At 71.8% G+C, this 112488-nt stretch carries 99 protein-coding genes, 4 tRNA genes and 3 pseudogenes (2 of these 106 only partly in view); 54 read left to right on the top strand and 52 right to left on the bottom strand.

What is annotated here, in order from left to right; genetic code table 11:
- A protein-coding gene (locus ACFY8W_RS13800) for a DUF4231 domain-containing protein (RefSeq protein ID WP_391104292.1) crosses the window boundary here: on the bottom strand, window positions 1–32 show its beginning. The gene continues 511 nt to the left of window position 1, outside the view; the window shows 32 of its 543 coding nt (coding positions 1–32); the start codon lies at window positions 30–32; its stop codon lies beyond the left edge, outside the window.
- A 122-nt stretch (window positions 33–154) separates the two neighbouring features.
- On the opposite strand from ACFY8W_RS13800, the gene ACFY8W_RS13795 reads away from it, so the two are divergent.
- Together ACFY8W_RS13795 and ACFY8W_RS13790 are read left to right on the top strand one after the other, a co-directional pair.
- On the top strand, window positions 155–1081 hold the full coding sequence (locus ACFY8W_RS13795) for a DUF4365 domain-containing protein (protein ID WP_391104289.1): 927 nt from the start codon (window positions 155–157) through the stop codon (window positions 1079–1081).
- A gap of 301 nt (window positions 1082–1382) precedes the next feature.
- Entirely contained in the window at window positions 1383–2315 is a 933-nt protein-coding gene (locus ACFY8W_RS13790; protein ID WP_391105518.1) for a hypothetical protein, read from the top strand.
- Between the two features lie 478 nt (window positions 2316–2793).
- Here ACFY8W_RS13790 and ACFY8W_RS13785 read toward each other — a convergent pair whose 3' ends face one another.
- The gene (locus ACFY8W_RS13785; RefSeq protein ID WP_391104287.1) at window positions 2794–3855 is read right to left on the bottom strand and encodes an HNH endonuclease; all 1062 of its coding nucleotides are present in this window, start codon (window positions 3853–3855) and stop codon (window positions 2794–2796) included.
- 19 nt (window positions 3856–3874) lie between these two features.
- A pseudogene (locus ACFY8W_RS13780) lies at window positions 3875–4348 on the bottom strand (YdcF family protein); the annotation flags it as partial.
- Here ACFY8W_RS13780 and xerC point away from each other — a divergent pair.
- A pseudogene (gene xerC / locus ACFY8W_RS13775) lies at window positions 4339–5430 on the top strand (tyrosine recombinase XerC); the annotation flags it as partial. The pseudogenes ACFY8W_RS13780 and xerC sit on opposite strands and share 10 nt — an antisense overlap.
- A gap of 456 nt (window positions 5431–5886) precedes the next feature.
- On the opposite strand, the gene ACFY8W_RS13770 reads toward xerC, so the two are convergent.
- The gene (locus ACFY8W_RS13770) at window positions 5887–6531 is read right to left on the bottom strand and encodes a hypothetical protein (protein ID WP_391104284.1); all 645 of its coding nucleotides are present in this window, start codon (window positions 6529–6531) and stop codon (window positions 5887–5889) included.
- Between the two features lie 218 nt (window positions 6532–6749).
- On the opposite strand from ACFY8W_RS13770, the gene ACFY8W_RS13765 reads away from it, so the two are divergent.
- A complete protein-coding gene (locus tag ACFY8W_RS13765) occupies window positions 6750–8006 on the top strand; it encodes a hypothetical protein (protein ID WP_391104281.1) in 1257 nt (418 codons plus the stop codon).
- A 1288-nt stretch (window positions 8007–9294) separates the two neighbouring features.
- Window positions 9295–10074 carry a hypothetical protein gene (locus tag ACFY8W_RS13760; protein WP_391104278.1) on the top strand — a complete coding sequence of 260 codons (780 nt, stop codon included), beginning with the start codon at window positions 9295–9297 and terminating at the stop codon, window positions 10072–10074.
- Here the strand turns inward: ACFY8W_RS13760 and ACFY8W_RS13755 are convergent.
- Window positions 10071–10496 (bottom strand): annotated as a pseudogene (locus ACFY8W_RS13755) (UTRA domain-containing protein); the annotation flags it as partial. The gene ACFY8W_RS13760 and the pseudogene ACFY8W_RS13755 sit on opposite strands and share 4 nt — an antisense overlap.
- Between ACFY8W_RS13755 and ACFY8W_RS13750 the strand changes: the two are divergent.
- A complete protein-coding gene (locus tag ACFY8W_RS13750; RefSeq protein WP_391104275.1) occupies window positions 10463–10870 on the top strand; it encodes a tyrosine-type recombinase/integrase in 408 nt (135 codons plus the stop codon). The pseudogene ACFY8W_RS13755 and the gene ACFY8W_RS13750 sit on opposite strands and share 34 nt — an antisense overlap.
- 100 nt (window positions 10871–10970) lie before the next feature.
- Here the strand turns inward: ACFY8W_RS13750 and ACFY8W_RS13745 are convergent.
- Window positions 10971–11045: transfer RNA gene (locus tag ACFY8W_RS13745), tRNA-Val, on the bottom strand.
- A 197-nt stretch (window positions 11046–11242) separates the two neighbouring features.
- Here ACFY8W_RS13745 and ACFY8W_RS13740 point away from each other — a divergent pair.
- Both ACFY8W_RS13740 and ACFY8W_RS13735 read left to right on the top strand, forming a co-directional pair.
- Window positions 11243–12565, top strand: a complete 1323-nt coding sequence (locus ACFY8W_RS13740) for a hypothetical protein (protein ID WP_391105516.1) — start codon at window positions 11243–11245, stop codon at window positions 12563–12565.
- Window positions 12566–12588: 23 nt separating this feature from the next.
- Window positions 12589–12801, top strand: a complete 213-nt coding sequence (locus ACFY8W_RS13735) for an FmdB family zinc ribbon protein (protein WP_391104273.1) — start codon at window positions 12589–12591, stop codon at window positions 12799–12801.
- A 72-nt stretch (window positions 12802–12873) separates the two neighbouring features.
- Here the strand turns inward: ACFY8W_RS13735 and ACFY8W_RS13730 are convergent, their stop codons facing one another.
- Both ACFY8W_RS13730 and ACFY8W_RS13725 read right to left on the bottom strand, forming a co-directional pair.
- Window positions 12874–13530, bottom strand: coding sequence for a response regulator (locus ACFY8W_RS13730; RefSeq protein ID WP_391104270.1), 657 nt, complete (start codon window positions 13528–13530; stop codon window positions 12874–12876).
- A complete protein-coding gene (locus ACFY8W_RS13725) occupies window positions 13521–14639 on the bottom strand; it encodes a histidine kinase (RefSeq protein ID WP_391104267.1) in 1119 nt (372 codons plus the stop codon). Before ACFY8W_RS13725 ends, ACFY8W_RS13730 begins: the two co-directional genes overlap by 10 nt.
- A 337-nt stretch (window positions 14640–14976) precedes the next feature.
- On the opposite strand from ACFY8W_RS13725, the gene ACFY8W_RS13720 reads away from it, so the two are divergent.
- Complete coding sequence (locus ACFY8W_RS13720; RefSeq protein ID WP_391104264.1) at window positions 14977–15204, top strand: hypothetical protein; 228 nt, start codon at window positions 14977–14979, stop codon at window positions 15202–15204.
- Here ACFY8W_RS13720 and ACFY8W_RS13715 read toward each other — a convergent pair.
- The 3 genes from ACFY8W_RS13715 to ACFY8W_RS13705 form a co-directional block, all read right to left on the bottom strand.
- Window positions 15161–16102, bottom strand: coding sequence for an HAD family hydrolase (locus tag ACFY8W_RS13715; RefSeq protein WP_391105514.1), 942 nt, complete (start codon window positions 16100–16102; stop codon window positions 15161–15163). The two genes, ACFY8W_RS13720 and ACFY8W_RS13715, sit on opposite strands and share 44 nt — an antisense overlap.
- 68 nt (window positions 16103–16170) lie before the next feature.
- Window positions 16171–18915 (bottom strand): phosphoribosyltransferase domain-containing protein, encoded by a 2745-nt coding sequence (locus ACFY8W_RS13710; protein WP_391104261.1) that lies wholly within the window; start codon window positions 18913–18915, stop codon window positions 16171–16173.
- A 28-nt stretch (window positions 18916–18943) separates the two neighbouring features.
- Window positions 18944–20185, bottom strand: a complete 1242-nt coding sequence (locus ACFY8W_RS13705) for an HpcH/HpaI aldolase/citrate lyase family protein (RefSeq protein WP_391104259.1) — start codon at window positions 20183–20185, stop codon at window positions 18944–18946.
- 153 nt (window positions 20186–20338) lie between these two features.
- Between ACFY8W_RS13705 and ACFY8W_RS13700 the strand changes: the two genes are divergently transcribed.
- Complete coding sequence (locus ACFY8W_RS13700; RefSeq protein WP_391104256.1) at window positions 20339–21232, top strand: TerD family protein; 894 nt, start codon at window positions 20339–20341, stop codon at window positions 21230–21232.
- 47 nt (window positions 21233–21279) lie between these two features.
- Here ACFY8W_RS13700 and ACFY8W_RS13695 read toward each other — a convergent pair whose 3' ends face one another.
- From ACFY8W_RS13695 to ACFY8W_RS13670, 6 genes are all read right to left on the bottom strand, one after another.
- Window positions 21280–22014, bottom strand: a complete 735-nt coding sequence (locus ACFY8W_RS13695; RefSeq protein WP_391104253.1) for a Tellurium resistance — start codon at window positions 22012–22014, stop codon at window positions 21280–21282.
- Between the two features lie 161 nt (window positions 22015–22175).
- Window positions 22176–23324, bottom strand: a complete 1149-nt coding sequence (locus ACFY8W_RS13690) for a DUF475 domain-containing protein (protein WP_391104250.1) — start codon at window positions 23322–23324, stop codon at window positions 22176–22178.
- 30 nt (window positions 23325–23354) lie between these two features.
- Window positions 23355–23930 carry a TerD family protein gene (locus tag ACFY8W_RS13685; protein WP_309549364.1) on the bottom strand — a complete coding sequence of 192 codons (576 nt, stop codon included), beginning with the start codon at window positions 23928–23930 and terminating at the stop codon, window positions 23355–23357.
- Window positions 23931–24025: 95 nt separating this feature from the next.
- Complete coding sequence (locus ACFY8W_RS13680) at window positions 24026–24601, bottom strand: TerD family protein (RefSeq protein ID WP_265862087.1); 576 nt, start codon at window positions 24599–24601, stop codon at window positions 24026–24028.
- A 140-nt stretch (window positions 24602–24741) separates the two neighbouring features.
- Window positions 24742–25200 carry a redoxin domain-containing protein gene (locus ACFY8W_RS13675; RefSeq protein ID WP_391104245.1) on the bottom strand — a complete coding sequence of 153 codons (459 nt, stop codon included), beginning with the start codon at window positions 25198–25200 and terminating at the stop codon, window positions 24742–24744.
- A gap of 133 nt (window positions 25201–25333) precedes the next feature.
- Window positions 25334–25756 (bottom strand): DUF3052 domain-containing protein, encoded by a 423-nt coding sequence (locus tag ACFY8W_RS13670; RefSeq protein WP_384417316.1) that lies wholly within the window; start codon window positions 25754–25756, stop codon window positions 25334–25336.
- A gap of 414 nt (window positions 25757–26170) precedes the next feature.
- Here ACFY8W_RS13670 and aceE point away from each other — a divergent pair, with 414 nt between their 5' ends.
- On the top strand, window positions 26171–28903 hold the full coding sequence (gene aceE, locus ACFY8W_RS13665) for a pyruvate dehydrogenase (acetyl-transferring), homodimeric type (RefSeq protein ID WP_391104241.1): 2733 nt from the start codon (window positions 26171–26173) through the stop codon (window positions 28901–28903).
- A gap of 139 nt (window positions 28904–29042) precedes the next feature.
- On the top strand, window positions 29043–29990 hold the full coding sequence (locus ACFY8W_RS13660) for an ion channel (RefSeq protein ID WP_391104238.1): 948 nt from the start codon (window positions 29043–29045) through the stop codon (window positions 29988–29990).
- Here the strand turns inward: ACFY8W_RS13660 and ACFY8W_RS13655 are convergent.
- Together ACFY8W_RS13655 and ACFY8W_RS13650 are read right to left on the bottom strand one after the other, a co-directional pair.
- Window positions 29971–30387: a peptidase inhibitor family I36 protein gene (locus ACFY8W_RS13655; protein ID WP_391104235.1), complete on the bottom strand. Its 417-nt coding sequence runs from the start codon at window positions 30385–30387 to the stop codon at window positions 29971–29973. The genes ACFY8W_RS13660 and ACFY8W_RS13655 overlap by 20 nt on opposite strands.
- Window positions 30388–30534: 147 nt before the next feature.
- A complete protein-coding gene (locus ACFY8W_RS13650) occupies window positions 30535–32157 on the bottom strand; it encodes a DHA2 family efflux MFS transporter permease subunit (protein WP_391104232.1) in 1623 nt (540 codons plus the stop codon).
- A gap of 126 nt (window positions 32158–32283) precedes the next feature.
- Between ACFY8W_RS13650 and ACFY8W_RS13645 the strand changes: the two genes are divergently transcribed.
- The 7 genes from ACFY8W_RS13645 (at window position 32284) to ACFY8W_RS13615 (ending at window position 40021) form a co-directional block, all read left to right on the top strand.
- Window positions 32284–32913: a TetR family transcriptional regulator gene (locus ACFY8W_RS13645; protein ID WP_391104229.1), complete on the top strand. Its 630-nt coding sequence runs from the start codon at window positions 32284–32286 to the stop codon at window positions 32911–32913.
- Window positions 32914–33144: 231 nt separating this feature from the next.
- On the top strand, window positions 33145–34356 hold the full coding sequence (locus ACFY8W_RS13640) for an alpha/beta hydrolase (RefSeq protein WP_391104226.1): 1212 nt from the start codon (window positions 33145–33147) through the stop codon (window positions 34354–34356).
- 76 nt (window positions 34357–34432) lie between these two features.
- Window positions 34433–35302: a DUF4429 domain-containing protein gene (locus ACFY8W_RS13635; protein WP_391104223.1), complete on the top strand. Its 870-nt coding sequence runs from the start codon at window positions 34433–34435 to the stop codon at window positions 35300–35302.
- A gap of 136 nt (window positions 35303–35438) precedes the next feature.
- The gene (locus ACFY8W_RS13630; protein ID WP_391104220.1) at window positions 35439–36761 is read left to right on the top strand and encodes a histidine kinase; all 1323 of its coding nucleotides are present in this window, start codon (window positions 35439–35441) and stop codon (window positions 36759–36761) included.
- 20 nt (window positions 36762–36781) lie between these two features.
- Window positions 36782–37462, top strand: coding sequence for a response regulator (locus ACFY8W_RS13625; RefSeq protein ID WP_391104218.1), 681 nt, complete (start codon window positions 36782–36784; stop codon window positions 37460–37462).
- A 382-nt stretch (window positions 37463–37844) separates the two neighbouring features.
- Entirely contained in the window at window positions 37845–38825 is a 981-nt protein-coding gene (locus ACFY8W_RS13620) for an alpha/beta hydrolase (protein WP_391104215.1), read from the top strand.
- Window positions 38822–40021 carry an acyltransferase family protein gene (locus ACFY8W_RS13615; protein ID WP_391104212.1) on the top strand — a complete coding sequence of 400 codons (1200 nt, stop codon included), beginning with the start codon at window positions 38822–38824 and terminating at the stop codon, window positions 40019–40021. The genes ACFY8W_RS13620 and ACFY8W_RS13615 overlap by 4 nt, the downstream gene beginning before the upstream one ends.
- A gap of 59 nt (window positions 40022–40080) precedes the next feature.
- On the opposite strand, the gene ACFY8W_RS13610 is transcribed toward ACFY8W_RS13615, so the two are convergent.
- Both ACFY8W_RS13610 and ACFY8W_RS13605 read right to left on the bottom strand, forming a co-directional pair.
- Window positions 40081–41121: an aldo/keto reductase gene (locus ACFY8W_RS13610; protein WP_391104209.1), complete on the bottom strand. Its 1041-nt coding sequence runs from the start codon at window positions 41119–41121 to the stop codon at window positions 40081–40083.
- Complete coding sequence (locus tag ACFY8W_RS13605) at window positions 41118–41546, bottom strand: MerR family transcriptional regulator (RefSeq protein WP_391104206.1); 429 nt, start codon at window positions 41544–41546, stop codon at window positions 41118–41120. The genes ACFY8W_RS13610 and ACFY8W_RS13605 overlap by 4 nt, the downstream gene beginning before the upstream one ends.
- 52 nt (window positions 41547–41598) lie before the next feature.
- Between ACFY8W_RS13605 and ACFY8W_RS13600 the strand changes: the two genes are divergently transcribed.
- A complete protein-coding gene (locus ACFY8W_RS13600) occupies window positions 41599–42441 on the top strand; it encodes a serine hydrolase (RefSeq protein ID WP_391104203.1) in 843 nt (280 codons plus the stop codon).
- Window positions 42442–42588: 147 nt separating this feature from the next.
- On the opposite strand, the gene ACFY8W_RS13595 is transcribed toward ACFY8W_RS13600, so the two are convergent.
- The 5 genes from ACFY8W_RS13595 to ACFY8W_RS13575 all read right to left on the bottom strand — a co-directional run bounded on the left by ACFY8W_RS13595 (window position 42589) and on the right by ACFY8W_RS13575 (window position 48393).
- Window positions 42589–43182 carry a hypothetical protein gene (locus ACFY8W_RS13595; RefSeq protein ID WP_391104200.1) on the bottom strand — a complete coding sequence of 198 codons (594 nt, stop codon included), beginning with the start codon at window positions 43180–43182 and terminating at the stop codon, window positions 42589–42591.
- Window positions 43179–44654, bottom strand: a complete 1476-nt coding sequence (locus tag ACFY8W_RS13590) for an ATP-binding protein (RefSeq protein ID WP_391104197.1) — start codon at window positions 44652–44654, stop codon at window positions 43179–43181. Before ACFY8W_RS13590 ends, ACFY8W_RS13595 begins: the two co-directional genes overlap by 4 nt.
- Window positions 44655–44699: 45 nt before the next feature.
- On the bottom strand, window positions 44700–45386 hold the full coding sequence (locus ACFY8W_RS13585; RefSeq protein WP_391104194.1) for a response regulator: 687 nt from the start codon (window positions 45384–45386) through the stop codon (window positions 44700–44702).
- Between the two features lie 107 nt (window positions 45387–45493).
- A complete protein-coding gene (murJ, locus tag ACFY8W_RS13580; protein WP_391105512.1) occupies window positions 45494–47053 on the bottom strand; it encodes a murein biosynthesis integral membrane protein MurJ in 1560 nt (519 codons plus the stop codon).
- Window positions 47054–47208: 155 nt separating this feature from the next.
- Entirely contained in the window at window positions 47209–48393 is a 1185-nt protein-coding gene (locus ACFY8W_RS13575) for a peptidoglycan bridge formation glycyltransferase FemA/FemB family protein (protein ID WP_391104191.1), read from the bottom strand.
- Window positions 48394–48518: 125 nt separating this feature from the next.
- On the opposite strand from ACFY8W_RS13575, the gene ACFY8W_RS13570 reads away from it, so the two are divergent.
- Window positions 48519–49778: an Ig-like domain-containing protein gene (locus ACFY8W_RS13570; RefSeq protein ID WP_391104188.1), complete on the top strand. Its 1260-nt coding sequence runs from the start codon at window positions 48519–48521 to the stop codon at window positions 49776–49778.
- Between the two features lie 148 nt (window positions 49779–49926).
- On the opposite strand, the gene ACFY8W_RS13565 is transcribed toward ACFY8W_RS13570, so the two are convergent.
- Window positions 49927–50925, bottom strand: coding sequence for a DUF5937 family protein (locus ACFY8W_RS13565; protein ID WP_391104185.1), 999 nt, complete (start codon window positions 50923–50925; stop codon window positions 49927–49929).
- Window positions 50926–50992: 67 nt separating this feature from the next.
- On the opposite strand from ACFY8W_RS13565, the gene ACFY8W_RS13560 reads away from it, so the two are divergent.
- From ACFY8W_RS13560 to ACFY8W_RS13535, 6 genes are all read left to right on the top strand, one after another.
- Complete coding sequence (locus tag ACFY8W_RS13560; RefSeq protein WP_391104182.1) at window positions 50993–51886, top strand: oxidoreductase; 894 nt, start codon at window positions 50993–50995, stop codon at window positions 51884–51886.
- Between the two features lie 41 nt (window positions 51887–51927).
- Window positions 51928–52449 carry a DUF664 domain-containing protein gene (locus ACFY8W_RS13555; protein WP_391104179.1) on the top strand — a complete coding sequence of 174 codons (522 nt, stop codon included), beginning with the start codon at window positions 51928–51930 and terminating at the stop codon, window positions 52447–52449.
- 115 nt (window positions 52450–52564) lie between these two features.
- Window positions 52565–53389, top strand: coding sequence for a Scr1 family TA system antitoxin-like transcriptional regulator (locus tag ACFY8W_RS13550; RefSeq protein ID WP_391104176.1), 825 nt, complete (start codon window positions 52565–52567; stop codon window positions 53387–53389).
- A complete protein-coding gene (locus ACFY8W_RS13545) occupies window positions 53373–53567 on the top strand; it encodes a DUF397 domain-containing protein (RefSeq protein WP_391104173.1) in 195 nt (64 codons plus the stop codon). Before ACFY8W_RS13550 ends, ACFY8W_RS13545 begins: the two co-directional genes overlap by 17 nt.
- Window positions 53568–53625: 58 nt before the next feature.
- Window positions 53626–54096 (top strand): SMI1/KNR4 family protein, encoded by a 471-nt coding sequence (locus tag ACFY8W_RS13540; RefSeq protein WP_391104170.1) that lies wholly within the window; start codon window positions 53626–53628, stop codon window positions 54094–54096.
- A complete protein-coding gene (locus ACFY8W_RS13535) occupies window positions 54089–54610 on the top strand; it encodes a hypothetical protein (RefSeq protein WP_391104167.1) in 522 nt (173 codons plus the stop codon). The genes ACFY8W_RS13540 and ACFY8W_RS13535 overlap by 8 nt, the downstream gene beginning before the upstream one ends.
- Before the next feature lie 11 nt (window positions 54611–54621).
- Here ACFY8W_RS13535 and ACFY8W_RS13530 read toward each other — a convergent pair whose 3' ends face one another.
- Window positions 54622–55230, bottom strand: coding sequence for an SMI1/KNR4 family protein (locus ACFY8W_RS13530; protein WP_391104164.1), 609 nt, complete (start codon window positions 55228–55230; stop codon window positions 54622–54624).
- A complete protein-coding gene (locus ACFY8W_RS13525; protein ID WP_391104161.1) occupies window positions 55227–55886 on the bottom strand; it encodes a pirin family protein in 660 nt (219 codons plus the stop codon). The genes ACFY8W_RS13530 and ACFY8W_RS13525 overlap by 4 nt, the downstream gene beginning before the upstream one ends.
- A 90-nt stretch (window positions 55887–55976) precedes the next feature.
- On the opposite strand from ACFY8W_RS13525, the gene fasR reads away from it, so the two are divergent.
- From fasR to fabF, 5 genes are all read left to right on the top strand, one after another.
- Window positions 55977–57158, top strand: coding sequence for a fatty acid biosynthesis transcriptional regulator FasR (gene fasR / locus ACFY8W_RS13520; RefSeq protein WP_391104158.1), 1182 nt, complete (start codon window positions 55977–55979; stop codon window positions 57156–57158).
- 89 nt (window positions 57159–57247) lie between these two features.
- Window positions 57248–58174 (top strand): acyltransferase domain-containing protein, encoded by a 927-nt coding sequence (locus tag ACFY8W_RS13515; RefSeq protein WP_391104155.1) that lies wholly within the window; start codon window positions 57248–57250, stop codon window positions 58172–58174.
- Window positions 58175–58192: 18 nt separating this feature from the next.
- A complete protein-coding gene (locus ACFY8W_RS13510; RefSeq protein WP_384417393.1) occupies window positions 58193–59224 on the top strand; it encodes a ketoacyl-ACP synthase III in 1032 nt (343 codons plus the stop codon).
- Between the two features lie 61 nt (window positions 59225–59285).
- Entirely contained in the window at window positions 59286–59534 is a 249-nt protein-coding gene (locus tag ACFY8W_RS13505; RefSeq protein ID WP_384417396.1) for an acyl carrier protein, read from the top strand.
- Window positions 59535–59628: 94 nt separating this feature from the next.
- The gene (fabF, locus tag ACFY8W_RS13500; RefSeq protein ID WP_391104152.1) at window positions 59629–60891 is read left to right on the top strand and encodes a beta-ketoacyl-ACP synthase II; all 1263 of its coding nucleotides are present in this window, start codon (window positions 59629–59631) and stop codon (window positions 60889–60891) included.
- Window positions 60892–61071: 180 nt separating this feature from the next.
- Here fabF and ACFY8W_RS13495 read toward each other — a convergent pair whose 3' ends face one another.
- The gene (locus ACFY8W_RS13495; protein ID WP_391104149.1) at window positions 61072–61566 is read right to left on the bottom strand and encodes a DUF3145 family protein; all 495 of its coding nucleotides are present in this window, start codon (window positions 61564–61566) and stop codon (window positions 61072–61074) included.
- A gap of 262 nt (window positions 61567–61828) precedes the next feature.
- On the opposite strand from ACFY8W_RS13495, the gene ACFY8W_RS13490 reads away from it, so the two are divergent.
- A complete protein-coding gene (locus tag ACFY8W_RS13490; protein WP_391104146.1) occupies window positions 61829–62704 on the top strand; it encodes an SGNH/GDSL hydrolase family protein in 876 nt (291 codons plus the stop codon).
- A gap of 115 nt (window positions 62705–62819) precedes the next feature.
- Here the strand turns inward: ACFY8W_RS13490 and ACFY8W_RS13485 are convergent, their stop codons facing one another.
- A complete protein-coding gene (locus ACFY8W_RS13485; RefSeq protein ID WP_391104143.1) occupies window positions 62820–65267 on the bottom strand; it encodes a glycoside hydrolase family 3 C-terminal domain-containing protein in 2448 nt (815 codons plus the stop codon).
- Window positions 65268–65408: 141 nt separating this feature from the next.
- On the opposite strand from ACFY8W_RS13485, the gene ACFY8W_RS13480 reads away from it, so the two are divergent.
- Together ACFY8W_RS13480 and ACFY8W_RS13475 are read left to right on the top strand one after the other, a co-directional pair.
- Complete coding sequence (locus ACFY8W_RS13480; RefSeq protein WP_391104141.1) at window positions 65409–65987, top strand: TetR family transcriptional regulator; 579 nt, start codon at window positions 65409–65411, stop codon at window positions 65985–65987.
- A gap of 87 nt (window positions 65988–66074) precedes the next feature.
- Window positions 66075–67334: a pyroglutamyl peptidase gene (locus ACFY8W_RS13475; RefSeq protein WP_391104138.1), complete on the top strand. Its 1260-nt coding sequence runs from the start codon at window positions 66075–66077 to the stop codon at window positions 67332–67334.
- Here ACFY8W_RS13475 and ACFY8W_RS13470 read toward each other — a convergent pair.
- Together ACFY8W_RS13470 and ACFY8W_RS13465 are read right to left on the bottom strand one after the other, a co-directional pair.
- Entirely contained in the window at window positions 67321–68535 is a 1215-nt protein-coding gene (locus ACFY8W_RS13470) for a serine hydrolase (RefSeq protein ID WP_391104135.1), read from the bottom strand. The genes ACFY8W_RS13475 and ACFY8W_RS13470 overlap by 14 nt on opposite strands.
- Before the next feature lie 234 nt (window positions 68536–68769).
- Window positions 68770–69639 (bottom strand): NAD(P)-binding domain-containing protein, encoded by an 870-nt coding sequence (locus ACFY8W_RS13465; protein WP_391104132.1) that lies wholly within the window; start codon window positions 69637–69639, stop codon window positions 68770–68772.
- 58 nt (window positions 69640–69697) lie between these two features.
- On the opposite strand from ACFY8W_RS13465, the gene ACFY8W_RS13460 reads away from it, so the two are divergent.
- Together ACFY8W_RS13460 and ACFY8W_RS13455 are read left to right on the top strand one after the other, a co-directional pair.
- A complete protein-coding gene (locus ACFY8W_RS13460; protein ID WP_391104129.1) occupies window positions 69698–70615 on the top strand; it encodes a LysR substrate-binding domain-containing protein in 918 nt (305 codons plus the stop codon).
- 20 nt (window positions 70616–70635) lie between these two features.
- Window positions 70636–71361, top strand: coding sequence for a nitrilase-related carbon-nitrogen hydrolase (locus ACFY8W_RS13455; RefSeq protein WP_391104126.1), 726 nt, complete (start codon window positions 70636–70638; stop codon window positions 71359–71361).
- Window positions 71362–71554: 193 nt separating this feature from the next.
- Here ACFY8W_RS13455 and ACFY8W_RS13450 read toward each other — a convergent pair whose 3' ends face one another.
- Entirely contained in the window at window positions 71555–73747 is a 2193-nt protein-coding gene (locus ACFY8W_RS13450) for a M4 family metallopeptidase (protein WP_391104123.1), read from the bottom strand.
- 145 nt (window positions 73748–73892) lie between these two features.
- On the opposite strand from ACFY8W_RS13450, the gene ACFY8W_RS13445 reads away from it, so the two are divergent.
- A complete protein-coding gene (locus ACFY8W_RS13445; RefSeq protein ID WP_391104120.1) occupies window positions 73893–74867 on the top strand; it encodes a LysR substrate-binding domain-containing protein in 975 nt (324 codons plus the stop codon).
- 164 nt (window positions 74868–75031) lie between these two features.
- The gene (locus ACFY8W_RS13440; protein ID WP_391104117.1) at window positions 75032–76255 is read left to right on the top strand and encodes a serine hydrolase; all 1224 of its coding nucleotides are present in this window, start codon (window positions 75032–75034) and stop codon (window positions 76253–76255) included.
- A gap of 145 nt (window positions 76256–76400) precedes the next feature.
- Here the strand turns inward: ACFY8W_RS13440 and ACFY8W_RS13435 are convergent, their stop codons facing one another.
- From ACFY8W_RS13435 to ACFY8W_RS13425, 3 genes are all read right to left on the bottom strand, one after another.
- A complete protein-coding gene (locus tag ACFY8W_RS13435) occupies window positions 76401–77225 on the bottom strand; it encodes an EI24 domain-containing protein (protein WP_391104114.1) in 825 nt (274 codons plus the stop codon).
- An 87-nt stretch (window positions 77226–77312) separates the two neighbouring features.
- Window positions 77313–77735: an Ohr family peroxiredoxin gene (locus ACFY8W_RS13430; RefSeq protein WP_391104111.1), complete on the bottom strand. Its 423-nt coding sequence runs from the start codon at window positions 77733–77735 to the stop codon at window positions 77313–77315.
- 64 nt (window positions 77736–77799) lie between these two features.
- Window positions 77800–78819 (bottom strand): zinc-binding dehydrogenase, encoded by a 1020-nt coding sequence (locus tag ACFY8W_RS13425; protein ID WP_391104108.1) that lies wholly within the window; start codon window positions 78817–78819, stop codon window positions 77800–77802.
- Window positions 78820–78909: 90 nt separating this feature from the next.
- Here ACFY8W_RS13425 and ACFY8W_RS13420 point away from each other — a divergent pair, with 90 nt between their 5' ends.
- Both ACFY8W_RS13420 and ACFY8W_RS13415 read left to right on the top strand, forming a co-directional pair.
- The gene (locus ACFY8W_RS13420; RefSeq protein WP_391104105.1) at window positions 78910–79356 is read left to right on the top strand and encodes a MarR family transcriptional regulator; all 447 of its coding nucleotides are present in this window, start codon (window positions 78910–78912) and stop codon (window positions 79354–79356) included.
- A 374-nt stretch (window positions 79357–79730) separates the two neighbouring features.
- A complete protein-coding gene (locus ACFY8W_RS13415; RefSeq protein ID WP_391104102.1) occupies window positions 79731–80873 on the top strand; it encodes a calcium-binding protein in 1143 nt (380 codons plus the stop codon).
- Window positions 80874–80946: 73 nt separating this feature from the next.
- On the opposite strand, the gene ACFY8W_RS13410 is transcribed toward ACFY8W_RS13415, so the two are convergent.
- The 3 genes from ACFY8W_RS13410 to ACFY8W_RS13400 all read right to left on the bottom strand — a co-directional run bounded on the left by ACFY8W_RS13410 (window position 80947) and on the right by ACFY8W_RS13400 (window position 83334).
- Window positions 80947–81690 carry a transposase gene (locus ACFY8W_RS13410; RefSeq protein ID WP_391104099.1) on the bottom strand — a complete coding sequence of 248 codons (744 nt, stop codon included), beginning with the start codon at window positions 81688–81690 and terminating at the stop codon, window positions 80947–80949.
- Window positions 81687–82337 (bottom strand): transposase domain-containing protein, encoded by a 651-nt coding sequence (locus ACFY8W_RS13405; RefSeq protein ID WP_391104096.1) that lies wholly within the window; start codon window positions 82335–82337, stop codon window positions 81687–81689. Before ACFY8W_RS13405 ends, ACFY8W_RS13410 begins: the two co-directional genes overlap by 4 nt.
- Before the next feature lie 124 nt (window positions 82338–82461).
- A complete protein-coding gene (locus ACFY8W_RS13400; protein ID WP_391104093.1) occupies window positions 82462–83334 on the bottom strand; it encodes a hypothetical protein in 873 nt (290 codons plus the stop codon).
- A gap of 122 nt (window positions 83335–83456) precedes the next feature.
- Between ACFY8W_RS13400 and ACFY8W_RS13395 the strand changes: the two genes are divergently transcribed.
- The 6 genes from ACFY8W_RS13395 (at window position 83457) to ACFY8W_RS13370 (ending at window position 91344) form a co-directional block, all read left to right on the top strand.
- The gene (locus ACFY8W_RS13395; protein WP_391104090.1) at window positions 83457–84062 is read left to right on the top strand and encodes a hypothetical protein; all 606 of its coding nucleotides are present in this window, start codon (window positions 83457–83459) and stop codon (window positions 84060–84062) included.
- Window positions 84063–84298: 236 nt separating this feature from the next.
- A complete protein-coding gene (locus ACFY8W_RS13390) occupies window positions 84299–85357 on the top strand; it encodes a rod shape-determining protein MreB (protein ID WP_391104087.1) in 1059 nt (352 codons plus the stop codon).
- Between the two features lie 44 nt (window positions 85358–85401).
- Window positions 85402–86931 carry a GAF domain-containing protein gene (locus tag ACFY8W_RS13385; protein WP_391105510.1) on the top strand — a complete coding sequence of 510 codons (1530 nt, stop codon included), beginning with the start codon at window positions 85402–85404 and terminating at the stop codon, window positions 86929–86931.
- Window positions 86932–87342: 411 nt separating this feature from the next.
- Window positions 87343–88527: an MFS transporter gene (locus ACFY8W_RS13380; RefSeq protein ID WP_391105508.1), complete on the top strand. Its 1185-nt coding sequence runs from the start codon at window positions 87343–87345 to the stop codon at window positions 88525–88527.
- Between the two features lie 20 nt (window positions 88528–88547).
- Window positions 88548–90008, top strand: coding sequence for an AMP-binding protein (locus ACFY8W_RS13375; protein ID WP_391104084.1), 1461 nt, complete (start codon window positions 88548–88550; stop codon window positions 90006–90008).
- Window positions 90001–91344 carry a carboxyl transferase domain-containing protein gene (locus ACFY8W_RS13370; protein ID WP_391104081.1) on the top strand — a complete coding sequence of 448 codons (1344 nt, stop codon included), beginning with the start codon at window positions 90001–90003 and terminating at the stop codon, window positions 91342–91344. The genes ACFY8W_RS13375 and ACFY8W_RS13370 overlap by 8 nt, the downstream gene beginning before the upstream one ends.
- Before the next feature lie 38 nt (window positions 91345–91382).
- On the opposite strand, the gene ACFY8W_RS13365 is transcribed toward ACFY8W_RS13370, so the two are convergent.
- From ACFY8W_RS13365 to ACFY8W_RS13345, 5 genes are all read right to left on the bottom strand, one after another.
- Entirely contained in the window at window positions 91383–91559 is a 177-nt protein-coding gene (locus ACFY8W_RS13365) for a hypothetical protein (RefSeq protein ID WP_391104078.1), read from the bottom strand.
- Window positions 91560–91674: 115 nt separating this feature from the next.
- A complete protein-coding gene (locus ACFY8W_RS13360) occupies window positions 91675–95328 on the bottom strand; it encodes a S8 family serine peptidase (protein WP_391104075.1) in 3654 nt (1217 codons plus the stop codon).
- A gap of 124 nt (window positions 95329–95452) precedes the next feature.
- Window positions 95453–96715: an MFS transporter gene (locus ACFY8W_RS13355; RefSeq protein ID WP_391104072.1), complete on the bottom strand. Its 1263-nt coding sequence runs from the start codon at window positions 96713–96715 to the stop codon at window positions 95453–95455.
- Entirely contained in the window at window positions 96712–97170 is a 459-nt protein-coding gene (locus tag ACFY8W_RS13350; RefSeq protein WP_391104069.1) for a GNAT family N-acetyltransferase, read from the bottom strand. The genes ACFY8W_RS13355 and ACFY8W_RS13350 overlap by 4 nt, the downstream gene beginning before the upstream one ends.
- A gap of 41 nt (window positions 97171–97211) precedes the next feature.
- Complete coding sequence (locus ACFY8W_RS13345) at window positions 97212–97727, bottom strand: MarR family transcriptional regulator (protein WP_391104066.1); 516 nt, start codon at window positions 97725–97727, stop codon at window positions 97212–97214.
- A gap of 124 nt (window positions 97728–97851) precedes the next feature.
- Between ACFY8W_RS13345 and ACFY8W_RS13340 the strand changes: the two genes are divergently transcribed.
- From ACFY8W_RS13340 to ACFY8W_RS13330, 3 genes are all read left to right on the top strand, one after another.
- Window positions 97852–98268: an Ohr family peroxiredoxin gene (locus ACFY8W_RS13340; RefSeq protein ID WP_391104064.1), complete on the top strand. Its 417-nt coding sequence runs from the start codon at window positions 97852–97854 to the stop codon at window positions 98266–98268.
- Between the two features lie 294 nt (window positions 98269–98562).
- Window positions 98563–100617, top strand: a complete 2055-nt coding sequence (locus ACFY8W_RS13335; RefSeq protein WP_391104061.1) for a phosphocholine-specific phospholipase C — start codon at window positions 98563–98565, stop codon at window positions 100615–100617.
- Window positions 100618–100988: 371 nt separating this feature from the next.
- Entirely contained in the window at window positions 100989–101594 is a 606-nt protein-coding gene (locus ACFY8W_RS13330; RefSeq protein WP_391104058.1) for an HAD-IA family hydrolase, read from the top strand.
- A gap of 90 nt (window positions 101595–101684) precedes the next feature.
- Here the strand turns inward: ACFY8W_RS13330 and ACFY8W_RS13325 are convergent, their stop codons facing one another.
- The 4 genes from ACFY8W_RS13325 to ACFY8W_RS13310 form a co-directional block, all read right to left on the bottom strand.
- Window positions 101685–102158, bottom strand: coding sequence for a hypothetical protein (locus tag ACFY8W_RS13325; protein WP_391104055.1), 474 nt, complete (start codon window positions 102156–102158; stop codon window positions 101685–101687).
- A 129-nt stretch (window positions 102159–102287) separates the two neighbouring features.
- Window positions 102288–102364 (bottom strand) — tRNA-Ile (locus ACFY8W_RS13320).
- Between the two features lie 163 nt (window positions 102365–102527).
- Window positions 102528–102603: transfer RNA gene (locus tag ACFY8W_RS13315), tRNA-Asn, on the bottom strand.
- A 5-nt stretch (window positions 102604–102608) separates the two neighbouring features.
- Window positions 102609–102681: transfer RNA gene (locus tag ACFY8W_RS13310), tRNA-Asn, on the bottom strand.
- A gap of 135 nt (window positions 102682–102816) precedes the next feature.
- Between ACFY8W_RS13310 and ACFY8W_RS13305 the strand changes: the two genes are divergently transcribed.
- The 4 genes from ACFY8W_RS13305 (at window position 102817) to ACFY8W_RS13290 (ending at window position 108323) form a co-directional block, all read left to right on the top strand.
- On the top strand, window positions 102817–103101 hold the full coding sequence (locus ACFY8W_RS13305; protein WP_391104052.1) for a YtxH domain-containing protein: 285 nt from the start codon (window positions 102817–102819) through the stop codon (window positions 103099–103101).
- Between the two features lie 21 nt (window positions 103102–103122).
- On the top strand, window positions 103123–104562 hold the full coding sequence (locus ACFY8W_RS13300) for an FGGY family carbohydrate kinase (RefSeq protein ID WP_391104049.1): 1440 nt from the start codon (window positions 103123–103125) through the stop codon (window positions 104560–104562).
- A gap of 99 nt (window positions 104563–104661) precedes the next feature.
- Window positions 104662–106395 carry an ABC transporter transmembrane domain-containing protein gene (locus ACFY8W_RS13295; RefSeq protein ID WP_391104046.1) on the top strand — a complete coding sequence of 578 codons (1734 nt, stop codon included), beginning with the start codon at window positions 104662–104664 and terminating at the stop codon, window positions 106393–106395.
- Window positions 106395–108323: an ABC transporter transmembrane domain-containing protein gene (locus ACFY8W_RS13290; protein WP_391104043.1), complete on the top strand. Its 1929-nt coding sequence runs from the start codon at window positions 106395–106397 to the stop codon at window positions 108321–108323. The genes ACFY8W_RS13295 and ACFY8W_RS13290 overlap by 1 nt, the downstream gene beginning before the upstream one ends.
- Before the next feature lie 4 nt (window positions 108324–108327).
- Here ACFY8W_RS13290 and ACFY8W_RS13285 read toward each other — a convergent pair whose 3' ends face one another.
- The 3 genes from ACFY8W_RS13285 to ACFY8W_RS13275 form a co-directional block, all read right to left on the bottom strand.
- On the bottom strand, window positions 108328–109353 hold the full coding sequence (locus ACFY8W_RS13285) for a sigma-70 family RNA polymerase sigma factor (protein WP_391105506.1): 1026 nt from the start codon (window positions 109351–109353) through the stop codon (window positions 108328–108330).
- 171 nt (window positions 109354–109524) lie between these two features.
- Window positions 109525–111444: a DNA primase gene (dnaG, locus tag ACFY8W_RS13280; protein WP_391104040.1), complete on the bottom strand. Its 1920-nt coding sequence runs from the start codon at window positions 111442–111444 to the stop codon at window positions 109525–109527.
- Window positions 111445–111530: 86 nt separating this feature from the next.
- Window positions 111531–112488, bottom strand: partial view of an FAD-dependent oxidoreductase gene (locus tag ACFY8W_RS13275; RefSeq protein WP_391104037.1) — the 3' portion only. It continues 305 nt past the right edge of the window; the window shows 958 of its 1263 coding nt (coding positions 306–1263); its start codon lies off the right edge, out of view — the gene reads right to left on this strand; its stop codon occupies window positions 111531–111533.

Genomic DNA, 112488 nt, shown 5'->3' with positions numbered 1-112488 from the left:
TGCAGTTCGGGCGCGTCCCCCACGTCTTCCATGCGCGGAGTACACCGCCCGGCTCGCGAACACGTCAAGCCGTCAAGACCGCCCCGGAGTACCGAGTGCCTCGACAGGACGACTACCCCAAGGTGTCGACCAACACCTTCACGGAGCGAAGGGGGTGCGGAAGGTGGACGAGGTCGTCAACGACGCCGGATGCCTGTGGCGGGAGACCCTGACCCACGACGTGGGCATCGACGGCCAGATCGAATACGTGGACCCCGAGGGCCGGGCCACCGGGCGGCTCGTGGCCGTGCAGATCAAGTCCGGCGCTTCGTACTTCTCCTCGCGGTCCGACGGATACGTGCACTTCCGCCCCGAGCCCAAGCACCGGAACTACTGGGCCTCGTTCCCGCTCCCCGTGATCGTCGTCCTGCACCACCCGGAGGAGGACCTGACCATCTGGGCGGACGCCCGGCACCACCTCAGGTACGAAGAGACCTCCGGGATCGCGGTCCCGGAGAACCGGCGTCTCACCCCGGCCGCCGTGCTCGACGTCCTCCGCCTGGACGGCGAGCTCCCCGCCCTGGGCTTCGACCCGGTCGACCTGATGCACCGGATGGCAGCGCAGAGCAACGGGACGAAGGTGACGAGCCAGTCCTTCTTCGACCTCTTCTTCCACGGCCTGACCGACCTGGCCCACTGCCTGTACTTCGCCATGGACCTCGCCCTCGAGATCAGGAGCGCCAAGGACCTGCTCCTGGATCACGAGGACCGCTTCCTGTCCTGGGGCCCGGACGACTACGCCTTCCTCGACCGCTACATCGCCTTCCTCGTGGCGCACGATCTGGTCCGGCTGGACTTCGACAACTGGCGCCGGAGCACGGAGGACGGGCTGGTCGGTGTCTTCCTCGCGCCCCTGACCCGCAAGGGCCGCGACCTGGTCAGAACGGCCGCCGAACTCGACAAGGCGTTCTTCCCGCCCGAGCAGGGCCCACGGCGCAGTCTCGTCGAGGAACGACCGGTTCACATGCCCTTCACGGACGCGGGCGAGCGCCTCCTCCACATCGAACGCTTCAAGGAGACCCTCCGCCACCAGCCCCGCTGACCAGGCCCACTGACCAGGCCGTGGAACCCGCCGCAGAACACACGAAAGCCCCCGGCGATCGGCGCCGTCCGCGTCGTCTACGTGCCCGTGCGCGCCGACGGTGATCGGAGTGGCCGCTCATCCGCCAAACGTGAGACGCGTGAGCTTCATGAGGTGTCAGTGGCGCTTGGTACGTTCTGAACGCCCTACTCGGAGGTCCCCCAGCCTCCTGGAAGTCTGATTTTTCGTGCGCACTTGACCCGTAGCGGCCTATGTCGTCGGAGTCATTTCGCGTGCCGGGAACCACACTTGGAGGAACTTGATGAGCAGCGGCATACGGAGACGCCTCCTGGCACGATCCGCAGGCATCATCGCGGCAGTCGCCTTGGCGATCACAGCTACACCGCTGGCGGGCACCGCACAGGCTGACAGCGCGGTGTCAGGCTCGTTCAGCTTCAGCGGCGAGCCGGGCGAGCCCATATCGGGTGGCCAGTCATACGCGTACACGGCCGGCGCGGTCCAGCTGTTCGACGTCGAGGCCGGCAGCAACGAGCAAGGCCTGACCGTCGCGGTGGACGCGGCCGAGGGGACGCTCTGGCGTCTCCTGATCTCGGCCCCGGAAGGTCAGAAGCTGACCGCGGGAACCACCTACACCGGGGCCAAGAAGTGGCCCTACATCCAGCCGGGCGACCCGGGGCTGGAGTTCTCGGGGATCGACAACGGGACGGAGAAGTGGTGCAGCACGCCCACTTCCGGCTCCTTCACCATCGAGAACATCGCGTTCGGGCCGTACGGCTACGTGAGCGAACTCGACGCCACCTTCGAGCAGTACTGCAACGGAACCGCACTGCGCGGTGAGGTGCACGCGGTCATGCCCGAGGCGCCGGAAGAGCTCGCCATCGGCGTGAACCTCGCCGCGACGGGGACGGTCGACACCCAGACCGGCGTTATCACTGTGGGTGGCGACGTGACGTGCAACAAGCCCGCCCGGTTCACCTTCAGAGCCAGCGCCTATCAGATCCAGAAGCACGCCACGGCGTCCGGGGTGAACGGCGAGGACGCCTTCTTCGTCGACTGCACACCGGGAGCCCCGGTGCCGTGGACGGTCTCCTTCCCGAGCAACCTCGAACCCGATGCCGCGTTCAAGCCTGGTGCTGCGGTACTCCGAGCTCGGGGGGAAGCGCCTGACAGGGACTACCCGGTGACCCAGTACACCGGGGACCTGAGCAGGGACATCACGCTCGTGAAGTCCTGATCCACCGCGGGCCCGGCGTAGCAGCCGGGCCCGCATCATGAGCAGCGTCCAGAAGGGGGGGGTTCGGTGCCGTCGCCACTCTGCGTCTCGGCAGCCCATGGCCGGGGCTGGTGCTCGACGTCGTCGGCGACACCGGTGTCCCGGGTTGCACCGAACAACGCCTTATCGCCGCTCGCATCGACGCCCAGATCGGGAAGGTCCGGCCTGCCGAACCCGGCGAGGCATCCGACACGGCGCCTCTCCCCCACCCCGCGGCCGAGGAAAGAACAAGGCCCAGGCTCCCGGTTCAGTACCGGTGACCTGGGCCTTTGTCTATCTACCTGCTGGTGGGCGCGGACGGTTTCGAACCGCCGACATCTGCTTTGTAAGTTCGCCCGATGACGGTTGGGCACCGTGGCGACCCTGGCGATGGCTGCCGCCCGCGGTCCTGCGGGACTGCCTCCGTACACCGACGTTGATGTCAGCAGTGGATGTCAGATCACGGATTCAGCATCTGCTCGTCAGCCGCCCTACGCGGTCGGGCGATGCCTTCCGCGGCACGCCTGTCAGCTGCATGCTTCCGCTCGATGGAGGCCCTCAGCTCCGCAGGGGTCGGCCATGGCGCACGCCGGTGGATCATACGGTGACAGTTGGCACATATGAGGGCTAGATCGCTGAGCTTGGTCCGCCCCTCGCCTGCTTCGTGCAACGGCACGACGTGATGGCACTCGATGTACCCAGCACCGCGGTCGCCGTAGACCTCCTCGAAGTCGAACCCACACGCCTCACACGCCAGCCGCCCACCGCGCTGAATCACAGAAGCGATCTTCTTCTTCCGCAGGCTCTTGTTCCGCTCGCGGGCCTGGTGCCGGCGCATGAGGAGCCGTCCCTCAGGAGCGCTGTAGTCGTCAAACTCCTCGTCCTCGGTCGGCGCAAGGCTCTGCAGCTCGCCGGCCGCAATGCCCTGCCGAATGAGCCGAGCAACTTCGGTCATCTCGTCGGGCCGGGCAAGGAACTCCACCAGCACCGCCACGTCGAGGGACCCGCCGTTGGTGGGCTTGCCCTGGTACTCGGGATGTCGCGTGGCGATGTCGAAGGTCTTGCGCGCCACTCCGTTGGGGTTACGGAACTTCTCGTTGCGCTCCGCCTCGGCGTGGATGGGAAGCAGCTGGAGCAGGCCGGACAGCTCGACCACCCTGGCGTCCTGAGCGTCCAGCCCCTTCCAGCCGTTCTCCATCACGAGCTGACAGGCAAGGATGATCTCGTCCCGGGCCCAGTCAGGATTCTTGACGGCCTTGACCTGAAAGCCCGCCCGCTTCAGCCACGCCGCGGCGTGCTCCTTGCCTCCGCTGAACTCATCAGGTCTGAGGGCTCGCCCCTGCTCCCACTGATGCGCCACGCCCGCTATGGCCTTGGAGTCGTACTCCCGCCCGTCGTGCACCACAACGTACGAGCGAGCCTCGCCAAAGCCGTACTTCGCCAGGAACGCAGCCTGTCCCAACTCGTCGTACTCCGCGATGGCCTTGAGCACGGCTGCTTGTGTGATCGCTCCTCTGCGCATGGCGGCAGCGTACGGCCCATCACTGATGGTTATCTGCCTCCCGACGCAACAATGCGGGGCACCGCGCGCCCGGGCACGCGCCGGATGCCCTCCGGCACAGGCGTTCGTACGCGCCGAGCACATCCTCTGGTACCTGCTGGCTAATTATGAAGCCCTGTTCCGGGTAGATCAGCAGCCGCTGCAAGGCGCCGACAAGCATGTCGATCACCAGGCGAGCGTCACCGATGGCGTCGACGTAGTCCTGAAGCGTCATCGGGCTTGAAGCGCTGACGATCTCGACCTCGGGCCACAGCTTCCGAGCCGTGGCGTACGCCCGCCGTTCCTCGTAAGGCTTGCTGATCAGCAGAACGGAGGTCACATCGATGCCGGCTTCTGCCAGCAGGTCCCGAGAGAAGCGAATGTTCTCACCCGTGTTTCGGGCGCGTGGCTCCACCAGTACGGCCGAGCTAGGGACACCGAGCTCGAGCGCCCTCTCCTGGTAGTGGACCGCCTCAGGCTGCCGTCTATGTCCTTCAGCCCGACGGCACGCGGGCCCGGAAGTTCGCCTACGGCAAGACCTGGGCTGAGTGCGACGCCAAGCGCCGCGCGCTCCTCGACAAGGTCGACAACGGCGTTCCCGTCCCGACCCGTTCGATGAAGCTGTCCGAGTGGCTGCCGTACTGGCCCGACAACATCGTCAAGCCTCGCCGCAAGAAGACCACTGCGGCCAAGTACGAGGGGCACGTCCGGCTTCACCTCGTCCCGATGGTCGTTCCAAGCGGCTGGAATCCCTCAGCGTCGCCGACGTCCGACGCTTCCTTGTCCAGCTGGAGAAGCAGACCAGCGCCGCCACGGCCAAGGAATTCGCACCGAGTTCTGCGCACGGCCCTCACTTCGGCTTGTCGGGAGGAGCTCGTGAGCCGGAACGTCGCGACGCTCGTCGAGACGCCGACCGTCGCCGCGCGGGAGCTCTCCCCATGGTCGCTGGACGAGACCGTCGACTTCCTCGCCGCCGCCCGGAAGGACCCGCTGTACGCAGCCTTCCTCCTCGCCATCGCCCTCAACTTCCGCCGCGGAGAGGTCGTCGGTCTCTGTTGGGAGAACGTCGACCTCGACAAGCGAGAGATCCGGGTCAGGACGCAGCGTCAGCGGGTCGCCGGGGAGGTATACGAAGACGACCCCAAGGGACGCCGACGCAAGCAGACGCTCCCGCTTCCCGCGATCTGCGTCGCGCCTCTTCGGTGGCAGCGTCTCAAGCAGGCCGCCGCCCGCGAGCGTGCGGGGGCGAAGTGGACCGACACCGGGTACGTCTTCACGACACGCACCGGGCAGCCCATCGAGCCGCGCAACCTCTACCGCTCGTTCACCCGCGTCGCGAAGAACGCCGATCTCCGGGTGATCCGGCTGCACGATGCGCGGCACGGTACGGCGACGCTCCTCACCGCCGCCGGCGTCCCGCCCCGGGTCGTGATGGAGATCCTGGGGCACAGCCAGATCGCCGTGCCGATGAACGTCTACACCCACGTCGTCCAGGACACGCAGCGCGAGGCCGTGAGTCACATGGATCGGCTGCTCAGGAGCCGTCCCCAGTCGTGATCGATCGTCCCCGTTGATGTCAAAAGTGGATGTCACAGGCCCCTCGCCATGATCGGCGAGGGGCCTTTTCCCTGGTGGGCGCGGACGGTTTCGAACCGCCGACATCTGCTTTGTAAGCCTGGCGCCGATCACACAGCGGTCTTGGCTGGTCAACGAGCTTATTGCGGCCCTGCGCGCCCCACGCTTGTCTGCACCGCCGCGGACCCCAATTAACCGTGGCTGTCTGCTCGATCTGGCACGGATGGCACGGGCCCTGGTACCGGCACCTGCCTTGTAACTTCGCCCAATAGCCCTCGTACCTGGAACCCGCCACCCAACCATGTCTGGCCAAGCCGCCTCCGACCGCCCCCATCCCCCGCTGTTGATGTCAGCTGTGAATGTCAGGCGCCGGGGTCCCGCCGGAGCCTCAGGATCTCTCCTGCGACCGCTCTAGACGCCCCTTGCCCGTCCCGACTGCTACGAACGGGCATGAAGCTCGTGGAGAGAGGTGACCTGCCCGATCCAGAACTCCAGTTTCGCCATCGTGGAGGAGCCCTTAGGAAGAAGGTTGAGCTGCTGAGCAAGTGCATAGAAACCGGGTCCGGCATCGTTCGCACCGAGGTAGTGCACCAGGGCAGAGATCATGAGCCTGCTGCCTGGGTAGTCACGCGCGACGATCAGTCCGAGCAGGTGGCCCATAGCAGCGCGCTCGTCCACCCGATCGAAAGCGAAACCAGGCAGTCCAGTCCGCCGAACCAGTACAGAGTTCAGCTCCGTGTAGGTCGTGACCTTGCGGAGCTGCGCCCGCTCAACGAGGAACTTCAAGCCGGCATCGGTCAACTGGTCCCATGCCTCATCGCTCCGGCCGTACATCACCCACCCCCTGCGCTCGCGGTCCAGGTGCCTGAGTATGCCGAACAGAGCAACCTGGCGGAGCAGCTTGGAGCCCACATGGCTCCGGAGGGCGTGCACACAGTGCACATTGCAGCAGGCCAGAGGGGAAGTGTTCGCCTTGCGGCCGCCAATTATCCATGGATAGGCCACGAGAGGCGTCTCGCCAACCAAGCCTTCCCGCCTGACCTTGTGAGAAAAGCAGTAGGCGACCTGCGCGAGCGCTGACATGATTGTCTGTTCGCCTCATGGCGTCCCCTGGTGACCCAGGCCCGTTCACTGTCCCGAGAGGCTCTCTGATGCCCCCCGCTTACACCCCTCTGTACAGGGCTGCCCATGACTTGGTCTCAACGGTGCTTGGTGAGCTCGCTGCCATGGGAGATGAGCCACGCTTCGTCGCGCACCGGGACCACCGTAGATGGAAGCGATGCCAGCAGGAGGTGTTCCTGGTGGATGAGCAGGAGCTGTGGTCTCAGCCGGCTCTACTCTCATCCCGGGACTGGTGGTACCGCCTTCCTGAGTACGAGGCACTTCATAGGGTGATTCAGGATCACGAGCTGCTGCGTACACGTGTGGACACCATGGTGGGCTCTCCCTCCAGCCTTGTTGCCCGCAGACTCGACATAGTTGTGGTCCAGTACTTGCTGACTCCCGTGATCGAGGCGGTGCGCGCCTACCGCCTCGACGATGACGCCTTCGAGAGCGCATACGCTGCAATGGAAGCAGGACTGTTCGCCGAGAACGTGCGGCTGGTCGAGTACGTACCTCTCCTCGGGTTTGATATGTCCCATTCTCTGGCCGGTGTTGGGCTGCCGGACGGCCTAGCCGTGAGGCCGATGAGTGATGTGGAGCTGTCAGAGGCCGTGAGAGTGATGGGCATCCCTATCGGCCAGTTCACGAGTACCAACTCCCTGATGCTCTCGCGACTCCATCAGAACGCTCTCGTGCTCGAACGAGACCTCCCTGTGCACAGTGGATACGGACAGCACCCGGATGCTGGGGCGCCGTCTCCATTCGATGCAGCATCTAGCCGGATGCTTCTTGCGCTGCGCATCGTGTGTGGTGGATCTGTTACGTACGGCCGCCCAATGGCGATGCAGAGCCAGGATGACTTCGACCCTCAGAGGTATGCATCATCGATGCTTACTGAGGTTCAGCATCCGGCTGACGGGCGCCCCACTCTCCTTGTGGAAGCGACCCAGGTGCAAGAATTGCATGAGGTTTATGAACTGCTCGGCGAGCCGCGGATTCAAAACCAGCGATTCTTGCGCAATGCCCTACACCGTTTGGTAATGGCTGGAGCGCGCGCCCACGCTGAGGATCGACTCATCGATTTGTGCATTACCGCCGAGTCGCTTTTCATTCATCACTCCGGGCTGCCACTGGAATACGGCAAGCAGAAGCACCTGATTGATGGAGCGAAATCTCTGCTCGCCGGCGACTCGGTATTGTCGGCCGAGGGAGAGTACATTGAGGAACTAATTCGCTGTGCCTACCGGCGCCGCAATACTGAAGTACATGGGGACGTGGCAGGGCCAGACGCCTTCCGCCGGCTTGATGGCACTACGACCAGTGATCTTCACGCACTAGTTGACGACCTCGAACGAATCCTGCGCCGCGCGGCTCACCTCTTCCTTGTCCGGGCTGCGGCGCCTGAGGACAGCCTCCTGGATTTCAGTGCTGAACCTCTTGCGGATCCCTGCTGAGGGGCGTCTCGTCGACGTTCCGTCGGGTTGCAGGCGATCTGCGGCCTTACCGCGAGTCCACCGTCGACACCTTCTTCGTAAGGGCTAGCCCCGCTCGGGATAGCCCGGGGCGTTGCCGGTCATGCTGACCGAATCGTTAGAGGGGTGGGCCGGGCACGATTTGAGCGTCCCGGCCGTCGTGGTAGTCAGACTGCAATGAACAGCTGCGGGAGCTCGGCCAGCTGGTCGACGGTGTCCTCGTACTGACGAGCGGCGAGCAGATCTAGAAGGTGTGGAGCGATCTCGTCGCTCGCCCCCCTGAGGCATAAGACCTATGTGCGCCAGGGCGCTGCGAAAGGCCTCGGCATGCGCCGCGTCGACTGGGCGGCCTCGCCTCCAGTTCTCTAGCATCCCAGCGGAAACCTCACCGCGATAGAGCATGCTCCCGACGACGAATCGTCCGGCTGTGAAGAATCTCCAACCTCCAGCGTTCTTTCCTCCGAGACGGAGGGTGTCCCCGGCCTCCGGATCCGACCACGGGGTGTGAGCCGTTCCGTCGATGATCCTGGCTGTGACGTACAAATCTGCCAGGGGATGTGAGTGGTAGCCAGCGCCGGGCAGCTGCACTGCGGAACGGCGGAGTTGATCCCCGTTCTGCCAAACGACGTGTAGGTGCTCAGGGTCACCGCCGCATTTGTCCGGGTGATAGTTGACGATGCCCCAGGGGGCGCCCTTGAGGGTGCCCTCATCAGTTATGAGGGCTTCCTCCTTCAGCTGCCGGAAGACGGCAAGGGTGACTTGCTTCTTGCCAATGGTCAGGGCCTGGACCTGGATGGTGGCAGTGGTGACCGTGGCGTTCTGCGGCGTCAGGTGGTTGGTCACCTGGGCTCCTTCGTGGGTCTGGGCAGGGTGAGCTGCTGGGAGCGATGACGGATGACGTCCGTGGTGCGCTGCTGAAACGCCAGGGCGACCCCCGATCCACGCAGGGTTCCAAGGGCGGCTATGGCGCTGGCGATGATGCACTCCCACACCTCAAGCTGATCACGCTTCGCCGCCATCGGTGGGCAGCTTGCTTAACTTCGCTGTCAACTTGGCGATGTCCGCCGGTGTATCGCTGGATGCCGGGGACGTGACCTCCTGATCCGTAGCTCTAGCGGGACGATCAACGGGGGCCACACCGGCCGCTCTGGGGCCCCGGAGGGACGCTGCCGGACGGGGATGGATGCTGAGGTTGCGGCACCTGTGCTGTATCCCAACCGATGCTCCTGAACTGCCGACGTAGAAGCTGCTACTCACTAGCATTGCCCGCATGGGCCACGAAGCACATGAGGTGAAGGCAGGATCATCGGCTGAGGCTGGCGTCAAAGCGACCACCGGTGTGATCGTCGCGGCAGTTGGGGCGTTCAATCCGGTAGCCGGCATGGCCCTTGGAGCCCTGAAGGAATTCGCCGACACCCCGATCCTGCAACTCATTGAGCGAGAGCGTGCGCGTCGCGAGGAGCGAGCGGCACGAGCGCTCCAAGCAGGCTCGGAGGAGTCCCAGCGGTCTCTAGATCGCCTTGTTCAAACTATCGAGACCAGCCCGGAACTGCTGGCCTTGATGTCGGAAACCGTACAGGCAGCTATGGAGACACCCCTCACAGAGAAGATCGTTGCCCTCGGCAGATGTCTGGGACGTGGGGTGCGCGATGAAGCCTCGGTCGACGCAGAGCGACTCCGTGTGCGTGGCCTCGCAGGAATCGAGTCCCCTGAGGTCAAACTCCTCGAAGTCCTCGCCAAGGAGACACATCCGACCCCGGAAGGCTGGTACCAGGAGCGCTTTCCAGGGTGGAGGCGTCCAGAGATCCTCACCGAACTCCCCGGGTTCACCAACGTACTGGATGCATCGATCGCTCGTCTCGCCGCAGAAGGGATCATTACCGACGACGGTGTGGGCAGATTGCCTATGAGTGATGACGATCCACGCGAGATGTGGATCCTTACGAACTTCGGAAGGGATTGCCTCTCCCTGCTCCGAGCGGTCTCCCCGGGAACCTCGTTGCCGAGCTCTTCCCCCAATGAGTCGCCGCGAGGCCGTGACACCCACTAACGACTGACAGGAACTTCGTAGACGATCTCGCACAGCGCTGCGGGCACGATGATGTCTGCCGTCTCCACGGGTCGCCCTTCGTCGCTGTAGTACGTCCGTCGAATGTGCGTGACGAGAGCGGCCTTCTGGGCACCCAGGAGCGATGCCTCCTCGACTGTCGCCTGGCGCGGTTCTGGCTGCTCGACGGCGTGACTGACCGTGACCCCGATCTCCGCCATCCGGTTCACGACACCCGCCCCGGCGTGCGGCCCGCCCTCGGGAAGGAGGACCAGAGTCCTGCCGGTGAGGTCGTAAGGCTCCCAGCTCGTCGACAACTGCACGGGCCGACCGTCGGCAAGGAACTCGTACACCGTGCGGACGCACAGGTCGCCCTCGGCGATGCCGAGCCGTGCGGCGATCTCCGCCGGCGCCGGAACCCTGGCCCTCGCTGGCGGAAGTCCTGGCCACTCATCTCGATGTCTACGCCGAGCCGGGTCGGACCGGGCTGGTCTTCACCGGAGCCCGCGGTGGGCAGCTACGCCGGAACAACTTCCGCCGGCTGTGGTTGAGGGCGCTGAAGACCGCCGGCCTCCGAGACGTCCACTTCCACGATCTGCGCCACACCGGGAACACCCTCGCCGCGACCGGCGGCGCCACGACGCGGGAGCTGATGCAGCGGATGGGGCACTCGTCAGTGCGGGCCGCGTTGATCTATCAGCACCTGGTGAACGGTCGTGACCAGGCCATCGCCGCCCACGTCGACGAGCAGATCAGGAAGGTCCGGCCGAGAGAGCCCGGCGAGGCATCTGGCACGTAACTGGCACGACGCCCCTCCCTCGCCTCCCCGGCCAGGTAACGAACAAGGCCCAGGCTCCCGGTTCGGTACCGGTGACCTGGGCCTTTGTCTATCTACCTGCTGGTGGGCGCGGACGGTTTCGAACCGCCGACATCTGCTTTGTAAGAGCAGCGCTCTACCCCTGAGCTACGCACCCGTGGAAGGAAGCAACAGCGTACATGGCCGACCGGTGGGGACCGCAAACCGATCGGGCGGGGGCGGGGCGGTGAACCGGTGGAGGCGTGTCTTCGTCTGTAGCGGGTGGGAGAATGGACCGACCGGGCAGGCGGCGGAGACAGCACGGGGAGAGGGATCGTGGCGGCGAGCGACGGCAGGGGCAGGGCGACGTCCGGGATCACCAGCACGCTCCGGGTTTCCCTCGCGCTCCCGCTGCTGGTCGCCGCGCTGCTGCCGCACGCGTTCGCCGGCGGCGGGGGCGGCGGGCGGCGGTGGTTCGGGGGGCGCGACGAGAGCCGGCGGGCGGAGGCGCAGGCGGCCAAGGACGCCGCCGCGGCCGCGTTCTACGAGCTGGACACCGCCCAGCGCGGGCTGAGGATCTCCATCGAGACGATCTCCGCCGTGGACGACTCCGCTGACGCCCGCCGCGCCGTCGAGGGCTTCGCGGCGCTCGGGCGGCGGATCGACGAGGTCAGTCATACGTACATCACCGCTGTCGACGCGCACGATCTCGATCGCGTCGAACTGGACGCCGCCACCGCCGGGCGGGCGCGGACGGAGCTGGAGCGGGCCAAGGCCGAGCTCGTACGGGTCAAGGAGGAGCTGGACCGGTTCGAGCAGGGGTTGGCGCCGCTGCTCGGCCGGGCCGAGACCCAGCTCGCCCGGCTCGCGCCCGCCGTCGAGCGGGCCCGGCAGGCGCTCCGCGGCGCGAGCACCGCTCTCGACGCCACCCGCGACGCCGGGCTCCGGGCCGACGACCTCGCGAGCCGGCTCGCCGCCCTCGGGCCCGAGCTGACCAGGCTCAACGAAGGGGCCGGGCGGCACGGGGTGAGCGAGACGCTGCAGCGCGCCGACACGGTGCTCCGGGAGGCCGAGGCCGTGCGGGCCGAGGCCGAGCGGCTGCCGGAGCGGGCCGCCGAGATCGACAAGCGCCTCGTCTCCCTCCGCACCCGCGCCCAGGCCCTCGCCACCCGCGCCGCCGGCGTCGAACCGGTCCTCTCCGAACTGCGCCGCCGCTTCGCCGCCGCCTGCTGGCAGGACCTCCAGCACGTGCCCGAGCAGGCCGGCACCGCCGCCCGGCAGGCCGAGGAACGGCTCGCCGAGGCCGCCAAGGCCCGCGCCGAGCAGCGCTGGCCCGACGCCACCGCCCTGCTCTCCACCGTCCGCGCCCTCCTCAACAGCGGCGACGAGGGCGTCTCCGCGGCCGGTGACCGGCTGCGCCGCCTCAACGCCGTCGCCAAGGACCCGCAGGCCGAGATCGACCGCACCCGCTTCACCGTGCGGGACGCCCAGCGGCTCGCGATGGCCGGACGGAACACCCCCGAGCCCCGCCACGCACGGCCCCTCGACGAGGCCGTCGCCCGGCTCGACCGGGCCGTCGGCTCGCTCGACAGCGGCCGCCACCCCGACTACTGGGCCTTCCTCACCGAGCTCGAGGCCATCCGCGCGACCGCAGGCCAGGTCGTCGAGCGGATTCGCGAGGAGCGCGGCAAGCCCTGAGCGGCACGCCGTAACCTGTGGCCATGCCCCGTTACGAGTACCGCTGCCGCACCTGCGGAGACACCTTCGAGCTCAGCCGTCCGATGGCCGAGTCCTCCGACCCCGCCGCCTGCCCCGCCGGGCACGACGACACCGTCAAGCTGCTCTCCGCCGTCGCCGTGGGCGGGACCAAGGCCGCGCCCGCTTCAGGTGGCGGAGGCGGAGGCGGCTGCTGTGGTGGCGGCTGCTGCGGCTAGCGTCTGCCGGGCCTGATCCGCCGGAGGGACGCGGCCTGGGCCGGGGTCCGGTTCCACAGCCGGGAACACGCCCTAGCTGTCCAGGTACCTCAGGACCGCCAGGACCCTCTTGCTGTAGCCCTCGCTCCTCCCCGTCAGCTCCAGCTTGTCGAAGATCGCGTTGATGTGTTTCTCCACCGCGCTCTGCGACACGTGCAGCCGCGCCGCCACCGACGCGTTCGTGTGGCCCTGCGCCATCGCCGCCAAAACCTCGCCCTCCCGCGGCGTCAGCCGTGCCAGCGGGTCGGTGTGGGAGGAGCGGGCCAGCAGGCGGCGCACGACCTCCGGGTCGAAGGCGGTACGGCCCTGACCCACGCGTTCCAGTGCGTCCAGGAAGTCGTCGACCAGCGCCACCCGGTCCTTCAGCAGATAGCCGACCCCGCCGCCGGTTCCGTCGGTCAGGGTCAGCAACTCGGTCGCGTACCGCTTCTCCACGTACTGCGACAGCACCAGGACGCCCACCGCCGGGAAGCGTTCCCTGAGCTCCAGGGCCGCGCGCAGGCCCTCGTCGGTGTGGGTCGGCGGCATGCGGACGTCGGCGACGACCACGTCGGGCGGGTCCGCCTGCACGGCCGCGAGGAGTTCGACGGCCGTGCCGACGGCGGCCCGCACCTCGTGCCCCTCCTCGGCGAGGAGGCGTACGAGTCCCTCGCGCAGCAGCGTCGAGTCCTCGGCCAGGATCACGCGCACGGCAGCACCGCCCCGATCACCGTCGGTCCGCCCACCGGGCTGGCCACCGTGAAGCGCCCGTCGAGCGCCGTCACGCGGCTCGCGAGCCCCGCCAGTCCGCTGCCGCTGCCGCCGCTCCCCCGGGCTTCGGCGCCTTCCGCGCCGCCCGCGCCGTCGTCCCGTACCCGTACGTCCAACACCCCGTCCTCCCACCTCACGTGTACGTCCACGGCGCTCGCGCTCCCGCCCGCGTGCTTCACCACGTTCGTCACCGCCTCCGAGATGACGAAGTACGCGGCGGTCTCCACGGCCTTGGGCAGTGGCGGCGCGAGCGGCTCCGGCACGTCGTAGGTCAGCCGCACCGGCAACGGGCTGCGTTCCGCGACCGCTTCGAGCGCGGGACGCAGGCCGGCCCGGTCCAGGATCGCGGGGTGCACCCGCCAGGCCACCTCGCGGAGTTCGGCGAGCGCACGGTGGGTCTCCTCGTGCGCCTGGCGCAGCAGTTCGGCGGCCCGCCCGGGGTCCTGGCCGCGGCGGGCCCGGCCGATGAGCATGCCGAGGGCGACGAGCCGTTGCTGGACGCCGTCGTGGAGGTCGCGTTCGATGCGGCGGCGTTCGTCGTGGACGACGTCCATGATCTCGGCGCGGCTCGCGGCGAGTTGCGCGATCCGGGCCTCGAGCGCGTCGGCCTGGCGAGGCCCGAGCATCAGCAGCGCCGACTCTTTCTCCGTACGGACCACTTGGCGCAGACCCTGCACGGAGAGGAAGAAGAGGAGCAGCCCGCCGAGGACCACCATGCCCGGCTGGTCCAGGTCGACGAAGAGCCAGCCGAGGAGCGAGAAACCCAGGTACGCCAGGCCGGTCGCCGCGCAGCCGAGGACGACGCCGCCGAGCAGTCCGACCGGCCAGCGGGCGGCCAGGTACGCGAGGTTGCGCGGCTGCCCGTACGGCGGAACGCGCACGCCGAGCAGTCGGTCGAGCCGCCACCGCTCCACCCGGACGATCCGGTCGGCGGCCCGCGCCGCCACCCGCCGGCCGCCCGGCCCTACCGCGAGCGGCAGGAGGAGGGCGAGCCCGGCGACCGCCTCCAGGAGCGCGAAAACGGCGCCGAGGGCGAGCGCGAGCACCACGCGGGCCGCACGGGCTGCACGCGCCCCCGGTATCGGACCCGCCGGACCGGCCGCACGGCCCGGATCCGCCGGACCGGCCGTACCGGCCAGACCCGCCGCACGGCCCGCACGCGCCACACCCGCCGGACCGGCCGCACGGCCTGCTTGCGCCACACCCGCCGGACCGGCCTGACCCGCCGCACGGCCCGCACCCGCCGTCCCCGTCGCACCCCCGGCCGAGTTCTTCATGATCGTCCACGCTAGCGCGCCCCGCCGCCCCGCACCCTGCGGAAAACCGCACGGATCCCTGCGGCCCGCAGCACTCCGCCACGGCCCGCGCGTTCCTGGCGGCGACGGCATGGAGCAGGTCATCGAGTACGTCTCGGTCTACTCGAAGGCGGTGCTCGGCACGGCGTTCGCGGCCGTCCTGGGCTTCGTCGTCGTACGGGTCGTACGGGTCGTACGGGTCGTCCGGGTCGTACGGGTCGTCCGGGTCGTACGGGTCGTCCGGGTCGTCCGGGTCGTACGGGTCGTACGGGCGGTCAGGCCGGGTCCGGGAGCGCGCCGGGCGCGGGTACGCCGTTGATCCGGGGCGACGAGGACATATGGTCGTGCTCGCGCGCCGCCGCGCGGAACCTGCGGACGATCTCCTCGCCCGCCGCCACTCCCCGGTGCGGCAGGGCCGTCACGTGGGGCGCGGTCCAGCCTGAATCGGCGAGTTCGCCGTGGCCCGGGCGCCAGGCCAGGTCGGCGGCGAGCAGCAGGTCGGCGTCGAGGAGCGAGTCGCCGGCCGCCAGGGTGAGGGTGGCGCCGGTGCGGCGGGCGACCTCGCGCATGGCCGCGCTCTTCGTGAGCGGCTTCGGCACCGCGTACACCTTGCGGCCCTGCAGCGAGACGGTCCAGCCGCGCTCGCCCGCCCACTCGGTGAAGCGGTCGAGCCAGTCCTGCGGCAGCCGTTCCCGCTCGACGACGAGATAGGCGAACAGGTCCTCGGCGACGCGGTGCTTGCGCACCCAGGAGAGGTCGGTGGTGGCGGTGAGGTACGCGCGGATCTCTGCGAGCGGCGCGCAGGCGTCGGCGACCCGGCGGAGCACCTCGGCGTGCCAGTCGGGGTCGGAGACGCCGTCGACGAGGATGTGGCCGCCGTTGGCGCAGATCGCGTACTTCGGCGCCGGTGCGGGCGCCGTGGTGCCGCCGAGCAGCCGGATGCGCTGGTACTGCTTGCGGGTGCGGGTGGTCGTCGGCACGAAGACCGTCTCGCTGGCGAGCGCGCGCAGTTCGTCGGCGGCGCGCTCGGTCACGTACGAGAGCGGCTTGGCCTCGTGGACCTCCACGCACAGCAGCCGGGGCGCCTGCGGGTCGGGCATGCCGAGGGCGAGGGCGCCGCTCGAGTAGATGAGGGTGCGGTCGAGGTCGCTGGCGACGAGGACTGTCGCGGCGGCGGATGCGGCGGCGAACGTGGTGGCGGACGTGACGGCGGGCACGGCGGCGGACGTCACGGCGGGCACGGCGGCGTCTGCGGCGGCGGATGCGGTGTGCTGGGGCGAGGTCGTCACTGGGAGACCACCGCCTTGCCGTCGGCGCCGGTCGCCCCGCGCGTGTACTGGGGGTGGATCAGGCCCACGCAGCTGTACGGCAGTTCGGCGACCTCCTCGACCGGTACGCCGCGCTGTTCGGCGAGCAGCCGTACGTGGGCGAGGTCGGCGGCGCCCGCGCCCCGCTTGGCCAGGATCTTCCAGGGCACGCGGCGGAGGAGGACCCGGGTGGTCTCGCCGACGCCCGGCTTGACCAGGTTGACGTCGTGGATGCCGTACTCCTCGCTGATCCGCTCGACGGCGGCCCAGCCCTCCCAGGTGGGGGTGCGGTCGGCCGCGAGGAGTTCCTTGACGTCGGCGTCGACGGCGGCGGCGACCTCGTCGAAGCGGGCGGCGACGGCGTCGAGGAACGCACCGGAGACGTCGGCGCCGGCCAGCTCGCGGTAGAACTTGGCGCCGTGGAAGTCGTGCGGTCCGACCAGGTCGGAGCGCAGCACGGTACGCGATATCAGGCCGGAGACGGTGGAGTTGAGGCACGCGGAGGGGATGAGGAAGTCCTCGCGGGTGCCGTAGGTGCGGACGCAGGAGCCGGGGTCGGCGAGGACCGCGATCTCCGGCGAGAAGCCCGGGCCCCCTTCCCTCTCCTGATGGTCCGCGAGCGCCTCCGCGAGTTCGCGGGTGATGGCGCCCTTGCCGGTCCAGCCGTCGACGAACACGACGTCGGCCGGGTCGTGGTGCGCGGCGAGCCAGCGCAGGGCGTTGGCGTCGATGCCGCGGCCGCGCACGATGGAGACGGCGTAGTGGGGCAGGTCGAGGCCGTGGCGGGCCTGTGCCCAGCGGCGCATCAGGACGCCGACGGGGGTGCCGGCGCGGGCCAGCGAGACCAGGACGGGGCGCGGGGAACGCTCGGCGAGCACGGTCTCGGTGACGGTGCCGACGGCGCGGGCGATGCGGTCGGCCGAGGCGTCCAGGGCGGTGCGGAACAGCTCCTGGTAGCGGGCGCTCGGCTGGTACTCGACGGGCAGCGACTCGGCGTAGTGCGCGCCGCCGCTCTGGATGGCCTCTTCGCGCTCCTCGGTCGGGGCCTCCAGCTGGACGTCCGAGAGGTCCTGGAGCAGCCAGCCGACCTCCTCGGGAGCGTACGAGGAGAAGGCGGGGCCGCGGAGGGGCTCGGGCAGCATGGAGCTCCTTTCGGGAGCTTCGGGGGCCTGGTCGGGGGCGAGCGCGTCGGTGACCCGGTCGGGGGCAGCCGCGTGGGTGGCCTGGTCGAGGCCGGCCTGATCGGTGACCCGGTCGAGGACGCCCGTGCCGGTGCCCCGGTCGCGGGCGGCCGTGTCGGCGGCCCGGTCGCGGGCGGCCGCGTGGGTGGCCTGGTCGAGGGCGGCCTGATCGGTGGCCCGGTCGAGGACGCCCGTGCCGGTGCCCCGGTCGCGGGCGGCCGCGTGGGTGGCCTGGTCGAGGGCGGCGTGATCGGTGACCCGGTCGAAGAGGGCCCGGTCGGTGGGCCGGTCGGTCGTCTCGGGTATGTAGGACGGGACGACGGCGAGCACGACGTGCGGGATGTGCGCGGCGAGCCGGGCGAGGAGACCGTCCGGCGCGTGGAGCTCCGGGGTGTCGGCGACGGAGTCGACCACGGCGACGACCGCGTCGAAGCCGCCGCCCGCGACGTTGTAGGCGTAGCGCTCGCCGGGCCCGTCGGCGGGGCCGTCGTGCGCCGGGAACACCAGCCGGGTCCGTATCGCGTAGCCCGGGTCGTCGACGGCGAGGACGGGCGAGCGGGTGGTGGTCGAGTACCGCACGTCTCCCCCGGCCCGCTCGAGCGCGAGCGCGAGCCGCAGCGGGGCGTACATGAGCTCCTCGAAGCCGAGGACGAGCACGCGCCGGGCACCGCCGAGGGCCTCGGTCAGCCGCTCGGTCATGGCGGGCAGGGCGTCGTTCAGGGCCACCGCGTGGGCGGCGGTGAAGCCGTGCCTGCCGCCGTCCGGTACGGCGGCGGGCCAGCCGAGCTCGACGCGTACGGGGGTGTTCCCCGGCGTCTGCCGCGGCGGGTCCGACGGCTGGGCGCTCTGGTGGGCGGTGACGAGCGCCCGGCCCTTCGCCAGGACCTCGTCGGGGAGCCGTACGGTGCCGGTCGCACCGGCCACCAGGTCGACGCGGGCGCCGATCTCCCGGGCGAAGCTCTCGAGACGGCCCAGGTCGGCCGCCGAGCGCAGGTCGACCAGGGCGACGACCACGTACCACTCGCGGGGGTAGCGCTCGTGCAGGTCGCGGATGGTGTTGAGGACCGTGTTCCCGGTGGAGAACTCGTCGTCGACGAGGACCAGCGGGCCGTCGCCCGCGAGCAGCTTCGGGTCCTCGGGGAGGAGCAGGTGGGAGGTGGCGTGGGAGTGGGACTCCTCGAAGCCGCCGGCGCTCGCCACGCCCCGGACGGGGCGGCGGGTGGAGTGCAGGTACGGCACGAAGCCCATGCCGTCGGCCACCGAGTGGCCGAGGGCGGTGGCCGTCTCGGCGTAGCCGAGGACCACGCCGCGGGCGGCCTCCTCGCGCCCGAGGAGGTCGCGGACGCGCCTTCCCAGGGCGTAGCCGTGGCCGTGGACCACGCTCGGCCGCTGCGGCACGTGCTTGCCCAGCACGTTGGACACCAGCAGGTGGGCCCGTTTGGGGTTACGGCGCAGTGCGAGGCCGAGCAGGTCGGGCAGCGCCTCGTCGCCGATCAGTTCGACGCCCAGTCGCTCCGCGACCCAGGTTCCGGTCCACACCACGTCGTTGTCGTCCCTTCGTCGGCCGGCGCTAGCCGGCGAGTCCCGCGGTGAGCAGCTCCACGAAGCCGACGTCCTCGCGGGCGACGCCGAAGACCTCGGCGCGCCGCAGGGTCCGCTCGGCCCACGCGCGGTGGGGCTTCACCTCGTTCATCTTGTTGGTGTACGCGGAGCGGAGCACTCCGCCACCGCCTCGTTCCGGTCGCAGGATGTCCTGCGCGTCGCTGTACTCCTCGTGGCTGACCACGGACAAAGCGTGCACCGGCACCACGTGGGTGGGGTGGATGCAGGTCTTGCCGAGCAGGCCGTTGGCGCGGTCGAGCTCGATCTCGCGCAGCAGTCCGTCGAGGTCGTGCTCGATGAGCGTGGTGCGCAGGTCCTCGGCGCGGCCCTCCAGGAAGGGGCTGCGGCGCAGCTGTGGCTTGAACATGCGCTCGCCGGGGCGGAAGTACTCCCAGACGGGTCCGGTGACGGTGAAGCCGGTGCCGTCGGCGCGGCCGAGGACGTTGACGACGTCGCCGATGACGGCGGCGACGATCTGGACGTCGTAGGCGGTCATGAAGGGCGAGCGGCGCAGTCCGTAGTTGGAGCAGAAGTCGGTGACGCCGAGGCGGAGCGCGAGGATCCGCTCGCGGTACTTCCCGGTGACGGCGGCGATGCCGGCCAGGGTCTCGGCCCGGGTCTCCAGGTGGAGCAGCTCGGGCGACTCGAGGACGGGCATCGCGAAGAGCCGGCGGCCGCAGTCGCGCTCGGCGACGGCGAGCGCTTCGAGGAAGGGCCGTCCGCGGGTCTCGGTGAACTTGGGCAGTACGAATCCGGACAGCAGCCGTACCGTTTCGCCCAGCCGGGTGACGAGGTCGGTGATCTGCTGCGGTTCGCGGACCCGGATGAAGAGGAGCGGCAGGTCGTCCGCCCTGCCGACGGGCCCGTCCGGGGCCCCGTTCCCGTCCGGGGTCCCGTCCCGGTCCCCGTTGGCCGCGCCCCCTGCGGTGCCCGCCGCCAGGTCGGCGAACTGGCGGACCAGGTTGGCCTCGCCCGCCTCCACCTCGGCGTCGTCGATCGAGTCCTCGAGGCAGAGGACCATCGAGGCGACGCCGCGAGCGGCCTGCTTGCGCACGTCGTCGGCGAGCCGCGGCCGGGTGGCCGGGCTGTAGAGCGTGGCGCCGAGCGCCACGGCGAGCGTGTCCGCGGGCGAGTCCGCCGTGAACGGGACGGGCTCCTGGTGGAACAGCGCGGCTCGCGTGGCGGCCGGGATGTGCCCGAAATGACGCATGTATCTCCCCCGACTGCCTGGATGGCCCTGACGACATGTGGCCGGTAATAGTACGTAGGTGAGGGTGTCCGTAGTTCCCCGCGTGCGTGAAGTTCAGGTAACTCGTCCGCTTCCGGCCCCCCGCGTTGTCCGGAAGGTGCCCGGGCAGGGAAGATGACGGGCATGACGCACGCGATGCTGAAGGGCTCCAACGTCCCTCTCGACACCGCGGCCGTACGGGCCGTGCTCCGCTGGACGCCGGGATCCGGGGTGCCCGACGTGGACGCCTCGGCCCTGCTGGTCGGCCCGGACGGGCGCGTGCGGTCCGACGAGGACTTCGTCTTCTACAACCAGCCACGGCACCCCTCGGGCCTGGTCCGCCATCTGGCGAAGCAGCGCGGCCCCGAGGGGCTGACGGACACGCTGGAGGCCGACCTCGGCCGGCTCGACTCCGCGGTCGACCAGGTGGTGATCGCCGCGTCCTCGGACGGCGGCACCTTCCGTGCCGTCTCCGACCTGCGGATCCTGCTGTACGACGCGGCGCCGGGCGCGGGCGGCGATCCGCTCGCGGTGTTCGACGTGTCGGCGGAGACCGGCGAGGAGACGGCGATCATCTGCGGCGAGCTGTACCGACGCGGTGAGGGCTGGAAGTTCCGCGCGGTCGGGCAGGGCTATCCGACCGGTCTGGTCGGGCTCGCCACCGACTTCGGCGTGTCGGTCGACGACGGGGCGGAGGGCGGTCCCTCCGTAGAGTCCGCGGCGGACCCGGCCGCCGCTTCCGGCGCCGACGCGTCCCAGGCCGGCTCCGCGGGCACCGGCACCGCCTCCGGCCGGGACAGGCCCCAGGACGCCGCCCACGACCCGGACGCCACGGTCGTCCGTGCCCCCGCCGTGCCCTCCACGCCTCCGCCGCCGCCCGTGCCTCCGCAGCCCACGGCGCCTCCGGCACCCGCCTACGGCTATCCGCAGCCGACCGGCGCACCGGCCGCCGCTCCCGCGTACGGCTACCCGCACGCGGCCCCGGAGTTCCGGATGCCGCCGATGGGCCCGCAGTTCGCCAGGCCCTGACGCGGGCACCGGCCTGAGCGCGGGCGGGGCGGGGGCGGGGCCTCGGTTCAGGTCTTGGACTTGTAGCCGCGGCCCCACTGCAGGCCCCAGCCGTACAGCCGGTCCAGTTCGGCCTGGAAGCCGTACACGAACCGCACCTCGCGGCGGACCATCAGCTCGCCCTTGACGTTGTCGACGGTGAAGACGGCGCAGGAGCGGGCCTGCGGGGCGTCCTCGTCGAGCTCGATCTCGATGCGCGGGCCGTTGCTCGGGTAGAGCGTGACCTTGGCGTGGGTGCGGTCGAAGGCCGGCGTCTGGTCGTAGATGTAGACGAAGAACAGCAGGCGCTTGATCGCGTCCCGGTGGTCGAGGTTGACGAAGATCGTCTCGCCGGAGCCCGAGCCGAACCGGTCGTCGCCGCTGAGCTTCACGTACGGCGGCTCGTTCAGCTCGCCGTAGAAGCCGCCGAGCGGCTGCACGACGCCCCGGCTGCCGTCGGCGAGTTCGTACAGGCAGCCCAGGTCGAGGTCGACGTTGACCATGCCCTGGGTGTGGGCCCGGACCTCCTCGGGCTTGAAGAGCCTGGAGGGGTGGCGGAGCAGACTGCCGGACTGGCGGCGGCGGTCCTCGATGTCGGAGGTGCGCATCCGCCAGGAGAGGTTGACCCGGAGGTTGCCGGTGGCGGCGCCCTGCTTGGTGAGGGAGACCGTCGGGCGGCGTCTGGTCAGGTCGATGGAGCCGCCGGCGTCGCCGGAGTCGAACGGCTCTCCCCGTCCCGGAAAGAGATTGTCGAAGAAGCCCACGGCTCCGCACCCCCCACGCTCGGTCCACCCCTGTCCTGCGCCGTGCCCGCACGCCGCGGGGCGGCCGGGTGCTCCCGGCCGCCCCGCAGTGAAGCGTTCCTCATTGTCGGGGTGGTCACACCCCGATCGCCCGAGGTGTCACACCCTGATTGCCCGAGGTGTCACACCCCGGACGTCACTCCGGCCTTGTCGTCCGGGGCGTCAGCGTTTCCCTCGGCCGCCGCAAGCGCCTTGTTGCGGCGTACGGAGGACCAGAAGGACCAGGCGATGAGGGCGACGCCGATGCCGCCGGTGACGATCTCCGGGATCTCGTACTGGATGGTGATCATGAGGACCACGGCCAGGGCGCCGATCGCGTAGTGGGCGCCGTGCTCCAGGTAGACGTAGTCGTCGAGGGTGCCCTGGCGGACCAGGTAGACGGTCAGCGAACGGACGTACATGGCGCCGACGCCGAGGCCGAGGGCCATCAGGACGATGTCGTTGGTGATGGCGAAGGCACCGATGACGCCGTCGAAGGAGAAGGACGCGTCGAGGACTTCCAGGTAGAGGAACATGAAGAAGGCGGCCTTGCCGGCGAGCTGGACTGCCGAAACCTTCTTGCCGCTGCGCTTGGCCGCTTCCTCGGCCTCGTGCTCGCGCTCCTCTTCCTCCTCCAGCTTGTTCTCGAAGTAGCCGGAGAGACCGCCGACGACGAGGTACGTGATGAGGCCGGCGACGCCGGAGATGAGCACCGTCTGCGCCTTGTCGACGTGCGCGCCGCCGTGCTGGTGGGCGTGGGTCGCGAAGGTCATCGCGGTGATCAGCAGGACGACGAGCGCGATGCAGACCGACAGCATGTCGACCTTGCCGAGCTTGGCCAGCGGGCGCTCGATCCAGCGCAGCCACTGGATGTCACGGTCCTCGAAGATGAAGTCGAGGAAGATCATCAGCAGGAACATGCCACCGAAGGCGGCGATCGACGGGTGCGCGTCGGTGACCAGTTCCTGGTACTTGTCAGGATTGTTGAACGCCAGGTCGACGGCCTCGATCGGGCCGATCTTGGCGCTGATCGCGACGATCACGACGGGGAAGACCAAGCGCATGCCGAAGACGGCGATGAGCACACCGATCGTGAGGAAGATCTTCTGCCAGAAGGCATTCATCTTCTTCAGGATTCCGGCGTTGACCACCGCGTTGTCGAAGGAGAGCGAGATCTCGAGGATGCAGAGGATCGCGACGACTCCGAACGCCTCCCACCCCCCGTAGATCACGCCGGCGACCAGGCCGAGCGCAGTGATCGCGAACGACCAGCCGAAGGTTTTCAGAACCACTGTCTACCCCATCGTGATGAATACGCGGCTTTACGAAACGTTGACCCCGAAGTCTAGAGCGATGCCCCGGAGGCCGGACGCGTACCCCTGTCCCACCGCCCGGAACTTCCATTCGCCGTTGTAGCGGTAGAGCTCGCCGAAGATCATCGCGGTCTCGGTGGAGGCGTCCTCGGAGAGGTCGTAGCGCGCGAGTTCCTGACCGTCCGCCTGGTTCACCACGCGGATGAAGGCGTTGCCGACCTGTCCGAAGGTCTGGCCGCGGTTGTCCGCCTCGTGGATGGAGACCGGGAAGATGATCTTGTCGCAGTGCGCCGGCACCTTGGTGAGGTCGACGATGAGCGACTCGTCGTCGCCGTCGCCTTCGCCGGTGAGGTTGTCACCGGTGTGCTCGACGGAGCCCTCGGGGCTCTTGAGGTTGTTGTAGAAGACGAAGTACTCGTCGCCGAGCACCCGTCCCGACTGGCACAGCAGGGCGCTGGCGTCGAGGTCGAAGGGGGCTCCGGTGGTGGAGCGCGCGTCCCAGCCGAGACCCACGAGCACCTGGGTGAGGTTGGGTGCGGCCTTGGAGAGGGAGACATTGCCTCCCTTGGCGAGCGTGACGCCCATGACGGTGGTTCCTCCCCGGGTTCTGCGGATGCGCGATGAGGCGAGTCCGGCGCCGCACGGAAGGTGCGGCGCCGGACGTGAAGCGGTGCGTCGGCTCAGACGTTGACGCCGAAGTCCTGCGCGATGCCGCGCAGGCCCGAGGCGTAGCCCTGGCCGACGGCGCGGAACTTCCACTCCGCCCCGTTGCGGTACAGCTCGCCGAAGACCATGGCGGTCTCGGTCGAGGCGTCCTCGGAGAGGTCGTACCGCGCGATCTCGGCGCCGCCGGCCTGGTTCACGACGCGGATGAACGCGTTGCGGACCTGGCCGAAGGACTGCTGGCGGTTCTCGGCGTCGTAGATCGACACCGGGAAGACGATCTTGGCGACATCGGCGGGGACGCCGGCCAGGTTCACCTTGACCTGCTCGTCGTCGCCCTCGCCCTCACCGGTGAGGTTGTCACCGGTGTGCTCGACGGAGCCGTCGGCGCTCTTCAGGTTGTTGAAGAAGACGAAGTCCTGGTCGTTACGGACCTTGCCGGCCTCGTTCACCAGGATGGCGCTGGCGTCGAGGTCGAAGTCCGTACCGGTGGTGGTGCGGACGTCCCAGCCCAGACCGACGGTGACGGCGGTCAGGCCAGGGGCCTCCTTGGTCAGCGAGACGTTGCCGCCCTTGCTGAGGCTGACTCCCACGAGTCCCTCCATTGGTTTCCAGGGGCAGCGCCCCCAGTCGTGCGTTGGCATCGGATCAACGAGTGGATCCTAGTGACGGGTTCCCAGTCGAAACAGACGTTTCGCCCGAGTGTTGGCGGGCGATCCCCCTGGACGGGGCCTCAGAGGGCCGCCAGGGCCTTGGCGTACTCGTCGGTGTCACGGGCGTCCGGAAGGGCGTTGACGACCGACCAGCGGACCGTGCCGGCCTTGTCGACGACGAACGTGCCGCGCACCGCGCAGCCCTTGTCCTCGTCGAGCACGCCGTACGCGCGGGAGACCTCGCCGTGCGGCCAGAAGTCGGAGAGCAGCGGGAACTCCAGGTCCTCCTGCTCGCCGAAGACGCGCAGGGTGTGGATGGAGTCGTTGGAGACGGCGAGGAGCTGGGTGTCGTCGTTGACGAACTCGTCGAGGCGGTCGCGCAGCGCGCGCAGCTCGCCGGTGCACACACCGGTGAAGGCGAAGGGGTAGAAGAACAGCAGGACGTTCTTCGAGCCGCGGAACGAGGACAGCCGCACGGTCCGGCCGTGGTTGTCCTTCAGCTCGAAGTCGGGGGCCTCGGCGCCGATCTCGATCGCCATCGCGTACGCATCCCTTCGCCGACGGCCCAGCCCTTGGGCCGAAACGGTGAAACCCACCCTAAGGGCCCCCGGGGCCGTGACGCGCGGGAGCCCCCGCCGGGGTCCGGCGGGGGCTCTGCGCAGCGTAGGGGGATCAGCGCTTCGGAGTGCCGAGGCGGGTGCCCGTCCAGTCCTTGGCGACGCTGATGCTCTTGGTCTGGGAGAGACCAGCGGTCTGCGCGGCATCGTTGATGTCGCTCGGCTCGATGTAGCCGTCGCGGCCCGTCTTCGGCGTCAGCAGCACGATGTGGCCGCTGTCCTCGAGGAGACCGATGGAGTCCACCAGGGCGTCGGTGAGGTCACCGTCCTCGTCACGGAACCACAGCAGTACGACGTCGGCGACGTCGTCGTAGTCCTCGTCCACGAGATCCTGGCCGATAAGGGACTCGATGCCTTCACGGAGATCGAAGTCGACGTCGTCGTCGTAGCCGATCTCCTGGACCACCTGTCCGGGCTCGAACCCCAGCCTCGCCGCCGGGTTGGTCCGCTCCTCCGCGTGGTCCGCGGTCGCGCTCACGGCTTGCCTCCTGCTCATGTATCGGAAAATGCCTCACCACGCGCGGGCGCGCGGCGCTGGCCGTAGTCCACACGTGCCGGGGCTGATCGCGCAAGTACCCGGCCGTTGAGACCGCCGAAACGGTGACGTTTGGGGCCGTCTCGCCGCAACTTCCGGCGAGCACCCGTCGCTCTCCGTGACAACGCACTCACTCTTCGCCCCGGTTTGTGGACGTCTGCGGCTTCAGTCTGCCGAACGGACTGACGAAACGCATGCGCGGGATGGGCGTAAGGTTGCGATTTGACCGGACAAGGCGCCCCGCGAGGGTTACCGCTCGGTAAAGATGACGTTTGCCGTCGGCGGGGTACACGATGAACATCCCGGCCCCAGCGGGGTTTCCGTCCCCTGGGCCCCACCGAGCAGCGAAGGAACAGCGTGGCTTCCGCATCCGATCGCAACCCGATCATCATTGGCGGCCTTCCCAGCCAGGTCCCGGACTTCGACCCGGAAGAGACCCGGGAATGGCTCGACTCCCTGGACGCCGCCGTCGACGAGCGGGGCCGGGAGCGCGCCCGCTACCTCATGCTGCGGCTGATCGAGCGGGCCCGCGAGAAGCGGGTGGCCGTGCCCGAGATGCGCAGCACGGACTACGTCAACACGATCGCCACCCGGGACGAGCCCTTCTTCCCCGGCAACGAGGAGATCGAGCGCAAGGTCCTCAACGCCACCCGCTGGAACGCGGCCGTGATGGTCTCGCGCGCCCAGCGCCCGGGCATCGGCGTCGGCGGCCACATCGCCACCTTCGCGTCCTCCGCCTCGCTGTACGACGTCGGCTTCAACCACTTCTTCCGCGGCAAGGACGAGGGCGACGGCGGCGACCAGATCTTCTTCCAGGGTCACGCCTCCCCCGGCATCTACGCCCGCGCATTCCTGCTCGACCGGCTGGACGAGACGCAGCTCGACGCCTTCCGCCAGGAGAAGTCGAAGTACCCGAACGGCCTGTCGTCCTACCCGCACCCGCGGCTCATGCCGGACTTCTGGGAGTTCCCCACGGTGTCGATGGGCCTCGGCCCGCTCGGCGCGATCTACCAGGCCCGGATGAACCGCTACATGGAGGCCCGCGGCATCGCCGACACCTCCCGGTCGCACGTGTGGGCCTTCCTCGGCGACGGCGAGATGGACGAGCCGGAGTCGCTCGGCCAGCTGACCCTCGCGGCCCGCGAGAACCTCGACAACCTCACCTTCGTCGTCAACTGCAACCTGCAGCGCCTCGACGGCCCGGTGCGCGGCAACGGCAAGGTCATCCAGGAGCTGGAGTCGGTCTTCCGGGGCGCCGGCTGGAACGTCATCAAGCTGATCTGGGACCGCTCCTGGGATCCGCTGCTCGCGCAGGACCGCGACGGCATCCTCGTCAACCGGATGAACACCACGCCGGACGGCCAGTTCCAGACGTACGCGACGGAGACCGGCGCCTACATCCGCGACCACTTCTTCGGCGACGACCAGCGGCTGCGGGCCATGGTCGAGAACATGACCGACGACCAGATCCTGCACCTGGGCCGCGGCGGTCACGACCACAAGAAGATCTTCGCGGCGTTCTCCGCGGCCAAGGCCCACACGGGCCAGCCGACGGTGATCCTCGCCAAGACCGTCAAGGGCTGGACGCTGGGTCCCAACTTCGAGGGACGCAACGCCACCCACCAGATGAAGAAGCTGACGGTCGACGACCTCAAGCGCTTCCGCGACCGGCTGCACATCCCCGTCACGGACAGGCAGCTGGAGGAGGGCCTGCCGCCCTACTACCACCCGGGCCGGGACTCCGAGGAGATCCAGTACATGCACGACCGCCGCAAGGCGCTCGGCGGGTACGTGCCCACCCGCGTGGTCCGCTCCAAGCCGCTGGTGCTGCCCGACGACAAGACCTACGCGGCCGTGAAGAAGGGCTCGGGCCAGCAGTCCATCGCCACCACGATGGCCTTCGTCCGGCTGCTCAAGGACCTGATGCGGGACAAGGAGATCGGCAAGCGCTTCGTGCTGATCGCGCCGGACGAGTACCGCACCTTCGGCATGGACTCGTTCTTCCCGAGCGCCAAGATCTACAACCCGCTCGGCCAGCAGTACGAGGCCGTGGACCGCGAACTGCTCCTCGCCTACAAGGAGTCCCCGACCGGCCAGATGCTGCACGACGGCATCTCCGAGGCGGGCTGCACCGCCTCGCTGATCGCCGCCGGCTCGGCCTACGCCACGCACGGCGAACCGCTCATCCCGGTCTACGTCTTCTACTCGATGTTCGGCTTCCAGCGCACCGGCGACCAGTTCTGGCAGATGGCCGACCAGCTCGCCCGCGGCTTCGTGCTCGGCGCCACCGCCGGCCGCACGACGCTCACCGGCGAGGGCCTCCAGCACGCCGACGGCCACTCGCACCTGCTCGCCTCGACGAACCCGGGCTGCGTCGCGTACGACCCGGCCTTCGGCTTCGAGATCGCGCACATCGTCCAGGACGGTCTGCGCCGCATGTACGGCCCCGAGGCCGAGGACGTCTTCTACTACCTGACGGTCTACAACGAGCCGATCCAGCACCCCGCCGAGCCGGCCGACGTGGACGTCGAGGGCATCCTCAAGGGCATCCACCTCTACCGGAAGGGCGAGACCGGTGCGATCCCGGCGCAGATCATGGCCTCCGGCGTCGGCGTGCCGTGGGCCCTGGAGGCCCAGCGGATCCTCGCCGAGGAGTGGAACGTCCGCGCGGACGTCTGGTCGGCCACGTCCTGGAACGAGCTCCGCCGCGAGGCCGTGTCCGTCGAGGAGCACAACCTGCTCCACCCGGACGAGGAGCAGCGCGTGCCGTACGTGACGCGCAAGCTGCAGAGCGCCCAGGGCCCGTTCGTGGCGGTCTCCGACTGGATGCGCTCGGTGCCGGACCAGATCTCCCGCTGGGTCCCGGGCCGCTACACCTCGCTCGGCGCGGACGGCTTCGGCTTCGCGGACACCCGCGGCGCGGCCCGCCGCTTCTTCCACATCGACGCCCAGTCGATCGTCCTCGCGGTCCTCACCGAACTGGCCAAGGACGGCAAGGTCGACCGCTCGGCCCTGAAGCAGGCCGTGGACCGCTACCAGCTGCTCGACGTCTCGGCCGCCGACCCGGGCAGCGCGGGCGGCGACGCCTAGCCAGGCCCAGGACAGGCAGCGGCGGCAGCAGCGGCAGAGTGGCAGCAGCCGCAGCCGCAGCCGGAGAAACGCGTATCACCTGGTGAGGGCGGTGGGACCGGTGGTCCCACCGCCCTTCGGCGTTCCTTACGATGCCGGGATGAAGGATCGCTGGGAAGAGCGCACCCAAACGCCGCTGCTGGTGCTGGCCGTGGCGTTCGGAATCGCCTACGCCGTACCGATCGTGGCACCGGACGCCGCCCCGTGGGTGCACCGGCTGTGCACTCAGGTCGAGTGGGCCGTGTGGGCCGCGTTCGCCCTGGACTACCTCGTACGGCTGGCGCTCGCCCCGGCCCGTTGGGCCTTCGTGCGCAGCCATCCGGTGGACCTGCTCGCTGTCGTGCTGCCGATGGTGCAGCCGCTGCGGCTGCTCCGCGTCGTCTCCACGCTCCTCCTGGTGGGCCGGCGGGCCCGGATGGCCCCGCAGATAACGCTCACCACCTATGTGGCGGGCGCGGTGGTCGGGCTGATGATGTTCGGCTCGCTGGCCGTGCTCCATGTGGAGCGGGACGCGCCGGACGGCAACATCAAGACGCTCGGGGACGCGGTCTGGTGGTCCTTCACCACGATGACCACCGTCGGATACGGCGACCACGCCCCGACCACCGGTCTGGGCCGGGTGCTCGCGGTGGGCCTGATGCTGTCCGGCATCGCGCTGCTCGGTGTGGTGACGGCCAACATCGCCGCCTGGTTCATCGCGCGTTTCGACCGCGACGACGAGGTCGAACGCCGGCAGACCGAGCTCCTGGAGGCGCTCACCCGGGAGGTGCGGGAGCTGCGGGCCGAGGTCGCGCGTCTCTCGCCCCCGCCGTCCCCCGCCCCGGCCCCGGCCCCGGACGGATCGGGTGCACCGGTCGGACCTGGTGCACCGGGTGGACCGGGCGGACCGGGCGGACCGGGTGGACCGGAGGAGCTTCCCGTCCCTGTCTCGTCTGCCTCGCCTGTCTCGTCTATCTCGTCTATCTCGTCTGCCTCGTCTGTCCCTCCCGCTTCCCCTACCTCCACCTCTGCCGCCTCTCCCGCCTCTCCTATCTCTCCCAGATCTTGAACGCCCGCACCTGGTAGGGCGTCTGCGGCACCCAGGTGCCGCGTCCGGGATAGGTCTCGAACTCCCCGGTCTCCGCGCACGTGGCGGACTGGTACGTGGTGACCGGCCGGCCCGTGCGGTTGGCCAGGGACTGGGCGCTCGTCCCGGCCGGCAGGGCGACGCAGCTCTCGATGTCGACCGCGGCCAGTTCGTGCGCCTGGGCGCGGCCCTTGAAGTCGGCCTTGGGCCACAGGCACAACTGGCCGGGGCCGCAGGCGCCGAGCACCGTGCCGGAAGCGGCGGCCGGCACAGCCGCCGGTGCGGTCGCCGGTGCGGTCGCCGGTGCGGCGGCCTCCGCCGGGATCGTGAGGAGGGCGGTCAGGACCACTCCGACGGCCAGCATCGTCTTCGTATACATGCAGGTGAACCCCCGTTTCGTAACTCTCCGTAATCACGAGCATGACGAAGGGAGCCCGAAGACGGAAGAGGGGCCGCCCCCGTTCATACGAACGGGTGACGACCCCCTACGGGAACCCCGAGACCCAGCCCCGGAGACGCCGCGACGCTAGATGTGCGCCGCGCCCGCGCCCGCCTCCGCGTTCTCACCGCGCTTGGTGAGCGTGGCGACGAGGGCCGCGACGACGGCCACGACGCCTGCGACGGTGAAGGCGAGGCCCATGCCGTCCATGAACGTGTCGTGGATGACCTTGCCGATGGTCTGGAACAGCTCCGGCGTCATGCCGGGCGCCTTGGAGAGCTCCGGCGGCACCATGCCGAACTCGGCCGCCTGCTCCAGGCGCGGGTCGGCGGGCACCGGGATTCCGGCTTCCTTCCAGTTCCCGGCGAAGGAGCTCGACACCTTCGACGACATGACCGCGCCGAGCACCGCCGTACCGAGCGCGCCGCCGACCTGCATGGCGGCCTGCTGGAGACCGCCCGCCACACCGGACAGCTCCAGCGGGGCGTTGCCGACGATGACCTCGGTGGCGCCGACCATGACCGGGGCCAGGCCCAGGCCGAGCAGCGCGAACCAGAGGGACATCGCGAGGTTGCCCGTGTCGGCGGTGAGGGTGAGCATGCCGAACATGGCGGCGGCCGTGCAGACCATGCCGCCGACCAGCGGGACCCGCGGGCCGAACTTGGTGATCAGCGCGCCGGCCAGCGGCGAGGAGACGATCATCATGCCCGTGAGCGGCAGCAGCGCGAGACCGCTGTCGACCGGGCTGAGGCCCTTCACGCCCTGGAGGTAGAAGGTCACGAAGAACAGCCCGCCCATGAAGGCGAAGGCCATCAGGACCATGAGGACCGCGCCCGCCGAGAGCGGCACGGAGCGGAACATCTGCAGCGGGATGAGCGGCTCCCTGACCTTGCTCTCCCAGACGGCGAAGACCGCGAAGAGGACGACGGCGCCGATCAGGCAGCCCCAGGTCTTGCCGCTGCCCCAGCCCCAGGACTCGCCGGCCTTGATGATGCCCCAGATGAGGGCAGCCATGGCGGCGGAGAGCAGCACGATGCCGACGAGGTCGAAGGAGCGCGGGGCGTTCTCGGCGCGGTGGTCCTTGAGGATCACCAGGCCGAGGACCAGCGCGAGGACGCCGACCGGCACGTTGATGAAGAAGACGGACTGCCAGCTCTGGTGCTCGACGAGCAGGCCGCCGACGATCGGGCCGCCGGCGGTCGAGGCGCCGATGACCATGCCCCAGATGCCGATGGCCATGTTGAGCTTCTCGGCCGGGAAGGTGGCGCGCAGCAGGCCGAGGGCGGCCGGCATCAGCAGCGCGCCGAAGAGGCCCTGGAGCACGCGGAACGCGATCACGAGGCCGATGGAGTCGGACAGGCCGATCGCGCCGGAGGCGAGGGCGAAGCCGGCGATGCCGATGAGGAAGGTCTGCCGGTGGCCGAAGCGGTCACCGAGCTTGCCGGCGGTGATCAGCGCGACGGCGAGCGCGAGGAGGTAGCCGTTGGTGATCCACTGGACCTCGGCGAGCGAGGCCTGGAGGTCGTCCTTGATGGCGGGGTTGGCGATCGCGACGATCGTGCCGTCGAGCGCCACCATCATCACGCCTGCGGCGACGGCGAGCAGGGTCAGCCATGGGTGGCCGCGCAGTCCCTTCGCCGGGGCCGTCTCGGGCGCCGGGCCGCCCCCCTGACCCTGCGGGGCCTTTTCCACGGTGATCTGACTAGTCATGCGAAGGAGGCTAGTGTCAGTCACTGACAATTGACAAAGCGATTCACGCGCCGGTAACTGTCACGTAGCTCACAGGTACCCTGAGCCGGACGAAGTGGCGAAAAAGCAGCGGGGAGAGGGCCCGACATGACCGTTCCCGGCCTGCGCGAGCGCAAGAAGCAGCGCACCCGCGACGCGCTGATCCGGGTCGCCCTCGAACTGTTCACGACCCAGGGCTTCGAGCGGACCACGGTCGACGAGATCGCCGACGCGGTCGACGTCTCCCAGCGCACCTTCTTCCGCTACTTCGCCACCAAGGAGGACGTGGCCTTCGCCGTCCAGCAGATGGTGGAGGAACGGTTCGTGCGGGCCCTCGCCGAACGGCCCCCCGAGGAGGGCCCGTTCGTCGCGATGCGCAACGCGGTGCTCGGCGCGTGGGACACCATCGGCGAGGCGATCGTCGAGGTGGTGCCCGTCGAGCTGTACCTGCGCACCTTCCAGAGCATCGAGTCGACGCCCGCCCTCCTCGCCGTCCACCTGCGCCGCTCCACGGAGATGGAGGACACCATCGCCCGGCTGATCGCCGAGCGCGAGGGGCTGGACGTGGACGAGGACCCGCGCCCCCGGATCGCGGTCGCCGCCTTCAGCGGCGTGATGCGGGTGACCGGGCAGCTGTGGGGCCGCAGCGAGAACCCCACCCTGGAGTCCATCCGCGCCCTCACCGAGCACTACCTGGACCACCTGGCGCCGGCGCTGGAGCCGCACTGGCGGTCGTGAACCTCGCGGACCTCGACGAGCTCCCCCGCGTTCGAGCTCCACTCGGCCGAGCCCCCTGCAAGCGCGAGTTCGACTCGCAAATCGCTCGCCCCCGCCCACACCCCGCACGAGCTCCCATACGAGCTCCGCGTACGACCGCGTGCACGCACCGTCACCGCACACCCCAGTGCGAAGTGATCCGCGTCACTCGTCCGTCCGAGCCCGCCTCGCTGCCCCCTAGGGTGGCGGCCAATGCCTTCCTTCGACTCCTCCCCCACCCTCACCGTCTGGCGGATGCTGCTCGCGCTCGCCGTGGTGTTCGTCCTCCTCGCGACGACCGGGTGGACCACGATCCGGCACCAGCGCACGCCGGGGCAGACACGGGAGGAGGCGCTGATCGCGTGGACCCAGGACCGGGTCGGCCACCGCGCGCTGCCCGACCCGAAGGCGCCCGCCCGGACGGTGGCCGCGTTCTTCGCCGCGATCGGCCCAGCACAGGGCGCCCGGCTCGCCGACACCCATCCCCTCGTCGTCGGCAACCTCAACGGTGTCCCCGTCACCCTGCGCTACCGCGCCAACCGGGAGTCCCTCTCCCGCGCGCTGGCCGCCGAGCGCGACCGGGTGGACGACCCGCGCCTCACCGCCGACGGCCGCCACCAGGCCGTGCGCCGGGTGCACCGCTTCACCAGCCTGATGCGGCCGGGCCGGCAGATCCTCGCCTTCGACCCGACGGGCACGGGCCGGACCGCGGAGGTGCTCGGCGACCTGGACCGGGCCGAGCGGGTCTCGGTGATCGTGCCGGGCGTCGACACCAACCTGCTGACCTTCCAGAAGACCGCCCGCCGCTACTCGGCGCCCGCCGGCATGGCCGACGCCCTGTACGCCGCCCAGCGCCGGGCCGATCCCCGCACCCGTACCGCCGTCATCGCCTGGGCCGACTACACCGCGCCCGTCGGCGTCGGCATCGAGGCGGCGATCGGGCGGCTCGCCGCGAACGGCTCCGTGCGGCTCGTCGACCTGACCGCCGCCCTGCCCGGCGACGCCCGGGTCACCCTCTTCTGCCACAGCTACGGCTCCGTGCTGTGCGGCGTCGCCGCGCCCCGGCTGCCCGCCCGGGTCACCGACCTGGTCGTGGCCGGCAGCCCCGGCATGCGGGCCGAACGGGCCGCCGACCTCGGCACCCGGGCCCGGATCTGGGCCATGCGGGACACCGACGACTGGATCGCCGACGTGCCGCACATGGAGCTCGGCGGGGTCGGTCACGGCGCCGATCCGGTGGCTCCGGAGTTCGGCGCACGACTGCTCTCGGCGGCCGGCGCCACCGGTCACGCCGGCTACTTCGAGCCGGGTACGGACAGCCTGCGGAACTTCGCCGCGATAGGGGTCGGCGCATACGGCCGTCTGACCTGCGCGAGCGCCGACAGCGCTTGCCTCGGTGGAATCTCCGGCGGCACACCCGCCTGACGCGCGTAGATCACGGCGGATTTACGGTGGCTGCGAAGGGGCGACGTCGGGGCATACGCCACATACGATGAGGCGTATGGGTGATGTGCTGGCCGGAATTCATGCCACCTGGGAGTTCGAGAGCGACGCAGTCGTCATCCGCTTCGAACGGGGGATCCGTACGCCGAAGCTCCTCAACGCGCTGCGCGAACGGCGCATCCCGCACGAGGCGCTCGCTTCGGTGACGCTCGGCCCCGGGAAGCGGGGCACCGTCGTGCTGCACGCCGTGCCCCGGGACGGCGCCGATCCACTGATGGAGGCGGCCGCCGGCCAGCTCAAGGACGGCAGCGACCCGTACCGTCTCGTGCTTCCCGCCGACCGGGAGACGCTCGCCGAGTACTACCGCGACGAGCTGCGCGCCGCGCTCGCGCCGTACGAGGACCTGGGACCCGCGGACCGCTTCCTGGTGGCGGCGCCCGAGGGCCCGCAGTCCTTCAAGGCGTACGACGGGAAGGCGAGCTTCGACGGGAAGGCGGAGGTCTCCTTCCGCTGGTTCTGGACGGGCGCCTCCTCGGAGAAGTGGAAGGCGGGCGACCAGACCTTCCGGGTGCGGGACCTCAGCGGCGTCGAGTGGCGCTCGCCCGAGATCCTCGACGGCTATCTGCGGCTCGTGCGCCGCGACGGCCACGACGCGCGCCCGGTACAGCCCGACCACGACCCTGCCTCCGTCGTGTTCGGTCTCGGCTACGGGCCGGTGCACGAGTCCCTGCCGTTCGCCGCGTCCGTGCTCGCCGCGGTCCGCGGCACCTCCGAGCGGGTGCCGGTCGCGGTGCAGGCGGCGGTGCCGCACCGGGACCCGGCGGGAGTTGCGGAAAGGATCCGCCACCTCGGTGAGCTGCACCGGGCGGGGCTCGTGACGGACGAGGAGTTCTCCGCGAAGAAGGCGGAGCTGCTCGCGGAGCTGTAGCGCCGCTCCGCACGCGTCCGTACCCCGGAGTCGTACTCCGGGGTCCATACCCCGGAGTCGTACTCCGGTATGACCCACCGGCCCGCACCCGGGTATGACGTTCCCGCCCGTCCGCGGTGCCTACGCTGGGCGGGCCATGAAGGAAAAGGAAGAAGTACAGCCGCCCACGCCGCGGTCCGGAGCTCCGGAGCGGACGTCCGGCGCCCGGGCCCAGGAGCTGCTCCGGAGCTTCGGGACCGCCCTCGCGACCCCCGCCGGACCCGGCGAGCCGCTGCTCGCGCGGGCGTCCTCGCGGTGGCTGCGCTGGCTGCCGTACGGGGTCGCCCTCGCGCTCGTCGCGGCCTTGCTGCCGGTCACCGTCACCGTGCTGGTGCACGAGTACCACGTCAACGGAGCCGTCGCCGGGGCGCTCGCGACCGCGCAGACCGTGCCGCTGCTGCTCGCCGTCACCCGGCCGCTCCAGGCCTGGTGGGTGATCATGGTGGCGGACGTCCTGGGCGGCTTCGTGCTGCTCGGCTCCGAGTACCACGAACTCCCCTGGCCGTGGACGCCCATGGTCGTCGTCGGCTACCTGTTCCTGATGCTCGCCCTCGGGCTGCGCGAGTCCCGGCGCGCCCTGGTGGGCGTGTGGCTGGTGACCGGTGCCGCGGGAGCCGTCTTCGAACTCGTCTCGCCCGGCCGCCCGGGCGACGGCGTCATCGTGCTGCTGTTCGTGCTCAGCGGGATCGTGCTGCTGGTCACCGCGACCCTGCGCGGGCGCGGCGAGGCGGAGCGGCGGCTCGTCGAGCAGGAGACCATCAGCGAGGCCGAGCGGGCCCGCCGCACCCTCCTGGAGGAGCGGGCCAGGATCGCCCGCGAGCTGCACGACGTGGTCGCCCACCACATGTCGGTGATCACCGTGCAGGCGGACTCCGCCCCGTACCGCATCCCGGACCTCCCGGACGCGGCCCGCGAGGAGTTCGCGTCGATCGCGTCCGGGGCGCGCGAGTCGCTCGCCGAGATGCGGCGGCTGCTCGCGGTGCTGCGCAGCGAGGGCACGGAGGGCGAGCGGGCGCCGCAGCCCGGGCTCGACCGGCTGCAGCAGCTGGTGGAGGCGACGGTACGGGCGGGGGTCCCGGCCGAGCTGTCGCTCGCGGCGGACCTGGGCGAGGTGCCGCAGGCGGTGGACCTCTCCGCCTACCGGATCGTGCAGGAGGCCCTGTCCAACGTCGTCCGGCACGCGCCGGGCGCCGAGACCCGGGTGTCGGTACGGGGCGACGGGGAGGGCTGGTTGAACGTCCTGGTCGTCAACGGGCCCACCGCGGAGCGGACTTCACCACTGGAGGGCGGCTCGGGCACCGGACACGGCCTCGTCGGGATGCGCGAGCGCGTACGGTTGACCGGCGGCTCGCTGGACACCGGGCCGCTGCCGGACGGGGGCTTCCGGGTCGCCGCCCGGCTGCCGCTGACGAACCCCTGACGACCTCGAAGGGCACCCCCGTGACCATCCGCGTGATCATCGTCGACGACCAGGCCATGGTCCGGGCGGGCTTCGCCGCCCTGCTCTCGGCGCAGACCGACATCGACGTGGTGGGCGAGGCGCCCGACGGGCGGCAGGGCGTGGAGGTGGCCCGGACGACCCACCCGGACGTGGTCCTGATGGACGTGCGGATGCCCGAGATGGACGGGCTCGCGGCGGCCCGGGAGATCCTCGGTCCTCCGCCGGGCGTCGTGCACCGGCCGAAGGTGCTCATGCTCACGACCTTCGACGTGGACGACTACGTGTACGAGGCGCTGCGCGCCGGCGCCTCCGGCTTCCTCCTGAAGGACGCGCCGCCGGCCGACCTGATCGCGGCGGTGCGGGTGGTCGCGGCGGGTGAGGCACTGCTCGCGCCGTCCGTCACGAAGCGGCTGATCGCCGACTTCGCCGCGTCCCGGCCGGCGCCGCGCGGCGACCGGGCGGCCCTGCGCCTCAACGGGCTCACCCCGCGCGAGACGGAGGTCCTGGAGCTGATCGCCCGGGGCCTGTCGAACCAGGAGATCGCCGACCACCTGGTACTCGCCGAGCAGACCGTGAAGACCCACATCGGGCGGGTGCTCGCCAAGCTCGACCTGCGCGACCGGGCGCAGGCGGTCATCTTCGCGTACGAGTCGGGTCTGGTCACGCCGGGCGGCCAGTAGCCGGCTGGGGCCTGTCCGGCGGATCAGGGCCGGACAGGCCGCGGCGTCCGGTGCGGTGCATCGCGCCGAGGTGCCGTGCCGGGCGCCGCGGACCCGGCCATGATCCGCCAGACAGGCCCCAGGCGGGGGAAACCCCGCGCCGGACAGGCCGAGGCAGGAGAAAACCCCGCGCCCGACAGGCCCGAGGCAGGAGAAAACCCCGCGCCCGACAGGCCCGAGGCGGGGGAAAACCCCACCCCCGGCCTGGGGCCGGCCGCTCCTCCGCCCCCTACTCCGGTATCACTTCAGGGTTGGCGCCCCGGTGTGACGTGCCGTCACCCGTCCGCTTCCTACCTTCCTCTCGCTCACGACGACAGGAACAGGAACGGAAGGGAAGTGGCCGATGCGCCGGTTCACGAGGACCCTGATCGCCACCGCAGTCACCGCCACCGTGATGGCGGGCACCGCGGGCTGGGCGTCCGGGACCACCCAGCAGGCGGTGACCGGAGCACCGGCCGGTACGACGGCCTGGCGGGCCGACGGCCTGCCCGATCCCGAGCGGATGACGCCGGCTCAGACCGCCGCGTTCTTCCAGGGATTGAGCCCTGCGGGACGGCAACGGCTGCTGCGCGAGCACCCGGAGGTCGTCGGCAACCTCGACGGCGCCCCGCCCGCCCTCCGCTACGCCGCCAACTCCCGGACGGCGGGCGGACGGTTCGCCGGACAGCAGGTGCTCGCGTACGACCCGCGGGGCCGCGGGCAGGCCGTGCTGGTGTACGGCGACCTGGCGAAGGCCGAGCACGTGGCCGTGATCGTGCCCGGCTCGGACGTCGACGCCGGGAACCTCGCGCCGCTCACCCGGAAGGCCACCGCCCTGCGCGAGGCCACCGGCGGCCGGACCGCCGTCGTCGCCTGGGCCGGCTACACCACGCCCGTCGGCGTCGGCCTGGACGCCGCGTCCGGTGACCTCGCCGAGGCGGGCGCGGCGCGCCTCGCCCGGTTCACGGAGGGGCTCGACGCCGTCGGAGCCGCCGAACCGTCCCTCTTCTGCCACAGCTACGGGTCGGTCGTGTGCGGACTCGCCGCGCACCGGCTGAAGGCGAAGGACCTGGTGGCCGTCGCGTCCCCGGGGATGCGCGCCGACGACGTGGCGGCGCTGGACACCTCCGCGCGGGTGTGGGCGGCGAAGGATCCCACGGACTGGATCGACCGGGTGCCGAACGTCGAGTTCGCCGGGTTCGGCCACGGCACCGACCCCACCAGCCCCGAGTTCGGCGCCCGTCCCGTGCCCGCCGCGGACGCCCTGGGCCACGACGGCTACTTCGCGCCCGGTACCGAGTCCCTCCGTGCCTTCGCCGCGATCGCCGAGGGAGAGGTCCGATGAGGACGACGCTCGTCGGGAGGATCGAGTCCCGCACCCCCGCCCACCGGGACCGCGCGATCGACGGACTGCGCGCCCTCGCGCTGCTCGCCGTGCCCACCGGGCACTGGCTGCTCGGCGGGTTCACGCTCTCCTCCGACGGCGCGATCCACAACGCGAGCCCGCTGTCCGCGTTCGGGGGGCTCGCGCCGGTCAGCTGGATCCTCCAGATGCTGGGCATCTTCTTCCTGGTCGGCGGCTACGCCTCCGTCCTCTCGTTCCGCCGCCACCAGGGCTCCACCGCCGAGTGGCTGAAGAGCCGCCTCGCCCGGCTCGGGCGGCCGGTGCTCGGCGTCACGGCCGTGTGGGCGGCGCTGCTGCCCCTCCTCCACTACGGCTTCGGCGTGCCCGCCGACACGCTGCGGACGGCGTCCACGCTGGTGATCCAGCCGCTGTGGTTCGTGGGCGTGTACACGGTCGTCACCGCGCTGACGCCGTACTGCGTACGGGCCGCGCGCCGGCTCGGCGTGTGGGCCGCGGCCCCGCTGCTCGGCTCGGTCGCCGTGGTCGACTTCCTGCGCTACGGGCCGTACGCCGACGCGGTGCCGTCCTGGCTGAGCGTCCTCAACATCCTGCCCGGCTGGCTGTTCGCCTATCAGCTGGGCGTCTCGTGGGGCGAGGGCCGGGTCACCCGCCGTCACGCGTGGGGCCTGCTGCTCGGCGGCGCAGCGCTGTTCGCCGCGCTGCTCGCGTGGTTCGGCTACCCGGCGTCGATGGTCGGCGTCCCCGGCGAGGCCCGCACCAACTCGCACCCGCCGTCCCTGCTGGTCCTGGCCCTCGCCGCCGCGCAGAGCGGCGCCGCGGTCCTGCTGCGGGACCGGCTCGGCCGGCTGCTGCGGCGGCCCGCGCTGTGGGCCCCGGTCGTGGTGGTCAACCTGTCCGCGATGACGATCCTGTGCTGGCACCAGACCGCCATGCTGGCCGCCGCGATCCCCGCCTCGTACGCGGGCGAGGTCGCCGGTCTCGTCGGGTCGCCCGACTCCGTCGGCTGGATCCTGGCCCGTCTGGCCTGGATGCCGGTGTTCGCCGGGCTCCTCGTCCTCGTCGGCCGTCACGCGCGCGGCTTCGAGTCCCCGTGGACGCGGACGGGCAGGACCCGTCGCGCCCTGGCGGGCGTCCTGGCCGCGGGCTTCGCGGTCTTCGCCCTGGGCCTGGCGTGACGGCCCCGCGGCCGGAGACGGCGGGGCGGGGCCCCCGGGCCCGTGGGACCGGCCGACGGCTATCCCTCCCGAGCGGCCGAGGTGAAGCGCATGTCCGGGTAGCGGTCGCCGGCCACCTGGCCGGCGATCGGCTCCAGGGCCGCGAGCTCCGCCGCGGACAGCGTGATCCGGGTGGCGGCGGCGTTCTCCAGCAGGCGGGCGCGCTTGCGGGTGCCCGGGATGGGGACGACCGTCAGGCCGTGCACGGCCGCGCGCTGCTGGACCCAGGCCAGCGCGATCTGGGCGGGCGTCGCCCCGTGCGCCGCCGCGATCGCGCGGACCGGCTGGAGCAGGGCCAGGTTCCGCTCGGCGTTCTCGCCGTTGAAGCGGGGCTGGTGGCGGCGGAAGTCGTCGTCCGCGAGCTCCTTCGTCGCGTCGGCGAACGCGCCGGTGAGGAAGCCGCGGCCCAGCGGCGAGTACGGCACGAAGGTCACGCCGAGCTCGGCCGCGGCGGGGACCGCGGTGCGCTCCACGTCCCGGGAGAACAGCGACCACTCGGACTGGAGCGCGGCGATCGGGTGCACCGCGTGCGCCTCGCGGAGCTCCGCCCCGGTGACCTCGCTCAGCCCGATCTGCCGGATCTTGCCCTCCTTCACCAGCTCGGCCATGGTCCCGACGGACTCCGCGAAGGGCACGTCGGGATCGGTGCGGTGCATGTAGTAGAGGTCGATCGTCTCGACGCCGAGCCGGCGCAGGCTGCCCTCGACCGAACGCCGGATGTACTCGGGCGAGTTGTTGACGCCGCGGTAGCGCGGGTCGTCGGCGCGCCGCTCGATGCCGAACTTGGTGGCCAGGACGATCTCGTCGCGGTGTGCGGCGACGAACGGGGCCAGGAACTCCTCGTTGGCGCCCTGCCCGTAGGCGTCGGCCGTGTCGAGGAGGGTGACGCCGGCCTCCAGGGCCGCGTCGAGGGTGTCGCGGGCGGCGGCCTCGTCCGTGCCGCCGTAGAACTCGCTGATGCCCATCGCGCCGAAGCCCTGGACACCGGTCTCGGGTCCGTCCGGGCCGCCGAGGCGCACGGTGTCGATCCTGCCGGTCGGCGTGGTCGTGGACGCGCTCATGAAGTGGTGCCTCCGCAGATGGTTCCGTAGTGATCGATCTTGCGGTCGAGCACGGCGAGGGCGTCCTGGAGTTCGGCGATCCGGGCGACGACGTCGTCGCGGGTGCCTTCGAGGATCGCGCGCCGCTGGTCGTGGGTGTGGGAGCCCTCCCGTACCAGCTCGGCGTACCGCACCATGTCGGCGACCGCCATGCCGGTGAGCCGCAGCTTGCCGACGAAGGCGAGCCAGTCCAGGTCGCGCCGGGTGAACCGGCGCTGGCCGGTGTGGGTCCGGTCGACGTGCGGCATCAGGCCGATCCGCTCGTACCAGCGCAGGGTGTGCGCCGAAAGGCCGGTCAGGGCCGCGACCTCGCTGATGGTGAACCGCTCCTGGGACGGGGGTGCCGTCGTGGCCGTGCTCGTGCTCGTGCTCTCGATCACGCTCATGACCACCACGCTAAAAGGTTGGAGTGCACTCCAAGCAAGTAGGCTCGGCAGCATGCAGCAGAGCAGCGTGCCCGGCCTGGTGTCCCTGGCGTCGATCGAGAACTGGCCCGTCCCCACCGCGGCGGCGGCCGTCGTCCGTGCGGACGGCACCCTGGCCGGATCCCACGGCCCCACCGGGCAACGCTTCCCGCTCGCCTCCGTCACCAAGCCGCTCGCGGCGTACGCGGTCCTCGTCGCGTACGAGGAGGGCGCGATCGACCTCGACGAGCCGGCCGGTCCGGAGGGCGCGACCGTACGGCACCTGCTCGCCCACACCTCCGGTCTCGCCTTCGACGAGAACCGTGTGATGGCCGCGCCCGCCACCCGCCGGATCTACTCGAACACCGGCTTCGAGGTGCTCGGCGACCACGTCGCGAAGGCCACGGACATCCCCTTCGCCGAGTACCTGCACCAGGCCGTCCTGGAGCCGCTCGGCATGAGCTCCACGACCCTGGAGGGCTCGCCCGCCAAGGACGGCGTGTCGACCGTCGACGACCTGGTGCGCTTCGCCGCCGAGGTGCAGGCGCCGCGGCTGCTCGACCCGCGCACGGTCCTGGACGCGATGACCGTCGCGTACCCCGGGCTCACCGGGATCCTGCCGGGTTACGGGCACCAGCGGCCGAACGACTGGGGCCTCGGCTTCGAGATCCGCGACGGGAAGTCGCCGCACTGGACCGGTGCCACGTCCTCGCCGCGCACCTTCGGGCACTTCGGGCAGGCCGGCACCTTCCTGTGGATCGACCCGGACGCGCGCGCGGCGTGCGTGGCGCTGACGGACCGGCCGTTCGGGCCGTGGGCGATCGAGGCGTGGCCGCCCTTCACGGACGCGGTCCTCGCGGAGCTGCGGGCGCGCTAGGCCGTTTCCGTTCGGATCAGGTGCCGTGCAGGACGCCGCGGACCCGGCCGGGATCCGGAAGAGGCGGCCTGGCCCTGATCCGGAAGGGACGGCCTGGCCGGGCAGCCGCGGGCGCGCCGGGCGCGCGCCCGTCCCCGGGTTCGCGGCCTACTCCGGTTCGCAGCGCGTGGCCGGAAGAGGGCCGTCCGTGCCGGTGACCAGGACCGGGACCGTGGCGCCGAGGCCCTCGGCGTAGGCGGTCGTGCAGACGAGCTGCTGGTGGGCGACCGCGTCGAGGTCCTGCACACGGGCCGCGAGGCGGAGGGTCAGCACCGGTCGCCCGTCGCGGCCCCTCTGGAGCTCCGCGTGCGGCCGGCCCGCGCCGTGCAGGTTGACCCGGGTGGTGAGTCCGGCGGTGCGTTCCCGCTCGTCCGGTCCTTCCAGCAGCGTGGCGAGGACCTTGTCGGTCGCGATCCGGTATCCGCCGTCCGCCGGGTGGGTGGGCAGGATGACGCGGCCGTGGTCGTCGACGAGGCTGGTCTCCCCCTCGGGCCCGACGGACAGGCCGAGGTTGCGGGTGACCGGCATCAGCCGCCCGTCGGCGCCGACGAAGTACAGCAGCAGCTTCGTGCCGTTGGTCGGCTGCACGGCGACCGTGGCCGCGCCCCCGGCTTCCACGACGTCGCTTCCCTGTATGCCGCACGCGGCGAGCGCCGGCAGGCACAGGGCGGCGGCGACGGCGGCGGTCCATCGGGTTCTCACAGCGGGATCCTGACCGTGAAGACGGCGCCGCCGTCGGGGCGGTTCGCGGCGACGACGGTGCCGCCGTGCAGCCGCACGTTCTCCTGGGTGATGGCCAGGCCGAGACCGCTGCCGGCCGACCGGGTGCGCGCCGCGTCGGCCTTGTAGAAGCGGTCGAAGACGTGGGGCAACACGTCGTCCGGGATGCCGGGCCCCCGGTCGGCGACCTCCGTGACGAGGGTGTCCCGCTCCGCGTACACCCGGACCGTCACCGGCGGGCCGCCGTGCCGCAGCGCGTTGCCGACGAGGTTCGCCACGACCACGTCGAAGCGGCGCGGGTCGAGCCGGACCCGGATGCCCTCGGTGAGCGCGGTCACGATCTGCTGCGGGTCGGTCCAGTGGCGGTTGATCAGCGTCTTCCGAACGACCTCCGCCGCGTCCACCTCGTCGGTGTACAGCTCGGCGGCGCGCGCGTCGAAGCGCGAGATCTCCATGAGGTCCTCGACCAGCACCGCCAGTTTGCCGGTCTCGGCGCTGATCAGGCGTACCGCACGGGCCGTGTCCGGGTCGAGCGTGCCGGCGTCCTCGTCCAGGACCTCGGTGACCGCGAGCATGCCCGCGAGCGGGGTGCGCAGCTCGTGCGAGACGTCGGAGGCGAAGCGCCGGGCGCGTGCCTCGGCGCGTCGCAGCTCAGCGACGGAACGTTCCAGCTCGGCGGCCGACTCGTTGAAGGTCCGGGCGAGGTCGGCGAGTTCGTCGCTGCCCTTGGCGTGGATGCGGGTGTCCAGGCGGCCCCGGCCCATGCTGTGCGCGGCGTGCCGCAGCTCCCGCACCGGGCGCAGCACGCCCCGGGCCGCGAGCAGCGCCGGGACCAGGGCGACGAGCAGCGCGGGAAGCGCGCCGTCGCGGGCGGCGAGGACCATGGCCTCGATGTTGGCCTCCTCCTCGCCGAGGTCCATCACCGCGTACACGACGAGACCGGTGGGACGGCTCGCCGGATAGCCGCCGCGGCCGCTGAAGACGGCGGGGACCGCGACGGTCAGGTAGGGGGTGCCGTTCTTGACGACCCGCTGGAAGCTGCCGTGCGTGGTGCCGATCGCCGTGGCGCGGCGGCGCAGTTCGGGCGTGAGGACGCTCGACTCGGGCCGGTCGGTGGACGACACCCGCAGGCTGCCGTACTCCGCGTACACCCGCCAGGGCCGCGGCTTGCCCAGCCGGGCGATGCGCTGGAGCTCGTTGCGCAGCCCTTCGCGGTCGACCGGCAGCCCGGTGTTCAGGGTCTCGACCTGCTGCCGGAAGGCGGTGACGGCGGTGTCCTGGGTCTGCTCCAGGATCGCGTTGCGGGCGGCACGGTAGGTGAGCGCGGCGGTGGTGCCGCAGCCGACGGCGGCGACCAGGAGGAAGGCGAGGACGAGCCGGGTGCGCAGCCCGAAGGGGCGCGGGCGGCGTCTCCTCGGCGGCCGTTCGGCGTCGCCGGGCACATGGGCCTTCACTGGGCTGTCCTCGCTCTCCGGGTCCGGTCCCTCACTGTCCGGTCCTCACTGGAGCGGGCCGAAGCGGTAGCCGAAGCCGCGCAGGGTCTGGATGTAGCGGGGCTCGCCGGGGGTGTCCTCGATCTTGTTGCGGAGCCGCCGTACGCAGGCGTCGACGAGCCGTGCGTCGCCGTGGAAGCTGTGCTCCCAGACGTGTTCGAGGAGCTGCTGGCGGCTGAAGACCTGCTCGGGAGCGGAGGTCAGGTGCAGCAGCAGCTTCAGCTCGGAGGGGGCGAGGGCGACCCGTTCGCCGTTCTTGGCGACGGTGAGCCCGGCCCGGTCGACGGCCAGCTCGCCGTGGAACTCCACGGCGGGCCGTCCGCCGCCGGGCTCCTCCATCCGGCGCAGCACCGCGCGGATGCGGGCCTCGATGACCTCGGTACGGGCGGGCTTGACGATGTAGTCGTCGGCGCCGGCCTCCAGGCCGACGACCACGTCGAAGTCGTCGCCGCGGGCGGTGAGCATGATGATCGGCAGCTGGCTGCTCTCCCGGACCAGCCGGCACACCTGGACGCCGTTCATGCCGGGCAGCATCAGGTCGAGCAGCAGCAGGTCGGGCCGGAACTCGCGGAGCGCGGCGAGTCCCGCCTCGCCGGTCGCGGCGGTGCGCACCTCGTGCCCGCGGCGCCGGAGCCCGAGCTCGACGCCTTCGCGGACGGAGGGATCGTCTTCGATCAGCAGCACGCGTGGCATCTGTGGAGTATCCCAAGGTCGGAGCGGTGCCCCGCCGGGGAGGGGGCCCGGCGGGGCAGGTCGGAAGGGGCGGCGGGTCAGCCCCGCCGTACGAGACGGCCGACGGGTCAGCCCCGCCGTACGAGACGGCCGGCGCGGCCGGTGACGTTCCCGATCAGCGAGCTCACTTCGGTGAGCCGCAGAGGCCGGGCCAGGAGCGCGAACACGGCGACGATCACGACCGCGCCCGCCAGGCCTGCCGCCACGGGGCCCGCCGGGGCGCCCAGGTCGGCCGTCAGCAGGCCGAGCCCGGCGGCGGGGGCCGCAGCGGCGAGCAGCCGTACGAGTGCGGCACCGGCTCCCGTACCCGTCGTCTCCGCGCCCCTGAGGCGGCGGCCGAGGACGTACGCCGTCAGTCCCCAGCCCGCCCACAGCGCGAGCGAGTAGCCGGCCGCCATGCCCGCGACGGCCCAGCGGGCGGGCAGGAAGGCGGACGCGCAGACCGCGAGCAGCGCGTTGAGCCCGGCGATGACCAGGTTGAGCAGGAACGGGGTGCGGGTGTCGCGCATCGCGTAGAAGGCGCGGGTGCACACGTACTGGCCGGAGAGGGCGATCAGGCCGGGCGCGAGGGCCATCAGGATCCAGGCCATCGAGCGGACCGCGCCCGCGTCGGTCCGCCCGTACTGGAAGACCGTCGCCATCAGCGGCACGGCGAGCGCGAACAGGGCGCAGGCGGCCGGGACGACGGCGGCCGCGGTGGTGCGCTGCGCGTAGGCGACGTCCCGGCGCACTCCCGTGAGGTCGCCGTCCGCCGCCGCGCCGCTCATCCGGGGCATGAGGGCGGTGACGAGGGCGACGGTGACGATGCCGTGCGGGACGGCCCACAGCAGGTAGGCGTTGTTGTACGCGCTGAGCCCGGCGCCCTCGGCGCGCTGCCCGGCCGCCGTGGCGACCTTGGTCGTCACCCAGTACGCGGCCTGGTTGGTGAGGACGAGGAGCACGAGCCAGCCGGCCGCGCGCAGCGGCGCGGCGAGTCCGCTGCCGCGCCAGTCGAGCCGGGGCCGCCAGCGGAAGCGGGCCGCCCGCAGCGAGGGCAGGAGCGCGAGGGCCTGGAGGGCGATGCCCGCGGTGGTGCCCCAGCCGAGGAGCGCGGTCTCCCCGGCGGTCAGGTCGCCGCCGTCGGACACGGCGAGGAAGAGCGCGAAGACGCCGATGACGACGAGGTTGTTGAGGACGGGCGTCCACATCATCGCGCCGAACCGACCGCGCGCGTTGAGCACCTGTCCGAGCAGGGTGAAGAGGCCCAGGAAGAAGATCTGCGGCAGGCAGGAGCGGGCGAAGGCGATGGTCATGTCGCGCTGCGCGCCGGTGTAGTCGGTGTAGCCGTCGACGATCGCGGGCGCCGCGAGCACGGCGACGGCGGTCAGGACGGTGAGGGCGAGCACGCAGACGGTGAGCAGCCGGTCGGTGTAGGCGACGCCGCCGTCCGCGTGCTCCTTGGCCGCCTTGACGAGTTCGGGCACGAAGACGGCGTTGAGGGCGCCGCCGAGCAGCAGCATGTAGACGATGGTCGGCACCGAGTTGCCGACGGCGTACCCGTCGGCGACGAAGCCGGTGCCGATGGCCGCGGCGACGACCGCGGACCGCGCGAAGCCGGTGGCGCGGGAGACCAGCGAGCCGGCCGCCATGAGGGCGCCGCTGCGGGCCACGGACGGCGCGGTCTTCGCCCCGGCCGCGGCCCCGTCTCCGGTCGGTCCGCCGGTCGGCCCTCCGGTCGGTTCGCCGGTCGGTTCGCCAGTCGGTTCCCCGGGTCCTCCGGTGGGCGTTGCGGTGGTGCTCGCCGTCATCGGCGGGCCAGGTACGCCTGGAAGGCGCGGTACAGCGTGTGGTTGGTCGTGCCGGGCAACGGAATCTCCCACTCCCCCAGGGTCTCGACGACCTGTCCGCCGGTGCCGAGCTTCCAGCGCAGCAGCCCGTGGGCGCGGTCGTCCGGGTCGAGGGTGGAGGGTACCCCGCGCAGGTCGTAGACGTCGGCGCCGACGGCGTGGGCGTCGAGCATCATGCGCCACTGCAGCGCGTTGGACGGGCGGACCTCGCGGCGGTGGTCGGCGGAGGCGCCGGTCTGGTACCAGACCCGCCGGCCGACGGTGATCATGGTGTGGGCGGCGAGGACCTCGCCCTCGTGCCGGGCGAGGTACAGCTTCATGCGTCCCGGCTGTTCGGCGTTGAGGACGGCGTACTGGCGCTCGTAGTACGCGAGGGAGCGGCCGAGCCGGAAGCCGTCGCGCTCCTCGGTGATCCGCAGCAGCCGGTGGAACTCTGGCAGGTCGGCGGCGGAACCGACGACGACCTCGACGCCGCTCTTGCGCGCCTTGCGGATGTTGCGCCGCCACTCCTGGTTGAGCCCGTTCCACAGGTCGTCGGAGCTGCGGCCGGTGAGCGGCACCTGGTAGACGTGCCGGGGCTGGGCGTCGGCGCCGTCCTCGGAGTCGCCGCCGCACTTGCGCCAGCCTCGGGCGCGCAGCCGTTCGGCGACGGCGGAGCCGAGCGGGTCGACCTCGCTGGCGAGGACGTCGCCGAGGCGCCGCCCGGGTCCGGTGTGCGCCTTGAGGGTGGCGGCGGTCCAGCGCCGGTACGCGGGCCCCGGCCCGATGCGTACGGCGAACACGCCGGAGGCCCGCAGGTGCCTCAGGAGCGGGTCGAGCCAGCCGTCCACGTCGGGGTCGGCCCAGTCGGCGACGGGCCCTTCGGGCAGGTAGGCGAAGTACTTGCGGGTGCCGGGGAAGGCACGGAGCAGTACCAGGGCGACACCGGTGAGCTCGCCCGACTCGGGTCCCCAGCCGACGAGTTGGTGCGTCCAGCCGTCCTTCACCTGGGCCCAGGCGGGGAGCTGGAGGAAGCTGGGCCCGTCCGGGCCGGTGGAACGGGTCGCGAGGAAGGCGCGGTACGCCTCGGGTGTGACCGGTCCGAGCCGCAGCGCGCGAGCGGGAGCCGGTACGGACGCGGGCGTCACGAGCAGCGCTGACACAACGGGGAGCCTCCTTGTTCCGCCCCGTTCGGTGGTGGGGCGCACAGCAGGCTCACAGCCGGTATTGACCGGTCCGCGCGAGGAATGTGACCGGACGATGACCGTTTCTCTTCAGCCGCCGTCACATGGCCCGGGGGCCGGGCGCGGGCGGTTCGGGGCGCCCTAGAGTCCGGTTCATCCCACGCTTTCCCACTCCTCCTGCGGAGGTCTGTCCCGTGCTGCGGACACGTATACGCATATCCCTGCTCGTTCTCACGGCGGCGTCGCTGACCGCCTGTTCGGCGGCGACGGCGGACGACGCCAAGCCTCCGGCCACCGCCTCGCCGGACACCCCGGCGAAGGTGACCGTGGCTCCCCCGGCGGCCGGCCGGCCCATGACCGTGACGGCGAGCGGCGGCACCCTCGCGCGGGTGAAGGTGGTCGACGGGGACGGCGGCGTGCTCGCGGGCCGTACCGCGTCCGGTGGGGGCACCTGGACCTCGGACCGCAAGGCCGCGCCCGGCACCTCGTACACGGTCGAGGTGACCGCGCGCAGCGCCGGCGGCAAGGAGACGACGTCCCGGTCGACGCACGCGATCCCGGAGGCGGACACGGTCAACAAGCTGACGCTGGCGCCCGGCAAGAACACCACGGTGGGCATCGCGCAGCCGCTGTCGATCGTGTTCGACCGCCCGGTGAAGAACAAGGCGGACGTGGAGCGCCAGTTGAAGGTCACGACGTCCGACTCCACCGAGGGCTCGTGGGGCTGGCTGACGGACTACTCGGGCAAGGACCGGGTGGACTGGCGGCCCAAGGAGTACTGGAAGCCGGGCACCAAGGTGACCCTGGAGGCGACGCTCGACGGCACCGACTCGGGCGGCAGCGGCGGCTGGTTCGTCCGCGACTACCGCACCGGCTTCACCGTCTCCGACCAGGCCCAGGTGGTCAAGGTCGACCTGGACACCAAGAAGCTCACCGTCCAGCGCGACGGCCGCACCGTCCGCACCATCCCGGTCTCCGGCGGCACGCCCGGCGGCGACAAGCGCTCCTGGCGGGGCACGGCCGTGCTCATGGCGAAGGAGGGCACGATCAACATGAACTCCGAGACGGTCGGCCTCGGCGACGCCTACGACAAGATGGTCGACTACTCGATGCGCCTGACCTGGTCGGGCATGTACGCCCACGCGGCGCCGTGGAACGCCGCCTACTTCGGCCGCGCGAACAAGAGCTCCGGCTGCATCGGCATGAGCACCGAACAGGCCCGGTCCTTCTACGACCTGGTCCGCCCCGGCGACCCCTTCGAGATCAAGGGCGAGGACACCAAGGGCACGGTGGCGGAGGGCAACGGCTACGGGGCGTGGAACGTGTCGTGGCCGGCCTGGAAGGCGAAGAGCGCGCTGCACTGACGGGGACGCCCCTGGCCGGTCCGGAAGCCCTTCGGGGGTGGGCTTCCGGACCTCGGGACTTCCGGGCCTCAGGGCTTCCGGGCCTCAGGGCCGCGGGACCCGGGACCCGGGACATGGGACCCGGGACATGGGACCCGGGACATCGGCCTCAGGCGGAGGAGGCGGCCTCCAGGAGGGTCTCGGCGGCGGCGGTGCGGGCGTAGAGGACGGAGCGGCCGGCGCGGTGGGCGCTGACCAGGCCCGCGTCGCGCAGCGCGGTGAGGTACTGGGAAACCGCGGCCGGGGAGAGCCCGGTGCGGTGGGCCAGTTCGGTGGTGGAGGCGGGCGCCTCCAGCTCGCTCAGCAACAGGGCGCGCGAGCGGCCGAGTACGGGTGCGAGGACGCCGGCTCCGGCGGCGGGCCGTTTCTCCCACAGCCCGCCGGTGCCCCGTGCCGGGTAGGCGAGCTGCGGCGGGTCCGGCGGTCGCACCCGGCTCCGCAGCCCGGGTCCGCTGAACGCCGAGGGGATGAGGAGCAGCCCCGCACCCGCGGACTCGCGGGACAGCTGCCGCTTTCGGCGGGCCAGCCGCAGCGCACTGCCGTGCCAGCTCACCGAGTCGTGCAGGTCGTCGAAGAGCCGGCCCGCGCCGTGCTCGGCGACCGTCCGGGCCCGGTGGTGGATGTCGGCGTCCAGTACGGCCTTCACCCGTCCCCAGTAGGGGGCCAGGGCCAGATCCCAGTACCTTTCGATCTCGTGGACGACCTTGGCGAGGCGGCTTGGCGGGTCGGCGTGCAGGGCCCGCAGCCGTGGGCCGAGGTGCCCCTGGTGGCGGGCGAGGTGATCGAGGTCCTCGCGTACCCGGTCGGCGGGTGAGGCCAGGATCGCCCGCAGCTCCGCCGCCGGCGCGGGCGCCGGCCCGGCGGGGGCCGGGTTGAGGAAGTCGGGCACGTAGCCGGCGGACGTGATCAGCTCGGCGAGCCACCCCTCGTGCAGCCCGGCGGCCACCACGCGCGGCCGCACCTGCTCGACCCAGGGCCGGTGGACCGGATGCCCGGCGCGGGACGTCAGCAGCCGGAAACTGGGCGCGACCTCCCACATCGGAGAGACGGCGAACCGCACCTGTGCCAGGTCCCCCGCCGAGAACGCCAGCTCTGCCAGGACGACCACTCCTCGATGGATTCAGGCATGTCCGAATCAATGGCGGGCCAGCCTACCGCGCGCGGATCATCACGCCATGACCTCACAAACCATCACCGCGGCGGCGTCCGGCACCTGGGAGCTCGGCGACCGCACGGTCAACCGGATCGGCTTCGGCGCGATGCGCCTCACCCAGCACGGCGAGGCGCTCACGCCCGACGCGGTCCCGCGCGACCGCGACCAGGCGGTCCGAGTGCTGCGCCGCGCGGTCGAACTCGGCGTGAACCACGTCGACACCGCCGCCTTCTACTTCTCGCCGCTGCGCTCCGCCAACGAGCTGATCAACCACGCCCTGGCCCCCTACCCGGACGACCTCGTCATCGTCACCAAGGTCGGACCGGGCCGCGACCCCTCCGGCACCTGGCTGCCCCATGCCACCCCCGGACAGCTGCGCGGCCAGGTCGAGGAGAACCTGCGGCAGCTCGGCCGCGACCACCTCGACGTGGTCAACCTGCGGATCGTCGGCACCGACTCCATCGCCGAACGCTTCGGCGCACTCGCCGAACTGCGCGACGCCGGACTCGTCCGCCACCTGGGCCTGTCCAACATCCGTCCCCACCACCTCGCCGAGGCGCAGGCCATCGCCCCGGTGGTCTGCGTCCAGAACATGTACGGCATCGGCGCACCGTCCGAACAGGAGGAACTCCTGCGCCTCTGCGGTGAACAGGGGATCGCCTTCGTGCCGTTCTACTCGATCGCGGGTGACGGACGCACGGCCGGCGCGCCCGCCGACGACAGCGGCGCGGTGCGGGCGGTCGCCCGCGCCCGTGGGGTGAGCACCGCCCAGGTCCGGCTGGCCTGGACGCTGCACCGGGGCTCGCACGTCCTGGCCATCCCCGGCACCGGCGACCTCGACCACCTCGACCAGAACGTCGCGGCCGGCGCGCTGCGCCTGTCCGACGACGAACTCACCGTCCTGGACGCGCGTTAACCGTTCGACACCCACCTCGGGCGGGCGGCAGACTCTCGCCGATGACGACGACTGAACGCACCGATACGCCGCCCTCCTGGGACGAGCGCACGCAGCTGACCACCTTCCTGGACTACGCCCGCGCCACGGCGGTCGCCAAGTGCGAGGGCGTGTCCGCGGAGGACGCCCGCAAGGCTCCCCTCCCGCACTCGCCGCTGATGACGCTGTGTGGGCTGATCAGCCATCTGCGCTGGTGCGAGCACTGGTGGCTGGACGTGGTGTTCCTGGGCGGAGAACTCCAGGGCCCGCTCGCCGAGGCGACCGACGACGACCCCGACCCCGAGATGCGGACGGCGGTCGACATCCCGCTGCCCCGGCTCATCGCCGAGTACGAGGAGCAGAGCGCCCGCTTCCGCCGCCTGGTCGCCGACCACGGCCTGGACGCGAAGGCCAAGCGCCCCGTCCGCGACGGCCTTGAGGTGGACCTCCGCTGGATCCTCCTGCACCTCATCGAGGAGACGGCCCGCCACAACGGCCACCTGGACATCATCCGCGAGCTCCTCGACGGCCGTACGGGCAGCTGAAACACCCCTGCGGGTGGTTTATCCGATTCACGCCACCGGCCCGTGACGCGCCGACTACGCTCGGCGACAGAGCGGAACGAGACGCCGCGCGCGTCGCAGGCCGGAGGTACCCACCGTGGTCAACATCGCCCAACTCGACCCCAGCGCCTCCCCGTTGGACTACTACGGCTGGGAACTCCGCCGCCAACGCGAGGCGGCCGGGCTCACCCAGAACCAGCTCGGCGACTGCATCTTCTGCACGGGCTCCCTGGTCGGCCAGATCGAGACCACGAGGAAACTCCCCACCCGCGAGTTCTCCGAACGGGTGGACGCGGCCCTGGGCACGGGCGGCCTGTTCTCCCGCCTGATCGGCCTGGTGCTGCGCAGCCAGCTGCCGTCGTGGTTCCAGCCGTACGCGGAGATGGAGGCGCGCGCCACATACATCTCCACGTTCCAGACCCAGGTGGTGCACGGCCTGCTGCAGACACCCGCATACGCGCGGGCGCTGCTTGCCGTCGACTACCCGGACAAGGTCGAGGAGTTGCTGGCGGCTCGCCTCGAACGCCAGCGCATCCTGGAGCGTGCCGAACCGCCGGCACTGTGGGTCGTGCTGAGCGAGGCCGTGCTGCTCCAGCAGGTGGGCAGTCGCGAGGTCATGCGCGAACAACTCGCGCATCTCCTGAGCTTCCGCGACAACCCGTGGGTACACATCCAGGTGCTGCCCTTCGCCGTCGGCGAGCACGCGGGCATGATGGGTTCGTTCACGCTTCTCAGGTTCGACGACGACCCCGCCCTGTTCTACGTCGACAGTTACGACCAGGGCCACATGACCGCCAATCCGTCCGTGATCAAGGAGCGTTCCGTCGGCTACGCTCGGCTGCAAGCCACGGCCCTCTCCACCGAGGACTCGGCGGTACTGATCGCTCGCGTGATGGAGGAACGCTATGGAGACCCGTCCTGACCTGCCCGGAGCGCGGTGGCGGAAGTCCTCGTACAGCGGCACCAACGGCGGCGAATGCGTCGAGGTCGCCGACGGCCACCCCGGCGCCGTCCCCGTCCGCGACAGCAAGAACCCCGCCGGCCCGGTCCTGATCGTCGGCGCCGAGGCGTGGCAGACGTTCGTGGACGCTGTCCGCTAGCCCCACTGCCGTGAGAATGCAAAGGCTTGTGTCCCAAGCGTTCGAGAGGTTCGTGAGGGTGCACTTCGCGAACTCGCCGATCGGCGGGTCATCCGTTCCGACCGTGCACCCACCGACGAGTGCGGATCAGATCGCCGAGCTCCAGCGTCGCTTCAACGGGTACCTTGAGCCTTCGTACCGTGAATTCCTCCTGTCGACGGATGGCATGCAGGGAGATTCCTTCACCTACCTCGGCTGCCGCGATTGGACACCAGGTGGCCGAGGCAAGGACGCCGCCGCGTACCTGAAAGTGCTCGAAGACGCCGACACGGCGTGGGACGTGGGCATACCCCGTGGCGTTGCGCTGTTTCCCGTCGCCATCGACGAGTTCGGCAGGGACGGCATCTTCATGCTGAATCTCGGTTCGGACGTTCCCTATCGCTTCTGGCGGGTGGGAGGGGGATCAAGTTCCTTCTTCGTGGACTTCTATGAGGTGCTCGCGTACATGGCGGACCTGACGTCTCTTCATCCGGTGGAAACCCTTGACTGAGCCTGCGAACGTCAAGGACATCGTGCATCGACTCTTCAGGGATCGGCTCGTCGAATACCTCTCGGAGTCACCCATCGGATGCACCCCGGCGCCCGCGCTGTACGAACCCGCAGCGGCGAGTGAGCGAGTCGGCCTGGAAGCGCGATCCGAGGTCGCGTGGGACGACGGGTATCGCGAGTTTCTCGCGATCACGGATGGGATGAACGGGTTCCACCTGTCGATTCTCGGAGTCAAGGACTGGGGTCCCGACGGGCCGGGCGAAGCCGCCGCGCGCCTCCTCGAAGACTCTCGGGACATCGGTCTCCACCTGGACGAGGGGATCCCCGAGGGGGTGCCGCTCTTTCCGGTCGCGCTGAATTCAGGTCACAGTGTCGGCGTCTTCATGGGCGACATCGGATCCGGTGCGCGGTACTGGCTCATCGGAGAAGGAGACAGCTCCTTCTTCGACGAGTTCGTCGATGTCCTGACGTACTTGGGTGGCGAGCGCAGGAATCTCCGCGACTCGCTCGTCTGAGAGCGGCGGAGTCACATGCCGCGCTCCGGGCCCCGCCACTCCTCCGGAAGGTCGTCGGCGGTCATCGGGAGGTGGCACAGCCGCACCGGGCCGGGGTAGAAGGCCGAGCTGTTGGGGCCGGCCATGTCCTCGCCGATGAGGTAGCGGTAGAGCCACTCGGCGAAGCCCATGTCGTACCGTGCCCAGCCGCCCTCCCCGTCCTCGACCACGAGGCAACGAGCCGCCCCGTCCGCGGTCAGCAGGAAGACGGTCTCTCCGCGGTCGGTGCTCGCGAGCGGCCACAGCCCGTCGCTGGTGCCGAAGCGCAGTTCCTCGACGCCGAGCAGCTGGCGGGGGTCCTCGTCAGGGGCGAGGCCGTCCCAAGGTATGGCAGACCACGCTTGGACTTTGTCCTGGATCTGCTGGCCCAGATTCCAGCGTTCCGGCGCGGGGTGGGTCAGGTACAGGTGGCCGTTGAGCTGGATGGGAGCGTACGCGTCGACGAGGGTTCGGTAGTCGGACGGCAGCCGGATGCCAAGGGCGGCGTGGAGCCGCTCCCAGGCGGCCGGGTCCGTGTGGCGGTTCCGGGGCGGGCCGAGCATCGCCGTGACGGCCGGCACGTAGTCGGTCGTCCCGGTCACGGCGCCGACATCTCCCACACCAGAACCTCCGCGTCCGCCGTAGCCAGCAGCGCCAGCCCCTCCTCCCCCGTCGCCCGGGCCGCGTCGCCCGCCCCCAGCTCCTCGCCCGCCAGCCGGACCGTGCCGCGCACCACGTGGACGTACACGTGGTCGGCGTCCGGGACCGCTGCCCGCTCGCCCAGTTCCAGGCGGCGGACGTGGAGCATCGCGCCGGCCGCAGGGACGGCGTACGGGGTGGCGTCGGCGATGCCGCGGACGACGTCGTAGGCGGGCTCGCCGCCCGGCTGCGTCGGCGCCAGCCACATCTGGACGAAGACCAGCGGGTCGGGGCCGTCGTTCCGCTCGACGTGCCGCACGCCGGCCGCCGCGCTCAGGTGCTGGAGGTCGCCGCGGCGGACGACGGTCGCGTGGCCCGTCGAATCGCGGTGGGTGAGCTCGCCCTCGACGACCCAGGTGACGATCTCCGTGTGGCTGTGGGGGTGCTCGTCGAAGCCGGAGCCGGGGGCCAGGCGCTCCTCGTTGCAGGCGAGCAGCGCGCCGAAGCGGAGGTTGTCGGGGTCGTAGAACCGGCCGAAGGAGAAGGCGTGCCGGGTGTCGATGCCGGTCTCCGGGTCGCCTCCGGGGTACCGCTCCCCGCCGCGCTGGATGCGTATCACGGGGTCACGGTAGCCGTGGCCGCCGCCGCGATGGCGGCGAAACCGCCCCGACCCCGCACGTCGCCGTCCCGATAAGGCAGTCTTGTCCCCGTGTCTGAACCCGTGAACGCCGCTCACCCGCATGCCGCGACCCTGAAACGCCTGGAGCAGTCCTCCGGGCGGCTCGCCGCCAGCGCCATTGCCCGCATGGACGAGACGCTGCCGTGGTACCGGGCGATGCCGCCCGAGAACCGGTCGTGGATCGGTCTGGTCGCGCAGGCCGGCATCGCCGCGTTCACGGAGTGGTTCCGGCACCCGGAGACCCCGCAGGCGATCTCCACCGACGTCTTCGGGACCGCGCCGCGCGAGCTGACCCGGGCGATCACGCTGCGGCAGACCGTGGAGATGGTCCGTACGACGATCGAGGTCATGGAGTCGGCGATCGAGGAGGTCGCCGCGCCCGGTGACGCGTCGGTCCTGCGCGAGGCGCTGCTGGTGTACGCGCGGGAGATCGCCTTCGCGACCGCCCAGGTGTACGCGCAGGCCGCGGAGGCCCGGGGCGCGTGGGACGCGCGGCTCGAGTCGCTCGTCGTCAACGCGGTGCTGTCGGGCGAGGCAGACGAAGGCGCCGTGTCCCGCGCCGCGGCCCTTGGCTGGAATTCGCCGGAGAACGTGTGCGTGGTGCTCGGGACCGCGCCCGACGGGGACAGCGAACTGACCGTCGAGGCGATCCGCCGGGCCGCCCGGCACGCCAAGCTCCAGGTCCTCACCGGCGTCCTCGGCGACCGGCTCGTGGTGATCGCGGGCGGCAACGACAACCCGCTGGCGGTCGCCAAGGCGCTGATCGGGCCCTATGCGGCGGGGCCCGTCGTCGCCGGGCCCGTGGTGCCCGACCTGCTCGCGGCGACCCGGTCCGCGCAGGCCGCCGCGGCCGGCCTCAAGGCGTGTTCGGCCTGGCAGGACGCCCCGCGCCCGGTGCTCGCGGACGATCTCCTGCCGGAGCGCGCGATCGCCTCCGACCCTTCGGCCCGCGAGCAGTTGGTGGAGGAGATCTACAGACCGCTGGAAGAAGCCGGATCGGCGCTCCTCGAAACGCTCAGTGTCTACCTGGAGCAGGCGAGCAGTCTGGAAGGCGCGGCGCGGATGCTCTTCGTGCACCCGAACACCGTGCGCTACCGGCTTCGACGTGTGACCGACGTCACCGGATGGTCACCCTCCGACGTCCGGTCGGCCTTCACCCTGCGGATCGCGCTCATCCTCGGGCGCTTGGCCGACGCGGATACGCAGTCCTAGACTTTTGTCGAACACCAACAATTCCCCCGACGGTTCTTCGTCCTTGTCCCCACGGGCGTCCAGGACCGTCCCCAAGAGAGAGTGTGAGGGTGCTCGTACTCGTCGCTCCCGGCCAAGGCGCTCAGACGCCCGGCTTCCTGACTCCCTGGCTCGAAATCCCCGGTGCCGCCGACCGCGTCGCGGCCTGGTCCGACGCCATCGGGCTCGACCTTGCCCACTACGGCACGAAGGCGGACGCGGACGAGATCCGTGACACCGCCGTGGCCCAGCCGCTGCTCGTGGCCGCAGGCCTGCTCTCCGCCGCCGCCCTCGCCGACGGCCTCGACCTCGCTCCCGGCGCGGTCGCGGGCCACAGCGTCGGCGAGTTCACCGCCGCCGCGTTCGCGGGCGTCCTCGACGACACCGCCGCGCTGCAGCTCGTGCGGTCCCGTGGTCTGGCGATGGCCGAGGCCGCCGCGATCACCGAGACCGGCATGTCGGCGCTGCTCGGCGGCGACCCCGAGGTGACCGTCCCGCACCTGGAGAAGCTGGGTCTGACCCCGGCGAACGTGAACGGCGCCGGCCAGATCGTGGCCGCCGGCACCCTGGAGCAGCTGGCCGCCCTGGCCGAGGACAAGCCCGAGGGCGTCCGCCGGGTCGTTCCACTGAAGGTCGCCGGCGCGTTCCACACGCACCACATGGCGCCCGCCGTGGCGAAGCTGGAGGAGGCGGCCCAGGGCCTGTCCCCGGCGGACCCGGCCACGGCCTACGTCTCCAACAAGGACGGCAAGGTCGTCACCGGTGGCGCGGAGGTCATCGCCCGCCTGGTCGGCCAGGTCGCCAACCCGGTCCGCTGGGACCTGTGCATGGAGACCTTCCAGGAGCTCGGCGCGACCGGCCTGATCGAGGTGTGCCCCGGCGGCACCCTGACCGGCATCGCCAAGCGCGCCCTGCCCGGTGTCCGCACCGTGGCCCTGAAGACCCCGGACGACCTCGACGCGGCCCGCACGCTCGTCGCGGAGACGGCCTCGGCCTGACAAGGAGTGTCGACAAGCATGGCGAAGATCAAGCCCAGTAAGGGCGCCCCGTACGCGCGCATCCTCGGTGTCGGCGGCTACCGCCCGACCCGTGTGGTGCCCAACGAGGTGATCCTCGAGAAGATCGACTCGTCGGACGAGTGGATCCGTTCGCGTTCCGGCATCGCGACCCGTCACTGGGCGTCCCCCGAGGAGACGGTCACGGCGATGTCCGTGGAGGCCGCGGGCAAGGCCATCGCCGACGCCGGGATCGACCCCGAGCAGATCGGCGCGGTCGTCGTCTCCACGGTGTCGCACTTCAAGCAGACCCCGGCGGTGGCGACCGAGATCGCGGACAAGATCGGCTCCGGCAAGCCGGCCGCGTTCGACATCTCCGCCGGCTGCGCGGGCTTCGGCTACGGCCTCACGCTCGCCAAGGGCATGATCGTCGAGGGTTCCGCCGAGTACGTCCTCGTGATCGGCGTGGAGCGGCTGAGCGACCTGACGGACCTCGAGGACCGTGCGACGGCCTTCCTGTTCGGCGACGGCGCGGGCGCCGTGGTCGTCGGCCCGTCGGACGAGCCGCACATCGGCCCCACGGTCTGGGGTTCGGAGGGCGACAAGTCCGAGACGATCAAGCAGACCGTGCCGTGGAACGAGTTCCAGCTCGGCGACGTGTCGAAGCTTCCCCTGAACGACAAGGGCGAGGTCAAGTTCCCGGCCATCACGCAGGAGGGCCAGGCGGTGTTCCGCTGGGCCGTCTTCGAGATGGCGAAGGTCGCCCAGCAGGCGCTGGACGCCGCCGGCATCTCGGCGGACGACCTGGACGTCTTCATCCCGCACCAGGCCAACATGCGGATCATCGACTCGATGGTGAAGACGCTCAAGCTGCCGGAGCACGTCACGGTCGCCCGCGACGTGGAGACCACCGGCAACACCTCGGCCGCCTCGATTCCGCTCGCGATGGAGCGGCTCCTGGCGACCGGGAAGGCGAAGAGCGGCGACACGGCGCTCATCATCGGCTTCGGGGCGGGTCTCGTCTTCGCCGCGACGGTCGTTACTCTCCCCTAGGCACTCCGGATCTCTCCGGAAAGCCCGTTACCTCAGCACAGACACAAGAAGGAGCGCCAGCATGGCCGCCACCCAGGAAGAGATCGTCAAGGGTCTCGCCGAGATCGTGAACGAGATCGCCGGCATTCCGGTCGAGGACGTCGAGCTCGACAAGTCCTTCACCGACGACCTGGACGTCGACTCCCTGTCCATGGTCGAGGTCGTCGTGGCCGCCGAAGAGCGCTTCGACGTCAAGATCCCGGACGAGGACGTCAAGAACCTCAAGACCGTCGGCGACGCGACCGACTACATCCTCAAGCACCAGGCCTGATTCGGCCCCAGCCGGACCCGCTCCGGCTGACCCGGTCCGCCACCCAGCGGTGGCGCCGTCTTCCGACCATCACACACATGGAGAAAGATTTCCTGTGAGCTCGACCAATCGCACCGTGGTCGTCACCGGTATCGGCGCAACGACTCCGCTGGGTGGCGACTCCGCTTCCACCTGGGAGGGTCTCCTCGCGGGACGCTCCGGCGTCCGCCCCCTCGAGGGCGAGCGCTTCGCGGAACTGCCCGTGCGTATCGCCGCGCAGATCGCCGTGGACCCGTCCGAGGTGCTCCCCCGTCCCCAGGCCCGCAAGCTGGACCGCTCGGCGCAGTTCGCGCTGATCGCGGCGCGCGAGGCGTGGGCCGACGCGGGCTACACCGGCCCGGCCGGCGAGGACTCCAAGATCGCTCCCGAGCGTCTCGGTTCCGTCATCGCCTCCGGCATCGGTGGTGTCACCACCCTGCTCGACCAGTACGACGTGCTGAAGGAGTCCGGCGTCCGCCGCGTCTCCCCGCACACCGTGCCGATGCTCATGCCCAACAGCCCCTCCGCCAACGTGGGTCTGGAGGTGAACGCCCGCGCGGGTGTCCACACCCCCGTGTCCGCGTGCGCGTCGGGCGCCGAGGCCATCGGCTACGCCATCGAGATGATCCGCACCGGCCGTGCCGACGTGGTCGTCGCCGGCGGCACCGAGGCGGCGATCCACCCGCTGCCGATCGCGGCCTTCGCCAACATGATGGCGATGTCCAAGAGCAACGACGAGCCCGAGAAGGCCTCCCGCCCCTACGACAAGGGCCGTGACGGCTTCGTCCTGGGCGAGGGCGCGGGCGTGATCGTGCTCGAGTCCGAGGAGTACGCGAAGGCGCGCGGCGCGCGGATCTACTGCGAGGCGCTGGGCCAGGGCCTGTCGGCCGACAGCCACCACATCGCGCAGCCCGAGCCGACCGGCCGTGGCATCGCGGAGGCGCTGCAGAACCTGCTCGACGCCTCGGACCTGAAGCCTTCCGAGGTCGTCCACCTCAACGCGCACGCCACGTCGACGCCGCAGGGCGACGTCGCCGAGATCAAGGCGCTGCGGAAGGTCCTGGGCGACGACCTCGGTCATGTCGCGATCTCCGCGACCAAGTCGATGACGGGTCACCTCCTGGGCGGCGCGGGCGGCATCGAGACCGTCGCCACGGTCCTCGCCCTGCACCACCGCCTGGCCCCGCCGACGATCAACGTCGACGACCTGGACCCGGAGGTCGACGCCGACATCGTCCGCGACGAGCCGCGCGAGCTGCCCCAGGGCACGATCGCCGCGATCAACAACAGCTTCGGCTTCGGCGGCCACAACGTGGTGCTGGCCTTCCGTTCGGTCTGATCCGCCGTCACACGCCTGTGAGGCCCCCTGCCGGGATGTTCCGGCCGGGGGCCTCCGGCGTGTCGTCACCTGCCGCGAGCACGAGGTGGACGGGGCCGGCGCAGCGCGCCGAAGCCCGTGGGGCGCCCCGGCGCCGGGCGGTGCGAGGAGCGCCAGGGGCACGAGGGGCGCTTCGGAGGATCAGACGACCTGGTGGAGCCAGCGGACGGGTGCGCCCTCACCCGCGTAGCGGAAGGGCTCCAGTTCGTCGTCCCAGGGCTTGCCGAGCAGCTTGGCGATCTCGGCCTCCAGGACCGTCTCGCCCTGCGCGGCGCGGGCCAGGGCGGCGCGCAGCCGGTCCTCGGGGACCAGGATGTCGCCGTGGATGCCGGTGACGGCGTGGAAGATGCCGAGCTCGGGCGTGGCGCTGTAGCGCTCGCCCTCCGCGGTGGCGCAGGGTTCGGCGGTCACCTCGAAGCGGAGCATCTGCCAGCCGCGCAGCGCCGAGGCGAGTTTGGAGGCGGTGCCGGTCTCGCCCTGCCAGGAGAACTCGGCTCTCCAGGTGCCCGGGGACGCGGGCTGACGGATCCAGTCGAGCTGGACCCTCGCACCGAGTACGCCCGCCACCGCCCATTCGACGTGCGGGCAGAGCGCGCGCGGTGCGGAGTGAACGTACAGGACTCCACGTGTCGTCACCGGGACCTCCAGTGTGGGACGAGGTTCGCCTTTTCCCAGCGGCCTCAGTAAACAACATCACGAAGAATGAGCTTCGCAAACCCCCAAAAAGGGGACAGCATGTGACGTGATGTAATTTACCGGAGCCGATCGGCAGGGGCGCCTCTGGTTCGACGGGGGAAAAGCTACCGTGCCGCGCCCGCGTCGGGGTGACGTACGGTCGGTCGGGGGCGGGTGGACACGAAGCTTTCACTCGCCAGGACGCCGAGGAGGGGCCGCCGGGATGCGCGGGCGACGACGATTCCGCACGGCCGCCGCGGCGGTCGCGCTGCTGTGCGCGACGGTGACGGCCGGCTGCTCGGCGGGAACCACCGCGGCGTCGGCCCCGACCCCGGCCCCGAAACCGCGGCCCACGCCCGTCTGGGACGCCTCGCCCGGTTCGGTCGCCGCCGTCGGCGACTCCATCACCCGCGCCTTCGACGCCTGCACGGTCCTCGCGGACTGCCCCGAGGTGTCCTGGGCGACCGGCACGGACGCCGCGGTCAACAGTCTCGCGCTGCGGCTGCTCGGTCCGCAGAAGGTGGCCGGCCGCAGCTGGAACCTGGCCCGCAGCGGGGCGCGGATGGCGGAGCTGCCGGAGCAGATGGCCGCCGCGGCGGCCCAACGCCCGGAGCTGGTGACGGTGATGATGGGCGCGAACGACGCCTGCCGGGACCGGGTGGCGGACATGACCCCGGTCGAGGACTTCCGCGCCTCGTTCACGACGGCGCTCGCCCGGCTGCGGGCCGGTGCGCCGAAGGCGCAGGTGTACGTGTCGAGCGTGCCGGACCTGAGGCGGCTGTGGGCGACCGGCCGGGTCAGCCCGATGGGCCGTCAGGTGTGGAAACTGGGCGTCTGCGGCTCGATGCTGGCGGACGCCGAGGACCTGGGGGCCGCGGCCGAGGAGCGCCGGACCCGGGTCCGCGACCGGGTGGTGGCGTACAACGAGGTGCTGCGCGAGGTCTGCGCGGAGGACGCCCGCTGCCGCTACGACGGCGGCGCGGTCTTCGGCTTCGCCTTCGGCCAGGGCCAGCTGAGCCCGTGGGACTTCTTCCATCCGAGCAAGGACGGCCAGGCCCGGCTGGCGGAGATCGCGTACCGGGAGATCAGCAGGAGGTAGGGGGTGCCCCGTCGGGCGTGGCGGGCGTCGCGGGCCCGGCACGCCGACGGGACGCCCCCGGGCCCCGGAGCGACTGTCAGGGTCCGCTCCGGGGCGGCTCTTCACCGCGGGCGCCTCAGATCTCCAGCGCCGCGGTCAGGCGGGCGTCCGCCAGGGAGTGGGCGGCCAGGACCTCGTACGCCCCGGGGACGAGGGTCCAGCCGTTCCGCTCCTCGTCCCAGATCTCGAAGGCGCGGCGGGGCAGTTCGATCGTGACCTCGACGGTCTCGCCGGCGGCGGCCTCGACGCTCGCGAAGCCGGCCAGCCAGCGGGCCGGGCGCTCGACCCGGTCCTCGGTGGGGGCCAGGTAGATCTGGACGACCTCGCGGCCGGTGCGCCCACCGGTGTTGGTGAGGGTGACGGTCGCGGACTCCGGGGTGGCGACGAGGGACTCGTAAGACCAGGTGGTGTAGCCGAGGCCGTGGCCGAAGGGGTACGCGGGGACGGCGCCGGCCTTGTCCCAGGCGCGGTAGCCGATGAACAGGCCCTCCGCGTAGTGGAGTTCGCCGTCGGTCGGGGTGACCTCGGTGACCGGCGCGTCGGCGAGGGCGACGGGCCAGGTGGTGGGCAGCCGGCCACCGGGCTCCTCCGCGCCGGTGAGGACGTCGGCGAGCGCGGCGCCGCCCTCCTGGCCGGGGAACCAGCCGAGCAGGATCGCGGCGACGTCCTCGCGCCAGGGCATCTCGACCGGGGAGCCGGCGTTGACGACGACCACGGTGTTGGGGTTGGCGGCGGCGACGGCGCGGACCAGGTCGTCCTGACGGCCGGGCAGGGCGAGGTCCTTGCGGTCGAAGCCCTCGGACTCGACGCGCTCGGTGGTGGCGACGACCACGACCGCGGTGTCGGCGGCGCGGGCGGCGGCGACGGCTTCGGCGATCAGTTCGTCCGGGTCACGTCGCGGACCGAGGTGGACGAAGGAGAACATGACGGCCGGGAGCGGCGCCGCGAACTCCTTGTCGAGGGTGTGGAGCAGGGACACCTCGACGGTCTCGCCGGCCGTGAGGGCGACCTTGCCGCGTTCGACGGGCGAGCCGAAGAAGGCCTCGAAGGGGTCGGTCTCGGGGCCCATGGCCTGCACGCCGGCGAAGAGGGTGCGCCCGGCGACCGTGAGGGTGTACGCGCCGAGGCCGCGGGTGCCGAAGGCGTGCTCGCCGCTCTCGCGCGGGGTGAAGGTGCCGACGACCTCGACGGAGGCGAGGTCGTCGTGGGTGACGCCGGCGGGGAGGTCGTCGCCGATCCACTGGACCTGGCCGTTGGGCAGGCTGCCCTCGCCGAGGACGTTCCCGGCGGCGTCGCGGCAGACCGCGCGGAGGGCGAAGCCCTGTTCGGCCGGGGCGAGTTCGTCGCTGGGGTCGGCGCCGACCGCGTAGGAGAGCGCCCCGTCGGGCAGGGCGGCGGTGAGGCCGTCGAGCGGGGAGACGACGTGCTCGGGGAAGACCTGGGCGGAGCCGCCGCCGAGGACCCGGGCGTCGCGGGCGGCGGCACCGGAGAGGGCGACGGTGGCACCGGCCGCGAGCGGGAGGGCCCGGCCCTCGTTGCGCACGAGGACGAAGCCGCGGCGGGCCGTCTCGCGGGCGAGCGCGTCGCCGTCGACGGCCTCGGGGGTCTCGGTGACGACGGCCGGGGCGCCGTCGAGGGCGCCGACGCGGGCGGCGAGCCGGAGGACGTTGCGCACGGCGGTGTCGACGGCGGACTCCTCGACCTCGCCGGCCCGTACGGCGGCGGCGAGCGCCTCGCCGTAGACGGTCCGGGGGCCGGGCATGGCCACGTCGAGGCCGCCGTCGATGCCGCCCTTGGTGGAGCGGGCGGCCATCCAGTCGGAGACGTTGTAGCCGTCGAAGCCCCACTCGCCGCGCAGCACCTCGTTCACGAGCCGGCGGTGCTCGGTCATGGTGGTGCCGTTGACCCGGTTGTAGGCGGTCATGATGCCCCAGGGGCGGGCGTTCCTGACGATGGCCTCGAAGGGGGCGAGGTAGAGCTCGCGCAGCGGGCGCGGCGCGATCCGGTTGTCGACGGTGAAGCGGTCGGTCTCGGCGTCGTTGCCGACGAAGTGCTTCACGGTGGTGCCGACCCCGCCGTCCTGGACGCCCTGGACGTAGCCGGTGCCGATCGCGCCGGTGAGGTACGGGTCCTCGCTGTACGCCTCGAAGTGGCGGCCGCCGAGCGGGGTGCGGTGGAGGTTGACGGTGGGCGCGAGGAGGACGTGGACGCCCTTGCGGCGGGCCTCCTGGGCGAGCAGCCGGCCGGCCCGGCGGGCGAGGTCCGGGTCCCAGGAGGCGGCGAGCGCGGTCGGGGAGGGCAGTGCGACGGACGGGTCGTCGGCGGTCCAGCGGACGCCGCGGACGCCGACTGGTCCGTCGGACATGACCAGTGAGGCCAGGCCGATCTCGGGCAGGGCGGGCAGCGACCACATGTCCTGTCCGGCGAGCAGCCGCGCCTTGGCGTCCAGGTCGAGCTTGCCGAGGGCCGCCTCGACGGCTGCCTCGCGCACGGTGTCCGCGGTGTCGGCGGTCGTCTCCGCCATGGCCGTACCTCCTCGTCGTGGGCTTGTGCGGCCATGGTGACCCGCCTACCTGTAGATCGGTAGGTTACGTTAGCATTTCGTTATCTGCCGGATGGCGTACGGTCCTGTCGACAGCGACGTACGGAAAGGGGGACGAGGCCGATGGCACGGTCCAGGAGCGAGGAACGCAAGGCGGAGATCGTCCGCGCCGCCCTCGAGGTGATCGCCGAGCGCGGCTACCGGGGCGCCTCCCTCGGCGCCGTCGCCGAGCGGGTCGGGCTGACCCAGCAGGGCCTGCTGCACTACTTCCCCACCAAGGAGGCGCTGCTCGTCGCCGTCCTGGAGGAGCGCGACCGCTGGGACACCAGCGGCGGCCGGGACCGCGAGCGCTGGCGCCTCGACCTCATGGAGTCGCTGGTCGAGTACAACGCGATGCGCCCGGGCATCGTGCAGACCTTCTCCGCCCTGCTCGGCGAGAGCGTCACCGAGGACCACCCGGCCCGGGCCTTCTTCACCGAGCGCTACACGCAGGTGCGGGAGAACATGGCGGACCTGCTGCGCGCCGAGTTCGGCGACGAACTGCCCGGCGGCCTCACCCCGGAACGGGCGGCGCCGCTGCTCACGGCCGTCATGGACGGCCTGCAGTTCCAGTGGCTGCTGGACCCGGACGCGGTGGACATGCCGGCATCGTTCCGGGACTTCCTCGCGCTCCTGAAGGAAGGGCATGTGAGGGCGCCGTAGCGGGAGTTGCGGGTGGGGCGGGATACTTCCGGCGGCCTGTCACCGGGACGGACACCCGGCCCGTCACCGTCGTACGGAAGGACCCCCGTGCCCCCGATACGCACCGCCCTCACCCTCGCCCTGATCCTGGCCGCCGTGGCGTCCGCCGCGCCGGCCGTCGCCGCGGACGCTCCCTCCCCCGCCGTCACCGTCGAAGAGGCCCGGCTCGACCGGGCCGCACCCCAGGAGATCCTGCGGCGCAGCGGATTCGCCTCCCTGGCACCGGAGTTCACCGCCTCGCTCGCGAAGGCCGACTCCTTCGCCGAGGCCGAGCGGACGGTCGCACGGTACGGAACCGGGCTCTGGCGGCGGGCGGTGGACCGGGCTCAGGGCCGAGGGCCGGCCGGCGGCGACCTGAGCCGGGACGACGACCGGCCGCTGTACTGGACCCGCCTGGCACTCACCCGCGAACTGCGCGCCTGGCAGCCGGCGTTCGGGATCACCGACGAGGGCCAGGTCCGGCTGCTCGACCGGCTGGAGCGCTCCTCACGCGGCCAGGACTCGATCCGCTACCCGTCCGGAAAGGGCGTGAAGCGCATCCTGCTGACCGGCTTCGACCCGTTCACGCTCGACCGGGACACCCGGATCAGCAACCCCTCCGGGGCCACCGCGCTCGCCCTCGACGGCACCTGGCTGCGTACCGCCGACGGCTCCCTCGCCCAGGTCGAGACGGCCGTCTTCCCGGTGCGCTGGCAGGACTTCGCGGACGGCTCGGTCGAACGGACCCTGCGCCCGCACCTGCCGGAGGTGGACCTGTTCACCACGGTGAGCCAGGGCCGGCCGGGCCGCTTCGACATCGAGCGGACCAACGGGGCCTGGCGCGGCGGCTTCCCGGACAACGAGAACCTGTCCCGTACGGAGACGGTGCCGGTGGCCGATCCGGCGACGCAGCCCCAGTGGACGTCGACGACCCTGCCGTACACGGCGATCACGGCGGCGCCGACCGGGCGCTTCCCCGTGTACGACAACACCTCGGTGACCGAGCTTCCGGCCGGGTCGGGCACCCCCGTGGTGCGGCCCGGCGGGCCGACGGCCGGCTCCGTCGCCCGGGCGGGCGGCGGCGGGAACTACCTCTCCAACGAGATCGCCTACCGCGCCACGCTGCTGCGCGACCGCCTCGGTCTGACCCGGCTGCCCGGCGGGCACGTGCACACGCCGGTGCTCCAGTTCGGCGCGGGGAACACCGACCCGGCGACGGGCGCGGTCACCGATGCCGAGTTCGTACGGAACAGGCTCGACATCATCGCCCAGGTGCGGGCGATCGTCGCCGTGGCGGCGGGGTACGAGGCACCCCCTAGCGCGGGGTGATCCCGCCCGCGTAGACGTTCTTCGGGGTGATGACCGACGTGACCGCGCGGGCGACGAGCGTCGAGGGCTCCTGGCCGTCGACGAGGGAGTCCGTGTTGAGGATGAGGACCAGGGTGGCCTTCTGCGAGGGCAGGTAGACGGTCACGGTCTCGTAGCCCGGCAGGGAGCCGTTGTGTCCGATCCACCCGTTGGTCTCGAGGATGCCGAGGCCGTAGTTGGTGCCGGGGAAGCCGGTCGGGAGCATCTTGAGCCGCTGGGCCTGCGTCCCGGGGCTCAGCAGCTTTCCGGTGGCGAGGACCGGGGCCCAGCGGCGCAGGTCCTCGAGGTTCGAGATCATCCCGCCGGCCGCCCAGGCCCAGCTGGGGTTCCAGTCCGTGGTGTCCGCGACGGCGCCCGTGAGCGTCTGGTCGCTGTAGCCGTGCGCGTGCGGCTCGGGGAACTCGGCGCCCTTCGGCAGGAAGCTGTGGCGCAGGCCCCCCGGGCGGACCACGCGGTCGTGGATGACGTCGGCGAGCCGCCGGCCGGTCACCTTCTCGACCACCAGGCCGAGCAGGACCAGGTTGGAGTTGCAGTACTCGAACCTGGACCCGGGGGCGAAGGTGTTGGCGTGCCGGTAGCCGTAGGAGAGCACCTCCCACGGGTTGAAGGCGCGCTTCGGCTCGCTCAGGAGGTCGTGGATGAAGTCGGGGTCGGAGGTGTACGGGAACAGGCCGCTGCGCATCTCGGCGAGGTGGCGCAGCGTGATCTTGTCGCCGTTCGGAACGCCGCGGACGTACCTGTCGATCGGGTCGTCCAGCTTCACCTTGCCGTCGTCGACGAGTTCGAGCAGTGCGGTGACCGTGAAGGTCTTCGTCTCGCTGCCGATCCGGACGTAGGTGTCGGTGAACATCGGCCGGCCGGTGGCCTTGTCGGCGATGCCGGTCGCCCGGACGTAACAGCCCTTGCCGGGCATCCACACGCCGGCGACGATGCCGGGGATGCCGGCCTGCTTGCGGACGTCCTCGATCGTCTTGTCGAGCTTGGCGGTCAGCTGGGGTCCGAAGCCGCCGGGCGGGCAGTCGTCGCCGTGGTGCGGGCCCGTGCCGGCGCCCGGGGCGGGCGCGGCGTGGACGGGCGTGGCGGGGGCCGTCGTCATCGGAGCGAGGACGGCGGCCGCGAGCAGCGTCGCGGCGAGCAGCCGGCGGTGAGGGGTACGTCGCATGGTGGGGGGCGCCTCTTCCAGGTCACGGGCCCGGAGCCGGTTGCTGCCTCGGGCTCGCACTCGTAGTCGAACTCGACCTCGGACGGCCACATCAGCACCGGGTCGGGCGCGGACCGCACACCGCCCGGTCCGTGCCCCGGCGAGTCCACTCGTTCGGCGCCGCCGCGCACCCTACGGGTGTCCGGAAAGCAGCGCCGTCTGCCCGCAGGCCAGGCGGGACTTTGCGGACGCCCCCTAGGAGGAGCGGCTCACGATCGCCGCCAGGTCCTCGCCCGCGAGGGACGGGTCGGCGGTCAGGGCGGCGTGCACGGCCTCCAGGACCGGTAGTTTCGCCGCGGTGGCGCCGGTCGCGAGGGCCACGTCCTTGGCGGCGAGCGCGACCGGGAAGTGGACGCCGGTCGCGGTGGCGCGGCCGACGGCGCCGGCCAGCGGGCCCGCACCGAGGGTGCGCAGGGCCAGGTCACGGGGCAGACCGAGGGAGTCGGCGAGGGTCAGGGCCTCGCCGATCAGCGCGACCCCGCCGATGACGGTGTTGATGAGGACGAGCTTCAGGGCGGCGCCGGTGCCGGGGCCGCCGCACGGCGTGACGGTGCCGAGGAGGCCGAGGACGCCCGCGACCGGGGCGGTGTCGCCGCCCGCGAAGATCAGCAGCTCACCGGTGGCGGCCCGGTCGATGCTGCCCATGACGGGTGCGTCGACGAGGGTCACGCCCTCGGGAAGCCGGGCGGCGAGCTCGCCCACGGTGTCCGGGCCGATGGTGGAGGTGTCGATCCAGTGGGTGCCGGGGCGCAGCGCCGGGATCATGGTGTCGGCGACGGCGAGCGCGGCGGCCGGGTCGGCCAGCATGGTGATGACGACGTCGGCGTCGGCGACGGCCTCGGCCGGGTCCGCGGCGAGCACGGCCCCGTCGGCGACGAGTCCGTCGGCCTTGCCGGGCCTGCGGTTCCAGACGGTGAGCGGGTGACCGGCGTCGAGGAGGCGACGGGCCATGGGAAGGCCCATGTTGCCGAGGCCGAGGAAGGCGATCCTCGGCGCGGCCGCGCGCCCGGGCCCGTGCTCGCGAGTGTGCTCGTTCTCGTTCTCGTTCTCGTTCTCGTTCTGCATGTCTTCGACGCTAGGCCGGGCCTCTCCATGCGACAAGCGAATGTCTAGCATGGCCGGCATGCTCAATCCGCATGGCTCGCAGAGTCTGTACGAGGTCTTCCTCGCCGTCGCCCGCGCGGGCTCCTTCACCGCCGCCGCCCGCGTCCTCGGCTACACCCAGTCCGCGGTGTCCCGGCAGATCCAGGCCCTGGAGGACGAGACCGGCGCGGCCCTGTTCGAGCGGCTGCCGCGCGGCGTGCGGCTCAGCGAGGCGGGCCGGGTGCTGCTGCCGCACGCGGAGGCGGTGCGGGACCGGCTCGCCCGCGCCCGGGCCGAGCTGGCGGCGCTGCGCACCCTGGACGGCGGGCTGCTGCGGCTCGGCGCCTTCTCCAGCGCGGGCGCGGCGCTGGTCCCGCGCGCGCAGGCCGCCTTCCGGGTGCGGCATCCGGGCGTCGTGGTGACCAGGGTCGAGGGCCCGTCGGTGAAGCACCTGGGGCTCGTCTCGGCCGGCGAGGAGGACCTGGCCGTGGTCAGCCCGGCCGCCGGCGGGGCCGCGCCGGAGGGCGTGACGCTCCATCACCTCCTGGACGAGCCGATGCTGGTGGCGCTCGAACGCGGGCACGCGTACGCGGGACGGCGCGACGTGCGGCTCGCGGAGCTGGCCGACGAGGAGTGGATCGTCGGCAACGAGCGGCTGGAGGACACGCTGTTCCGGCCGGCGGTCACGGCCGGACTGCGTCCGCGCACCGGGCTGATCGCGCACGACTGGATCGCCAAGCTGGGCGCCGTCGCGGCCGGGCTCGGCGTCACGCTCGTACCGGCGCTCGCGGCCTCGTCCGTGCGGCCGGACGTGTCGCTGGTGACGATCCATCCGGACGACGTGCCGTACCGCAGGATCTGCGCCGCCACCCCGCCCGTGCCGACGGTGGCGGCCACCGCGTTCCTGGGGCTGCTGCACGAGACCGCACAAGAGCTAACACCCACAACGCGATATTGATCCTTACAGGGAGACACGGGATGATGACGGCCATGATCGTCGCCGCCTCGCAGTTCGCCCCGGTCGCCGGGGACATCGCCGCCAACGTCCGCGTCATGACCGGTCTGATCCGCGCCGCCGGGGCCGAGGGGGCCCGTCTCGTGGTCTTCGCCGAGCTCTGCCTCACCGGCTACGAGCCGAGCCTGATCCGCCGCACTCCCGAACTCGTCCTCACCGAGGACGACCCGCGCCTGGAGCCGCTGCGGCAGGCGTGCCGCGAGGCGGGCGCCGCGGTCGTGGTCAACGGCCCCGGCCGCCGGCCCGCCGGCCGGCCCGGGGTCACCACCTTCGTGATCGGCCCGGACGGCTCGCTGCTCACCCGCTACGACAAGCAGCACCTGTACGGGGTCGAGGCCGAGGTCTTCGCGCCGGGCACGGCCGACGGGCGCTTCGAGCTCGACGGGCTCCGCTTCGCACTCGCCACCTGTTACGACAACCGCTTCCCCGACCTCGCGGAGCGGGCCGCCGCCGACGACTGCTCGGTCTATCTGGCGAGTTCGGTGCTCGGCGCCGACAACGACTCGTTCGCGACGGTCTATCCCGCGCGGGCCCGCGACTTCGGCCTGTACGTCGTCCTGGGCAACGCCATCGGGCCCAACGAGGACGGTGTGGCCGGCGGCATGGCCGGCGCGTGGGGACCGGACGGCGGGCGGCTCTCGGAAGCGGGCCCGGACAAGCCGGGCTTCGTCCTGGCCGAGGTGGGCTGAGCCCGGTCCGCGCAGGAGCTCGCGCTCCGGTGGCCCGGCACGCCGGTGCCGGGCCACCGGCGGGTTCCGGCCCGCGCGAAGGGCCGGGCCGCCGTGGGACTCCGGCTGCCCGGCCCTCCGGGGAGGCCGTCACGGAACCCCCTGCCCGTGACGGTTCCGCCCCGTCCCCGTTACGGGGCGCTCAGTGCTCCCGCTACGGGGCGCTCAGGCCCAGCGTGTAGGCGCCGGAGCCGCTGTAGGCGTGGACCACATAGCGGTAGTAGCCCGCGGTGCCGTTGTAGGTGATGTCCTCGTCGGCGCTCGCCGTGCCGCCGACCGCCACGTCCGCCCAGCCGGAGCCGTTCCACTTCTGCAGGTAGAGGTCGAAGTCGGTGCCGGCCGGACCCCGCAGGCAGCCCACGTGGGTGCCGGAGGTCGCCGAGTAGTAGTACGAGCCGTCCGGCTGGGCCTCTGCCTGGCCGCTGCTCAGCGAACCCTCGTACGTGTACTCGGTGTCGTCGCAGCCGGTGGGCGGCGGGGTGTCCGTGCCGACCGTCAGCTGGTAGGTGACGGTGTGCGTGGCGGAGCCCTTACCGGTGACGGTGATCGGGTAGGTGCCGTTCGCGGTGCCGGCCGCGACCTGGACGGTCATCGTCGAGGAGTTGCCGGAGGTGACCGAGGACGGGCTGAAGGAGACGGTGACGCCGCTCGGCGCGCCGCTCGCGGAGAGCTGCACGGTCTGCGCGCTGCCGCCGGTGGTGGTCGTGTTCACCGTGGAGGTGACCGAGGCGCCCGGCTGGACGGAGCCCGAGGCCGGGTTCAGGGCGAGCGAGAAGTCCGGCGTGGTGGTGCCGCCGCAGTCGGTCTCACCGGACTGGGCGGGGACGCCGATGGCGTTCCAGGCGGTCTTCACGGCGTTGCACTCGGCGCTGCCGTAGGTGTTCTTGGCGGTGGCCAGGGTGGCCTTGCGGGCGGCGAGGTGGTTCCAGGAGGAGGTCTTCATCAGCAGCGCGCCCATGAAGATCTTGCCGGCCTTCTGCACGCCGATGCCGGTCACGGAGGACGGGCCGCCGGAACAGATCGGGCTCGACGGCTTGCCGCCGCCCGGGTTGGAGCCCTCGGCGAGCAGGTAGAACCAGTGGTTCTGCGGACCGGCCGCCGCGTGCACCTCGGTGCCGGAGTTCAGCTGCGGGTAGCAGTTGGGGTCGCCGGCGAGCGAGGGGTTGTACATGTAGCGGATCGGCTTGTTGTCGCCGAGGAAGTTCAGCTTCTCGCCGACCGTGTAGTCCGGGGTGTCGTTGGGGTTGTCGGCGAAGTGCTCGGTGAGCGCCCCGAATATGTCGCCGGTGGACTCGTTCATCCCGCCGTTCTCGTTGGACGAGCCGGCGCTGCCCGGGGTCCGGTCGAAGATCTCGTGACCGTACTCGTGGGCGACGACGTCGATGCCGGTGAGCTGGTTGGTGCCGTTCTGGTTGCGGCCGTACGTGGTCTTGGTGCCGTCGTAGTACGCGTTGACCTCGGTGAGCCCGGCGCGGGCCGGGACCATGCCGCCCTGGCCGTTGATGCCGTTGTAGCCGAACCACTGCTTGAGCATGTCGGACTCGCGCTGGGCCGCGTACATGATGTCGACGCAGGCGGTCACGAGGTCGTTGGCGGTGCCGTTGCCCCAGGGCGGCGTGCCGGTGTAGGCGCTGCCGTTCTGGCCGCCGCACCGGAAGCCGGACCGGTTCGGGTCGGTCATCGAGCTCGCGGCGGTGTCGATGGTGACGTTGCCGTTGTGGTAGCCGCGGCCCTCGGCGTGCCTGACCTTCTCGGTGGCCTGGGTGACCTTGCCGGTGCGGGCGTCGACGTAGGTGTCGAGGGAGCTCGGCAGGTTCCGGTCGGTGCGGCCGACGACCAGGGTGTGCCAGGCGAGGACGGGCTTGTTCCCCTTGAGCAGCACGGTCAGTTCGGGCGTGCTCGCGCTCTCGACGTGTCCGAGCTGGGCGCGGGCGGTGGCGAGGGCGGCGGCCCCGTCGACGGCGGCGCTGGTGGACAGCCTGATGGCCGGGGCGGGCGCGGCGGCGACGTGACGGACCTTGCCGGCGCTGTCGGAGAGGACGACGGCGTCGCCGCCGGTGACCGGGAGGCCCTTGTAGGTGCGCTGGTAGGCGGCGTAGTAGAGGCCGCCGGCCCACGGGGTGACGGCGGTGCGGACGAGTTCCTCGTCGCTGCCGTGGTGCAGTCCGTCGAGTCCGCTGTCGGCGGCCCTGTCGGCGGCGGCGAGCGCGAGGGACCTGCCGTGCCCGGGCGGTACGGGCTGCGACGGTCCGTCGGTGGCCGCGGTGGCGGTGCCCGCGAGGGTGCCCGCGAGGGTCGCCGTCAGCGCGAGCGCCGCCAGGGCCGCGGTGAGTCTGGTGGGGTGCACGTCTGCTCCGTTCGGGTGGGGGGAGACGGTGGGACGCGCCGAGTATGTGCGTGGACATGGCAAGACGGGGACATCCCACCCGGCATAAGACCCGCGTTATGCCGAACCCGGCCCGCCACCCCGACCTGCTGCTTACCCTGCTGAAATGCAGCTGGAGTTGAGACATCTCGAAGCCGTCTGCCGGATTGCGGAAGCGGGCAGTCTGGGCCGTGCGGCGGCCCGGCTCGGCGTCTCCCAGCCGGCTCTCTCGGCGCAGCTGCGGCGGATCGAACGGGCCGCGGGCGGCGAGCTGTTCGTCCGCGGCAGGCACGGCGTCGAGCCCACGCCGCTGGGCGAGTTCGTGCTGTCCAGGGCCCGCCGCGTGCTCGGCGAGATGGACGCCCTCGCGGCCGGCGCCCGCGCAGCCGCGCCCCACCCGACGCTGCGGCTCGGCTGCATCCTGCTGGTCCTGATGGACCGTCTGATCGGGCGCCTGGAGGAGGAACTCGCGGGCCTGGAGGTCGAGATCGGCATCGAGCACTCGGTGACCACGCTCAGCCGGATGCTCGGCGCGGGACAGTACGACGCGATCGTGTACGGGGAGGTCGGCGACCACGAGGTGCCGCTGCCCGAGGGCGTGGCGGCCCGCACTCTCGTCCCGAAGGAACCGTTCTGCGTGCGCATGTCGGCGGCGCACCCGCTGGCCGGGCGCGAGCGGATCGACCTCGCGGAGCTCGCCGGCGAGACCTGGATGACCATGGTGGAGGACGACGACGGCGGCCCTGAGGCGCTGGTCGGCGCGTGCCGGAAGGCCGGCTTCACCCCGACGCTGCGCTACCGGATCGCCGACCGGAAGATGCACTACGACCTGATCGCGGCGGGCCGGGCGATCTCGGTGAGTCAGCCGACGGCGCCGCCCGCCGAGGGCACCGTGCTGCGCCCGCTGGCGGGCGACCCGCTCACCGGCCGCATCCGGCTCGCGTGGAACCGGGCCGCGGTCTCCGGGCGCCGGGCCGCGCACCTGTACCGGGCGGCGGGGCTCGCGTACCTGGACAACGTGCCCAACAACGTCTTCCACCGGACGTGGTGGGAGGCCCGCCCGGAGCTGCACCCGGTCCTGGAGCAGCCGGGGCCCGGATAGCCCGGACAGCACGCCGACGCGCTGCTGCCGGGGATGCTTCCGGTGGGCGTGCGGCGGACCACAGGGCGCCGATCGTCGTGGGGATGTGAGGCGTCCGGGCGGGTACCGCGCCCCGCGCGGAGTGTTCCACGGGATCGAACAGGCCTTCCGGACATAGTGCGGGAATGAGACACACCCACCGGAACCGCGCGGCGCTCCTCGCCGCCGCCCTGCTCGCCACCGTCCTCCCCGCCGGCACCGCCGCCGCGCACGCCTCTTCCGGACCGCCCGGCGGCCACGGCGACCGCGACTGCGTCCGTACCCGGCACCCCCTGGACGACCGGGGCCGTCAGGTGGTGGAGATCGCCCGCAAGGCCCAGCGGGACCTCAAGCTGAAGGCCGTGCTGTTGCGCGTCACCGACGGCGACCGGGAGGTCGTCACCGACGCGCTCGGCGAGTCGATGACGGGCGTCCCGGCCGAACCGGACATGCACTTCCGGGCCGGCTCGGTGGCCTTCGCCCACATCGGCACGACCCTGCTGCGGCTGGTCGAGCAGGGCCGGGTCGACCTCGACGCCACGGTCGAGCCCTGGCTGCCCGAGGTGCCGCGGGCGAAGGAGATCACGCTGCGGATGCTGGCCAACAACACCAGCGGCCTGCACGACTACGTGACCGATCCCAAGTTCGGGGCCGAGCTGACGGCCGCCCCGTTCCGGGCCTGGACCCCGGACGAACTGCTCGCGTTCCCCTTCTCCCACGACTTCTGGTACGACCCGGGCACCAACTGGAGCTACTCGCACGCCAACTACCTGCTCCTGGAACGGGCCCTGGAGCGGATCACCGGGCAGCGGATCGACCGGCTCGTGGAGGAGCAGGTCACCGGCCCGCTGGGGCTGCGGAACACGCGGAACGGCTTCACGCCGGAGATCCCCCGCCCGGCGCTGCACGCCTTCACCTCGGACCGCGGCCTCTACGAGGAGTCCACGTTCTGGAACCCGTCGTGGACCACCGGTCCCGGCGCGGTGATCACCTCGACCGTCTGCGACATGGCCCGCTCCGCGCGGGGCATCGGCAGCGGCGAGCTGATCTCGCGGCGCTCGTACCGCACCCTGCTGGACCCGGGCACGGTCGGCCTCGGCGTCCCGACCGCGAAGTGCCCGGCCGACATCTGCCTGAAGCAGACCGAGGCGAAGCACTTCGGGCTCGGCGTCATCGTCGCCGGCACCTGGCTGCTGCAGAACCCGTCGTTCTCCGGGTACGCGGCGATCCAGGCGTACCTGCCGTCGAAGCGTCTGTCCCTCGCGGTGTCCACGACGAAGACGGCGGACACTCCCGAAGGGAACACGGCCGAGGTGGTGGCGGAGCGGATCGCGGCGGCGCTCGCCCCGGAGTACCCGCTGTCGCCCTGACGGGCCGGACTTGAAGCCGGGAGAGGAGCAGGGCCGGGCCGGGGCACGGGCCGGGGCCGGGGCATGAGCCCGACCGGGGCCGGGGCATGAGCCGGGCCGGGGCATGAGCCGGACCCAGAGCGGGGCCGGAGCCGCAGCCGGCCGGTCAGGCGGCGCGGTGCGGCACGCCCTGCGTCCGGCCCGTCCCGTCGGTGGCGTCGTCGGACTCGTCGTCGTCCGCGCCCCCGGCCGCCGTCTCCCCGGTCAGCTCCCGGGCCATCAGGGTCGCCCCGGCGACCGCGCCCGGCATCAGCAGGACGGCGACGAAGGGAACGAGGAAGGCGAGGGTGAGCGGGACGCCGAAGCCGAGGGCCGCCATGCGGCGGCCGCGCAGCATGGCGAGCCGCTGCTTGAACTCGACGCCGCGGCGCTGCAGCGCCACCGCCGTGAGCTCCTCGGCGAGGAAGAAGCCGGAGACGCCGAAGCCGATCGCGGGGACGACGGTCTGGCCGACGACCGGGATGAAGCCGGCCGCGAAGAGCAGGACGCCGTAGAACGCGACCCGCAGCAGGACCCGGAGGCTGTCGCGGGCGGAGATCCACAGCTCGCGCCAGAGCGGCAGCCCGGACTCGGGGGCCTCGCCGCATTCGCTGCGGTCGACCGCCTCGGAGAGCGACTCGTAGAAGGGCTGCCCGATGAGGAGCGTGACGGCGGTGAAGGTGATCACGGCGAGGAAGAGTCCGAGCGCGAAGACCAGGAAGGTCAGGGTGCCGCGGAGCAGGCCCTGCCAGGGCGAGCCCCAGTCGTCGGCGAAGGGCGTCGCCCAGGACGTCAGGTCGTCGGCGCCGTAGAAGAGGCCGACGAGCGCGCCCACGTAGAGGACGAAGGTGACGAGACCGGGCAGCAGCCCGAAGCCGAACCAGCGTCCGTGGCCGGCGACCCACTTCTGGCCGCGCAGCAGATAACCGAAGCCCACCCCGAAATCACGCATGGCGATCACCCTAGTGGTGGCCCGAGGGAGGACCACACCCTGGTCGGTCAGGGTGCGGCCCTCGGTCTCAGTCTGCCGCCGGGCGGCTCAGACGGCCAGCTCGACCGTGATGTTGCCGCGGGTCGCCTTGGAGTACGGGCAGACCTGGTGGGCCTTCTCGATCAGGCCCTTGGCGGTCTCGGCGTCCACGTTCGGGATGGTCGCCGAGATCTTGACGATGATGCCGAAGCCCTCGTCGTTCTTGCCGATGCCGACCTCGGCGGTGACCGTCGAGCCGGAGATGTCGGCGTTCTCGTTGCGGGCCACGACACCGAGCGCGCCCTGGAAGCAGGCGCTGTAGCCGGCGGCGAAGAGCTGCTCGGGGTTGGTGCCGTCGCCGGAGCCGCCCATGGCCTTGGGCGGGTTGACGACGACCTCGAGCCGGCCGTCGTCGGTGGCGACCCGGCCGTCGCGACCGTTCTCGGCGGTGGCGACGGCGGTGTACAGGACGTCGGACTGCGTGATCGACATGCTGTTGTCTTCCTTCTGCGGTTCGCCGCGACTCGCGCCCACGATCGCGACGGCTGAGGGAAGACTAACGGGTCGCGGAAACGATCATCTTTCCGGTGTTGTCGCCGCGGAGCAGACCGAGGAAGGCGTCCACGCCGTTCTCGATGCCCTCGACGTGGGTCTCGCCGTACTTCAGCTCGCCGGAGCGCAGCCAGCCGCCGACCTCCTGGACGAACTGCTGCTGCATCCCGTAGTGGTCGCCGACCAGGACGCCCTGGAGGCGCAGGCGCTTGCCGATGATCATGGCCATGTTGCGCGGGCCGGGGACCGGCTCCGTGTCGTTGTACTGGGCGATCATGCCGCAGATGGTGGCGCGGCCGTGCACGTTGAGCGAGGAGATGGCGGCCTCCAGGTGGTCGCCGCCGACGTTGTCGAAGTAGACGTCGATGCCGTCCGGGGCGGCCTCGCGCAGCTGGTCCTTGACCGGGCCGTTCTTGTAGTTGAAGGCGGCGTCGAAGCCGAGCTCCTCGACGAGCCACTTCACCTTCTCGTCGGAGCCGGCCGAGCCGATGACCCGGGAGGCGCCCTTGAGCCGGGCCATCTGGCCGACCTGGCTGCCGACGGCACCGGCCGCGCCGGAGACGAACACGGCGTCGCCCTCCTTGAAGGAGGCGACCTCGAAGAGGCCGGCGTAGGCGGTCAGGCCGGGCATGCCGAGCACGCCGAGGTAGGTGGAGAGCGGGGCGAGCTCCGGGTCGACCTTGGTGGCGTGCTGGGCGGGCACGTCCGCGTACTCGCGCCAGCCGAGGCCGTGCAGGACGTGGTCGCCGACGGCGAAGCCCTCGGCGTTGGAGGCGACGACCTCGCCGACGGCGCCGCCGTCCATGGGGTGGTCCAGCTTGAAGGGCGGGATGTACGACTTCACGTCGTTCATCCGGCCGCGCATGTACGGGTCGACCGAGAAGTGCAGGTTGCGCACGAGGATGCGGCCTTCGGCCGGCTCGGCGACGGAGGTCTCACGGAGCGCGAAGTCCGCGGGCACGGGCCAGCCGTGCGGGCGGGCGACGAGGTGCCACTCACGGCTGGAGGCGGGGAGTACGGACATCTGCGGTTCCTCCTGAGAAAGTTTCACTAACTGAAACAACCATGCGCCTCAATATTTAAGGTTGTCAAGTATCGGAGTACGATGGTGCCCATGCCCACCTCACGCACGGACCCCCTGACCCGCGAGGTCGTGGAACTCATCGGCTCGGTCGTGGCCCGCTACCACGAGGAGTACGAGGAGGCCGCGGCCGCGCACGCCCTCACGGGGGCGCAGGCCCGGGTCCTCGGGCTGCTCGCCCTGGAGCCCACGCCCATGCGGAAGATCGCCGAGCAGCTCAAGTGCGAGCCCTCGAACATCACCGGGATCATCGACCGGCTGGAGACCCGCGGCCTGGTGGAGCGCCGCCCCGACCCGGCCGACCGCCGCGTCAAGGTGGCCGCGCCCACCGACGAGGGCCGGGAGACGGCCCGCCGCCTGCGTGACTCCCTGCATTTCGCCCGGGAGCCGCTGGGCGAGCTCACCGAGGCCGAGCGCACGCTGCTGCGCGACCTGCTCAAGCGCATGCTGGGCGTGCCGACGACACCGACCGGCACCTAGGAACGTGCCCCCGGGGGCCTGCTCTGGGCAATGCAGTTGCCTTAACGACCGAGCCGCTGAGCCTCGGGAGTAAGCCGACTCTCCCTGGACGGACTCCCGGCTCCGGCGCAGTTCGCGTCGAGACTAGTGTCGGCCGCTCACCCGGATGCAGGGTCCCGGTCGCCTCCGAGATGGTTGCCGCATACCGTCCGAAATGGATCACGCGAGAGGCGCCCTTCGGGCCATCCGGAGGGAGATGTGAAGGTGATCCGCCCTGTCTGCCTGCAGCACCGACCTGGACGGCGGTGTCCACCAACCGGAGGATTCGGATGACCGTGCACCCCGCACCCCTGCCATCACGGACGGTTGGATCCTGCCGCCCGACGTCCCGGAGGGTGCTCACCACCGGTCTCATCGCGGCAGCAATGCTCACGCTCGGGTGCCCAGCCATCGCCGCAGACCCGGGCGGAAAGGCCACGTGCTTCGGCCGCCCGGCGACCATTACTGGGGCGGGCACCATCAACGGCACCGAAGGCGACGACGTCATCGTCGGTTCCCCCGGCAACGACACCATCGACGGGAAGGGCGGCAACGACCGCATCTGCGGACTTGCGGGAGCCGACACCATCCAGGGCGGCCTCGGGGACGACAAGGTCGACGGCGGCATTGGTGACGACCTCATCCGCGGCGACCTCTACAGCGCAACCGCAGACGTCAAGGGTGGCGGCAACGACCACCTCTACGGCGGCCCCGGGAACGAGTTCATCACGGGAGACTCACGCTCGGACGGTGGAAACGCCACCGGCGGCGGGGACGATTTCATCGACGGCGGACCTGGCATCGACCGCATCCACGGCGACAGCGGCACCTTTGCCGCCGACAAGACCGCCACCGGCAGCGGCAACGACCGCATCTTCGGCGGTGAGGGCGATGACAGCCTGGTCGGCGATTCCCGCGCGGCACGTCCCTTGGCCATCGGCGGTGGAGGCCACGCCATCGGAGCCGGGGACGACTATCTCGACGGAGGCCCCGGGGCCAACGGCATCGTCGGGGACAGCGAAGCGGTCCTCAGCATCAGAGGCGCAGGCGGCAACGACGTCATCAGGAATGTCGGAGAATACGCGGCCGGGGATCACAACATCCTCGAACCCACCGGAGGCGGCGCGACCGGCGCCGGCAACGACAGGATCATCGGCGGAAGTGCGAGCGAGCTCATCGTCGGCGACAGCTCGGTGGTGGACGCCACCGACACCGACGCCGGCCATGACGTGATCGAAGGCCGCGACGGAAACGACACAATCTTCGGCGACAACGCGAACTTCGATGTCACCGCGACCGTCGGCACCGCGGGCGGGCGGGACCGGCTCAAGGGCGGCAAGGGGGACGACACGCTGCGGGCTGGCCCGGCCAATGACTTTCTCGATGGGGGGCCGCAGACCGACATCTGCGACGGCGAAGCAGGAAACCGCAACGTCGCCGTGAGGTGCGAGACAGTCATCAACGCCGAACGCAAGTCTGCCAAGGACGAACGGCCTTGACGGGCGCCGCGAAAGGACACCGGCAACAGCTTGCCGCCAGACTCGTGAACATTTCCAGAGGGTAGTTGAGCAGTCAGGGCAGCGACGGGGACTGTTTCCCCCTCAGCACCGGTCGTCCGGCCCTACGGGAGCTCTTCTGTTTCGCGGTCGGGTTGTGGGCCCAGCGGCCGGGCTGCACCGTGTCTCGTCTCGCGCGGGTCCTCAGGACTGGCCATCGATTCGGCTTCTTGATCGCGCGTGGGCAGTCCCGCCTGCGCCGGGCTGGGAGGAGGCGGCTGCGTGCCTCCCGCCCGGCCTCGGTGAAGGAGCGGGTGAGCTTGGCGGTGGTCGCTCCGAGCTGGGAAGGGACGCTGCGGCGGATGATGCGGACGCACTTCAAGTAGGAGACTCGGTCGGCGTCCACGGCCGGGCGGGATATCGCCGCTGCGTGGGCGAACTGGCGGATGGCCTGGTGAACCGCAAGGTAGGCCCACAGCTCCTGCCGGACACCCTCCGGCGTGCGCGATCTGATCGGCCCACCAGGGCCGAGGTGATTCTTGATCTCGTCGAAGGCGAGCTCGATTTCCCAGCGTTCCCGGTAGAGCGCGACCAGCTCGTCGGCCGGGTACTGCTCGGCGTCCAGCAGTGTCGTGCCCAGGTGGGCGACTTTGCCGTCCTTCGCGAAGGTGATGACGCGGTAGATCACGTGCCGGGGCAGCGTCCGGCCTTCCCTCGCGGCTCGGAGTCGGACGTCCTTTCCCGGTCGCGCCATCGACAGGTACGAGCCGTCCGGAAGTTCTTCCTGGGCGGTGCCGAGGTGGTTGGACTGGAGCCTCACCGACAGATCCGCGCCCGCCACGGTGAAGGCGTGAGCGAACTCGACCGACAGAAGCCGCGGTCGGCGATGACCAGGTCTCCGGGGCCGGTGGACCCGGCCAGCGGGTAGGCGAGGCTGCGCTCGCCGTCGCGGTAGCCGCCGAGGCGGGCGTCGAGGACTCCGTGCGTTCCGATTTCCGCGAGGACCACCGCCCTGACCTGGGGGAACCCGAAGGGGACACCGCCAGTGGTGGAGGGGCCGTCGAAGGTGTCGCCGTTGCTCGTCGAATCCGGAAGATCGAACTGGGTCCCGTCCAAGGCCAGAAGCCGCAGCCCTCGCCACCACGCGCCCGGCGTGTCCGGGGTGGCGAGCGGACCGGCCACCTGCCGGAACACGGTCTCCAGCACGTCCTCCCCGAGCCGAGCACGAGCCCGGCATAGCGACGACCGGTTCACCCGCGCGACGACCCGAGTGCCCGGTATACCGCTGGTCAGCACCCGCAGCACCTCCTCGTACGACTCCCGGGCGAACAGACACATGGCCAGGACGAAGTACACGACCAGCCGAGCCGGCAGGAGCCGGCGGCGCCGCTCGGCTCGGTCGTGCTTGGCTATCGCCGCGTCGACCAGCTCAGCGGTGAACGCCTTCGTCAAGATCCCGATACGCACCCGCTGGCCCGCGCCCCACCCCGTCACACGCGGGGCAACGATCTCCGCAGCTCAAAAGCAACTGCATTGGCCTGCTCTGGGGGCCCGCCCGGGGGCCCGCCCGGGGCTGCCCTCAAGGCCTGCCCTAGACGCACCACCAGAGGAACCAGTCGCACGTCGGTTCCGGGCTCGGCGTGGCGGTCGGGGTCGGCGCGGTGGCGGAAGGGCCCGGTGCCGAGCCGCTCGCCGTGGGCGTGGCGGTGCCACTGGGCGTGCCGGTGGGAGCCTGGGGGCCGCCGGTCGTCGCCCTCGGCGAGGGGCCGGATCCGTCGCCCGCGCCGTCGCCGGACCCGGAGCCCGAGCCCGTACCGGAACCGCTGCCCGTCCCCGTACCGGTTCCCGTGCCGTCGCCCGCGTCGCCGCTGCGACCGGAGCCGCGCGCCGGGTGGCTCGTGGTCGTCGGGCGCGCCGTGCCGGACTCGACCGGCCCCGGGCCGTCGGGGCGGGCGCTCTCGGAGGGTGTCGGCTGCTCCGGGTCGAGGGTCACCTCGACGGCGTCCTCCTCTTGGACGGCCGTGGCGGGACCGCCGTCGTTCGGCGGTTCGAGGGCCAGCTTGGCCATGCTCAGCGAACCGGCCGCGAGCGCGAAGCCCAGGGTGGTGAGCAGGACCGTACGGCCGCGCCGGGAGCGCGCCCGGCGCCCGCTGCGGCCGGCGGCCGCGCTGCCGCTCCGGCCGCCGCCCTTGGCGCGGCGGCGCGCGGCGGCGCGCCCCTCGGCGGCGCGGGGCGGCTCGAGCGGGTCCAGTTCGTAACTGAACTCCGGTCCGAGGTCCGGACCGGCCTCCGGCACGGAGGACGACGGGGTGACCGTCGGTTCCGGTGCGGGTGCCGGTGCCGCCGCGGGCGGCCGGAAGGACGTGGGGGGAGCGAAGTACCGCAGCTCCTCGGCGGGGGTCCCGCAGCCCGCACAGGCCAGGGCGCCGTTGAGATGCCGTCGGCACTGGTGGCAGTAGTCCATGGCGCCCGCAGGCTATGCGGCCCGGGGACTCCGCTGATAGACGCGAACGTGAGGATCCTGTGAGGAAACCGCAGGTCGTCGGCGTGCCGCCACGATTCTCCCCCTTCGGGCAGGATGGGCGCATGACCCCTGCCGCCCGGATTTCCGCCCCCTTCGGGCCGTACGAGTTCCAGCTCGTCCTGCTCCGCCGGATGGCGGACCATCAGGCCGGTCTCGTCGACGAGGCGCTGCGCGAACTCGGCGTGGGCCACACCGCGATGCGCGAGGCCAACAAGCGCTGGCAGGCGTGGGCCCATGGGCGGAGCGGCCGGGGCGAGCTCGACCGCTACCGGCAGGCCCTCGGCGAGCCGGAGGCCCGGCACGCGGTGCGCGGCGGGAGCGAGGCCTGGCTGTGGCCGGTGCCGCTCTGGCCCGACCTGCGGTTCACCGTGCTCGTCGGCCCCGGCCGCGCCGTCTGGTCCCGCGGCCTGACCCGCGCGCCCGGCGCGCCCGCGCCGAGCCTGCGCACCGCCGACGACCTGCGCCCCTGGCACTGCACGGTCGACGAGGTCTGGCGCGCCTTCCGTGACGTCGGACCCCGCGAGGGCGTGGGCCCGGCCCTCGCCCGCCTCGACTTCACCCTGCCCGACGGCGAACGCGCGGCGGCGGAGTTCGCCTGGGGCCTCCTCCAGCGCACCGTTCCGCCCCTGAACGCGCGGGGAAGTGGCGGAACAGCAGGACCGGCCTGACGGATCGCCTGGTCAGCGGCCCCGCACGCCCCGCAGGGCCATCCCGTACCCACCCGCCCCGCACCCTCCACCCCGCGTGAAGCCCTCCCCCAAGCCTGACGCTCCGTCAGCGAACGCTCACCCCCGGGCGGCTCAGCTCAGCGCGCGCCCCGTGCGGAGCGGCAGGACGATGCGAACAAGGACCGCGCCCCGCGCGCCGCCTCACCCGTGCCAGCACCGCACTCCGGAGGACCGCCGTGACCGTCAGCCTTGAGCAGCTGCGCCGCTGCCATGTCGCCGTCGACCTGGGCGCCGCCCGCACCCGCGTCTTCGTCAAGGGCGCCGGACTCGTCGTCGACGAGCCGTCCGTCGCCGCCGTCAACACCCGCACCGGCGCGCTCATCGCCGTCGGCGCGCTCGCCGAGAAGATGACCGGCCGGACCCCCGACTACATCCGGGTGGTCCGCCCGGTGTCCGGCGGCACCGTCGTCGACATCGAGATGGCCCAGCGGATGCTTCGTCACCTCCTCGGTGACAAGCTCCGCCGCCAGCTGCGCCGCAAGCCGCGGCTGCGCGCCGCCGCCTGCACCCCGCACGACAGCGACCCGCTCGCCCAGCGCGCCGCCGTCGAGACCCTCGTCGGTCTCGGCGCCCGCCGGGTGGAGCTCGTCGACACCCTGATCGCGGCGGCCGTGGGCTGCGGGCTCCCGGTCGAGCAGCCGACCGCCACCATGATCATGGTGTGCGGCGCGGCCACCACCCAGGTCGCCGTGCTCTCGCTCGGCGCGATCGTCACCGCCGAGCGCATGCCGGTCGGCGGCGACGCCATCGACCACGCCGTCATCCAGCACCTGCGCCACCAGCACGAGCTGATGCTGCCCAGCCAGTCGGTCCGGCCCCTGCAAGTGGCCCTCCACGGCAACGGCCTGACGGTCCAGGGCCCCACCTTCACCGAGATCCACGGCCGCGACGTGGCCACCGGCCTCGCCCGCTCGGTGACCGTCGACACCGCCGCCGTGCGCGAGGCCATCCAGACCCCGCTCACCGCCGTCCTCGACGGCATCGGCAAGGTGCTCCGCGACTGCCCGCCCGACCTCGTGGCCGACCTCGCCGACCGCGGCATCATGATGGTCGGCGGCAGCGCCCTGCTGCCCGGCCTCGACCAGATGCTCCGCGAGGCGACCGGCATGCCCGTGCACATCGCCGAGCGGCCCGACGTGTGCGCCGTCCTCGGCCTCGGCGCGATGCTGGAGGGCCGGATCCAGCCTCTGGTGCTCGACCCGCTGGCCGAGAACGAGCGGCCCGAGGACGACTGACCACGGAGTCGGGCGTTTTGTACGACAATGAACCCGTGTCGATCATGGACGAAACGGGCGGCGGAGCGGGCGACGACGAGGAAGCCCGTCTGCCGGTGCTCCTGGAGGCCGTCCTCAGTGTCGGCAGCGAGCTCGAGCTGCGGGCCACCCTCCAGCACCTCGTGGAGACCGCCACCGCGCTGACCGGCGCCCGCTACGGGGCGCTCGGGGTCGTCGACCCCGAGCGCCGCCGCATCACCGAGCTGTTCACCTCCGGCATGACCGAGGAGCAGCGGGCCCGGATCGGCCGCCTCCCCGACGGCCACACCGGGCTCCTCGGCGTCCTCGTCCAGGACCCGCGGCCGCTGCGGCTCGCCGACCTGACCGCCGACCCCCGCTCCTCCGGAGTGCCCGAGGGCCACCCCGAGATGCACTCCTTCCTCGGCGTGCCCATCCGCGTCCACACCGAGGTGTTCGGCAACCTCTACCTCACCGACAAGCACGCCGGCCCCTTCACCGAGGAGGACCTGTCCCTCCTCCGCGTCCTCGCATCCCAGGCCGGCATCGCCATCGGCAACGCCCGCCTCTACGAGACGGCCCGTCAGCGCGAGCGCTGGATCGAGGGAGCCGCGGCCGTGACCACCGCGCTGCTCGCCGGCAGGCCCGCCGCGGACGCCCTGACGACCGTCGCCGAGCGGGCCCGGCTGCTCGCCGACGCCTCGGCCGGCGTGGTGCTCCAGCCCACGGAGGAGGGCGGCATGGAGATCGTCGCCGCCTCCACGCCCGACGACCCGGGCGACCTCGTCGGCACCACGATCGCGCCCGGCTCCCCCGTCCTCGTCCAGCTGCTCGGCGGCGAGCCCGTGTTCGTCGAGGACTCGGCGACCGATCCGCGGATGACCACCCATGTGCGCAGCCGCTTCGGGCCCTCGATGATGCTGCCGCTGCAGAGCGGCGGAAAGCTCATCGGCACCCTCGCGCTGCCCCGGCGGCGCGGCGACCGCCCGTACACCGCGGTGGAGCGGCTGCTCGCCTCGCAGTTCGCCTCGCAGGCCGCGCTCGCCCTGGTCCTCGCCGACGCCCAGCACGACCGCGAGCAGCTCGCCGTCTACGAGGACCGCGACCGGATCGCCCGCGACCTGCACGACCTGGTCGTCCAACGCCTCTTCGCCACCGAGATGATGCTGGAGTCGACCCGGCGCCGGGCGGCCGTGCACGAGGTCGACGCGCTGCTCGGCCGCGCGGTCGACGAACTGGACTCCACGATCCAGGAGGTACGGACGACCATCTTCGCGCTGCAGCAGCCGCCCGCCGACGCCCCGACATCCTTCCGCGGCCGGGTGCTGCGCGAGACCGGCGGCGCGGCGGCGCTGCTCGGCTTCCAGCCGTCCGTGCACTTCTCCGGCGCCGTCGACACCCTCGCCGACGAGACCTCGGCCGACGGGCTGCTCGCCGCCCTGCGCGGCGCGCTCGCCTCCGCCCACCGCCGCCCCGGCGTCGGCGCGGTGACGGTGGAGGTGACCGCCGACGAGACGGGCCTGCGGCTGCGCGTCGAGGACGACGGGACCCCGCGGACGACGGTGACCTGGCCCTGAGCCGGGGCCGGGGGCCAGGGCCAGGGTCCCAACGTCCCGGGGCGTAGGGACGGGACCGGGGCCGAGGCCTGGGGCCAGGACGAGGCCCGGGGGCCAGGGCCTGGGGCCGGGGCCTGGGGCCAGGACCGAAGCCCGGGGGCCGGGGCCTGGGGCCAGGACCGAAGCCCGAAGGCCGGGGCCTGGGGCCAGGACCGAAGCCCGGGGCCGCGGCCAGGGCCACGGCCGAGGGCCGAGGGCCGCGGCCGGCACCCCGGGAGCGGCCGGCATCCCGGGAGCGGCGGCCCCGTGAGTCCGCTCGCCGTGCCCGTCCCGTACGGAGTAGTCCCGCGCGCACCCGCGCGGCCGCCGATCTTGACTGAGGAGGTGGACACCGAAGCGAAGATCCCCGCGGCCGCCTACCGCAATCTCCTCATGGCCACCGTCGGCTTCACGCTCACCTTCTGGGCGTGGGACCTGATCGCCCCGCTCGGCAGCTGGTACGGGGACCGGCTCTCGCTCAGCTCGTTCCAGCAGTCGCTGCTCGTCGCCATCCCGGTGCTCGTCGGCTCGCTCGGGCGCATCCCGGCCGGCGCGCTCACCGACCGGTACGGCGCCAAGCTGATGTTCCCGGTCGTGTCGGCCCTCACCATCGTGCCCGTACTGCTCCTGATCCTGGTCAAGGACAGCTACGGCCTGATGCTCGTCGTGGCGTTCCTGCTCGGGCTCGGCGGCACGACGTTCGCCATCGGCATCCCGCTCGTCAACTCCTGGTTCCCGCCCGCCAAGCGCGGCTTCGCGCTCGGAGTCTTCGGCATGGGCATGGGCGGTGTGGCGCTCTCGGGCTACTTCACGCCGCGCATCGCGGAGCACGGCGAGAACCTGCCGTTCGTCGTCGTGGCGGTCGCCCTGGCCGCGTACGCCGTGCTCGCCGCCCTGCTCATCACCGACCGCCCTGACCGGCCCGTCCCGTCCGCGTCCCTCGCCCACCGCCTCGGGCAGGCCGGGCGGCTGCGGGTCACCTGGGAGCTGTCCGCGCTGTACGCGATCGGCTTCGGCGGCATCGTCGCCTTCGGCGTCTACCTGCCGACCTATCTGAAGACCTGGTACGAGCTCGACCCGACCGACGCGGGCACCAAGGCCGCCGGATTCGCCCTGGTGACCGTCGTCTTCCGGCCGGTCGGCGGCTGGCTCTCGGACCGGCTCCACCCGGCCCTGGTGACCGCCGTCGCCCTCGGCGTCGTCGCGCTGTTCGCCATCGTGCAGGCCTTCGACCCGCCGCTGAACCCGGGCGGCACGATCGCCCTGCTCGTCATGGCCGCCGGCCTCGGCACCGCGAGCGGTTCGGTCTTCGCCCTGGTCTCCCAGGTCACCCCGCAGTCGCAGGTCGGCAGCGTCACCGGCATCGTCGGCGCGACGGGCGGCCTCGGCGGCTTCGTCCCGCCCCTGGTCATGGGCGCGATCTACAGCGCCAAGGACTCGTACTCGATCGGCTTCATGCTCCTGTCCGACCTGGCGCTCGCGGGCTGCGTGTACGCGTACGGGCGGATGCGGAACGTCCGTCCGGAGGCCGACACGCCCGCCCCCGAAGTGAGCAAGGTCGCAGTACGCCGTCCCTGACGGCTGGGCAGAATGCGCCCATGAGCGCCCTGTTCCCGGCCTTGAAGGCCCGAGCCGACCGGCCCGCCCTGCGCTTCGGCGCCGACACCCTGACGTACGAGGAACTGGCGCGCGCCGCCGGAGCCCTGGCCCCCCGGCTGGCCGCTGCCGGGCGGGCCGCCGTCTGGGCCACGCCCACGGCCGGGACGGCCGTCGGCGTCGTGGCCGCGCTGCTCGCCGGCGTGCCGGCCGTCCCGCTCAACCCCCGCGTCGGGGAACGGGAACTGGCCCACATCCTCGGCGACAGCGAGCCCGGTGTGGTGCTCGCGGGCGCCGGGGACGAGCTGCCGGCGGGGCTCGCCGGGCTGCCCCGGATCGACGTGGACGTCCGCGCGGCCGGGCCGCTCGCGGAGGAACCGGGCGACCCCGAGACCCCCGCCCTGATCGTGTACACCTCCGGGACGACCGGCCCGCCCAAGGGCGTCGTCCTCTCCCGGCGCGCGATCGCCGCCTCCCTGGACGCGCTCGCGGACGCCTGGGCCTGGACGGACGCCGACGTCCTCGTGCACGGGCTGCCGCTGTTCCACGTCCACGGGCTGGTCCTGGGCGTCCTCGGCCCGCTGCGGCGCGGCGGCGAGCTGCGGCACCTGGGCGGCTTCTCCGTCGAGGGCGTCGCGAAGGAGCTGGGGGACGGCGGCGGCACGATGCTGTTCGGGGTCCCGACCATGTACCACCGGCTCGCGGAGGCGCTCCCCCACGACCCGGCGCTCGCCCGCTCCCTGACGGAGGCCCGGCTGCTCGTCTCCGGCTCGGCGGCGCTCCCCGTGCACGACCACGAGCGGATCCGGGCGGCGACCGGCCGGACGGTGGTCGAGCGCTACGGCATGACCGAAACGCTGATGAACACGTCGGTCCCGGTCGGCGCCGACCCCCGCCCCGGCTCGGTCGGCCTGCCGCTGGCCGGCGTCGGGCTGCGGCTCGCGGAGGAGGACGGCTCGGTCCTCGGCACGACGGCGTACGACGGCGAGACGGTCGGCGAGATCCAGGTGCGCGGCCCGAACCTGTTCACCGCGTACCTCAACCGCCCGGACGCCACGGCGGCCGCCTTCACCGAGGACGGCTGGTTCCGCACCGGCGACATGGCGGTACGGGAGCCCGACGGCTACGTACGGATCGTGGGCCGCAAGGCGACCGACCTCATCAAGAGCGGCGGCTACAAGATCGGCGCCGGTGAGATCGAGAACGCGCTGCTCGACCACCCCCGGGTCCGCGAGGCCGCCGTCACCGGCGCGGCCGACCCGGACCTGGGCGAGCGGATCGTCGCGTGGGTGGTCCCGGCCGACCCGGCCGACCCGCCGGAGCCGGCCGAGCTCGCCGACCACGTCGCCTCGCTCCTCGCCCCGCACAAGCGCCCCCGCGAGGTCCGCTACCTGACGGAACTGCCCCGCAACGACATGGGCAAGGTCCTGAAGAAGGCGCTGCCCGGGGCCGGCCGTGCCTGAGCGGCTCACCGCCCGGGAGGCGGTCGCCCTGGTGGCGGACGACTTCGCCGCGGCGGCCGCGGCGCCGGGCCGGCTCGACCCGCTCGGCTGGCCGGACTACGACGCCTCCCGCGCCCGGGCCGCCGAACGCACCGGCGAGGACGAGTCGGTGCTGTACGGGACGGCGACAGTCGGCGGGCGGGCCTGCGTCCTCGCCGTCTTCGAGTTCGGTTTCCTCGGCGGCTCGCTGGGGCGCGCGGCGGGCGACCGGCTGGTCGCCGCGTACGCGGAGGCCGCCGCACGGCGGCTGCCGCTGGTGTCGTTGGTCGCGACCGGCGGCAGCCGCATGCAGGAGGGCATGATCGCCCTCACCCAGCTCCAGCGCGTCGCCGCCGCCGCGGTCCGCCTCCGCGCGGCGGGCGTCCCCCATGTGACGGTGCTCCGCGACCCCTCCACGGGCGGCGGCTGGGCCACGGTCGGCGCCGGCGCGGACATCGTCCTGGCGCTTCCGTCCGCGCAGGTCGCGTTCGCGGGCTCCCGGGTCCGCCCGGCGCACGCGGACCCCGCCGCCTACACGGCGGAGGACCAGTTCAGCCACGGCCACGTGGACGCGCTCGTCCCGCCGGACCGCCTGCGCGAGGCGCTCTCGCGGTGGCTGCGCCTGCTGTCCCCCGGCCCCTCGGCCGACCTCCCCGCTCCCCCGCCCCGCGCCCTCGGCGGCCGCCGGCTGCCCGGCAGCGGGTGGGACGCCGTACGGCAGGCGAGGGACGCGCTGCGGCCGCGGGCCGGGGCCTACCTGGACGCGTACTTCGAGGTGCGGGCGGCGATCGGCGGGGACCGGGCCGGTGGCGTGGACGCCGGGGTGGAGTGCGGGTTCGGTGTGCACGACGGACGGGTGGTGGCGTACGCCGCGCAGCTCGGCGGGGCGACCCGGCCCGCCGGGTTCCGTACCGTGGCGCGCCTGGTGCGGCTCGCGGACCGGCTCGGGATCCCGGTCCTGACGCTGATCGACACGCCCGGCGCGGCCAACGACGCCGAGGCCGAACGGGCGGGCGCGGGCCCGGCCATCGCGGAGGCCTTCACCGCCATCGCCGAGGCCCGCGCCCCGGTCACCTCGCTGCTCGTCGGCGAGGGCGGATCGGGCGGCGCCCTCGCCCTCGCCGCACCCGGCAACACCTGGGTGACGCCGGACGCCTACTTCTCCGTCATCGCCCCCGAACTCGCCGCCCAGATCCTCAAGCGCCCGCCCTCAGAGGTGCCGTCCACCGCCGACCGGCTCCGCCTGCGTCCTCAGGACCTGGTGGACCTGGGGGTGGTGCGGGGCATCGTCGGGCACGAGGAAGCCCCCTCGGCCTGAACGGCCGAGGGGGCTTCCCCCGTCGCGCGGCGCGTGGCTCAGGAGCCGTCGCCCTGGCAGAGGCTGAAGTCGCCGCAGACGACGACCGTGTGGTCCACCACGGTCACGGTCGGGGCGTCGCCTTCGGGACCGTCCCAGCCATGGGCGAGTGCCGTGCCGGAGCCGGTGAGGACGACGGCGGCGGCCAGGGCTGCCGTGGCGATGAGCTTGCGCATGAAAACCTCCTGAGGAGCGGGGTTGCTCATGTCGGAGCCTGACCTCGGCATGGGACAGCAGCAAGTGCGCGCGCGCTGGCGGGAGTCAGGATGACCCGTTCGGCGGGAGCGTCCGTCAGTTCACGCCCACCGCTCGGATGATCTCCTGGGTGACGCAGCCGCCCCGGTCGTCGCTCGCGCCAGCCCGCAGCGAGACGGACGTCGCGCCGCCCGGGATCCGCAGCTCGCCGCGCCACCGGGAGTCCAGGGCGACGGGGCGCCAGGTCGTGCCCTCGTCGTACGAGACCTCCAGGGTGCCGCCGCCGATGGTGCCGGTGTGCGCGGCGCCCTTCACGTACTCGGCGTGGATCCGGACGGGGATCCGGCCGCCGGCCCGCACGTCGCCCCTGAGGTCGGTGTCCACGTCGAAGCCGAGGTTGATCAGGGGCAGGTAGGTGACCCGGTCGGACGGGGTCTCCGCGGAGCGGAAGGTCCACTCGGCGTGGCCCTTGGTGCCGAGCCGCCAGCGGGCCGGGTCGAGCGCGGTGTCGGTGACGACCTTGTACGCCGCCTCCTCGGCCGGCGCGTCCCAGGCGTAGGCACCGGAGCTCGTCCTGCGGTCGACGCGGGTCCCGTTGACGTACACCTCGGTGTACTGGGTCATCGAGTCGTCGCCCCACACGTTGCCGAAGCCGGTGTGGTCGGGGCCGGAGTCGCCCCAGCCCGGCGTGTTGAACCGCAGGTCGTTGCCGGTGCGCTGCTGGCCCCAGCCGAGGCCGGTGCCGAGCCACGGGTGCCAGACCGGCTCGAACCAGTCCTTCGCGACCCGGCTGCCGCCCCGGTACACGGACCGGCCGCCGCGCTGCTCCAGGGAGTCGCCGAGGTCGACGGACTCGTGCCACTGCTGGCCGGTGCCGGTGGAGACGTACTCGGTGCGCTCGGCCGGGAAGGCGATCCGCTCCTTGAACCCGAGGCCGATCGGGAAGGTGTCGGTGATCGAGTAGCGGAACTCGCCGCCGAGTTCCTTCCGGGCGGTGGGCATGTGGTAGGCGGCGCGGATCGTGGCGATCTCGTCGTCGCCGGGCCGGTAGACGAGTCCGTCGGGCGGGATCGCGCCGGGGTGGCCCTCGGAGAGGTCGTACACGTACGAGGGGTACGCCCTGCCGGTCAGGTCCACGCGCTGTCCGCGCGCGGCGGCCGCGGCCAGGCGGGCGCCGTCGGCGGCGTCGACGGTGGCGACGGGCAGCGGCCGGTCCTCGTAGTCGGCGGTGCCGAACCAGGCGTTCAGCCGGCCGGGGGCGTCGTCGGTGACGAACAGGACCGCGGCGCCCGCGTCCTGCGCGGTCTGCGCGACCTGGACCGGCGAAGGCGCCCCGGCCCGGACCAGGACGGCCCTGCCCTTGACGTCCTTGCCCGCGTACTCGGCCGCGGTCCCGGTGCCGACGTCGACGATGCCGAGCCGCGAGCGGCCCTCGAGCGTGCCCGCGCCGGGCTGGCGGACGACTTCGGACAGCCGTGCGCCGTCGGCGAGCACCTCCAGGCCCGGCTCGCCGAGGCGCCACACGGTGCGGTACTCGAAGGTGCCGGTGGCGGGCCTGCGGGTGGGCGCGGCGAACACCGAGTCGTATCTGACGGGCACGATCACCGCACCGCCGTACTCGGCGCCGTTGGCGTCCCGGTCGAACTCCATCAGGAGCTGCCGGGTCTCGGTGCGCTTGTCGACCTCGGCGCGGATCTCGCGCAGCCGCCGCCCGTCGAGGGTGATCTCGCGGTCGCGGTCGAGGACGACCTCCGGCTCGGTGAGGAAGCCGAGGCCGAGCGAGTCCGCGCCCTTGGAGCCGCGCACGTCGAGGAAGGTGTCGACGCTGTACGTGCCGGGCTTCAGGCGCAGTTCGAGCGTGCCGGACTCCCCGACCGCGGCCGGGAAGGGGTCTTCGCCGGCGGCCAGCTTCTGCACGCCGAGGTACGCGGGCGCGGGGGCGCCGTCGCGGTTCTTGACGTGGACGGTGAGGGTGTAGCGCTCCTCCTCCTTGACCATGCCGAGCGCGGTGTGCGCGACCCGCGCGCCTCCCGTGGTGGCGGTGATCCGGCCGGAGCTGGTGCCGACGGGCGCCTTCGTGCCGTCGCCGGTGACGGTGGTGCTCGCGGTGCCGTGGGCGGGGACGGTGAGGGCGGTGTCGGCGAGGGCGGCGGTGCCCTCGGGCATGCCCTCGACGGCGAGGTCCAGCTCGACCGGCGCGTCGGAGGAGTTGGTGTACGTGACGGTCCTGGTGACCGGCTCGTTCGCCTCGTACGGCCAGGAGTGGAAGCCGAGGTCGGCGGAGCCGGTGGCGGTGACGTCCGCGGTGATCGCGGCGGCCACGTCGACCCGGCCGGCGCCGAGGTCGTAGGCCGGGTCGGAGAGGGGCTTCGACGAGGACATCAGCGCGCTCTTGAGCTGCGCGCCGGTCCAGTCGGGGTGCTTCTCGGCGAGCAGCGCGGCGACGCCGGCGACGTGCGGGGTCGCCATCGACGTGCCGCTCATGGAGGTGTAGAGGCCGCTGCCGGAGACCAGCTGGGAGCGGGCGGCGAGGATGCCGACGCCGGGTGCCGAGAGGTCGGGCTTGAGGGCCTGGTCGCCACGGCGGGGGCCCTTGCTGGTGAAGTAGGCGGCCTCGTCGGCGGGGTCGACGGCGCCGATGGTCAGCGCGGAGTCGGCGGCGCCGGGCGAGCCGATGGAGCCGGGGGCGCCGGAGTTGCCCGCGGCGATGACGAAGAGGGCGCCGGTCTCGGCGGAGAGGGTGTTCACGGCCTGGGCCATGGGGTCGGTGCCGTCGCTGGGCTCCTGGGAGCCGAGGCTCATCGAGACGATCTTCGCGTCGACGTCCTTGGCGGCCCACTCCATGCCGGCGATGATCTGCGACTCGCTGCCGGAGCCCTGGTCGCTGAGGACCTTGCCGACGGCGAGGGTCGCGCCGGGGGCGACGCCCTTCTCCAGCCCGTCCGAACCGGCGCCGCTGCCACCGACGGTGGAGGAGACGTGGGTGCCGTGGCCGTTGCGGTCGGCGACCTCCTGCCCCTCGATGAAGGACTTCGACTCGGCGACCCGGCCCACGAGATCGGGGTGGGTGAGGTCGGCGCCCGTGTCGAGCACGGCGACCTTGACGCCCTTTCCGGTGAGGCCGGCCTCCCACGCCCTGGCCGTGCCGATCTGGGCGTTGGACTGGGCCATGGTGGCCTCGACCCGGCCGTCCAGCCACACCTTGCCGCCCGCGGAGCGGGTGGCGGGCGAGGTGAACGACCGCCAGAACGCGGCCGGGTCGGTCGCCTTCACCGCCGCGCCGCCGATGCTGGGCAGGGCGCGGACGGTCCGCGTGCCGCGCGGTACGGCGGCGCGCGCGCCCTTGCCGTACGTGACGATCAGCGGCAGCTCGTCGGTGAGGCCCTGCCCGACGAGGCCGGTGACGTCGAAGAGCCGCTCGTCCAGGGCGCCGGACGCCAGGTAGGGCCGGGCCTCGTCGGGTATGACGGTGATCCGGTCCCCGGACGTCTCGATGCGTACGGCCCCGGTCGCGCCCTCGGCGCGGTCGACGGTGACGGTCTTCCCGCCGCCTTCGAGGCCGGAGACCGTGACCCGGTCGCCCGTGACGAGCGTGACGGTGGAGCTCTGCGCCCCGGCGGCCTTGAAGGTGTCCGGTACGGCAGGGGCGGCGGTTCCTCCGGCAGCGGCGGTCTGCCCTGCCGAGAGCAGCACCAGGGAGATGCCCGCGGCGAGCAGCCCGGCCCTTCCTCCCACGGAAGGTCTGATCATCGACGCACTCCTCGGCACCCGGGGGAAGGGGTGGTTCCGGGTGTCGCGAGGAGTCTGTTCCGCACGGCGGTGGTTGAGAACGGAACGGCCTGGCGGTTATGTGCCGTGGCGGCCAACCGCCGCCTCAGGCGGTCGGGTTGAGCGCGTCATATCGACGGAAACCCTTCCCGTACAGGGTGAGCAGGCCGATCGCGAGGACGCAGGCGAGTCCGCCGCCGGTGATGGCGACGGCCGGCGAGGTGAGGTCGGCCACCGAGCCCGCCAGGAAGTCGCCGAGCCGCGGGCCGCCGGCGACGACGACGATGAACACGCCCTGGAGCCGGCCGCGCATGTCGTCGGGCGCCGCGACCTGCATCATCGTGTTCCGGAAGATCATCGAGACGGTGTCGGAGTAGCCGGCGAGGGCGAGCAGCAGCAGCCCGAGCCAGAGGTTCCGGGTGAGCCCGAAGAGGGCGATCGCGGTGCCCCAGGCGGCGACGGAGAGCAGGATCGCCTGCCCGTGGTGGCGGATCCGGCCCTGCCAGCCGGAGAGCACCCCGCCGAGCAGCGCGCCGAACGCCGGTGCGGCGACCAGGAGTCCGGTGGTCTTGGCGTCGCCGCCGTACCAGAGCGCGGCGACGGCCGGGAACAGTGCCCGCGGGTGGGCCAGGATCATCGCGCAGAAGTCGGAGAAGAACGTCATGCGCAGATTGGGGCGGGTGGCGAGGAAGCGCAGCCCGTCGAGGACGGAGGCGCGCTTGGTGCCGGTGCGTTCCGGCAGCATCGAGGGCAGCCGCCACATCGCGTAGAGGGAGGCGGAGAAGGCGATCGCGTCGATGAGGTAAGCGGTCTGGTAGCCGGCCAGGCCGACGACGACGCCGCCGAGGCTGGGTCCGACGAGCGTGCCGAAGGTGGTGGTCATGGAGTTGAGCGCGTTGGCGGCGCGCAGCTGCTCGGCGGGCAGCAGGCGCGGGATCATCGAGCTGCGGGCGGGCGCGTTGAGCGCGGCGCAGACCGCCTGCAGGGCGACGATCCCGTAGAGGAACCAGACCTGGTGGAAGCCGGCGAACGCGGCGACGGCCAGGGCGGCGGACAGCACCGCGAGGCCGGTGGAGCTGGCCAGGCCGAGCTTGCGGCGGTCGACGGTGTCGGCGATGGCCCCGCCGTACAGGCCGAAGACGACCAGCGGGACGAGGGTGAAGAGTCCGACGAGACCGACGGCGAACGGCGAGCGGGTGATGTCGTAGACCTGGAGGGAGATGGCGAGGGTCGTCATGCCCTGCCCGATCCAGGTGACGCTGTTGCCGAACCAGAGGCGGCGGTAGTCGGCGGAGGTGCGGAGCGGGGTCAGGTCGGCGAGGAGCCGGCGCTTCGCGGGCTCGGTGTCGGAGGCGGCCGGGGCGCTCACGCGGCGTCGGCCGTGAGGTCGTAGCGCAGTTCCGGGCGGGCCCAGTGGATGCGTCCGGCGGGGCGGACGGTCCCGGTGCGGCGGGCGCCGGTGCGGAGGTAGAACTCCTCGGCGGGCGGGTGGGCGACGACCCGTACCGAGTCGAGGCCGGCGGCGCGGCCCTCGCCGATCATGTGCTCGATGAGCATCCGGCCGATGCCGAGACCCTGGGCGCGGTCGGCGACGAAGGCGAGGTCGAGCTCGGCCTCGTCGAGGAGGAGGGCGTAGAAGCCGAGCACGTGGCCGTCGGCGTCGACGGCGACGTGGACGGGGTGGTGCTCGATGTACGAGCCGCCGACCTGGTAGCCGTCGACCATGGACGCGTACTCGCCCGCGTACGCGGAGGACGTGCGGACGAGCCGGGTGAGCCGCTTGGAGTCGGCGGCGGTGGCGCGCCGCAGGGTGATGTCGGGCATGCCGTGAGTATAGGACCGTAGCGCTGAACCAGTCCTTACATTTAGATGTCGGCCGGGGTCGGCGCACCCAGCCCCGCACCGACGCACTGCGCCACGTCGTCCGGGTCGACGGCGTCGAGCCGTGCGGCCAGGGCGTGCAGCCGGTCCCGCAGCTCCTGGATCTCGGCCAGGTCGAGGCCCGTCGCGGTGGCGATCCCGCGCGGCACGCCGAGGGCCTTCTCCCGGAGCGCGGCGCCGTCGCCGGTGACGCGGACGGTGACGGAACGCTCGTCCTCGGGGCTGCGCCGGCGCTCGACGTAGCCGGCCGCCTCCAGCCGCTTGAGCAGCGGCGACAGGGTGCCGGAGTCGAGCCGGAGCCGTTCACCGATGCCCTTGACGGGCAGCTCGCCGTCCTCCCAGAGCACCAGCATCACCAGGTACTGCGGATAGGTGAGGCCGAGCTCCTTGAGCGCGCCGCGGTAGACGCCGTTGAAGGCGCGGGTGGCGGCGTGCAGGGAGAAGCAGATCTGGTTGTCCAGCCGGAGGAAGTCCTCGCCGGTGCCGGTGGGTCGGTCCATGGCTCCAGGGTACGGGAGACGCGCATCACACCCAATTAAGTTGTGTACAACTTAATGGCACGCTACAAATGAAGCACGGCAGCACCCGCCACCCCGCCCCCGCGAAGAGGAACGGAAGAACCCCATGGACGCGATCTACACCGCAGTCGCCACCGCCAACGGCCGCGAGGGCCGCGCCGTCAGCTCCGACGGCCACCTCGACCTCCCCCTCGCGCACCCCGTGGCCCTCGGCGGCAACGGCCAGGGCACCAACCCCGAGCAGCTCTTCGCCGCCGGGTACGCGGCCTGCTTCGCGAGCGCCATGGGCGTGGTGGCCCGCCAGGAGAAGATCGACGTCTCCGAGGCCTCCGTCACCGCCGAGGTCTCCATCGGCAAGGACGCGGCCGACGGCGGCTTCGGCCTCGCGGTCGTGATGCGCGCCGAGTTCCCGGACCACCTCCAGGGCGAGGCGGGCCGCACCCTGCTGGAGAAGACCCACGCCTTCTGCCCGTACTCGAAGGCCACCCGCGGCAACATCCACGTCGAGCTCGTCGTCGAGTGACCCGTCGGATCCCGGCCGGGCAACACCCCGCCGCGGCAGTGGACTTCTGTTGACAATCGTCCGCCCCTCACCGGCTCTCGCCGGTGGGGGGCGTTCGCTTGTGAGTACTCACGTTCGGCCATGGTGGATTTTCACGTTGGGGCACCGGGGATTCGCCTCGCGTACGACGGGCAGTCATGGGACGGCCGCCGGGCGGTGGTTCGCGAGCGCTCTCCTTGGGGCGCTCGCCGCCGGCCCCGCCGGCCACGCACCCGCACCCACCCGTCCGCTCGCATCCCGGAGGACTACTCCCCCATGGCCGACCTCAATCGCCGCCGGTTCCTGCAACTGGCGGGCGGTACCGCCGCGTTCACCATGCTGTCGGACAGCATCGCCCGCGCCGCGTCCATACCCGCGCAGGGCACGACCGGCACGATCCAGGACATCGAGCACATCGTCGTCCTGATGCAGGAGAATCGTTCCTTCGACCACTATTTCGGTGCGATGAAGGGCGTACGGGGCTTCGGCGACCCGCGCCCGGTCACGCTGCCCAGCGGCAAGTCGGTCTGGAACCAGTCGGACGGCAACAAGATCACCCTCCCCTTCCGGCCCACCAGCGACAACCTCGGCATGGAGTACCTCCAGGGCCTGAACCACGACTGGGCGGGCGGCCAGAAGGCCTACAACGGCGGCAAGTACGACCAGTGGATCCCCGCCAAGACCAAGGCCACCATGGCGTACCTCACCCGTGAGGACATCCCCTTCCACTACGCCCTCGCCGACGCCTTCACCGTCTGCGACGCCTACCACTGCTCGTTCATCGGCGCGACCGACCCCAACCGCTACTACATGTGGACCGGTCACACCGGCAACGACGGCACGGGCGGCGGCCCCGTCCTCAACAACGCCGAGGCGGGCTACGGCTGGAAGACCTACCCCGAGCGCCTGGAGGCGGCCGGGATCTCCTGGAAGGTCTACCAGGACATCGGCGACGGCCTGAACGCCGCCGGCTCGTGGGGCTGGATCAACGACGCCTTCCGCGGCAACTACGGCGACAACTCGCTCCTCTACTTCAACACCTACCGCAACGCCCAGCCCGGCAACCCGCTCTACGACAAGGCCCGCACGGGCACGGACAACAAGAACGGCGAAGGCTACTTCGACCGGCTGCGCGCGGACGTGCAGGCCGGCACGCTGCCCCAGGTCTCCTGGATCGCGGCGCCCGAGGCCTTCTCGGAGCACGCCAACTGGCCCTCCAACTTCGGCGCCTGGTACATCGCGCAGGTCCTGGACGCGCTGACCTCGAACCCGGACGTGTGGGCCCGTACCGCCCTGTTCATCACGTACGACGAGAACGACGGCTTCTTCGACCACGTGGTCCCGCCGTACGCCCCGGGCTCCGCCGCCCAGGGCCTCTCGACGACCCCGACCACGCTCGACTACTTCCCGGGGAAGACCGGCTACGTCGCCGGGCCGTACGGCCTGGGACCGCGCGTCCCCATGATCGTCGTCTCGCCCTGGTCGACCGGCGGCTACACCTGCTCCGAGACCTTCGACCACACGTCGATCCTCCGCTTCATGGAGAACCGCTTCGGCGTGCGCGAGCCGCAGATCTCGCCGTGGCGGCGGGCCGTGTGCGGCGACCTGACCTCGGCCTTCGACTTCACGCGCACCCAGACCGCGCCGGCCGCGCTGCCCCCGACGGACGGCTACTACCCGCCGGACCGCAACCGCCACCCGGACTTCCTGGCCACCGCCCCGGCCGTCGGCACCATGCCCCGCCAGGAACCGGGCTCCAAGCCCACCCGTCCGCTGGCCTACGCCCCCTACGTCGACGGCGCCGCCGACACGTCCGCCGGCACCTTCCGCCTCACCTTCAGCGGCGGCCCGACGGCCGGCGCGCAGTTCTACGTCACGTCCGCGAACCGCACGGACGCCCCGTGGACGTACACGGCCGAGGCCGCCAAGTCCCTCTCGGACACCTGGAACACCAAGTACAGCAAGGGCCTCACCGACCTCACGGTCCACGGCCCCAACGGCTTCCTCCGCCGCTTCCGCTCCCCCGGCAAGACGGCGGTCCCGGAGGTGAAGGCCCGCCACAACGCGACGACGGGCGCTCTGGACCTGACCTTCACCAACGCGGGCGCGTCGACGACGGTGACGATCACCAACGCCTACGGCGGCACGCCCGCGACCGTCTCGGTCCCCCAGGGCGCGACGACCACGCACACGGTCGCCCTCTCGGCCTCCGCCCGCTGGTACGACGTGTCGATCACGTCCGCGTCGAACGCGGACTACCTCCGCCGCCTCGCGGGCCACGTGGAGACGGGCGCTCCGGGCGTGACGGACCCGGCGATCCTGACGTACTGAGCAGGCGCGGCGGGGCGGTCGAGTACGCGTGCTCATCCGCCCCGCCGCGGCCGGGCTGAACTGTCCTCATGAGAACGCACACCGTCGGGCAGGGGGCCGAAGGCACCACTCCCGCGTCCCGCTCAAGCTCGACGTGTCGAGCGCGGCCGCCTACCTCAACGGCGTCCCCCTCCCGCTCCGGGAGTTCACCGCCCCGCTCTTCCGGGTGGACCTCCGCATGCACCTCGCCTGGGGCGTCTGGGCGGGCATGGCGCCCCTGACGCCGGGCCGGTACCTCCTGGAGATCAAGGGCAGCACGGCGGGCGGTTTCCGGGTCGACACGACGTACCACCTCACGGCCGTGAAGCAGCGCCGGGACGTATCGTCGGCCCATGCGGCCAAAGGTGATCCTCTTCGACCTCGGAGACGTGGTCTGCCGGTTCCACCCACAGCGACGCCTGGCCACCCTCGCCGCGGCGTGCGGGGTGAGCCCGGAGGAGGCGGAGAGAACGCTCTACGACTCCGGCCTCGTCGACCGGTGGGACCTCGGCCTGGCCTCGCCTGCGGAGATCCACGCCACCCTGCGGGAGGAGCTGGGCTATCCCGGCGACCTGCCGGCCCTCCACCAGGTCTGGTGCAGCGCCTTCGAGCCCGACCCGCGGATGCTGGCCCTGGTGGACGGGCTCCGCCCGCCGCACCGCACGGCCCTGCTCACCAACAACGACCTGCTGGTCATGGAGGCGCTGCCGGAGGTGCTCCCCGAGGTCGCCTCCCGCTTCGACGCCCTGCTGTTCTCCGGCCTCCTGATGGCCGCCAAGCCCGATTCGGCCGCCTACCACCGGGCCCTGGATCTCGTGGACTGCTCTCCCGGCGAGGCCGTCTTCATCGACGACAAACCCGCCAACGTCGCCGGCGCCGATGCCGCGGGGATCATGGCGATCCACTTCACCGGCGCGGAGGAACTGGGGGCCGCCCTGGACGAACTCCTGGAGCGGTGAACGCGCTCGTACGGTGAGTGCGGCACCCTCCGGGTCGCCCCCGCCGCCGGTCGCCCCCGTCGCGTGACGACGTGGCCGGATCAAGGACCGCTATCGGCCGGACTCGGGGTCGGGAGACGTGCGCCTGTACTCACAGGAGCGGATGTAGGGATCCCCTCCGCCCGCCTGGACGTCCCCGCTCACCCAGAGCTCTCCGCCGTCCAGAAAGAACGGCATGATCCGGTTCTCGTTCTCGTACTTGAGCACCAGGTAGGGCGTCAGGCCGGGATCCTTGTTGATCGCGTGCCACTTCCCTTCGAGCGAGCGACGCGTCACCTCCCTCCCGGGGCCGTCCCACTCGACCGGAACGTCCTTGGCGGAGAAGGTGTAATCGTCACGCAGCCGGATCACCGGGAACGGGGAGCCGCACTCCTCGTTCCCGTCCCAGCGACCGACCAGCTCGGAGTGCCGCACGGCCTTCGGAGTGGCATGGGTGGGGCCGCTCGGCCCGCAAGCGGTCGAGGCGAGCACCGTCAGGGCGGCGGTCGCGAGAGCGGCACCGACGCGGGACACAGGGAACTTCACGGCCATCCGCTTCCTTCGTTCCTACGGGTGAGCCCCCGCGTGTCGCTGCCGTGATGCGGGGCACCCCGGATGCACCGTAGAGCGTGAAAAAGCCCGCCCCCGCAGGAACCTTCCTGCGGTTGCGGGCGGTGGTGGGGCGGGTGGGACTCGAACCCACGGCCGACGGATTATGAGTCCGCTGCTCTAACCGGCTGAGCTACCGCCCCGAACACCACGGCGCGTACAAGTGTGCGCGCCGTCTGCCGCAGCATAGCCGCTCATACGATCTCCTGCTCCGGATGGTCGGCCATGCTCGGTCTAGAGGACACCAGGGGCGGACAGGTGGTTCCCCGGGGAACGAAAAAGGACCCCGAAGGGTCCTCTTCCTTGTGGCTCCCCCGGCTGGACTCGAACCAGCAACCCTCCGGTTAACAGCCGAATGCTCTGCCAATTGAGCTACAGGGGATCGCGCTCCCCCGACTGGACTCGAACCAGTAACCTGCCGGTTAACAGCCGGCTGCTCTGCCAATTGAGCTACAGGGGATTGCTGCGTTGCGACGAACGGTCCTACCTCCGGCCTTGCCGGGGGGCGGGCGCTCGCTGCGAGACATAGATTAGCGCAAGCAGGGGGGTGCTCCGCCAATCGGTATCCCCAGGGCCTCCAGGGAAGGATCGCAGCGTGCGGTACAAGCTGGTGTTCATCGCCGGACTGGGCCTCGGTTTCGTGATCGGGACGAGGGCCGGGCGCGAGGCGTACGAGCGGATGAAGAAGTCGGCCAAGCAGGTCGCCGAGAACCCGGCGGTGCGCAACGCGGCCGAGTCCGCCGCGCAGACCGGTCGGCAGGCGGCCGGGAAGGCGTTCCACGCCGCCGGTGAGCAGGCGCAGAGGATCCGGGCGCGGGTGAGTCACAACGGCCAGGCCGCGCAGTACGAGGACGACGACTGGGGCACCAGCAACACCTGACGTACGGCAGAATCATGTGCCATGGGGATAGTCGCCGGTCTGGACAGTTCTTCCGACTCCACGCGCATCGTCGTCTGTGACAGCGAGACGGGTGCCGTGCTGCGCCAGGGGCATGCCCCGCATCCCCTGGAGCCCAAGGCCGCCGACGTCGACCCGCAGGCCTGGCTGCTCTCCCTCGGCGACGCCGCGACCGGTGGGCTGCTCGAAGGCGTGCAGGCGATCGGTGTCTCCGCGCAGGGGCACGGGCTCGTGCCCCTCGACGCGCAGGGCGGCCTCGTGCGGCCCGCGATGGTCGGGAACGACAAGCGGGCGCAGGTCGCCGCCGCCGATCTGGTCGAAGGGCTGGGCGGGCGGCAGGCGTGGGCCGAGGCCGTCGGGACCGTGCCGGCCGCCGGGCTTCCCGTCGCCAAGCTGCGCTGGCTCGCCCGGACCGAGCCCGAGCACGCCCAGCGCGTCGCGACGGTCCTCCAGCCGCACGACTGGCTGGTCTGGCAGCTCCTCGGCCGTCCCGCGCGCCGCACCACCGACCGCGGCGCCGCCTCCGGCACCGGCTACTGGTCCGCGCGGAACGGGGCCTACCGGCCCGATCTCGTCGAACTCGCCCTGGGACACCAGGCCGCGCTGCCCGAGGTGCTCGGTCCGGCCGAGGCCGCCGGGACCACTCCGGAGGGGCTGCTGATCTCCGCCGGGACCGGAGAGACGATGGCCGCCGCCCTCGGCCTCGGGCTCGGCCTCGGTGACGCCGTCGTCTCCCTCGGTGCGTCGGGGTCCGTCATGGCCGTCCACCACGAGGCCCTGGCCGACCCGAACGGCATGATCACCTCGTTCGCCGACGCCGCCGGCATGCACCTTCCCGTCGTCCACACGTCGAACGCGGTACGGGCGCTGCGCGGCACGGCCGAGATGCTGGGCGTGGAGTCGCTGGACGAGCTGTCCGCGCTCGCGCTCGAGTCGACGCCCGGGGCCTCCGGCCTCGTCCTGCTGCCGTACCTGGAGGGCGAGCGGACCCCGCACCTCCCGCACACCGCCGGCACCCTCGCCGGACTGCGCCGCGAGTCGATGAAGCCCGCGCACCTGGCCCGGGCCTCCTTCGAGGGCATGCTGTGCTCGCTCGCCGACGCGATGGACGTGCTGCGCGGGCGGGGTGTCGAGGTGCGTCGGGTGTTCCTGCTCGGCGCGGCCGCCGGGCTGCCCGCCGTGCAGGCCATGGCGCCCGCGCTGTTCGGCGCCCAGGTCGTCGTGCCCCAGCCGGCCGACTACGCGGCGCTCGGTGCCGCCCGGCAGGCCGCGTGGGCCCTCGGGGTCTCGCAGGGCACGCTGTCCCCGGCCACCCCGCCGGCCTGGCAGGGGGCCGCGGCCCAGGTCTTCGAGGCGGGCGAGGAGCTCGCCGTGGGGCAGGCCGTACGGCAGCAGTACACGGCGACGAGGGAGCAGATCCACCCGGGTGCGTTCGGCGCCTGATTCCGAGCCGGGGCCGTTTCGTAAAGACTTCGCCAGGGCTCGCCGCCCGGCGGCAAAACGAGTCGTAACGTCTCGGGAGCGCGGGCGATAGTAGGACCCGTGCTCATAAGACTTCTCCGAACCTTCCTCCGGCCGTACAGCAAACCCATCGCCCTGCTGGTGCTGCTGCAGCTGCTGCAGACCAGCGCCACCCTCTACCTGCCGACGCTCAACGCCGACATCATCGACAACGGTGTCGTGAACGGGGACGCCGGCTACATCCTGCGGTTCGGCGCGCTGATGATCGGCGTGTCCCTGGTCCAGGTGGTCTGCAACATCGGGGCCGTGTACTACGGCGCGCGGACCGCGGCCGCGCTCGGGCGGGACGTGCGGGCCGCCGTCTTCGACCGGGTGCAGTCCTTCTCCGCCCGGGAGGTCGGGCACTTCGGCGCGCCGTCGCTGATCACCCGGACGACCAACGACGTGCAGCAGGTCCAGATGCTGGCCCTGATGGCGTTCACCCTGATGGTCTCCGCGCCGATCATGTGCGTCGGCGGCATCGTGATGGCGCTGGGCCAGGACGTGCCGCTGTCGGCGGTGCTGATCGCGGTGGTGCCGGTGCTCGGCATCGCGGTCTCGCTGATCGTCCGGAGGATGCGGCCGCTGTTCCGGACCATGCAGGAGCGGCTCGACACGGTGAACCGGGTGCTGCGCGAGCAGATCACCGGCAACCGGGTGATCCGTGCCTTCGTGCGCGACGGCTACGAGCGCGAGCGGTTCAAGGGGTCGAACACCGAGCTGACCGACGTGTCGATGTCCACCGGGCGGCTGATGGCGCTGATGTTCCCGACCGTGATGACGGTCGTGAACGTGTCGTCGATCGCCGTCGTGTGGTTCGGCGCGCACCGCATCGACAGCGGCGCCATGGAGATCGGCGCGCTCACGGCCTTCCTCGCGTATCTGATGCAGATCGTGATGGCCGTGATGATGGCCACCTTCATGTTCATGATGGTGCCGCGGGCCGAGGTGTGTGCCGAGCGCATCGAGGAGGTCCTGGCGACCGACTCCAGCGTGGTGCCGCCGGCCGAGCCGGTGCGCGCCCTGGACCGGCGCGGGCATCTGGAGGTCAGGAGCGCGGACTTCCGGTACCCGGGCGCGGAGGAGTCGGTGCTGCGGGAGGTCGAGCTGGTCGCCCGGCCGGGCGAGACCACCGCGATCATCGGTTCGACGGGCTCCGGCAAGTCGACGCTGCTCGGTCTGGTGCCGCGGCTGTTCGACGTGACCGGCGGAGAGGTCCTGGTCGACGGCGTGGACGTGCGGAAGCTCGACACGGAGCTGATGGCGCGGACGGTCGGGCTGGTCCCGCAGAAGCCGTACCTGTTCTCCGGGACGGTGGCGACGAACCTGCGGTACGGGAAGCCGGACGCGACCGACGAGGAGCTGTGGCACGCCCTGGAGGTGGCCCAGGCCAAGGACTTCGTGAGCAAGCTGGAGGGCGGGCTCGACGCGCCCATCGCCCAGGGCGGCACGAACGTGTCCGGCGGCCAGCGGCAGCGTCTCGCGATCGCCCGCACGCTGGTGCAGAAGCCGGAGATCTACCTCTTCGACGACTCCTTCTCCGCCCTCGACTACGAGACGGACGCCCTGCTGCGCGCCGCGCTCTCCGAGGAGACGGCCGACGCGACCGTGGTCATCGTCGCCCAGCGGGTGTCGACGATCAGGGACGCCGACCGGATCGTGGTCCTCGACGAGGGCAGGGTCGTCGGCACCGGCCGGCACCACGAGCTGATGGCGGAGAACGAGACGTACCGGGAGATCGTGCTCTCCCAGCTGACCGAGGCGGAGGCTGCCTGATGGCCGGTCCTGGCGGACGAATGATGGCCGGCGGCGGGCCGGACTCGAGGTCGATGGACTTCAAGGGCTCGGGCAAGCGGCTGCTGAAGCAGCTGGCGCCGGAGCGCGGCGCGCTGTGGGTGATGCTCGTCGCCGGCGTGCTGTCGGTGGCGGCCTCGGTGGTCGGGCCGAAGATCCTGGGCAAGGCGACCGACCTGGTCTTCGCGGGTGTGGTCGGCCGGCGGCTGCCCGCGGGCACCACCAAGGAGCAGGCCCTGGAGGGGCTGCGCGCCAAGGGCGACGGCGGGATGGCGGACATGCTGTCCGGGGTCGACTTCACCCCGGGCAAGGGCATCGACTTCTCGGCGGTCGGCGAGGTGCTCGGCCTGGCGCTCGGCGTGTACGTGCTCGCGGGCCTGCTGATGCTGGTCTCGACCCGTATGTCGATCAAGGTGATCAACCGGACGGTCTACCGGATGCGGGAGGACGTCCAGGCGAAGCTGGCGCGGCTGCCGCTGTCGTACTTCGACAAGGCCAAGCGCGGCGAGGTGCTGTCGCGGGCGACCAACGACATCGACAACATCTCGCAGACCCTCCAGCAGTCGATGGGCCAGCTGACCAACTCGCTGCTCACGATCGTCGGCGTGCTCGCGATGATGTTCTGGATCTCGCCGCTGCTCGCCCTGGTGGCGCTGGTCACGGTGCCGCTGTCGGTGGTCGTGGCGACGCGGATCGGCAAGCGCTCGCAGCCGCACTTCGTGCAGCAGTGGAAGTCCACGGGCAAGCTCAACGCGCACGTCGAGGAGATGTACACCGGTCACGCGCTGGTGAAGGTCTTCGGGCGGCAGCGGGAGTCCGCCGAGGACTTCCACGAGCAGAACGAGGCGCTGTACGAGGCCGGGTTCAAGGCCCAGTTCAACAGCGGCGTCATGCAGCCGGTGATGCTGTTCGTGTCGAACCTGAACTACGTGCTCGTGGCCGTGGTCGGCGGTCTGCGGGTGGCGAGCGGCAGCCTGTCCATCGGTGACGTGCAGGCCTTCATCCAGTACTCGCGGCAGTTCTCGATGCCGCTGACGCAGGTCGCGTCGATGGCGAACCTGGTGCAGTCGGGCGTCGCCTCCGCCGAGCGGATCTTCGAGCTGCTCGACGCGGAGGAGCAGGAGCCGGACGCGCCGGTGAGCGAGCGGCCGACCGAGCTGAAGGGCCGGGTGGCCCTGGAGCACGTCTCCTTCCGTTACGAGGAGGACAAGCCGCTGATCGAGGACCTGTCGCTCGCGGTGGAGCCGGGCCACACGGTCGCGATCGTCGGCCCGACCGGCGCCGGCAAGACCACGCTCGTCAACCTCCTCATGCGGTTCTACGAGGTCACCGACGGCCGCATCACCCTCGACGGCGTCGACATCGCCAGGATGACCCGGGAGGACCTGCGCACCGGCATCGGCATGGTCCTCCAGGACACCTGGCTCTTCGGCGGCACCATCGCCGAGAACATCGCCTACGGCGCCACCCGCGAAGTCACCCGCGAGGAGATCGAGGAAGCGGCGAAGGCCGCCCACGCCGACCGCTTCATCCGCACCCTCCCCGACGGCTACGACACCGTCATCGACGACGACGGCGCGGGTGTCAGTGCGGGCGAGAAACAGCTGATCACCATCGCGCGGGCGTTCCTGTCCGACCCGGTGATCCTGGTCCTCGACGAGGCGACCAGCTCGGTCGACACCCGCACCGAGGTCCTCATCCAGAAGGCCATGGCCCGCCTCGCCCACGGCCGCACGTCCTTCGTGATCGCCCACCGCCTCTCCACCATCCGGGACGCCGACGTGATCCTCGTGATGGAGAACGGCTCCATCGTCGAACAGGGCACCCACGGGGAACTCCTGGCCTCGGGCGGCGCCTACGCGCGGCTGTACGCGGCGCAGTTCGCGCAGGCGGTCGCCGAAGTGGACTGACGCCTCAGTCCAGATAGCCGCGCAGCTGGTCCGCGTAGGCGTGGTCCCGCAGCTTGTTGAGGGTCTTGGACTCGATCTGGCGGATGCGTTCGCGTGTCACGCCGAAGAGCTGTCCGATCTCCTCCAGGGTGCGGGGCCTGCCGTCGTCGAGGCCGTAGCGCAGCTGGACGACCTTGCGTTCGCGCTCGCCGAGGGTGGAGAGCACGGCCTCCAGGTGCTGGCGCAGCAGCAGGAAGGCGGCGGACTCGACGGGGGACGTGGCGTCGCCGTCCTCGATGAGGTCGCCGAGGGCGACGTCCTCCTCCTCGCCGACGGGGGCGTGCAGGGAGACGGGTTCCTGGGCGAGGCGGAGGACCTCGCCTACCCGCTCGGGGGCCAGGTCCAGCTGGGCGGCGACCTCGTCGGCGGTGGGCTCGTAGCCGCGTTCCTGGAGCATCCGGCGCTGGACGCGGACGACGCGGTTGATGAGTTCGACGACGTGCACGGGCACGCGGATGGTCCGGGCCTGGTCGGCGAGGGCCCGGGACATCGCCTGGCGGATCCACCAGGTCGCGTACGTGGAGAACTTGTAGCCGCGCGCGTAGTCGAACTTCTCCACGGCCCTGATGAGGCCGAGGTTGCCCTCCTGGACCAGGTCGAGCATGGTCAGGCCGCGGCCCACGTAGCGCTTGGCGACGGAGACGACGAGCCGCAGGTTGGCCTCGATGAGCCGGCGCTTGGCGATCCGGCCGAGGACCACGAGCCGGTCCAGGTCGAGCGCCAGCCGGGAGTCCAGATCGGGGGTGTTGGCGAGTTTCTCCTCGGCGAAGAGCCCGGCCTCGACCCGGCGGGCGAGCTCGACCTCCTCCTCCGCGGTGAGCAGCGGCACGCGGCCTATCTCGCGCAGGTACTGCCGGAAGAGGTCGGAGGAGGGCCCGTTCCCGCCGAGGTCGACGCGGCGGCGCTGGGCCGGGACCGCCGGCTCCGCTTCGGGTTCGGCTTCCGTTTCCTGCTCCACGGCCACCAGCTCCACCGGAGAGGGCTCGGACACGGCGAGGGTCTGGGTCTGGGTCTGCACGGGGGGCGACCTCCAGGGCGGGTGATCGCTGCCGGTTCGGGGGCGTAGGGCAGCGGGACGGCACCGTGACCCAGTGTGGGGTACGACACATCGCCGCCACGAGGGGCGTGCGGTGACTTTTTGAGTTCGGCAGGTGACCGAACGTCAGAGTGCCGCGGCGCCGTGGGTGCGCAGTGACTGCCCGTACTGGGTGAGCACCCACAGCTCGTTCTGGACGGCGGCGACCTGGGCGGGGTCGCCGTGGGCGCCGAGCCGGGCGAGGGTGCCCTGGACGTCGCGGATGCGGCGGTCGACGGCGCGCAGGCGGACCTGGACGAGCTGGGCGCCGGCGTAGACCTCGTCGATGGTCTTGGCGAAGATCGCCTCGACGGCGAGTTCGGTGACGAGGGCGCGGACGGTGTCGTCGGGCGCGGCCTCGCGGACCGCGTCCAGGTAGTCGGGCGGGGCGTCGGTGGCGCCTCCGGCGTCCTGGACGCACTGGCGGACGGCCGCGTAGGGCGGGGCGGTGAACTCGTCGACGCCGTACGCGTCGAAGGCCGGGGAGACGAGTTCGGGGCGCTGGAGGGCGAGCTTGAGCAGCTCGCGCTCGGTGCGGTGGGCGGGGCTGCGCAGGTTGAGCGCCGGTCCGGCCTGGGCGGCGGGCGCCTGGACCTCTCCGTACCCGCGCTGCGGCCGGCCGCCGTCCCGCGACGGTCCCCGGCCCTGCCCCGGGCCCTGGTCCTTGCCGCCGCGGTCGCGCTGCCAGCGGGCGATCTGGGCGACCCGGCGGACCACGAACTGGGTGTCGAGGATGCCGAGCATGCCGGCGAGCTGGACGGCGACCTCGTGCTGCGAGGCGACGTTCTTGATCCGGGCGACGATCGGCGCGGCCTCGTCGAGCGCGGCGGCCCGGCCGGAGGGGATCTCCAGGTCGTAGCGGCTCACGATCTGGCGCAGCGCGAACTCGAAGAGGGGCGTGCGCGGCTGGACGAGGTCGGCGACGGCCTCGTCGCCCTTGGCGAGGCGCAGCTCGCAGGGGTCCATGCCGTCGGGCGCGATGGCGATGTAGGTCTCGGCGGCGAACTTCTGGTCGTCCTCGAAGGCGCGCAGCGCGGCCTTCTGGCCGGCGGCGTCGCCGTCGAAGGTGAAGATCACGCGGGCCGAGCCGTTGTCCATGAGGAGCCGGCGCAGGATCTTGATGTGCTCGCCGCCGAAGGCGGTGCCGCAGGTGGCGATGGCGGTGGTGACGCCGGCCAGGTGGCAGGCCATGACGTCGGTGTAGCCCTCGACGACGACGGCGCGGCTGACCTTGGCGATGTCCTTCTTGGCCAGGTCGATGCCGTAGAGCACCTGGGACTTCTTGTAGATCGGGGTCTCGGGCGTGTTGAGGTACTTGGGCCCGTTGTCGTCGTCGCGGAGCTTGCGGGCGCCGAAGCCGACGACGTCGCCGCCGACGTCCTTGATCGGCCACATCAGCCGGCCGCGGAAGCGGTCGATGGGGCCGCGGCGGCCGTCCTGGGAGAGGCCGGAGAGGATCAGCTCGCGGTCGGTGAAGCCCTTGCCGCGCAGGAAGCGGGTGAGGTGGTCCCAGCCGGCCGGGGAGTAGCCGACGCCGAAGTGCTCGGCGGCGGCCTGGTCGAAGCCGCGCTCGGCGAGGAACTTGCGGCCGATCTCGGCCTCGGCGGAGCCGAGTTGGTCGGCGTAGTACTGGGCGGCGATCTGGTGGGCCTCGACCAGGCGGGTGCGTTCGCCGCGCTGGTGGCCGGGGTTGTAGCCGCCCTCCTCGTACCGCAGGGTGATGCCCGCCTTGGCGGCGAGGCGCTCGACCGTCTCGGAGAAGGAGAGGTGGTCGATCTTCATCACGAAGGCGATGGTGTCGCCGCCCTCCTGGCAGCCGAAGCAGTGGAAGAGTCCCTTGCTGGGGCTGACCTGGAAGGAGGGCGACTTCTCGTCGTGGAAGGGGCAGAGTCCCTTGAGGTTCCCGCCGCCGGCGTTGCGGAGCTGGAGGTACTCGGACACGACGGCGTCGATCGGGACCGCGTCCCGTACCGCCTTCACGTCGTCATCGTTGATCCTGCCTGCCACGCAGGAATTCTACGGGGCCGCGGACCGGGGGTGGCTCGCCGATCGCGCCGGGCGCCGCGGCCCCGGCACGATCGGCGGGCCACCTCCTAGGGGATGAGGCCCTCCAGCGGTACGGACGGGTCCGCCAGGGCCTCGGTGTCCACCCGCGCCCGGGAGCGGATGAGCTTCTGGATCGGGTCTGTGACGTCCCACACGTTCACGTTCATGCCGGCGATCACCCGGCCCTCCTTGAGCCAGAAGGCGATGAACTCGCGCTTCCCGGCGTCGCCGCGCACCACGACCTGGTCGTACGAGCCGGGCGGCGCCCAGCCCGAGTACTCCATGCCGAGGTCGTACTGGTCGGAGAAGAAGTACGGGACGCGGTCGTAGGACACGGACTCGCCGAGCATCGCGCGGGCGGCGGCGGGGCCGCCGTTGAGGGCGTTGGCCCAGTGCTCGACGCGGATGCGGCGCTGCAGGAACGGGTGGTGGTGGGCGGCGACGTCGCCCGCCGCGAAGATGTCGGGGTCGGAGGAGCAGAGCGACTCGTCGACGGCGACGCCGCCGCCGTCGGCGCGGTCGACGAGCGCGAGCCCCGCGTTCTCGGCGAGGGCGGTGCGCGGGGCGGCGCCGATGGCGATGAGGACGGCGTGGGCCGGGTGCTCCTCCCCGTCGTCGGTGCGGACCGCGAGGACCATGCCGTCCTGCCCGGTGATCTCGGTGAGCCGGGCGCCGAAGTGGAAGCGGACGCCGTGTTCGCTGTGCAGGTCGGCGAAGAGCTGGCCGAGTTCGGGGCCGAGGACCCGGTGCAGCGGCGTGGGGTCGGTCTCGATCACGGTGACCTCGGCGCCGTACGTACGGGCCGCGGCGGCGACCTCGAGGCCGATCCAGCCGGCGCCCGCGATCACCAGGTGGCCGTTGTCACGGCCGAGGGCCCGCAGCTCGTCGCGGAGCCGCTCGGAGTGGGCGAGCCGGCGCAGGTGGTGGACGCCGGCGAGGGTGGTGCCGGGCACGTCGAGGCGGCGCGGCTCGGCGCCGGTGGCGAGGAGCAGCTTGTCGTAGCGG

The sequence above is a fragment of the Streptomyces sp. NPDC012637 genome (genome assembly GCF_042954805.1).
Taxonomy (GTDB): Bacteria; Actinomycetota; Actinomycetes; order Streptomycetales; family Streptomycetaceae; genus Streptomyces.
Note: the sequence above shows the minus strand (reverse complement) of the source record. Positions and strands in the feature narration are given on the sequence as shown.

Bases quoted from the DNA above. Each gene is read 5' to 3' on its own strand.
- ACFY8W_RS13490 (WP_391104146.1), top strand. From the start codon at position 61,829: ATGCGCGGGCGACGACGATTCCGCACGGCCGCCGCGGCGGTCGCGCTG.
- ACFY8W_RS13440 (WP_391104117.1), top strand. From the start codon at position 75,032: ATGAGACACACCCACCGGAACCGCGCGGCGCTCCTCGCCGCCGCCCTG.
- ACFY8W_RS13345 (WP_391104066.1), bottom strand. From the start codon at position 97,727: ATGGACCGACCCACCGGCACCGGCGAGGACTTCCTCCGGCTGGACAAC.
- ACFY8W_RS13385 (WP_391105510.1), top strand. From the start codon at position 85,402: ATGGACGAAACGGGCGGCGGAGCGGGCGACGACGAGGAAGCCCGTCTG.
- ACFY8W_RS13375 (WP_391104084.1), top strand. From the start codon at position 88,548: ATGAGCGCCCTGTTCCCGGCCTTGAAGGCCCGAGCCGACCGGCCCGCC.
- ACFY8W_RS13570 (WP_391104188.1), top strand. From the start codon at position 48,519: ATGGCCCGGGGGCCGGGCGCGGGCGGTTCGGGGCGCCCTAGAGTCCGG.
- ACFY8W_RS13330 (WP_391104058.1), top strand. From the start codon at position 100,989: ATGCGGCCAAAGGTGATCCTCTTCGACCTCGGAGACGTGGTCTGCCGG.
- ACFY8W_RS13640 (WP_391104226.1), top strand. From the start codon at position 33,145: ATGCCTTCCTTCGACTCCTCCCCCACCCTCACCGTCTGGCGGATGCTG.
- ACFY8W_RS13365 (WP_391104078.1), bottom strand. From the start codon at position 91,559: ATGCGCAAGCTCATCGCCACGGCAGCCCTGGCCGCCGCCGTCGTCCTC.
- ACFY8W_RS13655 (WP_391104235.1), bottom strand. From the start codon at position 30,387: ATGTATACGAAGACGATGCTGGCCGTCGGAGTGGTCCTGACCGCCCTC.
- ACFY8W_RS13510 (WP_384417393.1), top strand. From the start codon at position 58,193: ATGGCGAAGATCAAGCCCAGTAAGGGCGCCCCGTACGCGCGCATCCTC.
- ACFY8W_RS13760 (WP_391104278.1), top strand. From the start codon at position 9,295: ATGGGCCACGAAGCACATGAGGTGAAGGCAGGATCATCGGCTGAGGCT.
- ACFY8W_RS13720 (WP_391104264.1), top strand. From the start codon at position 14,977: ATGGAGCAGGTCATCGAGTACGTCTCGGTCTACTCGAAGGCGGTGCTC.
- ACFY8W_RS13675 (WP_391104245.1), bottom strand. From the start codon at position 25,200: ATGGCGATCGAGATCGGCGCCGAGGCCCCCGACTTCGAGCTGAAGGAC.
- ACFY8W_RS13425 (WP_391104108.1), bottom strand. From the start codon at position 78,819: ATGTCCGTACTCCCCGCCTCCAGCCGTGAGTGGCACCTCGTCGCCCGC.
- ACFY8W_RS13610 (WP_391104209.1), bottom strand. From the start codon at position 41,121: ATGAGCGCGTCCACGACCACGCCGACCGGCAGGATCGACACCGTGCGC.
- ACFY8W_RS13480 (WP_391104141.1), top strand. From the start codon at position 65,409: ATGGCACGGTCCAGGAGCGAGGAACGCAAGGCGGAGATCGTCCGCGCC.
- ACFY8W_RS13460 (WP_391104129.1), top strand. From the start codon at position 69,698: ATGCTCAATCCGCATGGCTCGCAGAGTCTGTACGAGGTCTTCCTCGCC.
- ACFY8W_RS13705 (WP_391104259.1), bottom strand. From the start codon at position 20,185: ATGCGTCATTTCGGGCACATCCCGGCCGCCACGCGAGCCGCGCTGTTC.
- ACFY8W_RS13380 (WP_391105508.1), top strand. From the start codon at position 87,343: ATGGCCACCGTCGGCTTCACGCTCACCTTCTGGGCGTGGGACCTGATC.
- ACFY8W_RS13620 (WP_391104215.1), top strand. From the start codon at position 37,845: ATGCGCCGGTTCACGAGGACCCTGATCGCCACCGCAGTCACCGCCACC.
- ACFY8W_RS13340 (WP_391104064.1), top strand. From the start codon at position 97,852: ATGGACGCGATCTACACCGCAGTCGCCACCGCCAACGGCCGCGAGGGC.
- ACFY8W_RS13700 (WP_391104256.1), top strand. From the start codon at position 20,339: ATGACGGGCATGACGCACGCGATGCTGAAGGGCTCCAACGTCCCTCTC.
- ACFY8W_RS13600 (WP_391104203.1), top strand. From the start codon at position 41,599: ATGCAGCAGAGCAGCGTGCCCGGCCTGGTGTCCCTGGCGTCGATCGAG.
- ACFY8W_RS13445 (WP_391104120.1), top strand. From the start codon at position 73,893: ATGCAGCTGGAGTTGAGACATCTCGAAGCCGTCTGCCGGATTGCGGAA.
- ACFY8W_RS13430 (WP_391104111.1), bottom strand. From the start codon at position 77,735: ATGTCGATCACGCAGTCCGACGTCCTGTACACCGCCGTCGCCACCGCC.
- ACFY8W_RS13585 (WP_391104194.1), bottom strand. From the start codon at position 45,386: ATGCCACGCGTGCTGCTGATCGAAGACGATCCCTCCGTCCGCGAAGGC.
- ACFY8W_RS13545 (WP_391104173.1), top strand. From the start codon at position 53,373: ATGGAGACCCGTCCTGACCTGCCCGGAGCGCGGTGGCGGAAGTCCTCG.
- ACFY8W_RS13645 (WP_391104229.1), top strand. From the start codon at position 32,284: ATGACCGTTCCCGGCCTGCGCGAGCGCAAGAAGCAGCGCACCCGCGAC.
- ACFY8W_RS13455 (WP_391104126.1), top strand. From the start codon at position 70,636: ATGATGACGGCCATGATCGTCGCCGCCTCGCAGTTCGCCCCGGTCGCC.
- ACFY8W_RS13470 (WP_391104135.1), bottom strand. From the start codon at position 68,535: ATGCGACGTACCCCTCACCGCCGGCTGCTCGCCGCGACGCTGCTCGCG.
- ACFY8W_RS13605 (WP_391104206.1), bottom strand. From the start codon at position 41,546: ATGAGCGTGATCGAGAGCACGAGCACGAGCACGGCCACGACGGCACCC.
- ACFY8W_RS13770 (WP_391104284.1), bottom strand. From the start codon at position 6,531: ATGTCAGCGCTCGCGCAGGTCGCCTACTGCTTTTCTCACAAGGTCAGG.
- ACFY8W_RS13290 (WP_391104043.1), top strand. From the start codon at position 106,395: ATGGCCGGTCCTGGCGGACGAATGATGGCCGGCGGCGGGCCGGACTCG.
- ACFY8W_RS13400 (WP_391104093.1), bottom strand. From the start codon at position 83,334: ATGGACTACTGCCACCAGTGCCGACGGCATCTCAACGGCGCCCTGGCC.
- ACFY8W_RS13435 (WP_391104114.1), bottom strand. From the start codon at position 77,225: ATGCGTGATTTCGGGGTGGGCTTCGGTTATCTGCTGCGCGGCCAGAAG.
- ACFY8W_RS13420 (WP_391104105.1), top strand. From the start codon at position 78,910: ATGCCCACCTCACGCACGGACCCCCTGACCCGCGAGGTCGTGGAACTC.
- ACFY8W_RS13790 (WP_391105518.1), top strand. From the start codon at position 1,383: ATGAGCAGCGGCATACGGAGACGCCTCCTGGCACGATCCGCAGGCATC.
- ACFY8W_RS13685 (WP_309549364.1), bottom strand. From the start codon at position 23,930: ATGGGCGTCACGCTCGCCAAGGGAGGCAATGTCTCCCTCTCCAAGGCC.
- ACFY8W_RS13300 (WP_391104049.1), top strand. From the start codon at position 103,123: ATGGGGATAGTCGCCGGTCTGGACAGTTCTTCCGACTCCACGCGCATC.
- ACFY8W_RS13360 (WP_391104075.1), bottom strand. From the start codon at position 95,328: ATGATCAGACCTTCCGTGGGAGGAAGGGCCGGGCTGCTCGCCGCGGGC.
- ACFY8W_RS13650 (WP_391104232.1), bottom strand. From the start codon at position 32,157: ATGACTAGTCAGATCACCGTGGAAAAGGCCCCGCAGGGTCAGGGGGGC.
- ACFY8W_RS13560 (WP_391104182.1), top strand. From the start codon at position 50,993: ATGACCTCACAAACCATCACCGCGGCGGCGTCCGGCACCTGGGAGCTC.
- ACFY8W_RS13735 (WP_391104273.1), top strand. From the start codon at position 12,589: ATGCCCCGTTACGAGTACCGCTGCCGCACCTGCGGAGACACCTTCGAG.
- ACFY8W_RS13335 (WP_391104061.1), top strand. From the start codon at position 98,563: ATGGCCGACCTCAATCGCCGCCGGTTCCTGCAACTGGCGGGCGGTACC.
- ACFY8W_RS13350 (WP_391104069.1), bottom strand. From the start codon at position 97,170: ATGCCCGACATCACCCTGCGGCGCGCCACCGCCGCCGACTCCAAGCGG.
- ACFY8W_RS13505 (WP_384417396.1), top strand. From the start codon at position 59,286: ATGGCCGCCACCCAGGAAGAGATCGTCAAGGGTCTCGCCGAGATCGTG.
- ACFY8W_RS13635 (WP_391104223.1), top strand. From the start codon at position 34,433: ATGGGTGATGTGCTGGCCGGAATTCATGCCACCTGGGAGTTCGAGAGC.
- ACFY8W_RS13615 (WP_391104212.1), top strand. From the start codon at position 38,822: ATGAGGACGACGCTCGTCGGGAGGATCGAGTCCCGCACCCCCGCCCAC.
- ACFY8W_RS13555 (WP_391104179.1), top strand. From the start codon at position 51,928: ATGACGACGACTGAACGCACCGATACGCCGCCCTCCTGGGACGAGCGC.
- murJ (WP_391105512.1), bottom strand. From the start codon at position 47,053: ATGGCGGCCGGCTCGCTGGTCTCCCGCGCCACCGGCTTCGCGCGGTCC.
- ACFY8W_RS13395 (WP_391104090.1), top strand. From the start codon at position 83,457: ATGACCCCTGCCGCCCGGATTTCCGCCCCCTTCGGGCCGTACGAGTTC.
- ACFY8W_RS13785 (WP_391104287.1), bottom strand. From the start codon at position 3,855: ATGCGCAGAGGAGCGATCACACAAGCAGCCGTGCTCAAGGCCATCGCG.
- ACFY8W_RS13660 (WP_391104238.1), top strand. From the start codon at position 29,043: ATGAAGGATCGCTGGGAAGAGCGCACCCAAACGCCGCTGCTGGTGCTG.
- ACFY8W_RS13465 (WP_391104132.1), bottom strand. From the start codon at position 69,639: ATGCAGAACGAGAACGAGAACGAGAACGAGAACGAGCACACTCGCGAG.
- ACFY8W_RS13485 (WP_391104143.1), bottom strand. From the start codon at position 65,267: ATGGCGGAGACGACCGCCGACACCGCGGACACCGTGCGCGAGGCAGCC.
- ACFY8W_RS13630 (WP_391104220.1), top strand. From the start codon at position 35,439: ATGAAGGAAAAGGAAGAAGTACAGCCGCCCACGCCGCGGTCCGGAGCT.